The organism is Paenibacillus sp. FSL H3-0333 (assembly GCF_038002805.1).
Classification (GTDB): Bacteria; Bacillota; Bacilli; order Paenibacillales; family Paenibacillaceae; genus Paenibacillus_AQ; species Paenibacillus_AQ silagei.
Window position 1 is genome coordinate 3,805,483 of the sequence record NZ_JBBODG010000001.1, and the last position, 115,343, is coordinate 3,920,825.

General features: G+C 42.7%; 102 protein-coding genes and 1 pseudogene (1 of these 103 running past the window's edge). 47 read left to right on the forward strand and 56 right to left on the reverse strand.

Annotation, left to right across the window (positions count from 1 at the left end):
• On the reverse strand, positions 1 to 166 hold the 5' portion of the coding sequence (locus MHH78_RS16760; RefSeq protein ID WP_143803890.1) for a molybdopterin-binding protein. Its footprint begins 350 nt before the window's first position; only the first 166 of its 516 coding nucleotides appear in the window; the start codon lies at positions 164 to 166; its stop codon lies off the left edge, out of view.
• 185 nt (positions 167 to 351) lie between these two features.
• Between MHH78_RS16760 and MHH78_RS16765 the strand changes: the two genes are divergently transcribed.
• The 5 genes from MHH78_RS16765 to MHH78_RS16785 all read left to right on the forward strand — a co-directional run bounded on the left by MHH78_RS16765 (position 352) and on the right by MHH78_RS16785 (position 4,367).
• Complete coding sequence (locus MHH78_RS16765; protein ID WP_341168065.1) at positions 352 to 1,353, forward strand: CobW family GTP-binding protein; 1,002 nt, start codon at positions 352 to 354, stop codon at positions 1,351 to 1,353.
• A gap of 95 nt (positions 1,354 to 1,448) precedes the next feature.
• Entirely contained in the window at positions 1,449 to 1,796 is a 348-nt protein-coding gene (locus MHH78_RS16770; RefSeq protein WP_036699084.1) for a four-helix bundle copper-binding protein, read from the forward strand.
• A 205-nt stretch (positions 1,797 to 2,001) separates the two neighbouring features.
• Entirely contained in the window at positions 2,002 to 2,946 is a 945-nt protein-coding gene (locus MHH78_RS16775; RefSeq protein ID WP_341168066.1) for an ABC transporter ATP-binding protein, read from the forward strand.
• Positions 2,943 to 3,653 carry a hypothetical protein gene (locus tag MHH78_RS16780; RefSeq protein WP_076085185.1) on the forward strand — a complete coding sequence of 237 codons (711 nt, stop codon included), beginning with the start codon at positions 2,943 to 2,945 and terminating at the stop codon, positions 3,651 to 3,653. Before MHH78_RS16775 ends, MHH78_RS16780 begins: the two co-directional genes overlap by 4 nt.
• A gap of 249 nt (positions 3,654 to 3,902) precedes the next feature.
• Complete coding sequence (locus MHH78_RS16785) at positions 3,903 to 4,367, forward strand: hypothetical protein (protein WP_036724577.1); 465 nt, start codon at positions 3,903 to 3,905, stop codon at positions 4,365 to 4,367.
• A 645-nt stretch (positions 4,368 to 5,012) separates the two neighbouring features.
• Here MHH78_RS16785 and MHH78_RS16790 read toward each other — a convergent pair.
• From MHH78_RS16790 to MHH78_RS16800, 3 genes are all read right to left on the reverse strand, one after another.
• A complete protein-coding gene (locus MHH78_RS16790; protein ID WP_341168067.1) occupies positions 5,013 to 6,347 on the reverse strand; it encodes a winged helix DNA-binding domain-containing protein in 1,335 nt (444 codons plus the stop codon).
• A 158-nt stretch (positions 6,348 to 6,505) separates the two neighbouring features.
• Entirely contained in the window at positions 6,506 to 8,599 is a 2,094-nt protein-coding gene (locus tag MHH78_RS16795) for an ABC transporter ATP-binding protein (RefSeq protein WP_341168068.1), read from the reverse strand.
• 22 nt (positions 8,600 to 8,621) lie between these two features.
• Positions 8,622 to 10,370 carry an ABC transporter ATP-binding protein gene (locus tag MHH78_RS16800; protein ID WP_341168069.1) on the reverse strand — a complete coding sequence of 583 codons (1,749 nt, stop codon included), beginning with the start codon at positions 10,368 to 10,370 and terminating at the stop codon, positions 8,622 to 8,624.
• Positions 10,371 to 10,895: 525 nt separating this feature from the next.
• On the opposite strand from MHH78_RS16800, the gene MHH78_RS16805 reads away from it, so the two are divergent.
• Complete coding sequence (locus MHH78_RS16805) at positions 10,896 to 11,198, forward strand: HesB/YadR/YfhF family protein (protein ID WP_036724585.1); 303 nt, start codon at positions 10,896 to 10,898, stop codon at positions 11,196 to 11,198.
• Between the two features lie 225 nt (positions 11,199 to 11,423).
• Here the strand turns inward: MHH78_RS16805 and MHH78_RS16810 are convergent, their stop codons facing one another.
• Positions 11,424 to 11,939 carry an ADP-heptose synthase gene (locus MHH78_RS16810; RefSeq protein ID WP_076085194.1) on the reverse strand — a complete coding sequence of 172 codons (516 nt, stop codon included), beginning with the start codon at positions 11,937 to 11,939 and terminating at the stop codon, positions 11,424 to 11,426.
• Positions 11,940 to 12,058: 119 nt separating this feature from the next.
• Here MHH78_RS16810 and MHH78_RS16815 point away from each other — a divergent pair, with 119 nt between their 5' ends.
• Positions 12,059 to 13,807, forward strand: coding sequence for an ABC transporter ATP-binding protein (locus MHH78_RS16815; RefSeq protein ID WP_341168070.1), 1,749 nt, complete (start codon positions 12,059 to 12,061; stop codon positions 13,805 to 13,807).
• Between the two features lie 105 nt (positions 13,808 to 13,912).
• Here the strand turns inward: MHH78_RS16815 and MHH78_RS16820 are convergent, their stop codons facing one another.
• Both MHH78_RS16820 and MHH78_RS16825 read right to left on the reverse strand, forming a co-directional pair.
• Positions 13,913 to 14,356: a DUF441 domain-containing protein gene (locus MHH78_RS16820; RefSeq protein ID WP_036724588.1), complete on the reverse strand. Its 444-nt coding sequence runs from the start codon at positions 14,354 to 14,356 to the stop codon at positions 13,913 to 13,915.
• 21 nt (positions 14,357 to 14,377) lie between these two features.
• Entirely contained in the window at positions 14,378 to 15,364 is a 987-nt protein-coding gene (locus MHH78_RS16825) for a YpdA family putative bacillithiol disulfide reductase (protein ID WP_341168071.1), read from the reverse strand.
• 199 nt (positions 15,365 to 15,563) lie between these two features.
• Here MHH78_RS16825 and MHH78_RS16830 point away from each other — a divergent pair, with 199 nt between their 5' ends.
• The 4 genes from MHH78_RS16830 to rsgA all read left to right on the forward strand — a co-directional run bounded on the left by MHH78_RS16830 (position 15,564) and on the right by rsgA (position 19,205).
• The gene (locus MHH78_RS16830) at positions 15,564 to 16,160 is read left to right on the forward strand and encodes a DUF2087 domain-containing protein (RefSeq protein WP_076085206.1); all 597 of its coding nucleotides are present in this window, start codon (positions 15,564 to 15,566) and stop codon (positions 16,158 to 16,160) included.
• A 119-nt stretch (positions 16,161 to 16,279) separates the two neighbouring features.
• A complete protein-coding gene (locus MHH78_RS16835; protein ID WP_076085209.1) occupies positions 16,280 to 16,747 on the forward strand; it encodes a DUF3939 domain-containing protein in 468 nt (155 codons plus the stop codon).
• A 157-nt stretch (positions 16,748 to 16,904) separates the two neighbouring features.
• Positions 16,905 to 17,576, forward strand: a complete 672-nt coding sequence (locus MHH78_RS16840; RefSeq protein ID WP_341168072.1) for an HAD family hydrolase — start codon at positions 16,905 to 16,907, stop codon at positions 17,574 to 17,576.
• Between the two features lie 525 nt (positions 17,577 to 18,101).
• Positions 18,102 to 19,205, forward strand: a complete 1,104-nt coding sequence (gene rsgA, locus MHH78_RS16845; RefSeq protein ID WP_341168073.1) for a ribosome small subunit-dependent GTPase A — start codon at positions 18,102 to 18,104, stop codon at positions 19,203 to 19,205.
• 731 nt (positions 19,206 to 19,936) lie between these two features.
• Here the strand turns inward: rsgA and MHH78_RS16850 are convergent.
• Positions 19,937 to 20,563, reverse strand: a complete 627-nt coding sequence (locus tag MHH78_RS16850) for an FMN-dependent NADH-azoreductase (RefSeq protein ID WP_341168074.1) — start codon at positions 20,561 to 20,563, stop codon at positions 19,937 to 19,939.
• Positions 20,564 to 20,890: 327 nt separating this feature from the next.
• On the opposite strand from MHH78_RS16850, the gene MHH78_RS16855 reads away from it, so the two are divergent.
• Complete coding sequence (locus MHH78_RS16855) at positions 20,891 to 21,028, forward strand: hypothetical protein (RefSeq protein ID WP_179090468.1); 138 nt, start codon at positions 20,891 to 20,893, stop codon at positions 21,026 to 21,028.
• A 127-nt stretch (positions 21,029 to 21,155) separates the two neighbouring features.
• Here the strand turns inward: MHH78_RS16855 and MHH78_RS16860 are convergent, their stop codons facing one another.
• Positions 21,156 to 21,395, reverse strand: coding sequence for a hypothetical protein (locus MHH78_RS16860; RefSeq protein ID WP_036699054.1), 240 nt, complete (start codon positions 21,393 to 21,395; stop codon positions 21,156 to 21,158).
• A gap of 183 nt (positions 21,396 to 21,578) precedes the next feature.
• Here MHH78_RS16860 and MHH78_RS16865 point away from each other — a divergent pair, with 183 nt between their 5' ends.
• The 19 genes and pseudogenes from MHH78_RS16865 to MHH78_RS16955 all read left to right on the forward strand — a co-directional run bounded on the left by MHH78_RS16865 (position 21,579) and on the right by MHH78_RS16955 (position 45,757).
• Positions 21,579 to 22,223: a hypothetical protein gene (locus tag MHH78_RS16865; RefSeq protein WP_076085215.1), complete on the forward strand. Its 645-nt coding sequence runs from the start codon at positions 21,579 to 21,581 to the stop codon at positions 22,221 to 22,223.
• A gap of 228 nt (positions 22,224 to 22,451) precedes the next feature.
• Complete coding sequence (locus MHH78_RS16870) at positions 22,452 to 23,462, forward strand: ABC transporter substrate-binding protein (RefSeq protein WP_341168075.1); 1,011 nt, start codon at positions 22,452 to 22,454, stop codon at positions 23,460 to 23,462.
• A 14-nt stretch (positions 23,463 to 23,476) separates the two neighbouring features.
• Positions 23,477 to 24,256, forward strand: a complete 780-nt coding sequence (locus tag MHH78_RS16875; RefSeq protein ID WP_076085221.1) for an ABC transporter ATP-binding protein — start codon at positions 23,477 to 23,479, stop codon at positions 24,254 to 24,256.
• Between the two features lie 80 nt (positions 24,257 to 24,336).
• Complete coding sequence (locus MHH78_RS16880) at positions 24,337 to 25,089, forward strand: ABC transporter permease (RefSeq protein WP_445322071.1); 753 nt, start codon at positions 24,337 to 24,339, stop codon at positions 25,087 to 25,089.
• Between the two features lie 95 nt (positions 25,090 to 25,184).
• On the forward strand, positions 25,185 to 26,174 hold the full coding sequence (locus tag MHH78_RS16885) for an aromatic acid exporter family protein (RefSeq protein WP_341168076.1): 990 nt from the start codon (positions 25,185 to 25,187) through the stop codon (positions 26,172 to 26,174).
• Between the two features lie 136 nt (positions 26,175 to 26,310).
• Positions 26,311 to 27,330, forward strand: a complete 1,020-nt coding sequence (locus tag MHH78_RS16890; protein ID WP_036699042.1) for an HD-GYP domain-containing protein — start codon at positions 26,311 to 26,313, stop codon at positions 27,328 to 27,330.
• A 260-nt stretch (positions 27,331 to 27,590) separates the two neighbouring features.
• Positions 27,591 to 28,148: an outer spore coat protein CotE gene (locus MHH78_RS16895; protein ID WP_076085230.1), complete on the forward strand. Its 558-nt coding sequence runs from the start codon at positions 27,591 to 27,593 to the stop codon at positions 28,146 to 28,148.
• Positions 28,149 to 28,556: 408 nt separating this feature from the next.
• On the forward strand, positions 28,557 to 30,356 hold the full coding sequence (locus MHH78_RS16900) for a putative amidoligase domain-containing protein (protein WP_341168077.1): 1,800 nt from the start codon (positions 28,557 to 28,559) through the stop codon (positions 30,354 to 30,356).
• A 1,355-nt stretch (positions 30,357 to 31,711) separates the two neighbouring features.
• Positions 31,712 to 34,570, forward strand: coding sequence for a DNA mismatch repair protein MutS (gene mutS, locus MHH78_RS16905; protein WP_341168078.1), 2,859 nt, complete (start codon positions 31,712 to 31,714; stop codon positions 34,568 to 34,570).
• Between the two features lie 693 nt (positions 34,571 to 35,263).
• Positions 35,264 to 37,369 (forward strand): DNA mismatch repair endonuclease MutL, encoded by a 2,106-nt coding sequence (mutL, locus tag MHH78_RS16910; RefSeq protein ID WP_341168079.1) that lies wholly within the window; start codon positions 35,264 to 35,266, stop codon positions 37,367 to 37,369.
• A gap of 41 nt (positions 37,370 to 37,410) precedes the next feature.
• The gene (locus tag MHH78_RS16915; protein ID WP_340940257.1) at positions 37,411 to 38,190 is read left to right on the forward strand and encodes a class I SAM-dependent methyltransferase; all 780 of its coding nucleotides are present in this window, start codon (positions 37,411 to 37,413) and stop codon (positions 38,188 to 38,190) included.
• Positions 38,180 to 39,160 (forward strand): tRNA (adenosine(37)-N6)-dimethylallyltransferase MiaA, encoded by a 981-nt coding sequence (gene miaA / locus MHH78_RS16920; protein ID WP_341168080.1) that lies wholly within the window; start codon positions 38,180 to 38,182, stop codon positions 39,158 to 39,160. Before MHH78_RS16915 ends, miaA begins: the two co-directional genes overlap by 11 nt.
• A 19-nt stretch (positions 39,161 to 39,179) precedes the next feature.
• Positions 39,180 to 39,419 carry an RNA chaperone Hfq gene (gene hfq / locus MHH78_RS16925; protein WP_036724623.1) on the forward strand — a complete coding sequence of 80 codons (240 nt, stop codon included), beginning with the start codon at positions 39,180 to 39,182 and terminating at the stop codon, positions 39,417 to 39,419.
• Positions 39,420 to 39,558: 139 nt separating this feature from the next.
• Positions 39,559 to 42,210: a transglycosylase domain-containing protein gene (locus MHH78_RS16930; protein ID WP_341168081.1), complete on the forward strand. Its 2,652-nt coding sequence runs from the start codon at positions 39,559 to 39,561 to the stop codon at positions 42,208 to 42,210.
• A gap of 158 nt (positions 42,211 to 42,368) precedes the next feature.
• The gene (locus tag MHH78_RS16935; RefSeq protein ID WP_076079356.1) at positions 42,369 to 42,923 is read left to right on the forward strand and encodes a DUF402 domain-containing protein; all 555 of its coding nucleotides are present in this window, start codon (positions 42,369 to 42,371) and stop codon (positions 42,921 to 42,923) included.
• A 3-nt stretch (positions 42,924 to 42,926) separates the two neighbouring features.
• On the forward strand, positions 42,927 to 43,583 hold the full coding sequence (locus tag MHH78_RS16940; protein ID WP_341168082.1) for a YdcF family protein: 657 nt from the start codon (positions 42,927 to 42,929) through the stop codon (positions 43,581 to 43,583).
• A 90-nt stretch (positions 43,584 to 43,673) separates the two neighbouring features.
• A pseudogene (locus MHH78_RS16945) lies at positions 43,674 to 44,261 on the forward strand (AAA family ATPase); the annotation flags it as partial.
• Between the two features lie 11 nt (positions 44,262 to 44,272).
• Complete coding sequence (locus MHH78_RS16950) at positions 44,273 to 44,662, forward strand: hypothetical protein (protein WP_341168083.1); 390 nt, start codon at positions 44,273 to 44,275, stop codon at positions 44,660 to 44,662.
• Positions 44,663 to 44,800: 138 nt separating this feature from the next.
• Positions 44,801 to 45,757 (forward strand): AAA family ATPase, encoded by a 957-nt coding sequence (locus tag MHH78_RS16955; RefSeq protein WP_445668097.1) that lies wholly within the window; start codon positions 44,801 to 44,803, stop codon positions 45,755 to 45,757.
• Between the two features lie 339 nt (positions 45,758 to 46,096).
• Here MHH78_RS16955 and MHH78_RS16960 read toward each other — a convergent pair whose 3' ends face one another.
• Positions 46,097 to 46,492, reverse strand: coding sequence for a hypothetical protein (locus MHH78_RS16960; protein WP_341168085.1), 396 nt, complete (start codon positions 46,490 to 46,492; stop codon positions 46,097 to 46,099).
• 81 nt (positions 46,493 to 46,573) lie between these two features.
• Here MHH78_RS16960 and MHH78_RS16965 point away from each other — a divergent pair, with 81 nt between their 5' ends.
• A complete protein-coding gene (locus tag MHH78_RS16965) occupies positions 46,574 to 46,939 on the forward strand; it encodes a hypothetical protein (RefSeq protein WP_341168086.1) in 366 nt (121 codons plus the stop codon).
• Here MHH78_RS16965 and MHH78_RS16970 read toward each other — a convergent pair whose 3' ends face one another.
• The 16 genes from MHH78_RS16970 to MHH78_RS17045 form a co-directional block, all read right to left on the reverse strand.
• Positions 46,940 to 47,695, reverse strand: coding sequence for a C39 family peptidase (locus MHH78_RS16970; RefSeq protein ID WP_341168087.1), 756 nt, complete (start codon positions 47,693 to 47,695; stop codon positions 46,940 to 46,942).
• A 101-nt stretch (positions 47,696 to 47,796) separates the two neighbouring features.
• The gene (locus MHH78_RS16975) at positions 47,797 to 48,219 is read right to left on the reverse strand and encodes a phage holin family protein (protein WP_341168088.1); all 423 of its coding nucleotides are present in this window, start codon (positions 48,217 to 48,219) and stop codon (positions 47,797 to 47,799) included.
• A 74-nt stretch (positions 48,220 to 48,293) separates the two neighbouring features.
• The gene (locus tag MHH78_RS16980; protein WP_341168089.1) at positions 48,294 to 50,222 is read right to left on the reverse strand and encodes a DNRLRE domain-containing protein; all 1,929 of its coding nucleotides are present in this window, start codon (positions 50,220 to 50,222) and stop codon (positions 48,294 to 48,296) included.
• Between the two features lie 35 nt (positions 50,223 to 50,257).
• The gene (locus MHH78_RS16985) at positions 50,258 to 52,336 is read right to left on the reverse strand and encodes a discoidin domain-containing protein (RefSeq protein ID WP_341168090.1); all 2,079 of its coding nucleotides are present in this window, start codon (positions 52,334 to 52,336) and stop codon (positions 50,258 to 50,260) included.
• Between the two features lie 35 nt (positions 52,337 to 52,371).
• Positions 52,372 to 53,769, reverse strand: a complete 1,398-nt coding sequence (locus MHH78_RS16990) for a discoidin domain-containing protein (protein WP_341168091.1) — start codon at positions 53,767 to 53,769, stop codon at positions 52,372 to 52,374.
• Between the two features lie 60 nt (positions 53,770 to 53,829).
• Positions 53,830 to 54,960: a hypothetical protein gene (locus tag MHH78_RS16995; RefSeq protein WP_341168092.1), complete on the reverse strand. Its 1,131-nt coding sequence runs from the start codon at positions 54,958 to 54,960 to the stop codon at positions 53,830 to 53,832.
• Positions 54,961 to 55,019: 59 nt separating this feature from the next.
• A complete protein-coding gene (locus tag MHH78_RS17000; RefSeq protein WP_341168093.1) occupies positions 55,020 to 57,113 on the reverse strand; it encodes a discoidin domain-containing protein in 2,094 nt (697 codons plus the stop codon).
• 15 nt (positions 57,114 to 57,128) lie between these two features.
• Positions 57,129 to 57,686, reverse strand: coding sequence for a hypothetical protein (locus MHH78_RS17005; RefSeq protein WP_341168094.1), 558 nt, complete (start codon positions 57,684 to 57,686; stop codon positions 57,129 to 57,131).
• 12 nt (positions 57,687 to 57,698) lie between these two features.
• Positions 57,699 to 58,043: a hypothetical protein gene (locus tag MHH78_RS17010; protein ID WP_341168095.1), complete on the reverse strand. Its 345-nt coding sequence runs from the start codon at positions 58,041 to 58,043 to the stop codon at positions 57,699 to 57,701.
• A 20-nt stretch (positions 58,044 to 58,063) separates the two neighbouring features.
• On the reverse strand, positions 58,064 to 58,687 hold the full coding sequence (locus MHH78_RS17015; RefSeq protein ID WP_341168096.1) for a hypothetical protein: 624 nt from the start codon (positions 58,685 to 58,687) through the stop codon (positions 58,064 to 58,066).
• A gap of 78 nt (positions 58,688 to 58,765) precedes the next feature.
• Positions 58,766 to 59,308: a hypothetical protein gene (locus MHH78_RS17020; protein ID WP_341168097.1), complete on the reverse strand. Its 543-nt coding sequence runs from the start codon at positions 59,306 to 59,308 to the stop codon at positions 58,766 to 58,768.
• A gap of 16 nt (positions 59,309 to 59,324) precedes the next feature.
• Positions 59,325 to 60,476, reverse strand: a complete 1,152-nt coding sequence (locus tag MHH78_RS17025; RefSeq protein WP_341168098.1) for a hypothetical protein — start codon at positions 60,474 to 60,476, stop codon at positions 59,325 to 59,327.
• A 12-nt stretch (positions 60,477 to 60,488) separates the two neighbouring features.
• Positions 60,489 to 61,088, reverse strand: coding sequence for a hypothetical protein (locus MHH78_RS17030; RefSeq protein ID WP_341168099.1), 600 nt, complete (start codon positions 61,086 to 61,088; stop codon positions 60,489 to 60,491).
• A gap of 51 nt (positions 61,089 to 61,139) precedes the next feature.
• Positions 61,140 to 61,775, reverse strand: coding sequence for a hypothetical protein (locus MHH78_RS17035; RefSeq protein ID WP_341168100.1), 636 nt, complete (start codon positions 61,773 to 61,775; stop codon positions 61,140 to 61,142).
• 17 nt (positions 61,776 to 61,792) lie between these two features.
• Positions 61,793 to 62,401, reverse strand: coding sequence for a phage tail domain-containing protein (locus MHH78_RS17040; RefSeq protein ID WP_341168101.1), 609 nt, complete (start codon positions 62,399 to 62,401; stop codon positions 61,793 to 61,795).
• 15 nt (positions 62,402 to 62,416) lie between these two features.
• Positions 62,417 to 62,914, reverse strand: a complete 498-nt coding sequence (locus tag MHH78_RS17045) for a hypothetical protein (RefSeq protein ID WP_341168102.1) — start codon at positions 62,912 to 62,914, stop codon at positions 62,417 to 62,419.
• A 216-nt stretch (positions 62,915 to 63,130) separates the two neighbouring features.
• Here MHH78_RS17045 and MHH78_RS17050 point away from each other — a divergent pair, with 216 nt between their 5' ends.
• Positions 63,131 to 63,433, forward strand: a complete 303-nt coding sequence (locus tag MHH78_RS17050; protein ID WP_341168103.1) for a hypothetical protein — start codon at positions 63,131 to 63,133, stop codon at positions 63,431 to 63,433.
• A gap of 82 nt (positions 63,434 to 63,515) precedes the next feature.
• On the opposite strand, the gene MHH78_RS17055 is transcribed toward MHH78_RS17050, so the two are convergent.
• The 29 genes from MHH78_RS17055 to MHH78_RS17195 all read right to left on the reverse strand — a co-directional run bounded on the left by MHH78_RS17055 (position 63,516) and on the right by MHH78_RS17195 (position 98,210).
• Positions 63,516 to 64,220, reverse strand: a complete 705-nt coding sequence (locus MHH78_RS17055) for a hypothetical protein (protein ID WP_341168104.1) — start codon at positions 64,218 to 64,220, stop codon at positions 63,516 to 63,518.
• A 76-nt stretch (positions 64,221 to 64,296) separates the two neighbouring features.
• Positions 64,297 to 68,718, reverse strand: a complete 4,422-nt coding sequence (locus MHH78_RS17060; RefSeq protein WP_341168105.1) for a phage tail protein — start codon at positions 68,716 to 68,718, stop codon at positions 64,297 to 64,299.
• Positions 68,719 to 68,769: 51 nt separating this feature from the next.
• The gene (locus tag MHH78_RS17065; protein WP_341168106.1) at positions 68,770 to 75,816 is read right to left on the reverse strand and encodes a phage tail tape measure protein; all 7,047 of its coding nucleotides are present in this window, start codon (positions 75,814 to 75,816) and stop codon (positions 68,770 to 68,772) included.
• Positions 75,817 to 75,885: 69 nt separating this feature from the next.
• Positions 75,886 to 76,305 (reverse strand): hypothetical protein, encoded by a 420-nt coding sequence (locus MHH78_RS17070; protein ID WP_341168107.1) that lies wholly within the window; start codon positions 76,303 to 76,305, stop codon positions 75,886 to 75,888.
• A 67-nt stretch (positions 76,306 to 76,372) separates the two neighbouring features.
• A complete protein-coding gene (locus tag MHH78_RS17075) occupies positions 76,373 to 76,534 on the reverse strand; it encodes a hypothetical protein (protein ID WP_341168108.1) in 162 nt (53 codons plus the stop codon).
• Positions 76,524 to 77,567: a tyrosine-type recombinase/integrase gene (locus MHH78_RS17080; protein WP_341168109.1), complete on the reverse strand. Its 1,044-nt coding sequence runs from the start codon at positions 77,565 to 77,567 to the stop codon at positions 76,524 to 76,526. The genes MHH78_RS17075 and MHH78_RS17080 overlap by 11 nt, the downstream gene beginning before the upstream one ends.
• A gap of 96 nt (positions 77,568 to 77,663) precedes the next feature.
• The gene (locus MHH78_RS17085; protein WP_341168110.1) at positions 77,664 to 78,101 is read right to left on the reverse strand and encodes a hypothetical protein; all 438 of its coding nucleotides are present in this window, start codon (positions 78,099 to 78,101) and stop codon (positions 77,664 to 77,666) included.
• On the reverse strand, positions 78,091 to 78,573 hold the full coding sequence (locus MHH78_RS17090) for a hypothetical protein (protein ID WP_341168111.1): 483 nt from the start codon (positions 78,571 to 78,573) through the stop codon (positions 78,091 to 78,093). Before MHH78_RS17090 ends, MHH78_RS17085 begins: the two co-directional genes overlap by 11 nt.
• Before the next feature lie 18 nt (positions 78,574 to 78,591).
• Entirely contained in the window at positions 78,592 to 79,560 is a 969-nt protein-coding gene (locus tag MHH78_RS17095) for a CgeB family protein (protein ID WP_341168112.1), read from the reverse strand.
• On the reverse strand, positions 79,557 to 80,570 hold the full coding sequence (locus MHH78_RS17100) for a glycosyltransferase family protein (RefSeq protein WP_341168113.1): 1,014 nt from the start codon (positions 80,568 to 80,570) through the stop codon (positions 79,557 to 79,559). Before MHH78_RS17100 ends, MHH78_RS17095 begins: the two co-directional genes overlap by 4 nt.
• A gap of 17 nt (positions 80,571 to 80,587) precedes the next feature.
• Complete coding sequence (locus MHH78_RS17105) at positions 80,588 to 81,322, reverse strand: glycosyltransferase (RefSeq protein WP_341168114.1); 735 nt, start codon at positions 81,320 to 81,322, stop codon at positions 80,588 to 80,590.
• Positions 81,323 to 81,394: 72 nt separating this feature from the next.
• Positions 81,395 to 82,189, reverse strand: a complete 795-nt coding sequence (locus MHH78_RS17110; protein WP_341168115.1) for a hypothetical protein — start codon at positions 82,187 to 82,189, stop codon at positions 81,395 to 81,397.
• A gap of 16 nt (positions 82,190 to 82,205) precedes the next feature.
• A complete protein-coding gene (locus MHH78_RS17115; RefSeq protein WP_341168116.1) occupies positions 82,206 to 82,925 on the reverse strand; it encodes a hypothetical protein in 720 nt (239 codons plus the stop codon).
• Entirely contained in the window at positions 82,925 to 83,398 is a 474-nt protein-coding gene (locus tag MHH78_RS17120; protein ID WP_341168117.1) for a hypothetical protein, read from the reverse strand. The genes MHH78_RS17115 and MHH78_RS17120 overlap by 1 nt, the downstream gene beginning before the upstream one ends.
• Positions 83,399 to 83,409: 11 nt before the next feature.
• Complete coding sequence (locus MHH78_RS17125) at positions 83,410 to 83,922, reverse strand: hypothetical protein (protein WP_341168118.1); 513 nt, start codon at positions 83,920 to 83,922, stop codon at positions 83,410 to 83,412.
• 12 nt (positions 83,923 to 83,934) lie between these two features.
• Positions 83,935 to 85,140, reverse strand: a complete 1,206-nt coding sequence (locus MHH78_RS17130; protein ID WP_341168119.1) for an Ig-like domain-containing protein — start codon at positions 85,138 to 85,140, stop codon at positions 83,935 to 83,937.
• Between the two features lie 11 nt (positions 85,141 to 85,151).
• Entirely contained in the window at positions 85,152 to 85,544 is a 393-nt protein-coding gene (locus MHH78_RS17135) for a hypothetical protein (protein ID WP_341168120.1), read from the reverse strand.
• 11 nt (positions 85,545 to 85,555) lie between these two features.
• The gene (locus MHH78_RS17140; RefSeq protein ID WP_341168121.1) at positions 85,556 to 86,032 is read right to left on the reverse strand and encodes a hypothetical protein; all 477 of its coding nucleotides are present in this window, start codon (positions 86,030 to 86,032) and stop codon (positions 85,556 to 85,558) included.
• A 72-nt stretch (positions 86,033 to 86,104) separates the two neighbouring features.
• Positions 86,105 to 87,226 carry a hypothetical protein gene (locus tag MHH78_RS17145; protein WP_341168122.1) on the reverse strand — a complete coding sequence of 374 codons (1,122 nt, stop codon included), beginning with the start codon at positions 87,224 to 87,226 and terminating at the stop codon, positions 86,105 to 86,107.
• Between the two features lie 27 nt (positions 87,227 to 87,253).
• Positions 87,254 to 87,736, reverse strand: coding sequence for a hypothetical protein (locus MHH78_RS17150; protein WP_341168123.1), 483 nt, complete (start codon positions 87,734 to 87,736; stop codon positions 87,254 to 87,256).
• Between the two features lie 27 nt (positions 87,737 to 87,763).
• A complete protein-coding gene (locus MHH78_RS17155; protein WP_341168124.1) occupies positions 87,764 to 88,963 on the reverse strand; it encodes a coiled-coil domain-containing protein in 1,200 nt (399 codons plus the stop codon).
• A 27-nt stretch (positions 88,964 to 88,990) separates the two neighbouring features.
• The gene (locus tag MHH78_RS17160; protein ID WP_341168125.1) at positions 88,991 to 90,517 is read right to left on the reverse strand and encodes a hypothetical protein; all 1,527 of its coding nucleotides are present in this window, start codon (positions 90,515 to 90,517) and stop codon (positions 88,991 to 88,993) included.
• A gap of 14 nt (positions 90,518 to 90,531) precedes the next feature.
• A complete protein-coding gene (locus tag MHH78_RS17165) occupies positions 90,532 to 92,301 on the reverse strand; it encodes a terminase large subunit domain-containing protein (protein WP_341168126.1) in 1,770 nt (589 codons plus the stop codon).
• Positions 92,298 to 93,125: a hypothetical protein gene (locus MHH78_RS17170; protein WP_341168127.1), complete on the reverse strand. Its 828-nt coding sequence runs from the start codon at positions 93,123 to 93,125 to the stop codon at positions 92,298 to 92,300. The genes MHH78_RS17165 and MHH78_RS17170 overlap by 4 nt, the downstream gene beginning before the upstream one ends.
• Before the next feature lie 228 nt (positions 93,126 to 93,353).
• Positions 93,354 to 94,538 (reverse strand): hypothetical protein, encoded by a 1,185-nt coding sequence (locus MHH78_RS17175; RefSeq protein WP_341168128.1) that lies wholly within the window; start codon positions 94,536 to 94,538, stop codon positions 93,354 to 93,356.
• A 4-nt stretch (positions 94,539 to 94,542) separates the two neighbouring features.
• The gene (locus MHH78_RS17180) at positions 94,543 to 94,725 is read right to left on the reverse strand and encodes a YonK family protein (protein ID WP_341168129.1); all 183 of its coding nucleotides are present in this window, start codon (positions 94,723 to 94,725) and stop codon (positions 94,543 to 94,545) included.
• A gap of 196 nt (positions 94,726 to 94,921) precedes the next feature.
• Positions 94,922 to 95,242 (reverse strand): HU family DNA-binding protein, encoded by a 321-nt coding sequence (locus MHH78_RS17185; protein WP_341168130.1) that lies wholly within the window; start codon positions 95,240 to 95,242, stop codon positions 94,922 to 94,924.
• Positions 95,243 to 95,363: 121 nt separating this feature from the next.
• Positions 95,364 to 97,946: a hypothetical protein gene (locus tag MHH78_RS17190; RefSeq protein ID WP_341168131.1), complete on the reverse strand. Its 2,583-nt coding sequence runs from the start codon at positions 97,944 to 97,946 to the stop codon at positions 95,364 to 95,366.
• Between the two features lie 30 nt (positions 97,947 to 97,976).
• Positions 97,977 to 98,210: a hypothetical protein gene (locus tag MHH78_RS17195; RefSeq protein ID WP_341168132.1), complete on the reverse strand. Its 234-nt coding sequence runs from the start codon at positions 98,208 to 98,210 to the stop codon at positions 97,977 to 97,979.
• A 214-nt stretch (positions 98,211 to 98,424) separates the two neighbouring features.
• On the opposite strand from MHH78_RS17195, the gene MHH78_RS17200 reads away from it, so the two are divergent.
• The 13 genes from MHH78_RS17200 to MHH78_RS17260 all read left to right on the forward strand — a co-directional run bounded on the left by MHH78_RS17200 (position 98,425) and on the right by MHH78_RS17260 (position 113,305).
• Positions 98,425 to 99,480: a tyrosine-type recombinase/integrase gene (locus MHH78_RS17200; RefSeq protein ID WP_341168133.1), complete on the forward strand. Its 1,056-nt coding sequence runs from the start codon at positions 98,425 to 98,427 to the stop codon at positions 99,478 to 99,480.
• Positions 99,481 to 101,745, forward strand: coding sequence for an AAA family ATPase (locus tag MHH78_RS17205; protein WP_341168134.1), 2,265 nt, complete (start codon positions 99,481 to 99,483; stop codon positions 101,743 to 101,745).
• 2,298 nt (positions 101,746 to 104,043) lie between these two features.
• Positions 104,044 to 104,196 (forward strand): hypothetical protein, encoded by a 153-nt coding sequence (locus MHH78_RS17210; RefSeq protein WP_341168135.1) that lies wholly within the window; start codon positions 104,044 to 104,046, stop codon positions 104,194 to 104,196.
• Positions 104,197 to 104,509: 313 nt separating this feature from the next.
• On the forward strand, positions 104,510 to 104,716 hold the full coding sequence (locus MHH78_RS17215; RefSeq protein WP_341168136.1) for a helix-turn-helix domain-containing protein: 207 nt from the start codon (positions 104,510 to 104,512) through the stop codon (positions 104,714 to 104,716).
• 93 nt (positions 104,717 to 104,809) lie between these two features.
• Positions 104,810 to 105,139 (forward strand): hypothetical protein, encoded by a 330-nt coding sequence (locus MHH78_RS17220; RefSeq protein ID WP_341168137.1) that lies wholly within the window; start codon positions 104,810 to 104,812, stop codon positions 105,137 to 105,139.
• A gap of 83 nt (positions 105,140 to 105,222) precedes the next feature.
• Positions 105,223 to 105,537 (forward strand): hypothetical protein, encoded by a 315-nt coding sequence (locus MHH78_RS17225; protein WP_341168138.1) that lies wholly within the window; start codon positions 105,223 to 105,225, stop codon positions 105,535 to 105,537.
• A 138-nt stretch (positions 105,538 to 105,675) separates the two neighbouring features.
• The gene (locus tag MHH78_RS17230; protein ID WP_341168139.1) at positions 105,676 to 106,416 is read left to right on the forward strand and encodes a hypothetical protein; all 741 of its coding nucleotides are present in this window, start codon (positions 105,676 to 105,678) and stop codon (positions 106,414 to 106,416) included.
• 175 nt (positions 106,417 to 106,591) lie between these two features.
• Positions 106,592 to 106,741, forward strand: a complete 150-nt coding sequence (locus MHH78_RS17235) for a hypothetical protein (RefSeq protein ID WP_341168140.1) — start codon at positions 106,592 to 106,594, stop codon at positions 106,739 to 106,741.
• Positions 106,742 to 106,926: 185 nt separating this feature from the next.
• Positions 106,927 to 109,254, forward strand: a complete 2,328-nt coding sequence (locus tag MHH78_RS17240; protein ID WP_341168141.1) for a hypothetical protein — start codon at positions 106,927 to 106,929, stop codon at positions 109,252 to 109,254.
• A gap of 71 nt (positions 109,255 to 109,325) precedes the next feature.
• The gene (locus MHH78_RS17245; protein ID WP_341168142.1) at positions 109,326 to 112,361 is read left to right on the forward strand and encodes a helicase-related protein; all 3,036 of its coding nucleotides are present in this window, start codon (positions 109,326 to 109,328) and stop codon (positions 112,359 to 112,361) included.
• Positions 112,362 to 112,438: 77 nt separating this feature from the next.
• Positions 112,439 to 112,624, forward strand: coding sequence for a hypothetical protein (locus tag MHH78_RS17250; protein WP_341168143.1), 186 nt, complete (start codon positions 112,439 to 112,441; stop codon positions 112,622 to 112,624).
• Between the two features lie 36 nt (positions 112,625 to 112,660).
• A complete protein-coding gene (locus MHH78_RS17255) occupies positions 112,661 to 112,981 on the forward strand; it encodes a hypothetical protein (RefSeq protein WP_341168144.1) in 321 nt (106 codons plus the stop codon).
• A gap of 63 nt (positions 112,982 to 113,044) precedes the next feature.
• The gene (locus tag MHH78_RS17260) at positions 113,045 to 113,305 is read left to right on the forward strand and encodes a hypothetical protein (RefSeq protein ID WP_341168145.1); all 261 of its coding nucleotides are present in this window, start codon (positions 113,045 to 113,047) and stop codon (positions 113,303 to 113,305) included.
• A gap of 107 nt (positions 113,306 to 113,412) precedes the next feature.
• Here the strand turns inward: MHH78_RS17260 and MHH78_RS17265 are convergent, their stop codons facing one another.
• Entirely contained in the window at positions 113,413 to 114,738 is a 1,326-nt protein-coding gene (locus MHH78_RS17265; RefSeq protein WP_341168146.1) for an HIRAN domain-containing protein, read from the reverse strand.
• Between the two features lie 237 nt (positions 114,739 to 114,975).
• Here MHH78_RS17265 and MHH78_RS17270 point away from each other — a divergent pair, with 237 nt between their 5' ends.
• Positions 114,976 to 115,155 (forward strand): hypothetical protein, encoded by a 180-nt coding sequence (locus MHH78_RS17270; protein ID WP_341168147.1) that lies wholly within the window; start codon positions 114,976 to 114,978, stop codon positions 115,153 to 115,155.
• The last annotated feature ends 188 nt before the right edge of the window (positions 115,156 to 115,343 follow it).

The following is a 115,343-nucleotide window of genomic DNA, read 5'->3' on the forward strand; positions in this document are numbered from 1 at the left end:
CCTTGACGATGGTGCGGCCGGTCACGGTATAACCGGCGGCTTCCAGCAGACTCTGGATCAGCGGACCTCCGGTGTCCGTATCGATGGTGCGGGTATCCGAGACCGTTATGATGTAGCAAGCGACTGAATCCGGGGCTTCGCTCCGGTGTTCTTCGACGGATGATATACGAACCAGCTCCTTTTTGTATCTGCTGTGCAGCTTATATTTCCCATGATAGGGGATGGAAGCGGCAATAACAAGCTCCCCGGGGGAAGCTGATGTATGCCTCACCAGGCAGGGCCGCCTTGCACAGAGGCGGTCATTGTAGTACACTCGCTACCATAACCGATTGAGGCAGGGAGAGAGCAAACTTGGAACAGTCATTACCAGTATATATCTTGTCGGGATTTCTCGGCAGCGGCAAGACCACATTACTACAGCGTCTTTTGGATCATTGGAATCATCAGGGCCTCCGGCCGGCCGTGATTATGAACGAGCTGGGTGAGGTGAATCTGGACGGCTTGCTGGTGGAGCAGTCTGTGCCGATGGCAGAGATGCTGGGCGGCTGTATCTGCTGCACCAGCAGGGGGGACTTAAGTACGGAGCTGACCACGCTGGTCAAAAAAGAATCGCCGGATGTAGTTATCATCGAGGCTACAGGCGCAGCCAACCCGCTGGAGATTGTGGATGCAGTAACGGAGACTTCGCTATATCAGCAGGTGGAGCTGAAGGGGCTGATTACCGTCGTCGATGCCGCCCATCTGCTGGAGCTGTACCGCTCCCAGCAAGGGGCTACCTACCGTCTGATGCAGGAGCAGATCCGCTGTGCATCCGTCCTGATCCTGAACAAGACAGACCGCATTCAAGCCGCAGAGATTGCAGAGATCTCGGAGGTGCTGCGTAAGTGGAATGCGTACGCGGAGATTCTGCCGGCGGTACGCTGTGAACTGGAGCCAGAAGCGCTGCTGGGCAGTGTGGGAGCCGTTCATATGGAAGACCGGCCTGAGGGCGGAGAGCATACGGAGGGCGGCGCTGAAGGGGCGATGCATGCTTCGCATGATCATGTGATGGCTTACACGCATTATTTCCAGAATCCCGTGAACAGCGAGGAATTCGAACGGTTTGTGAAGGAGCTGCCACGCGATGTGTACCGGGCCAAGGGGATCGTAACTTTTACCGATACCTCCAGCCGGTTTCTGTTTCAGTACGCCTACAGAGAAGCGGATTTCATGAGAATTACGCCCCAGGGCGAGGTGCCGGATGTTGCGGTATTCATCGGTGAGCATTTCTCCTCCGGTGAGCTGCGCAGGGAGCTTCTGCGCCTGGAGAGACGTCTGCTGACCAGACCCGCAGCGGTCAAACGAAGCCTATAGTTAACAATCTGCAGTTCCTTATGAATGGTTCGTTCTTATTCTTGCAGGTTAATACATAGGCATACCCTATACTAATTGCAGGAGGTTGTAAGGCTATGACCCGAATTCAATATCAGGAATGCATTAATGCTTTGATTAAATGTATGGATGCCTGTAACTATAGCTATGTCTCAAGCCTCAAGGAATATGATCTGGCCGATCTGCGGGAGAGCATCCAGCTGGACCGTGAATGCGCAGACATCTGCTCCTTCGCTATTCAGGCGATGACCCGGAGAAGCCCGTTCGTGGCCGAAATCCTCAAATTATGTGCTGACATCTGTGACCGCTGCGCGGACACAAGCAGCCGTCATAAGCATAACCATTGCCAGGATTGCATCGATACCTGCCGCAATGCAGCCATGGCCTGCAGAAGGGTCAGTGAAGCTGTTGAAGTCTACGCCTGACATCACCCTTTAGGACTAACATATATAGCATCGAATACTTAACAGGAACCAGGGCGGGTGCGGATTTTTTTCTGCACAGTTCTGGTTTTTTCAATGTGAATTTCATGGATCTGGGAAAATAAAAAGGAGAATAAAGCCATTCCGGCGAATATTACATAAGAGAATAATCAGGCTGCCGTTCGATGCGGCCCATAGGCATGCACGAATGGAAGGAGGCCTGGAAGCCACGAATGCAACATCTCTAATTACAATTACCGAAGGAAGCAAGCGCTATGGAAGCCGCCCGGTACTTACCGGAATATCGATGACAGTTCTTCCCGGCACGGCCACGGCTCTGATCGGCCGTAACGGGTCCGGCAAGAGTACGCTGTTATCCATCCTCGCGGGGCTGCTGAAGCTGTCCTCCGGTGATCTTACCTGCGACCGTCGGGCGATAACTACAGGTTATGCACCCGAGGCATTTCCCGGCTTGAAGCTCACCGCCGAAGACTATCTGCGCTGTATGGGCCGGATTGCCGGACTCTCCGAAGCGGCTTCGGGGTCCCGGATCAACGAACTGCTGCAGCTGTTCAGTCTCGAAGCCTACCGCAGTCACAAGCTGGCAGGCTTCTCCAAGGGAATGCTGCAGAAGGTCAATCTGATCCAGAGCCTGCTCATCCGGCCGCAGCTGCTGTTGCTTGACGAGCCCATGTCGGGACTGGATCTGCCCGCACAAGATACGCTTATCGAAATACTGCTGGAGCTGAAGGCGGAGGGGACGGCACTCGTCTTGTCCGTTCATGAACCGCAGATCATCGAAGCTGTCGCGGATACAGTATATGTATTACATGAAGGGCAGACCCTCCGGACGATTCATGGAGCGGAGAAGCTGAAGAGTGCTCCAGTAGTGGATATCGTCTATACAGCACCGCCGGGACAAGCCCAGCGGGCTCTGGAAGCCTTGCCTGGAGTCATCCGCGTGCTGCCGGAGCCGGACTTCGCCGGTACAGCGTGTACAGGGTTGACTGTAGAACAGAAAATGTCAGATACCTGCCTGCTGCAGATTCTTGCTGCGGGCGGTTCCATAGTTTCAGTAAAGCCTCTCGGGGGATTAAGTGACCTGGCCGAGTGGATGGACCCCAAAGATCAGAGCGGGAGTGGACGCAGGTGAAAGGGCTAATCGGTTATTTTTTGCACAGTTATACAGTCTCCCAGCGGTTCTTCGGACCGGTTGCCGGTGTAATTATTGCGGTATTAATTCTCTATTCCTATAAGCCTAACCCGGTCATGAGCAGCTACTCGGCTACGGCAGTCTTTCTGTTCATAGCCTGTGCGTGGCTCGGCTTAAGCTTCCTTAATCATGAACAGGCGGTGCAGAAGCAGGTGGTTATCGTTCAGCTCCGCAGTGCCCGGCGCTACAGTATGGGGGGGCTGCTTACAATGGTCCTGCTTACGCTGCTGCTGGATGTCATCATTGTTATGTATCCCGTCTTGACCGGAAGCTTCCATGAACCTGCTGGACTTCAGCGGATCTTGCTTGGTTTGGCCGGACATGCTCTAATGGGGTTATTAGGGATTACACTTTCCTTGTACCTGCAATCCTCGTGGGTACCGAGGGCTGGATATGCGGCCGGAATGATGCTGATCCTCCTCATTCTATCTATTAGCGCCGGTAAAGTGGCTGAAGTGGTGCCAGGGCCCGTTGTATCTATTCTCCTGCCCCCGGTATACCCGGTCATGGACAGGATGATGAATGCAGAGACTCTGCCAGTGTCCTCTGTGCTAGGAGCCTATGCCCACGCGTTGGCGTACATAATATTGCTTGCCGGATTCTACATTTACCGTACCGGCCGTATGGACTATAACAAAACAAACTGAGCTGTGTCCTTTGAACTTGATGATTTACAATTTGAAAAAAGTGGCGGAGGGGAAATTTGGATCTGTAGGAGCGGTAGCGTCCGCCTTTATGTTTGGATTTCTACAGCGGCTAACAGCTTGAATCGGGAAATCCAAACATAACAGCGGCCGGAAGTCCAAATGTTCACCGCAGCAACGGCCATTCCAAAATAGAACGAAAAGTTCAATCTACACACAAATCAAATAATCAGATCAAGAACGGGAGGAACGATGAAGGATACACAAATACCGGAGAGTGAACAATCCAAAGAGCTATTTGCTTATTTCGGGCTGGCTGTTTACTATTGCCAGGCACTAGAGCAGCAATTAACGAATCTGCTGCTGCTGACGAAGTTGTCGCAGGGCAAGACGCCAACTGACGCCGAAATCGCAGAATTGTATCAACGCAAGCTTAGCAATTCACTCGGCCAACTCATCAAAGAAATCCAGCATCACTTCCCCTTCTCTGAGGAAGAGACGAGTCAATTGCAGGCCGTATGGAAGGAACGCAATCATATTGTCCATGATTACTTCAAGGAACGGATTCAAGAGACCTTCACCCCAGCCGGCCGGGCCCATATGATCCGTGAACTGAAACGCTTCAAGAACAAGGCGAGCCGGCTGGAGATTAAGCTGCAGGGCTATTGTACTGAGATGTACAGCAAGCTTGGCCTCGAAGAAGAGCATATCCAATAAGGCATCCAATAAAATATAGCTAACTTACGAGAAGACTCCCCCTAACGCAGCAAGACTGCGCCAGAGGGAGTTTTCTTTGGTTATACGAGCTGTGCGTAATAGTGGGCCGGATGTATGCGGAAAACCGAATACAACGGGGAGGTGGGAGTGCGAGTGTGCCGAATGTATGCGGAAAACTGAACACAATGTATTGGCGGGGGGTGTGAGTGGCCGAATGTATGCGGAAAACCGAACACAATGTATTGGCGGGGGTGTGAGTGGGCCGGATGTATACGGAAAACCGAATACAATGTGTTAGCGGGGAGGAGGAATGTGGGCCGAAATGTTGCTGACGGAGATCCTGATTCGTGAGGGGTAGAAGTGCTCCTGAATTCAGCGGATGTGGGGCAACGCACGCGAATGAAGAGCACTAGTACCCCTGAATTCAGGGGATACGAGCCAAAACCCCAAATGAAGAGCACTAGTGCCCCTGAATTTGTCGGATACGAGCTAAATCCCCAAATGAGGTGCACTAATGCCCCCGAATACGCCGGTTGCTCTGAAGTAGGCGGATGAGTATTGTGGGGAGGGGGTCCACCGACACAAGCTGTGTGGCCCCCTAAAGTTCTAACATCCTCTTCCCGCAGGATGATTCAGATGATTGAATTAATTAGTCTTTAGAGAAGTAGCAGACAGCGCCTCCTCCAGCTCCTGCAGTCCGCAGGATTGGACGACGTCCGGCGCGAAGCGGATCGCGGAGGCTCCGGTTGAGTGTTGCAGCGAGGAGAAGGCCCTGGTCAGCGCAGGGAGCATGGAGCGTTCAAGCGCCTCTCCGGCCTCCCACCACCAGCGGACGATGGTTAGGACACCTGTCTTCTTGTTCATCACCGGCTCCAGCCGGCCGATGAAGCGGTCGCCGTAGAGGAGGGGGAGGACATAGTATCCGTATTCCCGTTCAAGCACAGGCTTGTAGACCTCCCAGCGATATTGAAAGCCGAACAGCTGGAGGATCAGCTCTCTATCCCATAACAGATTGTCCAGCGGAGCCAGTGCCGCCGCGAAGGAGGCCGCTCCTCCGGCATGACCGGCCCCACCCTCATTACCAGCCTGCGGCCCGGCTGCGGATTCATTTGCACCCGCAGTATCATCCTGACGCAATATAGCTTCAAGCTCAGGGACGTCTGCTGTGCGGATGTATAGCGGTAGCTTCAGGCCGTCCACCTGTACCTCGCGGAGCAGGTCCTTCTGCAGCAGCCGCTGCACGGACGCTGTCCGTTCCTTGCTCTTCAGGCCAGCGATGCCAAGCCAGCCGTCCCCGGACCGGTTCCATTGCAGGCCGATGCTGCCGATCCGGCGCAGCACATACCAATCGTGATGCTGCTCCAGCGTCTCGTTAGGATCGCTTGCGCTTAGCAGTTCAGGAGGCAGCAGCTTGGCCGTATAATCGTAATAACGGCGGGTGTGCACCCGGTGATGGATGGATAGCTCGCCCCAAAAGTACATGCTCTCCATGGCAGCCCGGGAGAGTCTTGCCGGAGCCCAGGACCAGTCGATCTTCTCCGTACTCTCCAGGTCCAGTGACGAGAGTGGCCCTCGTGCATCCAGCTCCGCACGGACATGGGTAATCATGGCCGCCATGGCCTCGTTATGCTGATGCCTGGCAGCAGCTTCCCTGCGTCGCTGGAAATACGGCCAATCCTCTGTGCAGTAAATCGACATGTTCTTATCCCAGCCGTCAATCAGCAGCCTGTCCTTATATAGCAGCTCATTGGCCATCTCAGGCACGAAGCCGGGGATTCTCGCCTGAAGCACCAGCTCGTGGTTATGTCCGGCTATACTGAGCGGATCATACTGGATACAGCCTACATGCCGGACGAAGTCATAGATGCTCTGCTTGCCGCCGGGCAATCCGTCCGGGACGAGCCGCTGATGGCGCAGCAGGAACAGCCGGGCTTGCCGCTTGCTAAGACTGTAGGTTATCATCATCTTCACCCCATCCATAATATGTATTGCTCCATTATACAGAACAAACGTTCTGATATCAAGTGAAAGACACCCCCTGTCGCCTTCCTGCGTCAGGGGGTGTTCTTATTGTAATGTATGATAAGTATATGCCGTTGCTCGCCATTAGGCTAAGTTGCTGTCCTCAAGCAATTGAATTAGATCTGTTCCAGCGATGGCCGGAGTACAGCGGAAGAAGCAGAGCCCCCGGACTCCGGAGCTGGCTCGCCTGAGCCGTTCCCGGCTCCCGCACCCAGCTGAAGCTGATACATGCGGAAGTACCTGCCGCCCTGCGCCATCAGCTCATCATGGTTGCCGCGTTCGACAATCTGGCCCCGGTGCAGCACCAGAATCTGGTCCGCACTGCGGATGGTTGACAGCCGGTGGGCGATGATGAAGGTGGTCCGGCCTTTTTTCAGCACCTCCAGCGCCTGCTGGATAATGCTCTCAGTCTCGGTATCGATGTTGGACGTTGCTTCATCCAGAATCAGGATCGCCGGATCGAAGGATAAGGCTCTGGCGAAGGAGATCAGCTGCCGCTGTCCGGCGGACAGGGTGCTGCCCTTCTCAATGACCGGTTCATCGAAGCCTTGCGGCAGGTGAGCCAGCAGTTTATCGGCCCCTACCTCACGCAAGGCGCGTTCGACACGCTCTCTAGAGATCCGCTCGTCACCCAGACTGACATTGGAGGCAATGGTTCCGGTGAAGAGGTACGGGTCCTGAAGCACGATGCCCATATGACTGCGCAGCCATTGCTTCGGCAGATCCTTGACCTTTTGCCCGTCGATCGTTATGCTTCCCTGCTGCGGATCATAGAAGCGGAACAGCAGGTTAATGATGGAGCTTTTGCCGGAGCCGGTATGGCCCACAAGGGCGACGGTCTCGCCCGGGCGCGCCTCGAAGGAGATATCGCGCAGGACGAAGTCCTTTTTATAAGCAAAGGAGACATCCTTGAACACGACATTTCCCTTGTAACGCGGCATCGATCCGTCAGTGACCGGCTCTCCCGGCTCATCCATCAGCGTGAACACGCGGCCTGCAGAGACCATCGAGCTGTCCAGATTCGCCAGCTGGTTGACCATCCCCGTAATCGGCTGGAACATCCGGCCTAGCACATCGACGAAGGCATACAGGACGCCAAGCGATACGAAGGTCGACCCGTCCAGGCTGCCGAAGCCGAAGTACCACAGCACCAGCACGAAGGAGAGGCTGCGCAGCGAGTTCACCAGGTTGTGGGAGGTGAAGGCGTTCAGGTTGAGCATTTTGTTCTGATATTTCAGATAGTCGTCATTGAGCTGCTCGAATTCAGCGCTACTCTGCTTCTGGCGGCGAAAAATCCGGATGATCGACATCCCCTGAATCGATTCGTTGATAATGGCATTAATCTCACTGAGCCGCGAGCGGATGATCGTGTTGTATTTGGTAGCGATTTTGCGGTACAGCACAATCCAGATAATAATAATCGGTACGATGAACAAACTGACGAGCCCCAGCTTCACATCCAGCAGGAAAAGGGCCACGTAGACGCCGGTAATATTGATGATTCCTGTAGCGAAGTTGGATAACACGGCAATGAAGAGATCCTTGACTGCTTCCGTATCGTTGGTAACCCGGGACACTACCTTACCGGCAGGCAGATTATCGAAGAAATAGACCGGCAGGCGCTGGATATGCGCATAGACATCGGTCCGCAGCTTGCGGATGACCTGATTGGCAGACGATTGCAGCCAGTAGGTTTTGCCGAACTCAGCAATAATGGAGATGACAAGGAACATGGCGTATAGAGCGACTAGCTGATAGATTCCCGGAAGCTCCGGCTTGTAAAAGGAAAACAGATCACCCGCCGACAGCTTGACGGCCGGATAGACCGTCGTCTGCTCGCCGTATTTGATCTGGAGCTTCCCGTCTGCGAAGCTGCGCTCGCCTTCAGTCTTCGCGACCGCTTCATTGATGAAGTAGAAGCTTCTGCCCGCCTGAAGCAGGCGGACCTCCTGGCCCTTGGCTTCACCTGCGGCAAAGCGGTCACCGCGTTTGTAATAAGTGTTGTTATATTCCGCAGCATCCTCCGGCAAGGCTGTCTGGAAGTAGGGCTTCTCAATCGCAAGCAGATGATTGTCAATCATGCTCTTGGCGATAAAAGGCCCCGCCAGCTCAGCCGCTACTCCGATGGTCAGGAGCAGAAGGGCGGCGATGAAGGTCTTTTTGGCGGTCAGTGCATATTGCAGCAGACGTTTGCCTGTACTCTGTGTCAACGGTGACACCTCCTGTATGGGGTTATTCATTCGTCAGATTATTCTCGACCTGCTGGCGGTCGAACTGCTCACGGTACCAGCCGTTCAGCTCCAGCAGCTCCTGGTGTGTACCCTGTTCTGTAATATGCCCGTCTTCGAGGACAACGATCAGATCGGCATGCTCAATCGCCGAGAGGCGGTGGGTGGAGATGAGCGTGGTTTTGCCGCTGCGCTCCTCGCGGATGTTCTCGATGATCTTCGCTTCTGTCCGCGCGTCAACGGCAGACAGGGCATCATCCAGAATCAAAATATCGGGATTCGAGATGAAGGCGCGTGATATGGAAACACGCTGCTTCTGTCCCCCGGAGAGGGAGACGCCGCGTTCGCCAACCATTGTATCCAGCCCGTCGGATAAGGTACCAAGGTCATTCTGGAAGGCGGCGGCGGTAATTGCCTGCATGATCCGCTCATCGCTGGCCCCGGAGTATCCGAACTGGATATTCTCGCGCACCGATTTGGAGAAGAGGATCTGCTCCTGCGGCACATAGCCCATCCAGCTGTGAAGCTGGTCGAGGGCGATCTGGGTGATCGGCACACCGGAGATCAGAATCTCGCCTGTTCCCGCCGGGTATTCATGCAGCAGCTGCTTCAGCAGCGTCGATTTGCCGCTGCCGGTCCGTCCGACCACGCCAAGCGTCTGGCCTTGGGAGAGGGATAAGCTGACTCCGCTGAGATTATCGATGGTAGAGGTCGGATACCGGAAGGTCACATTCTTAAGCTCGATGGTGGCCGGCTGGTCTACCGGAACCGGATGAGGCACATCCTTGACATCAGGCTTGGCATTCAGCGTCTCGTCGATTCGCTCCAGTGAAGCGCCGCCGCGCTGCATGATATTAATCAGCTCGCCGATCGCGAACATCGGCCACACAATCATCCCGAGGTACATGTTGAACGACACCAGATCGCCCAGCGTAATCTGATTGCGGAATACGAGATAGATTCCGTAGGTCAGGGCGATGATATAGCTGAGACCCACGAACAAGCGGATCGTCGGCTCGAAGAAGGCATCGACCCGGGCGACCGCCATATTTTTGCGGTACACATCATCTGTAATGTCAGAGAAGCGCTTCTCATCGTGCCGCTCCTGCACATAAGCGCGGATGACGCGGATGCCCGATACGGATTCCAGTACCTGGTCATTCATGTCGCCGAAGGCATCCTGCGCCAGACTGTAGCGGTCGTGGATCGCTTTGCCGTAGAACACCATGGCTACCGCAATCATCGGAAGCGGGATGACCGCGGCCAGTGTCAGCTTCCAGCTGACCAGGAACCCCATGGCGAACAGGACGACCGTGAGATATACGGTGGAGTCGACAAGAGTGAGCATCCCGAAGCCTACGGTTGCGGAGACGGCGCGGATATCATTGGTGGCGCGGGCCATCAGATCGCCGGTGCGGTTACGCTCGAAGAAGGCGGGGGTCATCGTCATGAGATGATTCATGAACCGCGAGCGCAGCAGGCGCTCCACCAGATTCGAACCCCCGAAAAGCTTATGCATCCATATGTAGGTGATCCAGTAAATGATCAGCAGCATAAGTACGATCAGGCCAATGTATTTCATCAGTGAACCTGCAGTGATGGCGCCGGTGACGATTTCGTCAATGGCGTTGCCCAGCAGGCGTGGAGGCAGGAGTTCTAACACACCTACCACAATAAGAAGGATGAGGCCTATAGTATAGCGCCTTTTTTCCCGGCGGAAGAACCAGCCGAGATTTCGGAGTACGGAGAACAAGGTGAATCCCTTCCTTTCGTGCTTGAAGTAATTACTAAGTTAGCTTGTTTAACGGAACATTTACGGACATTTCGCAGCGGATCATAACCTCATAGCACACGAAAAAGCGTACCATCCGAAAACGGATGATACGCCTCTAATTGCGGTTATCATGTCCACGGTGCTATAAGCAGCACAGAGACATGTGAGAGATAAGTTAAGCCTGTTCTCATACGTTACGCGTAATACGCATGAACCTCAGGAATTCTCCACTGCTCGGGCTGCTTCGGTATTTAGTTGGGTATAGTTTTCTACAATAGTGGCGAGGTATACCATATCCATATCCATATTCAACACCGAGATCACCCTTTCTTCATTTTGGTAATTACTTGAAGACGTTTCGTTATGTTCCGAGTTTATCATCACACTTTAAGAATTGTCAAACTTAATTTTGCGGCGCGGCAGGATATCTGGCAGGAGTACTTCAGTAATTTGGTGAATTGAAGTTTTTTGGGTATGATTGGGGTAGAGGGGAGGAGTGGAGAGATGAACATATTAATTAGTCCGGAAGCAGCCGCCTGGTTCAAAAGAGAACTGAGCCTCCAGGAGGGCGCATATATCCGGTTGTTCCCCCGGTACAGCTCAGGCGGAGGCCTGCATCCCGGTTTCTCGCTGGGCATTGCTACCGAGCAGCCTGGACGTCCTGCTGTGCAGTTCGGGGAAGGCGGCTTGACCTTCTATATGGAGGAGCAGGATCTGTGGTATATGGAGGGGTACAATCTGTCGATTGTCTATTCTGAAGCAGAAGATGACATCGAATATAAGTATGAGCCTGTGCCGGTGGCATAAGGGAGAGCTGGAGCGAATGGCAGATCCCGGCACTGCCGGGGATGCGGAACAAGCCCTTGCCGTCAGGCAAGGGCTTGTTCCAAAATATAAGAATTTATAGGTTTCACACCATAACTTATCCTTCTATTTCCCGCTGAAACGGTACCGTCCTTTAAAAGGACGGCCAGGCCGTGTCCGCTTGTACGCACCAGGCCAGCGAAGCTGCCCGCCGCTCAGGTGACGCGATCAGTGCGAGCTGCGGAAGGTCTCTTCCTCCATCGCGAACTCGAAATCATCAATGTCATAGACCTGGACGGGAACTCCGCCTTCGATGATGCGCTGGATCAGCTCGAACTGGTCGGTCAGAATCGGCACCTTCTCACGCTGGGACGCCAGCAGCAGCTCTGTCTCAATCGGATCGAATGCTTCTCCGTAGGAGGCATTGTCAACGCTGTTAATGATGGTGATCTGCGCGTGTCCGCCGAGGAGGATACCGGAGCTTTTGGCCCAGGGGACGTTCAGACAGCGGTTGATCTTCTTGGCATTGAGCGGCTCCTCGAAATAGTTGATCAGCTCGCGGATTCTGAGTCTGACATGCTTGTCATCATCCGCCTGGCTCATCACCGGCTCATCGCTGTCCCGCAGCTCGTAAAGCTCCATAATTGTGGTATAAGGGACTATATATTCTACAGGGCTCCGCGGGATGAGAAGCTGGCCGTAAATCGCCATCATGACGGCTTCCGTCACAAATTGTCTGGGCATCATTATCCTCCTGAATTTCGGTACTGCAACCGTAACTGTTTAAAAATAATAAAACACTGCAGCGCGCAAATGTCAACTGCACCCTGATGAAGAATGAATTGGAAAGGACCTGACACGCTGTGAAACCTTGGAAATCTTATTATACCTTTGTTCGGCCGTATATGAAATGGATTGTGCTCACTCTGATCATCGGGATGGTCAAATTCAGCATTCCGCTGACGCTGCCGATGATTCTCAAATATGTAGTTGATGAGCTGCTGGGTAATCCGGCACTGACGATAGCTGAGCGGGTCTCGAAGCTGATGACGGTAATCGGCGGGGGCCTGATTCTGTTCGTGATTGTCCGCGGGCCGGTGGAGTATTACCGCCAGTATTTCGCCCAGCTGATTACAAGCAAGGTCCTCTTCGATATGCGCAATAAGCTCTACGGGCATCTGCAGCGGCTGTCGCTGCGTTATTACCAGAATACGAAGGTGGGCGAGGCCATCTCCCGGTTCATTAACGATGTGGAGCAGTCGAAGAACCTGGTTGAGGTCGGAATGATGAATGTCTGGCTGGATATGTTCACCCTGCTCTTCGCGCTTGGCTTCATGCTCTATCTGAATCCGGTGCTGACGCTGGTGGCGATTGCCATTCTGCCGCTGTATGGCATTGCTGTCAATACGCTATACAAGCGTCTCAAGGTGCTGACCAAAGACCGGTCACAGGCACTTGCCGTCATTCAGGGCTATCTGCATGAACGGATTCAGGGGATTGCGGTCATCCGCAGCTTCACGATGGAGCGGGTGGACCAGCGGCAATTCGAGGAGATCAACGGCAAGTTCCTGCAAAAAGCGCTGGCGCAAACGCGGTGGAACGCCTTCACCTTCGCGATTATCAACACCCTGACCGATATTGCGCCGCTGCTCGTGATCGGGTACGGCGGATACCAGGTCATTCAGGGCAACCTGACGCTCGGGACCTTCGTGGCCTTCTTCGGCTATCTGGACCGGATGTATGCACCGCTGCGCCGTCTGATCAACTCCTCGACCGTGCTGACCCAAGCCTCGGCATCGCTTGAGCGTGTCCTGGAGCTGCTGAATGAGCCCTATGATATTGTCGATGCTCCGGGCGCGAAGCCGCTGCTGAAGCCAGCCGGAAAGATCGAATTCAACAATGTGTGGTTCAAGTATAACGACGAGCATGAGTGGGTGCTGCGGGACATTAATCTGAGCATTGCTCCGGGCCAGACGGTGGCTTTTGTCGGAATGAGCGGAGGCGGCAAATCCTCGCTGATCAGCCTGATCCCGCGCTTTTATGATATCAGCGACGGCAGTCTGCGCATGGACGGACACGATATCCGCACGCTGACCCAGGAGAGTCTGAGGCGGACGGTGGGCATGGTGCTGCAGGATAATTTCCTGTTCAGCGGCTCGGTACGCGACAATATCCGGTTCGGGAACCCGGAAGCGGGGGAAGAGGAGGTGATGAAGGCGGCGGTGTCTGCGAATGCCCACGACTTCATCATGCAGCTGCCTGAAGGTTATGATACCGAAGTGGGAGAACGGGGTGTGAAGCTGTCCGGCGGACAGAAGCAGCGCGTGGCGATTGCACGGGTATTCCTGAAGGACCCCAAGGTGCTGATTCTGGACGAAGCGACCTCCGCGCTGGATCTGGAGTCCGAGCATCTCATCCAGCAGGCGCTGCAGTCCCTGGCATCTGAGCGGACGACGCTGATTGTGGCCCACCGGCTGTCCACGATTACCCATGCCGACCAGATTATCGTGCTGGAGAACGGGGAGATCACCGAACGCGGCACCCATGAGGAGCTGATGGGATTTGCGGGGAGCTACGCCCGGCTGTTCAACGTTCAGCGGCTGGATGCATAACGCGGCTATACTATTCTTAGTCCAATAAAACAGGCTGCAAGTCCACCCGCTTAGGTGGACTTGCAGCCTGTTTCGTCTTGCCTTGGTCTTGAGGTGGCTACCGGCTTACATCCGGCCAATTAGCAGTGACAGGATGCCGGCGGCAATGAGCGGTCCCACGGGAACGCCTTTGAACAGAGCCACGCCAAGGACGGTTCCGATGAGAAGCCCGGCGACGATGGTCGGCTGGCTGCCCATGAGCATGGCTCCGCGTCCGCCCAGATAAGCGACCAGGACGCCAACTCCGATGGCGGCCAGGGATTTCCAGTGCAGGAACGACTGTCCGACGGTCTGGAGGGAGATCTTCCCGCTGGCCAGCGGCGTCATGACCCCGATGGTCAGGATGATAATGCCGACGGTCAGCCCGTATTTCTCCAGCCAGGGAAAAGCCTGCTGAAGTCCCAGCACACGGATCAGCAGCAGCACGACCATGGCAATGGTAATCGGCGAGTTGCTGCTGATGACACCGAGCGCTGCCAGACCCAGCAGCAATAACGAGGTTATATCCATAGCTTGGATACACTCCTTCTCTTAAGTAAGCCTTGTACTCACAATATGATCGGCAATCAGCTTGCCGTGCTCCCGCCCGCTCTCGATGAATACCTCGTTGGCATTCCGTCCGGAAGCGATAACCCCGGCGACATAGATGCCCGGTATATTACTCTCCATGGTAGCGGGGTTAAAGGCTGGTTTATCCATAGAGTCATCCATCTGTACCCCGGCAGAGGTGAGCAGGGCTCTGCTGGGACGGAAGCCGGTCATCGCCAGTACGAAGTCATTATCCAGCTCGGTAGGTTCCCCGTTCACAGAGGAGGTTACCAAGACCGAGGCCGAGGTGATCTCCGTGACGCGCGATTCCAGATGCAATGTAATGCTCCCCTTCTGCACCATGCTCTCGAAGATCGGACGCACCCAGGGCTTGATATTGTCCGAGATACTGCTTCCCCGGTAGACCATATCCACCTTGGCGCCTACCCGCAGCAGCTCCAGCGCGGCATCCACCGCTGAATTGCTGCCTCCGATTACAGTTACCTTCATGCCGGAATACGGATGAGCCTCGCCAAAATAATGCGTAACCTTCGGCAGCTCCTCCCCGGGAATCCCGATCAGATTAGGCTGGTCGAAGTAACCGGTAGAGATGACTACGTTCGCAGCGTAGCGCTGCTGCTCCTCGCCGCGCTTGTTGACCGTATGTACAACGAAGCTGCCATCCTCCTGCGGCAGAACGGACAACGCTTCTTCATAAGCGGCAATCTCAAGCTGATGCTGCGCGGCCGCACGGCGGTAGTAGACCAGCGCCTCATGGCGGTAGGGCTTGTCATTCGGAGAGGTGAAGGGCACATCTCCAATCTCAAGCAGCGGGGTGGTGCTGAAGAACTGCATGTTGGTCGGATACAGGTAGATGGAATGGACAATGAAGTTCTTTTCCACAATCAGGCTGGAGAGCCCTTGGCGCTGGCATTCGATGGCTGCAGACAGTCCGCAGGGACCGGCGCCGATAATAATAACGTCTAGCATAATATCTATGTCCTCCTAAGGTAGTATTCTATTCAGTAAATGGTACCTTATATTTTTGTTTTTTGCCATGGCTGGCGAATTCCGCAAATTGGGGATTGATCAGATGTCAAGATGGGTATATAATTAGATATATATCTAAAGTATAAAATGGCAGTTCCCCCAGACTGCCTGACGAATATCCGTAGGAGCGTGATCCCGCTTGCAGTTAGACAAAATTGTCGCCTATCACAAAGCTTTATCCGATCCCACCCGGCTGCGTATTCTTCTGCTTCTGTCCCGGGGCGAGGTTCACGGTCACGCCTTGGCCGAGAAGCTGAATCTGTCACAGCCTACGGTGACCCATCATGCAGCCAAGCTGCGTGAAGCCGCACTGATCCTGGAGCGCAGAGACAAGAACACTGTATATTTCAAGCTGAATCCCGAGTTTATCCAGGCAGGCTCTGAAGCCTCGCTGAAATTTATTTTTGCAAAGGGGGTGGAGGAGATGGAGGAAGAGTCGCCTGAACACAGTCTGAAGGAGTCGGTGCTCCGTAATTTTTTTGCCAAAGACGGACGCCTGCGCCAGATTCCCGCACAATACAAGAAGAAATTAATCGCACTGCAATATATGGTGGAGAAGCTCGAACCGGGTGTGGTCTATTCGGAGAAAGAGATCAACGAGTTCATTAAGCCGTTCCACGATGATTATGCCACAATCCGCCGCGAGTTCATTATGCACCAGTTCATGTACCGGGAGAATGATAAGTATGAGCTTAACCCGCCGGATCTCTGGACTCACTGGGAAAATGTCAAATAATGATCTAATAAATGGGGATTTTTTATGACAAGTGCGAAACTGCTGATTAATTGTTCAAATAACGAATAAAATGGAATTGAAAGCGTTATCTGACATAACTTCGAAAGGAGACCTTCAGTATGATATTCAAACGTGCCAAAAAAAACTTGCAACCCGTTCATCCGACCGTTACCTTGCCGCAGATCAAGCAGGCTGTAAGGCAATTTGAAGAAGATATGCCCGCTCCCATTAACCGTACCGCTCTGATCCAGGAAGATAAGAGCATTGACCTGAACCGGCTCAAACGATATTTAGGCGGAGTTCCGCAGCAGAAATTCTATATGTCCAGCGAGACCTTTGAGATTTTTGAAGAATCTGACAAGCTGGTGCCGTACTACCTCGACATGGTTCAATCGGCGGTAGACAATTATATCAGTGACACCGGCAAGCTGCCGCTGCTCGAAGACGCCTGGCTCCCTGAGGTTCATTACCGGCTGCTGTCCACCGAGCGTTATCTGAAGGAGACACCGCCGTTCCCGCTCTACATTACCGATGAGGAAATGATGCTTACGCATCGCGCAGAGCATTTTGAACATTTTGAATCTTGAAAGCTCTGCGTACCTGATTCCCCCTATACAGGCCATTCTGACGAAGGAGAGGTTGTCCTTCCTGGCGGAATGGTCTTTATTTTGCGCCCGGGCGCGTAGTACAATAAGCATCTGGTGCGTTGGGCGCAGAAATGGACGACAGAAGGGGAGCGTAGACATGAGAGAGGTACAAGCGTTGCTGTTTGATTTGGACAATACCCTGATGGACCGGGATCAGACCTTCCGCAGCTTCAGCACGAAGTTTGTGCAGGATCACCTGGGACATCTTAGCGAAGAGCAGGCCGTGCAGGTGGTGGAGGATATGATTATCAGAGATGCCGACGGATACCGGGAGAAGGACGGGTTCTTCGCGGAGCTTAGCGAGGTTCTTCCTTGGGAGAAGGCATTGACCGCTGCGGACATCCGGGCCTATTATGATGAGACCTATATCCGCCACGGGGCGATAATGAAGCATGCGGTGGAGACCCTGGAGTATTGCCGGGACCGGGGATATCCGCTGGGACTGGTCACGAACGGCGGCATGGATATTCAATATGGCAAAATCGATCTGCTTGGACTCCGCGGCTACTTCCGCACGATCGTCATTTCGGGCGAAGCCGGGATCAGCAAGCCTGATCCTGAGATATACAAGTTAGCCCTGGAACGCCTTGGCTCCACGGCGGAACAGACTATATTCATCGGCGATCATCCGGTGAATGATATCTGGGGGGCGGCGCAGAGCGGGATGGATACGATCTGGCTGAAGCGCAAGCACCCTTGGGATGAATCACTGAACGTGAAGCCTCTCGCTGTCATTCAGGAGCTGGATGAGCTCCGGGGCATTATTTAAGCAAGTTAGGGCCCACTGTTGACAAACGGTATCCGGGCCGTATATTATTACAGCATATTATTTCGGAAGGAGACGATGTCAAATGGCAGTTTATACTAGCGTTTCAGGATTGGTTGCTACTGTTGTGGATACGTGTCTTCCGGGAAATGCGGCTGTGGAGTAATAATTGATCCCCAGCTTCGCAGGTAAGCTCTATGATGCCTTCTAGAGCCGCCGGGAACCGTATCGGTTCCGGCGGCTTTTTTGCGTGTGCAGGTCTGCTGCATCACGCCCGGATAGTGGATTCTGCTCTTCTCGCGCAGAGGAGCAGACTCACTATCCTGGAATGACTCTGCCCGCAGCGGACGGTTCTTTGCTGTACATCAGCAAAAGCCGGACCGCGGCCGAGTCTGCCTCTGCCGCCGGAACCTTTGGGTTCCGGCGGTTTTTTGTGTGCGCATGTGGAGCCAATGCTGCCCGGAGATACATGGATGATGTGATAAGCGGATGTATGAGAACGATAATAACCCATTCAGGAGGAAATGCATGAATATCGATATCAAGCTAGAACAGTACGGCTGGAATGAAGAATGGAACGGAAAATGGACAGATAAGCTGCGGCTGCTGGACGACAGGGAGTATGCAGCGGGCCGGATTGCCGGAGATTTCGGCAGTAAATACAAGGTGATTACTGCAGCAGGTGAAATATGGGGTGAGTTGTCAGGCAAGTTCCGGCATTCGCTAAGCGGGTCCGGCGAGTATCCGGCGGTAGGCGATTGGGTGGTCCTGGCGATGCAGGATGGGGGAGCGCATGCGGTGATTCATGGTGTGCTTCCCCGTCACAGCGTCATCTCGCGCAAGGTGGCGGGCCCGACTCAGGAGGAGCAGATTGTAGCTTCCAACGTGGATACCTTATTCCTGGTCAGTGCACTGAATGATGATTTCAATGTACGGCGGATGGAGCGTTATCTGATTATGGCCTGGAACAGCGGGGCGAATCCCGTCATTCTATTGACCAAGGCAGATCTGTGCACCGATGCGGAGCTGAAAATGGCCGAAATGCAGCAGGCGGCTCCCGGTGTCCCGGTCCATGTGGTCAGCGCCTTACTGGGCGACGGTCGGGAGGAGCTCCAGCCCTACATCGGCAGCGGCCAGACGGTAGCTCTGACCGGCTCGTCCGGCTGCGGCAAATCGACGATGGTCAACTGGCTCAGCGGCCGGAATCTGCAGCTCACCCAGGATGTGCGGGAAGGGGACAGCCGCGGACGTCATACGACCACACACCGCGAGCTGTTCGTCCTCCCGGATGGCGGAATCATCGTCGATACGCCGGGAATGCGCGAGCTGCAATTGTGGGAGGATGACGGCGGACTGGACCTGGCGTTCGGTGAGATCAGTACGCTTGCGGTGGAATGCCGCTTCAGTGACTGTACTCATACACGGGAGGAAGGCTGCGCCGTGCTTGCGGCTGCCGCGAGCGGCGTGCTGGACGGGAAGCGGCTGCAGAATTACCACAAGACGCAGAAGGAGCTGCAATTCCAGAACAGCAAGGAAGCGAGACAGAAGCGCAAGACAGCCGCCGCCTCCGCTAAAAGCACCCCGCCCCGTGCCAAGGGCAACAGCTGGCAGCGGGTGCTGGACGAATATTGAGCGGCGATGAAATTCCAGAGCGTTGTAGAAGCATTGAAGCGGGCAGGGGAATAGGGATGAAAGTTTGCATAACAGAATAAGCTTACTGGATGCTAAGCATTGTGTAAGCAGGAGCTACGCCACCTGGAGTAGTTGGAAAAACGTATCTTAATTTGGTGGTTCGGGAGCTATAGAGGAAATTAGTTGGATAAACGTCATTTGTTACACCGTAAAAGCCTCGATTGGGAAGAGTTGGAGGAGATTAAGTGCCATTTTTCCAACTGCTCTCTAGCTTGAGGTCTCTTGTTCGATAGCAAGTGGAGAAAATCCACCTGCTTCAGCAACTTTTATAGCAGTGGTATCTGGTCTTGTCCGTAAGAACTCCGTCTCAACGTTAAGAGGCTGTCCCGGTGGGTTAAATGAAGGGGTTATTCTGTCGTAGCGTTTTGAGAAGTTTTTAAAGAAGTTCGTATCCCGCTTAAACAGTGGAGAGGACGGAACGATTGTGGAAAAGCGGCAGCGGTCGCCTTGGTCTCCGGATTTTCACCGCTAAGGGGAATGAAAAAAATCTGGAGAGCACAGCGATTGTAACAACGGTCCGTTCACGCAGCGTCCACCCAAGTGCTCACGTTGATCTAACTCCAAAAAAAAGAGCTGTCCCAAGCAGCCACTTCATGGCATTTGGGACAGCTCTTCATATGCTCTCGGTAAGTCTCCCTACGGAGACTTTCAAAAAGCTATTTATGATCAGATTAGAACGATGCGGCTGCTGTCTTAGCCAGTTGCAGACCGGAAGCGATAATCACAGCGGATTTGTCCGGGTTCTGGTTGTGTCCTTCGATGATTACCTGTGTAGTTTCCTTGAAGCCCCAGAAGTTCAGGTTGCCCATGATGAAGTTCACGGCCATTTCAGCACTTGCTGCCGGGCCTGCGGAGTACACGCCGCCTCTGGCGTTCAGAACCGCTGCTTTTTTGCCAGTCAACAGTCCTACTGGACCTTCAGCAGTATACTTGAAGGTAGTTCCAGCCTGGTTCAAGTAATCGATATAAGTGTGCAGTACAGCCGGAACGGTCATGTTCCAGAGCGGGAAGGCAAAGACTACTTTGTCAGCGGCCAGGAACTGGTCCAGATATTTCTTAACAAGTGCAGCGCCTGCTGCTTCTTCAGGAGTGGCTTCGAAGCCTTGGGCTGCTTTGTATACGCCAGTGATGAGTGTGTTATCGTAGTAAGGAAGCTGTTCAGCGAACAGGTCGAGTTCAGTGATCTGGTCCTGCGGATGAGTCTCCTTGTAGCTGGACAGGAATTCGTTGTAGAGCTGAACACTTACGGATTGCTCGGCAGGGCGGTTATTAGCTTTGATAAACAGTACATTCGACATTATGATTTCTCCTTAGGTATATATTTAATATTAACTATCGATAATATAGCATTTAATATTTAGTTTGTAAATATCCGTCGGATAAAATTTTTTTCTGCTTACAGAAGCTGCTATCCTTCGCAAATGTACCATATCTTCTATAACGGATTCCTAATTTGCCGCTCAAAGGCCCATATGTAGTTTTACTAATTTCGCAAGCGGTGCAGGTGCGCATCAGGACAAGTTTAGGGGATCAGCGGTCCGGTTATATAGGTGATATAAGGAGAAGAGGAAATGATTCCCTCTCCAGATCACGGGACTAAGCCCCCATTTAAAGGAGCGATTGACATGTCCATCGACCGTTTCATCCTGAAGAAGCTGGACAGCTGTCACGAAGAGCATACCCGGCGTAACCTGGTGAAGTTGTTCAAATTGCGAATTAAAAAGGCGGAGAAAGAGGAGAACAGGAACCTCCGGATTGGCTGACTGACGGTATAATGTTGAATCCTAAGCCCCTGTAACCCATAGTCTAAGCGCATCCCTCACTTGCGGGCATGTGCTTTTTTAAGTTGTTTAACTTTATATGTATAACGGCAAAAAAATATCCCTCTGTTTAATAGAGGGATAAGGCCAATGAATCATTTTCACTGTAACTGTGCAATATAGCTTCTGAGCCTTTAATTTCGATACTGATCAGGGAATTCAAACAGGTCTGCAGGGCGTTTTTGCCTTTTTGAATTTTGAGTTCAAGCGTACTGTTGAGCAGTCGAAGTACTTTTTGGGTCGGCTGTTTGTTTTCTGTTGTGAAATATACAGGGACAAGCTTGTTTTGAAAAGTGATGAGCATTCTCATTTTGAAAACCACCTCGCTAAAAGTATTTCATGGTATTGATCTTACCCTGTGTTTCTTAATTTTACCTTAAAATTAGCTTATGATAACATAAAGATTGCAAGTTTTATAGTTTTGCAGTTTTTTTGAAAGCCACTCATTTACAGTTATACTTACATGTATGCCTAAAAGGAAGGGATAAAGAATGTGAATAAGCAAGATTTTATCTGTCTGGCACAGTATTTGTTCCCGGGTGAGACCCGGCGTAGAGTGGTGGCAGAGCTCCTGCACACAGCCTCCGGCTCCAAGCGGATATGCAGAATGAAATTCAATGAGCGTGAATATGCGCAGGATGTATGCCTGCAAGTACATAAGGATAAGATCCTCCTGACAGGGTTAACGGAAGAAGATGATTTCGCCTACGAGCTGAAGGAGCCGGCAGAGATGAAGCGCGCCTGCTATTACCTGTTCAATTGCTTCGAGCGTGCGCAGCCCCGGAACCCGTCCGCTCCTGCGGTATTCCTGTCCAGACGGAGTTATGAGGAGATTCATGAGAAGGCCGGAACATGGACGTTGTGTGTGCTGGCGGCTTCACTGGAAGCGGAGACAGGTGATCCTGACAGCTCTGCTGAATTGGCTAAAGTGCTTAAGAACCGGACAGCGTCCGGTGAACTGCGGTTATGTGCGAGGAATGGGGAAGGCTGGACCCTGCAGCAGATTTCTTACATTGAAGCTTCTTCGGGCGGATGGCTTCTGCGCAGCAGCAGTGAGCAGGAAGACGGTTATATCATTGCGTTCCCGCTGACCCGGGCGGAGCTGTGTCATGCTTTTGGGGAATGGCTGCTCTATTAAGATTGTTCTTGCAAAATAACCTCGGCTGAAGCACCGCCCCATTCTGACGAGTCTGGCTCGCTGGTCCGGTACAGCGTGAATACGGCGCTGCGATCATTCATTGAGCGGGGCGGGTTGACGAACCGATTATAATGTAAGCGCTTCATATATTGCGCTTTAACCTTTCCATAGACTCCCGCATATGCATAGAGCAAGGGCGAAAGACCCGGGAGGAAAGGAGTGGAGAGGATGAAAGGGTTCAAAAGACTGTCATTGCCGTTCTTGTTGATGCTTGTGTTCGGCGCTGTACTTGCAAGCTGCGGCAGTAAATCCGCTAATGTCAAGGTGAAGATCGGCGAAGTTACCCGTTCCGTGTTCTATGCGCCTGAATATGTGGCCTTATCGCAGGGCTTTTTCAAGGATGAAGGGCTGGATGTGGAGCTGCAGACGATACCTGGCGGAGATAAAACCATGACGGCCCTGCTCTCAGGGGCAATCGATGTGGCGCTGGTCGGTTCGGAGACCTCCATTTATGTGTATCAGCAGGGGGCGGATGATCCAGTCATTAATTTTGCGCAGCTTACGCAGCGGGATGGAACCTTCTTGTTCGCGCGTACACCGGACAGCCATTTTACATGGGACAAAGTGAAGGGCTCGACGTTCCTGGGGCAACGGCAAGGGGGCATGCCGCAGATGGCGGGCGCATTCACGCTGCGCAGCAAGGGGATTGATGCGGGGAAGGATCTGACGCTGATCCAGAACATTGATTTTGCCAATATTGCCGGTGCATTTGCTTCCGGGACCGGGGATTATGTGCAGCTGTTCGAGCCTCAGGCATCGATCTTCGAGAGTGAAGGCCGGGGCCAGGTGGTCGCTTCCTTCGGGGTAGAGAGCGGTTATCTGCCGTATACGGTATTCATGTCCAAGCAGAGCTACATCACTAAGAATCAGGACACGGTGCAGAAATTCACCAATGCGGTCCAGCGTGCCCAGTTATGGGTGAAGGCTCATAATCCTGAGGAGATTGCTGACGCGGTCATGCCGTATTTTGAAAAGATTGACCGGGGCATTGTAGTCTCTGCCATCAGCCGTTATAAGGAACAGGATACCTATGCGGTGAATCCGGTAATTGATGACAAGGAATGGAATAATCTGCTGGATGTCATTGACCATGCCGGTGAGCTGAAGGAACGGATTCCTGCCGCTAAGATTGTGAATAACAGCTTTGCAGAGCAGGCAGAGAGCACCATTAAGGAGTGAGGAGGCTGACCACTATGCTTCCAGTAGTCGAGTTGAAGGAAGTCACGCACGCCTACCTGGGAGACCGCGAGGCTTCGCTTGCTATAGAGGATCTGAATCTCAGCGTCGGCCAAGGCGAGTTCGTTAGCCTGGTCGGACCGAGCGGCTGCGGCAAAACGACGATTCTGTCGATCATCGCCGGGCTGCTGCAGCCTTCACGCGGTGAGGTGCTGCTCAGCGGACGTAAGGCCGCAGGACCTTCGCCGGAGGTCGGCTATATGCTCCAGCAGGACTATCTCTTCCCCTGGAGGACGATTGAGGATAACGCGCTGCTCGGGCTGGAGCTGACCGGAAGGCTCACCGGAAGCTCGCGTGCCAAATCGCTGCAGCTGCTGGCCGATATGGGGCTGGAGGGCAAGGAGCAGGCTTATCCGGCACAGCTCTCGGGAGGGATGCGCCAGCGTGTCGCTCTGGTGCGGACACTGGCTACCGACCCCGGCCTGCTGCTGCTCGATGAGCCATTCTCGGCGCTGGACTACCAGATTAAACTGCAGCTGGAGGATCTGGTCTCGGAGACGCTGATGCGCCGGGGAACCACGGCGATTCTGGTTACGCATGACCTGTCTGAAGCGATTGCAGTCAGCAGCCGGGTCATTCTGCTCCAGCCGAATCCGGGCAGAATCCGCAGGATTTTTGAAATTCCGGAAGCGATTCGCAGAACACCGCCGCTGTATGCGCGGGACCTGCCGGGCTTCGCCGGGCTTTTTCACGAGGTATGGAAGGAAATGGAGCTGGCAGGGAGGGAAGAGATGTGAATACAGAAGCGCAGCCCCGTGAGACGGCTTCCCGTGCGCAGTGGCTCGAACAGAAGCATGCGGATTACAGGAAGAAGAAGCTGCGCCGCAAAAGTCAAGTGCTTATGGTCCGTAGCAGCCTGCTGCTGGTGTTCTTCGTGCTCTGGGAAGCCGGGGCCAGAATGGGCTGGATCGATGAGCTGCTGTTCAGTTATCCGACGAAGGTCTTCGGTCAGATCTGGGAGGACATGGTCAGCGGCAGTCTGTGGCCGCATCTGGGAATGACCGTGGGCGAGACCGCAGTGGGCTTTATTCTGGGCACCTTAATCGGGACGCTGCTGGCGGTCGTCATCTGGTGGTCACCTTTTCTGTCCGCCGTCCTGGACCCTTATATGGTCGTATTCAACAGCATGCCGAAGGTGGCGCTGGGCCCGATCTTCATTGTAATGTTCGGGGCAGGCTTCACCGCCATTGTCATTACCACCTTATCCATTACCGTAATTATCACGACTCTGGTAGTGTACAACAGCTTTTGCAGCGTGGACCCGAATCTGGTCAAGGTGGTCCGTTCCTTCGGTGCCTCCAAAAGCCAGGAGTTCTGCAAAGTCATTCTCCCGGCGTCGTTCCCGGCGGTGGTCTCCACCCTCAAGGTGAACGTCGGCATGTCCTGGGTCGGCGTTATTGTCGGTGAATTTCTGGTTGCGAAATCAGGGCTGGGGTATCTGATCATCTACGGCTTTCAGGTGTTCAACTTCACCCTGGTCATGTCGAGTCTGCTCATTATTGCGGCTGTGGCTACGGCCATGTACCAGCTGGTGGTGTATGTGGAGAAGCTGCTGCTGTCGAGGCGGTAAGAATCATGTCATATTGTGTCTCTTGGCAAAATCTTGTACCATGACTATATCTTTATTTGAATGATGAAGCTTAACGGTGTAGGAGAGATATTCACATGGGATTTCGTATTATTAAAACGGCGGCTGCAACTCTGCTGTCTATTCTGCTGGCAGCCGCCGCTGGTATCCCTAATGCGCAAAGCGCGGGACTGCTGGCCATTCTCGGGGTGGAAACGACCCGTAAAAGGAGTCTACGCACGATTTCGGCGCGCTTCTTCGCCTCATTGGTGGGACTCTTTTTGGGCTGTATTCTATTCTTCGCCCTGGGCTTTCATTATTGGGTACTCGGACTGTATGTATTGTTCGGCTTCCCGCTGATTGTCAAAGCCGGCTTCAAGGAAGGGATCGTCACCAGCTCGGTCATTGTGTTCCGCGTATTTGGACAAGCTGATATCACGGTTCATATCCTGCTGCAGCAGGTGGAGCTGCTGATTATCGGCCTTGGCTCGGCCGGTCTTGTGAACTTCATCTATATGCCGGAGACCGGCGGGATGATTGCGGGCATCCGCAAGGAGGTAGACGGCTATTTCTCGGTGATCTTCCGGCAGATGGCCAGAACGCTCCGTGATCCCGGTTATATCTGGGACGGGCAAGAGCTGATCGGGGCAGGCGAGACTGTACAGAAGGGGCTGATGGCAGCATCCAGGGAAATGGAGAATCATGTGATCCACCCGGATGAGGCCTGGAACGTGTACTTCTATATGCGCAAGGAGCAACTGGAGTCCATCCAGAATATGATGCAGCTGCTCTCGCAGGTATACCGCCAGCTGCCTCATGGGGATATGGTGGCAGAGCTGTTCGACCAGCTAAGCGGCGATGTGCTGGCTGAGGAATATACCGGCCGGACCGAGCGGCTGCTGGAGGAGCTGCAGCAGGAGTTCCAGGAGATGGAGCTGCCGGATTCGCGCGAGGAATTCGAGATCCGCTCCGCGATTCTGCAATTATGCCGCGAGCTTGCGCTGTATCTTAAGATTGCCAAGCGCTATAAGAGCCCGGTGGAGCTGCGTCCGGTTAAGGACAAGCAGCCTGCGAAAGGCAAAGCATAAGCAAATCCATGTAATTTAGGTGTCAGGTATTCACATTCCGGTGTAAAATAACGATAAGAAACATAAGTACCCAAAGTGAGCTTGTCTCTTAAGTGATGTCCAAAACCCAAGAATCTTGGTCTGGCAGGTGAGGAATATGAATAACAGCAATGATCAATATATCGGCAAACAGCTGGTAGCGAACCTTTTTAATCATAGCGGTGTATTTGTCTTGCCGGCATTGACCCTGCTCACCGGAGAGCATATCCGCCTGATTACGCAGCACAAGATCGTTCTGGAGCCGCAGGATGTGGTCCAGGTCGACAGCGCTGCATTCTATCAGCTGGCTGTGGATGATTGTACGGCGGCGATGGAGAGCATTTTTGAGCAGCTGCGCTATACGAAGACGAAGCGTCTGCCGATGATTGAGCTCAGGAATGAAGTGATCCCGTTCATCCAGCAGGTGAGCGAGAAGAATGATTTCTTTGGAATATTGTCTGCGCTGCAGACTAAGGATGACTATACATACAGGCATAATGTGGCGGTGGGCATCATCTCTACGCTGCTCGGCAAATGGCTGAAGCTGAAGCCGGACGAGCTGAGCATGCTGACGATTGCTGCGACGCTTCATGATATCGGCAAAATTATGATCCCGGCCGAGATCCTTACTAAGCCGGGTCCGCTGAGTGAGGATGAATATGCCCTGATGAAAAAGCACACCACCTATGGCTATGAGATGATTCGCGATACGGTGGGCACCAATCATATGCAGGCGCTTGTGGCGCTGCAGCATCACGAACGGATGGACGGCAGCGGCTACCCCTTCGGCGTGCTGGGCCACCGGATTACGGATTTCAGCAAAATCGTGGCGGTGGCGGATATTTTCCACGCGATGACTTCAGATCGGTTCTACCGTACAGCCGCGCCGCTGTATGAGGTGCTTAAGCAGATGGACGAGAACGTCTACGGCAAGCTGGACCCGTATATCTGCAGTGTGTTCATTAATAAGCTAATGCAGTCGATGATCGGCAATGAGGTGCTCCTGACGGACGGGCAGATCGGCAAAATCATTATGATTCTGGCCCATGACCCGCTGCGTCCGCTGGTGAACATCGGTGAGGACTTCATCGATCTCAGCCGCCACCGGCAGCTTGGCATCGTACGTGTACTTTCCTAGCAGGGGGCCTCTGCTCTTCCCGGCTTAAGATGTTGGCACAATAAAAAGTAGCGGTTTTCCCGGTTTGGGGGAGCCGCTACTTTTGTTTTTTTTCAGGTCAGGAGACTCATAATGGACTAAATCCGGCAATAAAATGAAGCAAAGGGCTTCAGTTACGGCATCTGAGGGCTTACCCAAATTTATTTCTACTCTAACAATCAACAAATGCCCAGAACGTGCATACACTTGATAGTGAATGATTGTATGGAGGAGGTTCAAAGATGTCATTAAGCCATAAACGTCAAACAAGGGAGATCATTACGAAGGCAATTTGCGGCAAAGGTCGTAAGTTCTCTACAGCAACCCATACCGTGACTCCGCCACATCATCCGACTAGTATTCTGGGGGCTTGGATCATTAACCACCAGTACGAAGCGGTTGCCGCCGGGAACGGAATCGAAGTAATCGGTACCTATGATGTGAACATCTGGTATTCGTACGACAAAAACAAGCAGACCGAGGTTGCCAAGGAAACGGTCTCCTATGTGGAGCTTATTCCATTGTCGTACCTCGACCCGAGACACCGTGCTTCCACGGCACAGGTCTCTGCGGAGGCAACGCAGGAACCCAATTGTGTGGAAGCCGGGGTATCGCCGGGCGGAGGCAGTGTGACACTCCGGGTGGAACGCGAGTTCGATGCGGAACTGGTGGCTGAGACCAAGCTCCGCGTGTTTGTCAGTGATCAGAGTGACGATCTGGAAGACAAGGATTATGATTTTGAAGGCGAGAACTATGATTACGATGATATGGACCCTGACGCTCTGGATGATGAGCTCTAGGAAGGAATGCGCCGCTGCCTGAAGTACTGTGTGGGTTATGATCCATTATATGATGAGAGGGCAGCGGCGTAGAGGGCGAATGCCCTCTTTTTTTTAAAATATAATTTTTTTTTGAATGGTAAGGATGTAGGCTTCATGCTGTTGAGTATCCTTCAAGGCGAAATGAAGCGGAGGGGGATGCTGGAGCTGGAGAAGCGTCATTCATCAGGAATATTAAACAGGGCAGCGTTCGAATGTTCAAGTGTAGTGCGACAGGGTCTTTGTAAGGATGATTGTGCTATTTCCATTTGATAATTTGGGGGTCAGGCTTCCTCAGCGGCTTATCGCTCAAAGGGTATTGTCCGGTAACCGGATGGTGCGCGAGGGGATACGGCCCTGAGGAATTTCGTATGGGCGGAGGCATTAGACATGAATGAAGGGTTGAACGTATTCCGGCAGCTTGCGCCGGAGCAGATCGAACGCAGGCTCCGGCGCTGCGGGATTGAGGCCGACTCCATTTCTATAGGCAGAGGGTCGCGGCGACAAGATACAAGAGACACCCAAAACCACTCGGATGGACAAGACCCCGCAAGCTACAGACAGCATTACCGCGTGTTTATTTTCAATCTGGCCGTGCTGGACTGCCTGCCGCTTGGAGCGGGGGCGGCTATGGGCGGGCTTGGGGCTGGATGGTTGGGTGGGGGTGGGAGTGGCAGGGGAAGAGTTGGAGAGCAAGTCGAGTATGGGAGTGGTGGAGTTGGAGTTGGAGGGCAAGAGGAGAAAGGGAGTGGGAGGGTAGGAGTTGGAGGGCAAGGGGAGTATGGGAATGGTGGGGTAGGATTTGGAGTGCAAGAGGAGAATGGGAGTGGAAGGGTAGGAGTTGGAAGGCAAGAGGAGTATGGGAATGGTGGGGGAGTAGCTGGGGGGCAGGGTGAGTATGGGAGTGGTGACCAAGGAGCTGGGGGGCAAGAGGAGGATGGGAGTGGTCGGAGAGGCGTTGGAAGACAGGGCGGGAATGAGAGAGATGGAGAAGGAGCTGGGGAGCAAGAAGAGTATGAGCGTGGAGGGCCAGGAGTTGAGGAGCGAGAGGAGTATGGGAGTGGTAGGGTAGGAGTTGGAAGGCAGGGTGAGTATCGGAGTGGTGGGGATGAGTTTGGAAGTTTAGGTGGTGGAGGAAGGGAGTTGCGGGGGGCTGCAGGGGTTCTGCGGACCACTGCGGTGCGGGCGTTGTATAGTCTGGGACTGGACAGCGGCGAGGTGGAGCTGCGGGCCATGGGCGGGCGGCGGTACATGGTGACAGGCATCACTCCGGTGCTGCCTGATCCCGCAGGAGCGCTGCCTGAGCCTTACCGTTCAGCATCCGCAGCGCTTGCGCGGATGCTTGACGGTGAGCAGCCGGGCCGGCCGGGGCTGCTCATGGGCATGGACCCGGAGTTCCTGCTGCTCCGGGAATCCTCGGGCCGCGTCGTGCCGGCGTCGCGGTACCTGCCCATGGACGGCGTCGCGGGCTGCGACGCCGGACCCCCGGGAACGCGCGGCGTGTTCCCGGTGGCGGAGCTGCGCCCCGCGCCGCGCGGGGAACCGCGCGCGCTGCTGGCGCAGCTGATGTCCGCCGCACGCGAGGCGGACCGGCTCATTGCCGACCGCTCGCTCTGCTGGCGGGCGGGAGGTATGCCGCTGCGGGGCTGGGCCCTCGGCGGCCACCTGCACTTCAGCGGCGTCACGCTGTGTGCGCCGCTCCTGCGCGCGCTAGATAACTATCTGGCGCTGCCCTTGTTCCTGCTGGAGGACATCCGGGCTGCGGCCCGGCGTCCCCGCTATGGCGTGCTCGGCGATTTCCGCCCTCAGCCGCATGGCGGCTTCGAGTATCGGACCCTGCCGAGCTTCCTGGTCTCCCCGGTCATCGCCAAAGGCGCGGTCTGTCTGGCTCACCTGATCGTGAGCCATTATGAAGACCTGCCGCTGCGCCCGCTCGACCGGGAAGACCTGCATGCCGCCTTCTACAGCGGCGGCAAATCTCCTCTGCGCACAGCCTGGCCTCCCCTGGAGGCGCAGCTGCGCGCACTGGGCGGCTACGCAGCCGCCGCCCGGTGGATTGATCCGCTGCTGCGCGCCATAGCGGAGCAGCAGAGCTGGGATGAGTCGCGGGATATCCGCGGCTCCTGGGTACGGAGCGCCCCGCCGGACTCCGGGGCGCTACCTTCCGGGCGGGCGGATGCATATCAATAGAGCCCGCCGCCCGTCAAGTCCCGATAGCCGCCAGTTACAGCTTTTCTGCACCGCTAGGTGTGGGAAGCTGTAGCTATGGCGGCTATATTTTTAAACAAACAATCGTACTCAAGTACTTCAATTACTCTGGCTTACTCTCAATTATCTAAGTTACTCAACCAATCCTCACTTCAAACGTGCGCCCATTCATGAAGTTTCGTTCGAAGTGAACATTCAGCCATAGGTGTATTCTGTACAACTAAACGCACTCCAAAAGAAGCTTTTTCTCTTCTAAGTGTAGTCTGTACAACTAAATTTGCCCGAATGGCGTGAACCCGAGTACAGATGGATTTTTAAATGTACAAACTACAACTAAACGGATCATTGGTAGGACATCGGACACTTTAGTTGTACGAAATGCAATTAAGCATACCACTGTAGCTTGTATATAAAGGGGACACAGAAGAACCTCAGGATGCGGTTGGTCAAACTGCTGTTCGTTACTTCCACTAATAAAAATCTGACGTATTCTTACCAGTGCAAGTTACTATTCTAATCCCGCTATCGCAACTATATGGGTCTGTTGAAGTAATTAACGAAGTGATTAACAAAGCTGATTATCTGAGTGATTGTATTTACTGCAGCAGAATCGCCGTTTGCCAGCGCCGAGATCCATTCTGATGTAGTTCGTACATTAGATTTCTGGGATTTGGTCCGAAAACTCTCCTTTTAAGGATTTCTAATGTACGAAGTGCAACAGATCCTATTTTTCAGACAATTACAGAGCCATCTAATGCACAAACTACAATAGAATAAAAAACCTGCCAGGAACTCTCATCACCATACCTGACTATGCTTGCCTGAGCCTCCGTCACCATATTTCGCACTCACACAAGCATCCGCATTTGCCACTCCGCACTCGCACTCGCGTATACGCATCTGGACCAAGTATTCTCACCTGTATTCCCACCACATATAGACCGCACTCTGACCAAACATTCTCAGCCGCTCTTACTGCTCACCCACATCCCATACTGATTTTATTGACCAACATTCTTCCACATACACATAACACTCGCCTCCCCCCAAGTTACTCACGCTCCCCACATCCCCGCCCAGCCCCGCATTCCGTCTCACCCCGCCCTTACACCCGCCCCAACATCTCCACATTCCTCCCACCCCCCAACCAATATATCTCCCACACTCATTCCACACTCCCCCCACAAACCCCTAATCCCTAAGCGCCAGCCCGCCCGAAATCCCCCTGAATACCCCCACCAACTTTTAGGAACCTTTGCGGGCGTGCCGGGGGTAACCCGGGGAGCGGAGTTTCTGCTATAATAGAGAACAGTATGAAGTAGGTATGGAGGTAGACGATGGCAAACTATACGCCGATGATTCAGCAGTATCTCAAAGTCAAGGAAGGGGCGAAAGACGCTTTCCTTTTCTTTCGTCTGGGCGATTTCTATGAAATGTTCTTCGAGGATGCCCTCTTGGCATCCAAAGAGCTTGAGATTACATTAACAGGCCGCGACGGCGGGGTGGGCGAGAAAATTCCAATGTGCGGAGTGCCGTATCATGCCGCCGAGGGGTACATACAGCGACTGATCGAGAAGGGCTACAAGGTGGCGATCTGCGAGCAGCTGGATGATCCTGCGGTGACTAAAGGGATGGTCCGCCGTGATATCGTCCGGGTCGTAACACCGGGTACGGTAATGGACGGTAAGATTATTTCGGACAAAAGCAACAACTACCTCGTCTGCGTAACAGAGGAAGACGGGATGATGGCGCTGGCCGCCTGCGATTTGACGACAGGTGAGCTGTATGTCACATCGGTTCTCTCAAGCACCGAGTGGCTGCGCGATGAGATTGGCATCTACGAGCCTGCGGAGATTATCGGGGATTCAGCCCTGCTGGAGGAGCTGCGCAGTGAAGCTTCCCTGCTGGCCAAGCCTGTGGTCTATACGCCGTGGGACAAGCAGGAGGAGGCGCTGGCTCGCCGCCAGTTCGGCGAAGCGGCCTGGGTCCGGCTGGAGAAGGAGCGCGGCCGTGTGCTGGCGCTGCTGATCTCCTATTTCAGCGAGACCCAGCGCCGTTCACTGGGACAGCTTACCCAGATTTCGCCTTACGAGCCGGGGAATTATATGATTCTCGATCCGTTCACCCGGCGTAATCTGGAGCTGACCGAGACCGTGAGGGAACGCTCCAAAAAAGGCTCGCTGCTCTGGCTCCTGGACCGCACCGAGACCTCGATGGGCGGCCGCCTGCTGCGCCGCCGGATCGATAAGCCGCTCTTGCAGCGCGCGCCGATTGAGCGCCGTCTGGAAGCCGTCGACTATCTGTATAACCAGTTCATCGTCCGCGAGGATCTGCGCGGGGCGCTGAAGGAGATCTACGATCTGGAGCGGCTGGTCGGGCGGATTGCCTTCGGCAGTGCGAACGGGCGCGATATGAACGCACTCAGGCTGTCCCTGGCCCAGATTCCTGCGCTGAAGGAGATGTGCCTGACCTCTGGCTCTTCTACCTTAAGGGAGATCGGTGCGTCTATGGATGAATGCGCGGAGCTTCGTGAGGATATTGAACGGGCGATTGTGGAGGATGCACCGGTGTCCGTGCGTGACGGCGGAATCATCCGCGCGGGCTACCATGAGCGTCTGGACGAGCTGCGGGAAGCCAGCAGCAGCGGCAAGCGCTGGATTGCTGAGCTTGAGGCGAAGGAACGCCAGGTGACAGGGATCAAATCCCTCAAGATCGGCTACAACAAAGTCTTCGGCTATTATATAGAAATTACCCGCTCCAATCTGTCCTCGCTGCCGGAAGGGCGTTATGAGCGCAAACAGACACTGGCCAATGCCGAGCGTTATGTCACTCCTGAGCTGAAGGAGAAGGAAGCCCTGATCCTGGAAGCCCAGGATAAGATGACAGATCTGGAATACAGTCTGTTCACCCAGCTGCGCGAGCGGATCAGCAGCCAGGTTCCGCGCCTGCAGGCGCTGGCCGAGAAGGTGGCGGAGATTGATGTGTATCAGTGCCTCGCAGCCGTCAGCGCGGAGCACCGGTTCGTGAAGCCGAAGCTGTCCGACAGCTACGATCTGCGGGTTGAAGGCGGACGCCATCCGGTCGTGGAGGCGGTGCTGAAGGATTCGGCATTCATTGCAAACGGCAGCACACTCAGTAAGGACGAGGGGAATATCCTGCTGATTACAGGACCGAACATGGCCGGCAAAAGCACGTATATGCGCCAGGTGGCGCTCATCTGCATCATGGCCCAGATCGGCTGCTTCGTGCCTGCAGCCAGCGCCGAGGTAGCGCTGATCGACCGCATCTTCACGCGGATCGGTGCAGCCGATGACCTGATCGGCGGCCAGAGCACGTTCATGGTCGAGATGGCCGACATTCAGGTCATGACCGAGAAAGCAACCGCTCGCAGCCTGATCATCATCGATGAGCTGGGCCGGGGGACCTCGACCAGTGAGGGGATGGCGATTGCCCAGGCGGTGATCGAATATGTGCATGATACCATTGCCTGCAAGGCACTGGTCTCCACACATTTCCATGAGCTGGCCCATCTGGAGCAGAGCCTTAGCGGTCTGCGGAATTATTCGATGGCGGTCCAGGAGAGCGGCGACAAGGTGAACTTCCTCCGCAAGCTTGTGCCGGGAGCTGCGGACAGCAGCTACGGGATCTATTGTGCAAGGCTGGCTGGATTGCCAGAAGGAATTATTGACCGGGCCTACGGGCTGCTCCAGAGCATTGAACAGGCTTCTCCGCCGGGCGCCGCAGCGCTGAATTACGGTACGGGTTACAGTAACCGGAGCGGGGGCGGAACGGTTATACAGGAGCATCAGGCTACCGCTGCGCAGACGCCGGATGCCGGACAAGGAGCTGCCTCAGGCAGCCACTCCTATTCGGCTGAACGCACCGCGCAAGCTCCAGTACATCCGGACCCGTATTCCGAAGCAGCAGCTTCTATGGCTGCCGGACAGCGGGAGGCTGCCGTATCCCTTGCTTCTCCTGTAGACGAAGAGGACAATGAAGTGGTACAGTTGTCTATCTTTGGCGAGGAAGAGCCGCGCAAGAACCGCAAGGGCGGAGCCGTGGCACCTGCCGTCAAAGACAATCCGCTGCTCAAAGAGCTAATCACCGCCGTGCAAGGCGCGGATCTGATGAACATGACGCCGCTGCAGGCGATGGGCCTCTTGAATGAGCTGAAGCTGAAGGCAAGAGAGCTGTAGTTCAGCGGAACTGCTGCCGTTGAAGGTGTGCTTAAAACCTAATACGATTGGCTGTTACAGCGGAATAAGTAGCAAATGTATGTGAAAAACAACATACATTGTGTTCGCAAGCAGGCACACGGCCCGAATGTATGTGAAAAACAACATACATTGTGCTCGCAAGCAGGCATGTGGCCTAAATGTATGTGGAAAACAGCATACATTAAACTCGCAAGCAGGCACACGGCCCGAATGTATGTGAAAAACAACATACATTGTGCTCGCAAGCAGGCATGTGGCCTAAATGTATGTGGAAAACAGCATACATTAAACTCGCAAACAGGCACACGGCCCGAATGTATGTGAAAAACAACATACATTGTGCTCGCAAGCAGGCACACGGCCCGAATGCATGTGAAAAACAGCATACATTGTGCTCGCGAGAAGGTAATCTTATTCATCCGTTAGGATAATTTTGTTCAAATATAAGAATTTTTATGTTTCACGCTATAAATTATTCTTCTATTTCTCGCTGAAACGGTACCGTCCTTTAAAAGGACGGCAAAGCCATTTCTACTTGTTGAAACGGTACCGTCCTTTAAGGACGGCAAAGCCAGTTCTACTTGTTCAAATAAGGCTTTTACAGTCCGTTTTTTTACAGTCCGTTAATGTTCAATATTATCTATAAAATAAATACATGCGGGGTGAACGAATATGGCTAAAATTCATGTGCTGGATGAGCATATTGCCAACCAGATTGCTGCCGGGGAGGTAGTCGAGCGTCCTGCTTCTGTGGTGAAGGAGCTGGTCGAGAACGCGATCGATGCGGGCAGCACCCGTATTGAAGTCTCTGTGGAAGAGGGGGGACTGCAGAGCATCCGGGTGAAGGATAACGGCTCGGGTATCGAACCGGAGGATTGCGAGACCGCCTTCTACCGCCATGCCACGAGCAAAATTGCGAGCGGCCGTGATCTCTTCCTGATCACCAGCCTCGGCTTCCGTGGAGAAGCGCTGGCGAGTATCGCAGCGGTATCGAAGCTGACGCTGCTGACCGCAAGCGGAGACGACGGGAAGGGACGGGTGCTGGACATCGAGGGCGGAAGGCTCATCCGTAATGAAGATGCAGCTTCCGGCAAGGGCAGCGATCTCACCGTACGGGAGTTATTCTATAATACGCCTGCCCGCCTGAAGTATATGAAGAGCATCCAGACCGAGCTGGGCCATATCTCGGATGCCATGTACCGGATGGCGCTGGCCCACCCGGATATCTCCTTCACCCTCCAGCATAACAGCAATCAATTGCTGCATACGCTGGGCAACGGAGACCTGCTGCAGGTGATTGCTGCTGTATACGGAACCTCAGCGGCTAAGGCCATGCTCCCTGTGTCGGCGGAAGATCCGGACTTCCGGATCTCCGGCTATATCAGCCGTCCCGAGTGGACACGCTCGAACCGCAATGCGGTGACGACGCTGGTCGGGGGCCGTTACATCCGCAGCAACGGGCTGAACGCGGCTATCATGCGCGCTTACCATACGCTGCTGCCGATTAACCGTTATCCGCTGCTGGTCCTGAAGCTGGAGATGCACCCGTCGCTGGTGGATGTCAACGTGCATCCGGCCAAGCTTGAAGTACGCTTCAGCAAGGAACCCGAGCTGTACGGGTTCATAGAGCAGCAGCTCCGCTCGCTGCTGATGGGCCAGAGCCTGATTCCACGCCCCACCAAGGAGATCATCGGCGGCAAGAACAGCAGCTCCTTCATTCAGGAGCAATTCGCCTTCTCCAAAGGCGCAGCTCCGGGCAGTATTCAGCAAGGTACGGAAACGGGAGGCACAGACAAGATAGCAACTCCGACCAGCTACGGCCAGGGAATGCCTGGCGGTGCTGGCGCCGCAGCGGGCAATCAGCTGCCTGTCAGCGGAGCGAGCGGCGTCCCGTTCTCTGGCAGTGCTGGTCCATTAACGGACGCTGCCAACCCTGCCGCTGGAGGCCCTTATGCTGCTTCCCAAGCATCCGGGAATACCCGGCCTTATAGCGGCAGCAATGCACAGGAGCAACAGCAGGCCAGAGAGACGGCTGCTGCTTACAGCGGCGGGAACACCGCCCAGGGTTCATACCGCCAGCCGTCCTCCGGCCCCCGCGACAGCTACCGCCCTCCGGCAGCCATCGCTGGCCGGGGGCAGCAGCAGGCGGCCGGGGAGCTATACGCTCCTGCGGAGCAGACCGGCACTGGTCTTCCGCAGTTCCCCGAGCTGAATTATATCGGCCAGCATCACGGAACCTATATTATCGCCCAGAATGACAGCGGACTGTACCTGATTGACCAGCACGCTGCGCATGAGCGGGTGAATTATGAATTTTATTATGAGAAATTCGGCAAGCCTGAAGATGCCTCACAGGAGCTTTTGCTGCCGATTACGCTGGAGTTCACGCCTTCGGAGAGCAGGCAGCTTAGCGAACGGCTGCACTGGTTCGAGCAGGCGGGGGTCGTGCTTGAGCATTTTGGCGGGCAGACTTTCCTGGTCCGTTCCTTGCCGTACTGGTTCCCGGAAGGGGATGAGAAGGCGGTCATCGAAGAGATGGCGGAGTGGGTCTTAAGCGAACGGTCGATTGACCTCGCCAAGCTGCGTGAGAAATCCTCCATTCTCTGCTCCTGCAAGGCTTCGATCAAAGCCAACCAGAAGCTTACAGAACTGGAAGTGGAATCGCTCCTCAGCAGGCTCGCGGCCTGCCGTCAGCCTTATACCTGCCCGCATGGACGCCCGATCGTTGTGTCGTTCTCAGCCTATGATCTGGAGAAGCTGTTTAAGCGCGTTATGTAGTGGCTATATTGTACATTTATAGAGTGCAGAACGGAGGCAACATGATTATAACGACGGGCTTTGACCCGATACCGCAAGTGGTGGCCCGGGCCCGGGAGCTTGCGGACCGCACAGGCTGCGCCTATGCTCCGAGAGCGAAATTCTCGATGGGCAAGCTGGTGGAGCATTACGGGGACGAACAGGTTCTGGTGGTTCTGCAGGAGGCCGTTCGGCTGATTACGCCGGGAATGCCGCCGATGGAATTTCATCCCAGCATGGGGTTTGTCCGCGCCAAAAGAATCTTAAGAGGCGAGCCCGACCCTATGATCGATGCCGCAGGCATGCTCCCCGGTGATAGCGTGCTGGACTGCACGGCCGGACTCGGAGCGGATTCGCTGCTGTTCGCCGTCACCGGTGGGGAGACCTCCAAGGTGACGGCGCTGGAGAGCTCGCTGCCGCTGTACGCCCTCCTGCTGGAAGGGATGAGCGGCTATGTATCCGGCCAGGTGAAGGTGAACGAAGCCCTGCGCCGTATTGATGTGCGGCACGGGGATCACCTGGAATATCTGCGTGCCCAGCCGGACAAGAGCATCGACATCGTATACTTCGATCCGATGTTCCGGGTGCCGCTGACGGATTCGGCGGCGATCTCGCCGCTGCGGCAATTCGCGAATCCGGCTGCATTGTCAGCTGATAGCGTGGCTGAGGCAACCAGGGTTGCGCGCAAGACGGTGCTGCTGAAGGAGAAGGCGCTGAGCGGAGAGTTCACCCGGCTGGGCTTCAAGGAGCTGCTGCGGGCCAATGCCAAAACATCGTACGGGGTGATTACCATTGACAACTAAGAAGAAACGCAAAGTGCTTGTACTGCTGGGTCCGACAGCAGTCGGAAAGACCAGACTGAGTCTGGAGCTGGCCGAGGCCCACGGAGCCGAAATCATCTCCGGGGATTCGATGCAGGTCTACCGCGGGATGGATATTGGTACCGCCAAGATTACGCCGGAGGAGATGAAGGGCATCCCCCATCATCTGATTGATATTCATGATCCGCAGGATGCGTATTCCACGGCTGAATTCCAGGAGCAGGGTGCCCGGCTGATCGAGGAGATCAGCGCGCGAGGCAAGCTGCCTTTTATTGTGGGCGGTACTGGACTGTATATTGAATCGTTATGCTACGGCTTCCGCTTCTCCGAAGCGGTGGCTGACGAGGCTTTTCGCGAGCAGCAGGAGGCCTATGCCGAGGAGCATGGGGCTGATGCCCTGCATGCCCGGCTGGCAGCGGTAGACCCGGCCAGCGCGGAGCGGCTGCATCCCAATGACCGCAGGCGGATCATCCGCGCGCTGGAGATTTATCACCAGACGAACGTCCCGTTATCCGACTCGCTGGCCGTCCAGAAGAAGGAGTCTCCCTATGAATTATGCCTGATCGGTTTGACAATGGACCGGAAAATACTATATAAACGTATTGAAGAGCGAATCGATCAGATGCTGGCGGATGGCCTCGTGTCTGAGGTGCAGCAGCTGCTGGATCAAGGCTACGGCAGGAGTCTTGTGTCTATGCAGGGTTTGGGCTACAAGGAAATTGCCGCTTACCTGGAGGGGGAGATGACGCTTGAGGAAGCCGTGGTGCTGCTGAAGCGTGACACCCGCCGGTTTGCCAAGCGGCAGTTGTCATGGTTTCGCCACATGAAAGAGATTCAGTGGATTGACGTCCTGGAGAGCCAAAACTTTTCTGAGAATTTTGCGAAATTAAATGGTATAATAGCAGGAAAGTTTCTCACAGGTCTTGAATATACTTCTGAACAATCTAATTGAACCATTGGGGGTACGTCATATGAACAAGTCCATTAATATTCAAGATACGTTCTTGAACCAGCTGCGCAAAGAGAATATCCCTGCTACAGTATATTTGACCAACGGCTTTCAAATCCGGGGAATTATCAAAGCGTTCGACAACTTCACCATTGTCATCGACAGTGACGGGCGCCAGCAGATGGTGTACAAGCATGCGATCTCCACATTTACGCCGCAGCGGAGCGTATCACTGATGCAGGACAACAACAGCGAGAATTAAGATTTTACCGTCTTGAAGCGAAACCTTTTTGTTTATAAATCGTTTGAATAGAGAGTGCGAGAGAGCAACCTGCGAAGGTTGTTCTTTTCATTCGTGAACATCATTTACGTTTTTTCCGTTAAGGGAGTCAGGAGGCAGCATGTCCAGAGACCAGTTAACCCGGAGCGGCGGCAACAGAAACAGAGGAAGTCAGCCGCCAAGCTCCCAAGGGAAGCCGAAGAAAAAAAAGAAAAGATTCTTAACCAAAAAACGTGTGCTGTGGAGTTTGTTTTTTTCAATTGCGCTAGCTATTTTTTGTGCGCTGGGCGGTTATTTGTTCATCATGCTGAACGGGCAGAAGCTGCTGGATGAGAACAGGGACAAGCTGACGATCAATCCGCCGACACAGATTTTTGACCGGAACCGGAACCTGATCGGCGAGCTGTCATTGGAGAAAAGCGATCCGGTGGAATATGAGGATCTTCCCCAGATGCTGGTTAAAGCATTCGTAGCCACCGAGGATAAACGATTCTTCGAGCATAACGGGGTGGACCTCTGGTCCATCGGACGCGCGGCCGTTAAGGATATTGCGGCCCGCAGTATGGTAGAAGGCGGGAGTACAATTACCCAGCAGCTGGCGAAGAACATCTTTCTGAACCGCGACAAGACCTTCTTCCGTAAGGCGACCGAGGTGTCGATTGCCGTGGCACTGGAGAAGCAAGAATCCAAAGAGAGTATTATCACGATGTATTTGAACCGGATTCCATTCGGCGGAACCACCTACGGGATCAAGGCCGCTTCCATCCGTTATTTTGGGAAAAGCGATCTGAATGACCTTAAGCTGTGGCAGATAGCCACCCTGGCTGCAATGCCCAAAGGGCCGTCCCGCTATAATCCGCTGCGTAACCCCGAGCTGTCGAAGGAACGCCGGGGCGTAGTGCTTCAACTCATGTATGAGCAGAAGCTGATTACCAAGGAGCAGATGGACGAAGCGAAGGCTGTGGATTACAACTACAAGCCGCCTGAGAAGAAGCAGCGTTACCAGGCATTCATTGATTATGCGATTGGTGAGGCTGAGGACAAATTCGGGCTGACCGAGGATGATCTGAACATCGGCGGGTATAAGATTTATACAACCATGGATAAGCATGCCCAGGAGACGATTGAGGATGCTTTTGCCGACAGTGATAACTTTGAGAAAAGTGTGGACGATGAGCTGGTACAAGGCTCGATGACCATTGTAAATCAGGAGAACGGCAGCGTTGTAGCCTTGATGGGCGGACGTAATTATGAGAAAAAAGGCTACAGCCGGATTGACGGCAGCCGCCGCTCACCGGGTTCTGCCTTCAAGCCCCTGGTATCCTATGCACCGGCACTGGAATCCGGCAAATTCACGAATGATTCCATGCTGAGCAATGAGAAGCAGTGCTTCGGCAAATATTGTCCGAACAATCTGCACGGGTACTCGAAGTCGATCAGTATGAGCGATGCGCTGACGAAGTCGGAGAATATTCCGGCGGTCTGGCTGCTGAATGAGATCGGTGTAAATACCGGCTTCCAGTTCGCCAAGAAGCTGGGCATCAACCTGAAGGATGAGGACAAGAACCTGTCGCTCGCCCTCGGCGGGATGAGTGAGGGGACGAACACGATGGAGATGGCTCAGGCCTACAGTGCGTTCGCCAATGGCGGAGAGCTGCGGGAGGCATACTCCATCAAGTCTATAGCTGACGCTGATGACAAGACCGTCTACAAGGCGAACACCAAGGCAGACCGTGTCATGAGTGAACAGACGGCCTATCAGATGACAGAGATGATGCAGCGTGTTGTACAGGACGGTACAGGTAAAAAAGCGAAAATTAACCGTCCGGTAGCCGGTAAGACCGGTACAACACAAAGCGGATATAAGGGCATCAGCTCGAACCGTGATGTCTGGTTCGTCGGCTATACACCGGAATGGACGGCAGCGGTATGGATGGGCTACGACAAGCCGAGCAAGACCCATCTGCTGAAGAACAGCAGTCCGCTGGCCGCTGCTTTCTGGGGCAAGGTCATGGAGAAGGCGCTCGAAGGTGTACCTGCCAAGCAGTTCCCGGTACCGAAGGGCGCTGCTCCAGAGGTAGAGGCTACGCCGACGCCTGAAGCGGTATCGGCGGTAACGGGCTTCCAGGCTGCGTATGATCCATCCACGATGACGGTCAATATGAGCTGGAATCCTGCTGCGGCCAGTGGGGTAGAATACCGTATTTACCGCCGCGAGACGTCTGAAGCAGACTTCACCCCGCTCATGAACACCATGGCCTCGAATATCGGGGACATCAGTGCGATGCCGGGACTGTCTTACGAATATTATGTTACTGCATATTATCAGGAACTAGATCAGGAGAGCGAGCCTTCTGAGACTGTAACCGTGTCCGTCCAGGATGAGCTTCAGACCCCTGAGCCAGAGATGACGCCTGACCCGAATCTGCCTACGGATAGCCCCGATAACGGCGGCGATTCCGGAACTGGAGAGAACGGCGGCAATCCGCCAGACAATGGACCTGGGAATAACGGATCAGGTAATAATGGTCCAGGCAATCACGGTCCAGGTAATAACGGCAACGGTCAAGGAGGGGATAACGGCAGCGGAGCAGCCACAACCCCGCCTGAGATGACACCGCCGCCTGCGGCTGCCACGGCAGAGCCACTACCGACACCGGAGGCGACGACCGGTACTGTCGATCCTGGAATCATCCCTGACCCGAATGCCGGAACCGATCCGGCAAGTGATCCGGGCAGCGGTTTTGTTGAAGGACCCGGCAATGTGCATTAGACTGACTTGAAGTCAAATTCATAGCATTAACGATTACCCTGACAGCTCCGGGAGCTCTGCGCGATGCAGAATTGCCGGATGTCGGGGTTTTCTTGTTTTGAGTGTCTCTGCAAAATGTGTTAAGCTGAATGCACCATTATCAGAAGAGGGTTATTCATATGAAACGTAAATTCGGAGACCGGGCCAACTGGCGCAGGATTACCCGCCGCCATTTTGCCTGCCGCTATGTGGAGACCCGGGAGTTCAGCGGTTACATCACACTCTACACTATATACGGGCTGAAGGAGCCGCTATGGAAGAGTTACGGCAGGCATACATACCGCATTGCGGACAAGGGATATTCATGGCTGCAGTATTTTCCCAAGGACAGCCACTATATTGTGACGGCCATGTTTGATGAACGGCAAAATATTGTGCAGTGGTACATTGATACCTGCAAGGTCCAGGGTGTGACAGATCAAGGGGTTCCCTGGTTCGACGATCTGTATCTGGATGTTGTCGTACTGTGGAATGGTGAAGTGTTTTTGCTGGATGAGGATGAGCTGGAGGAAGCGCTGGAGCGGGAAGATATCACGGACAGTGATTACCAGTTAGCCTGGTCAACAGCCAATGCAATACTGCGTGCGATAGACGCTCATGCCTTTCCGTATTTCTCCCTTTCACTGAAGCATCGTGCCGAATTGTTTCATCACGGAGAATTTAGGAGGAAGTAGATCATGGATTGGTATGTCTATCATCGGGGTTCATCCCCGATACGTAAAGTGTCGCGCAAGCGCCACCACCGCACGAAGAGGGTGCTGATGGTCTCGCTGCTGGTACTGATTGTGGCCGGATTCATCTGGTGCGGGGTAGTCTTTAACAGAATTAACAGTGCAGCAACCACCTCGCCCATGGTGAAGGCGGACGCCGGAGTTATTCTGGGGATGTCGATGTGGGGGGATGAACCGAGTCCCGGGCTGAAGGAACGGCTGGATTATGCGCTTGAGCTGTATAAGTCTGGTGCATTCAGCCATTTTGTTGTCTCTGGAGGGCTGGATCAGCCGGAGTATAAGTACACAGAAGCCGAAGGCATGCAGAGGTATCTGGTTGCCCATGGAGTACCGGATAAGGTGATCTATCTGGAGGACCAGTCTACCAGCACTTACGAGAACCTGCTCTTCAGCAAGACAGTCATGCAGCAGGAGGGCTTGTCTTCAGCCGTCGTGATTACACATGATTTCCATGGCCGCCGCGCCTTGGAAATTGCGCATAAGCTGGGGTACAAGAACCCGGAGCTTGGCGTCACAGAGTCTAAAGTGATGTCGATGCTTAAGTATAAGTCCCGCGAGATTCTGGCTTACACCAAATGGAAGTTGCAGGAGCTGTCGCTGTAAATCTGCTAATTTCCAAAACTGCTAATAACGCCTTTTATACTGGAATAGACTGGTTAGAGCAAGTCAGACCTGTATAATGAGGTGAACTAGGTGAACGGACATGTAGCGGCGGCAAGCAGCGGACGGGAAGAACGCAGACCGTCCAGGCAGATTAACATTGTGCTGAATAATCAGGCTCCGGCCCCGGTGTCCGGCTTGCCGGCTGATAGCGCAGGCGGCACGGCAGCTCCCAAGCCCGGCAGCCATAGCGGACTGTTCCAGGAGCTGAGCCGGGAGCTGGATGCACTTGTAGGTCTGGATAACATCAAAGAGCTGGTCTTCGAGATCTATGCCCTGCTGCAGGTGGCCCAGATGCGCAGTGAAGCCGGACTTGCCACCGGAGGCCAGGCCTACCATATGGTATTCAAGGGCAATCCGGGGACTGGCAAAACCACGGTTGCACGGATTGTGGCGAAGCTGTTCCAGCGGATGGGTGTGCTCAGCAAAGGGCATCTGATTGAAGTAGAGCGCGCAGATCTGGTAGGCGAATATATCGGACATACTGCCCAGAAGACGCGGGATCTGGTGAAAAAAGCGCTCGGCGGTATTCTCTTCATCGATGAAGCTTACAGTCTGGCCCGCGGCGGAGACAAGGATTTCGGCAAGGAGGCCATCGACACTTTAGTGAAGGCCAGCGATTAGATTTCCATGTGTACGATTCAATTAAAATCCCTGAATTGCCTTGGGGTGGAGACAATTTTAAGCCAAAGTTCAGTGATTATGAACCAATGCTTGCTGAGATTGTTTGCTTATATCGAGATGAACTTTTGTCATTCGAAGAAATAGGTGAACAATTAGGTATTGAATGGTGGAACATTAAACAGATGTTTAAGAAATACAATATAACTAAATATTCGATCAAAGAACGTGCGTGTCTTAAAAGGAAAAAAGACTATCCGCAAATTTACAAGCTTCACCACTCCATGAAATTATCTTTTAAAGCAATTTATAGAGATTACGGGTTTAGTCCCTCCTATTCTAAGCTTGTTTTAAAGGAGGGTGGGGAAGAGACGAATAAAGTGACGTTGCCCCCTACTTAACCCTCCTGAAAGCCATCCTAGAGCGTGTGATGCCTAATAAACACCGACATATACTGAAGCAGTTATCTAATTGTATATAATGAGTGTGAGGTGACCAAGTTGGATGATGCAAGACAAATTACAATCAATGAAGCTCGTATGAATATTACTTTTAAAAATACTGAAGAGACTACGAAGATAACTACAAACTCCACTGAACCTTCTGCTAATTTGACTCCGAGCTATCTTGAATCAATAAGAGAGATATTTCAAGAACTTGATGAGATGATTGGTCTTGAGAAAGTTAAGGAATTAATTTATGAGATATATGCTCTTCTGCAGGTTGAGAAATTAAGACAAGAAATGGGTCTTAAAGTTAACCATCATGTTTACCATATGGTATTCAAGGGCAATCCGGGGACTGGCAAAACCACGGTTGCACGGATTGTGGCGAAGCTGTTCCAGCGGATGGGTGTGCTCAGCAAAGGGCATCTGATTGAAGTAGAGCGCGCAGATCTGGTAGGCGAATATATCGGACATACTGCCCAGAAGACGCGGGATCTGGTGAAAAAAGCGCTCGGCGGTATTCTCTTCATCGATGAAGCTTACAGTCTGGCGCGCGGCGGAGACAAGGATTTCGGCAAGGAGGCCATCGATTGTTTAGTTAAAATGATGGAAGACAAACATAGTGATCTCATTATAATTCTGGCTGGATATCCTGATGAAATGGATATGTTGTTAGAAGCTAATACGGGTTTGCCATCAAGATTCCCAATTAAAATCGAATTTGATGACTATAATGTCAATGAATTAGTTCTGATTGCTGCAAAAATGGCAGGAGAAAGAGACTATTCACTCACGACAGAAACAGTATCTAAACTCAAGGATATTATTCTTGATGAAAAGTTGGATAATATAGTTTTTAGTAATGCCCGTTTTGTCAGAAATGTTATTGAAAAATCAATGAGGCATCAAGCAGTTAGATTGATGAGTAAGCCAGTAAAGCAACTCTCTAAACAAGAATTGATGACAATATTGCCTAAAGATATTGCCGAAACAGGTGATGGCAATAAGATGACGAATATAATACCACGATCAAATGAAAATGTAATCTAAAGAATAAAACAGAATAGTCAATTTTCTCATTCTTATCACCTATGGTATAATTTACTTATATCTTACTTTGAAAGGTGATAAAGAATATTTTGAGAAAACTGCATTGGGAAAAATTATTCTTCGGCATCTGTGCTATTTCATTTTTGATTTATGCTGGATTTACTTTTAAATACAACGGGGCAGATTTTAGTGGATTCGCAAATACACTAACAAACCCAATTGAAAAAATAAGTAATTATCTTATTAGCATTCAACCTGATTTCAGTAAAATTAGTTGGTGATTCTCGATATAGAACAAAAAAGCCCCCAAATGGATTAATCTCCAAATGGGGGCTTTTTTTAATTCTTCTTCTCCACAAACTCAATTCCTAGTTCAATTATAATCTTGATCAATTTTTGCTCATTACCTTTTATCTCAACATTGAACTTAGCGCAAGTTTCGTTTATTAATTTTAGCGAAAGGGCCATTTTATCAGCTTTTGAAAGTGTGCCATTTGCATATGTATTCACGTAGTCAATGACTTCATTAGCAACATTTAATACAAAATTAGCTTTGTCTTTATATTTGTCTGCAATGGGAAGAATATCAACAACCAATCGTTCAATATTACTTAAACTCATAATCTGTTCAATCTGTTTGCTTGTAAGCAAACCTTTTCGTTGAAGCCAGGGAACAATAAAAAAGCCTGCTACAATGAGCAGGGTAGTACCAACAATTATGTATAAGTCGTTCATTAATTAAAACCTCCAATTCATTTATAATATTTGATTAAATATGCTAGACTATAAGTATTAAATCTTGGGGGGATATTCAATATGAGTGATATTGCTCAATTACTCAAACCATTACAAAGAAATGTTTACCTTTTGTTAATTGAGAATTGCAATTATTCTTCGGATGAAGCAATTAAGAGCATAGCCCTACACAATAAAGTGTTCACTATCCTTGAGAATGAAAGAGATGTTGATGCTGCCGTCATTGCTGCGAAAATTCATAGTAATTATCAAAATGGAATGTCCCCTGAGTATTGGATTGAGTGGGTAACGTTATTCCAAGACGTAAGGGACACTTTTGTTAAACATATGAAAATGCCTGAATTTAAAAATCGTGAGCACGAATATTGTATAAAATGTAATTATCCTAAGTACAAGGACGAGGACTGTAGATTCTGCAACTGTTAATTAGCTTATGTACAATTTCTTAGTATTGTTATCCCAAGAAACTTTGTGTCCCAATGCCTTTAAAACATCTACCGAGACGTAGTTGATGTTGTCTTTTAGAAATCCATCAAAAACACTATTATCTTTAGTTAAAATATCTTTTACCTTATCCACCTGTCCATCATCCTTTTCTGTAGTTTGTACTGGATCAGCCTTTTCAGGAACCTTTATTTCCTTCACATCGAAAATCCAATACTGCTTACATTCAGTTTTGAAAACTGAATCAATTGCAGATACAATACCATCGTCTTTAATTCCCACTTTTACTTTTCCGTCTGTTCCGTAACTCTTATTTAAATGATTTGGGTCATACACATCAATCCAGTTTTCATTAATCCCAACAAGCAGAATATAATGCCCACCTCCAGTAAAATGACCTTTGCCCATCGAAGCAATAACCAATAGACCGTTAGAGAGTGCTGCTTTTGCATCATCAAGTCTGGGGGTCTGTTTACAAGTCAATCCGTGCTTAGTTGCAAGATTATTAAAGTAGGCCCAAGACGTTCCCTCATTGTTCGTTCTGTAACCATTATCCACTGCGTACTTAGCTGCCTCTGGTGGGAGTATTTTAGTTTCTGTTAAAGTACTAATAACCATTGCTAGACTGGTTGGACCACAAGCTGAAGTGGCTATTGTTTGTGATTTATCACTCCGAATAGAATACTTGGTATTTTTCCAACGAGGATCTTTCTGACTGTAATACACGATATTCTTCATTTTTAATTATTCTCCTTTCGAATTCTTCATGCTATAATTTACCTGAGACGAGATTTTTGGGGATACTCTAGCCGGGTAGAACATTAATTCTCGTCTTTTTGCTATTCAGAACTATCGCCTTCACCAACAGCTTCTTTTAGTGTTGTGATCCATTCTTTGAGTTTCTTAGGAATGGGAGCATTCATTTTGCCACCATTCTCCACGATACTTACTAATTCCATAAAGGCATAAGCCGCTGATATGCTATCGGTAACAATTCCATTGGTCTTACCAAGCGCAATTTCAACAATAAAAATGCTTCCAATCAATAAAATTACATAGCACTTTCGAATAAGTCCATTGGTGCCTTTCCGACTTCGCCATCCCTCTTTAGTTACTATGGCAGCTAAGAGGCCAGTTATAATATCTAAAGCCATTAGTCCCAACAACACTGTAAAGATAATTCCAAACAACCCTGTGAGTGCAGATACTATACCTGCAAATATAGCGACAACCGATTTTATTACTAAGTCAACACGTTCCACATTATTCAAAACCTCTCAAATTATTTATCAAAATAAAAAGAGGGTGATAAAACCCCTCTTTCATCAACTTATATTTAAAATATGATTACAAAATTACGATTGCCCTGTCCTCGAACACTAATATAGCTGTTAAGGTCTGCGACATTTCTTTTCTTTATCAGGATCTCAGCAACTAACTCATTATCTCCGGCTACTCTTGGCGACAGATAACCAAACAGTTCAGGATTGTTAACACTCAACTCACCGTCTATTTGATTGACTGCTTTAACCATCAGATAACCTGACATTTCACTGATTTTCTTAACATCAATTACGGAATCTAAATATTCCTTATCCTTAACGTATATCTCACTTTCAATTTCAGAGGTATATGTAACTGTGAGCATTGCACTCAAGTCAGGTTGAGAATACCCAAATGTTGATTCCAAATCCTCATAATATGGAACTTCAATCGAACCTTCTAAATACTCATCACCAATTGCTCTAATGGTAATTACAGCATTCATGTCAGGATGGGAATATCCTAGTGTAGAATCGATATCATAATGGTCTGGAACCTGAATGATACCATCCATGTCTATCTGATCAATCGCTCTAACGGTTATTAAACCAGCCATATCTCTTTCAGATATCGCAATATTGGCATCCAAGAAAGACTCATATTCCGTTCTGACAGTCAACTCGGAACTTAGGTAGCTGTTAGCCCTTGTGTGATCAGAGACGGTTAGATAGGCTCCCAGATCACGTTGTGACACCTGTATATAAGAATCAATATCTTCATTCATTGGTTTTGCTATTGTGATGATACTTGCTAATGATATGTTCGGATCAATGGTCAATAATGAATCAATGTCAGGTTTATTAGAACCAATCCTAGATTCAACCTCGGTTGTGGTGTGGACAGTTACAGTTAATACGGCATCGATCTCTTGGTGTTCTCGCCTCTGAACGGTAAGAGCTGAGAACAATTCAGGCTTTGATATAGCCATCTTTGATGGAGTCTCAGAGAACAAGGGATCTTTCTGCTGGTGTACATATAACTGAGCATCAATACTAGTTAAACCCACATCACTATCAACAGTTAATACGCCTGAGATATCATTGTCTCGTTTACCATAGACAAAGATACTGGATTCCATTTCAGAACGGCCAATACTATACACTTGAGAAGTAACGTATCGGATAATCAATTGTGGAGATCTATCAGATTCACGAGTGAAGAATGTGAGCCTATTATCATCCGAAGTTGAGATGATGAAACCATAGTTCTCTAAAGCCCCTGATTGCCATCTGGAGGCCGTCTCCATAATATCGAATTCTACATACCTCTCGATAGCATTTACCATGTAGGAGTCGTGCAGCAGCTCTACGGATTGAGGTTTGTTTGCGTCTGTGATTCCGAGTTCACGCCAAATGGTGTTAGGCTGATGGAGTTCAATATTACTATTCAATGGCAAACTTGAATAATACAATCTCAACTTTGCGCTTTCAATAATATTCAGATCAGGTATAGAATTTTTGAAATCTGCAAATTGCACAAATGCTCCGAATTCTTCATCTGTGCTTCTTCCAGTTAACATACTACGGGTATCACCATAGTTAATGGTCCGCAAATCACTTCGACTACGGGTTGTTGCATCCGCGACAGGAGAAAGCTTAACTTCAACACGTGGAGCTTCAAATAACTCGAATCCACCAAACATTTGGTTATGTGGTCTAACCTCTATGTATGATTCAAGGAAATTAACTGCAACAGCTTCCAGACTACTTTCCAGTTCTGCATTTCCACGATACATAACATCTAGACTGGCATTGATATCATTATGCTTCTCAACCTTGACACTAATGACTGATCTTAAATCATCGCCATTATGTTGTTTAACAATGAGTTCAGCTTCAATATCTTCATCATTAATACGATATAGTTTAAAACTACCCTCCATTTTGTTGGAGAGTCTATTCTTAACCGTTATGACACTACTTATTTCATTTACTTCATCCACTTACACACTTCCTATCTCATTGCATTGAGATCTGGTTAAACTGGATCTGCTTTTGCTCTAATTTCAAATTGTCCGTTTGCTGCTGTCGGGGCAGTTAATTGTGTAACGATTCGTACATAGAATTCAAACTCTTGATCAACATCGAAGAACATATTAAATAAAAGGGGATCTTCAGGCGTGAAGGGGAAGTTTGAACGTGAAAGTTCAATGGAGACTCCTGGAGGTAGTTTTTCTTTTACAATTTCCAATAGTAGATTTTGTACTTTAACCCCTAATTGATTCTTAACAATCACCTTTTGTTCTAATGTGGTTTGTCCAGCGAAAAGATTCCCAAATTCCAATCGTTTCAGTATCTCACCGAAAGAGTTGGAGTAAAACTTTCCTGCTTCGTCCTTAAACATGATACCCGAATATGTACCCACAAAAGTAGTTTGCCAGGAATCAACCTGACCCCAATAATCCTGAAATTCAACCTTAAGTGTATTATCTTGTCCAAATACTACATCTTTTTCGGATAGATTGAGTTGTATATTGAGTGGGGAAGGCATTAGAGGGGAGAATTCACCGTTGAGTGGATAATAAGGATTACCATTAAGTATTACTCTATACTGCACTCTCGTCTGATCTGCGTCATCTAAGGTTCCAACCAGCTTGTTGCCTTGGAGTTGAAGTTGAATAGTTGCTGTTGTATTCAGCAGATAGAAAGCAACATCACTAAATTTAACATCTTGGGTTGGAGCAAGTTGAATTGTTTTGACCACATCGAGTTGTGTTTTCTCAACACTATTATGGATGCTATTGTCCAGGTAATAGCCAATTCGAGTTAGGCCAATCAAGTCCTTTTCAGGAATTGTATTAAGTGTGTCAATTGTCATTCCCTTTTTAGAGATCATAGAGAGATCGTTATGGTTGATGAGTTTCCATTTACCAAACCGATATGTTTTCCAAGTTGCACCTGAGTCAAAAGAGGCAATGAACCTCAACTTTCCTTCACTAGTTTGAGCGATCTTAGTTGCTACAATTGATTTAATTGTCCCGTGGACTTTAAAGTCTTGGGGCTGTAACAATAGTTGTTCAAACGGTAAGGCTTCATAAGTCAGAGTTGGCTCTGAACCAACTTCAATATCATTGTCAGTCCAGGTCACAACTTCGAAATCTCCATTGATTTCATCAAGTGGGGAATAGTTTGCTGTCACACTGAGACTTGCAGATGTCTTCGATGTATCATCTGTGTAATACAAGACATCCACAGTATCACCTAGCTCATCGTATAGAGTAAATGGTTCGGTTTCTAGTGTGATGGTTGACTCCGTTTGATTCGGATTGTCAGTGTATTCAATGACTTTAATTGTTTTATCTTCCCACTCTTCAGCGAGAGTGAAAGGAGTTGTTTCTATATTGAATTGTGCATCAGTTTTCGTTGGGTCATCTGTGTAATAGCACAGTTCAACTTCACCAGTGAGTTCTGACCATGCTGATTCTGGAATGGTCGAGATATCCGTTAAAGCATTCCCCAATGTATAATCAGATTCTGTAGGAGATTGGTTTGTAACAAGATTCCAGATGTTATCTTTATATTTAAAATAAGAATTCTGATTCTTAATTAGAATATAAAGATCATAGGCTAATTCGTAGAACTCTAACTCAGGGATTCCAGTAAATGTGCTTCCGTCCATATTTGTAGTTACATTAATTCTATAGAACTTGAATTTTTTTGGGGAATCAATGTTGAAAACTCTCTTCTCTAAATGACTGTATGGGGAATCGCCAGAAATATTAATTAATACTTCGTGTTCTCCTGAAAAGGAACCTGTGTTGGAGCCTTCAAATGTCCAAGATCTCGGCATTCGATCAAGATTAGCACCCCCACCAGTTGCGTTTACTGCAAAAAGAGCTAATTTTGTTAAAACTTTAGATTCTCCCATATCTATTTTCCACCATGCTGCTCTGGAGCTCGCCAGCCATCCCGTTACAGAACCTGATCCACTATAAAGAATACCGTCTAAAGCTTTGTATGGATCAAAACCTGACGCTTGAGATGAAGTACTGATTACAAAGGGGGAGGGTGTATTATTGCCAGTCATAATAATTGGAACTTTAACACTGCTTGCCATTCTATCATCTCCTTTCTAGTTTCTGAATAAAACAATCATTTCACTGATACTACTTTGATGGGAACTTTTGATGTATCTATTTTTTGTTTAAATACTTTACCACTCCCCAATGCGACAGCACTAGCTTGCACGTATTGTCTAGTTAAGATTGGTAAGTTTAAGTCTATAATTGTTGCTTTTTCCATTCCGTAATGAATATAATCTTGTTCATTGGCGGTTTTAACACCTAAGCTTGAAAGTATTGGTGGATATTCCCCTATCATTTCCATTTCGCAAAATGTAAGATATTGATCTCCGTTATTGGCAGTGATATTGATTCGGTATATTTTATAGCGAGTTTCATTGTTAATGGAGTAATAGTTTTTAATATTATTTGCAAATGTTTGGTTGATTTGAGTATCAAGCACAGTCCAAGTACTGCCACCATCATTGGAACCTTCAAAAGTCCAGTTTTTCGGCGCTCTAGAACTAAAACCCGATTGACTTTCTAATGAATATTTTTGAATTATTTCCTTTGACGGAAACTCATAAGCCAGCCATCCTGTTTTCACATTCACATTTGTGTGAAAATATGTATTTGTTTTCCCATCAAAAGCCTGATAAGGGGAAGTTGTATCTAATGGAGTGATATTTGTAGTAACTCTCCCACTTGGGGTAGTATTAGAGGTCATAATTGGAATAGCTACGGTATTACTGATTAAGGTTTTTACTTCACCATCACCTGATGAAATCAAGAATTTATTGGTCAACACTATACTCGAAACAAGCAAGCCATATGTGATTCCACTAACAACTTTGCTTTCTTCGTTTGTGGATGTAGTTACATAATTCCCACTAACTAAGTTTAAAGTCACCGCAGACCCCATAATAGACTTACTCAATACTACACTGCCTGAATAAGCTGTCACTCCAGTGCAGTTCAATATTGCAATGTTAGTGAAGCTTGAACTAGTAGTTCCACGTATTAAATTAACAGATGCATTGTCAGCAGTTAACAATTTAAAGTTTTTAATGAGTACGCTAGTCATTATTACTGATGATGAATTTGTCCAAAAGGCTGCGCCACTTCCAATGCCTTCGAATATACAATTTTCATAAATCAATGAAACCGCCCCTGTAGAAGAATTCCAAGTTCCCATATTTTTAAAATATAGAAACGTAAACTTCTTCGTAGTAGCCGCCGTATTACACGCTAATCCACCAAAATCAATGATTGCATAACTATTCCTGTCCGATTGTAGAGTGAAGCTTTTCGTTTGAAATGCTGTTACATCTGATACTGTATATGTCAACCCAACAATTGGTGACAATATAATCACATCTCCAGATTGTGCAATGGTACTTAGTGCTTTGTTCAGTGTCAAAAATGGTGTGCCAATTGATCCATTTGAAGTATCGGCTCCACTACTTCCATTTACATAATATGTTGCCATAAATATACTCCTTTCTTTAAAAACTAAATAAAAAACATCTTTTATTCAGATGTGTTTTGATCAGCCCAATGTTATTTTGTTTGTATGACGCTTTGACAAGTCAATAGTATGCTCGAAAATTTTACCGGAACCTGATATGAGGCTTGTATGAATAATCTCTTTTATGCTTTTTATATTCTGATTAAAATCATTAAGCATATCAATTCCATTGCTTATAAAAAATGACTCATCCATACTATCAGCGCTTATAAGTTTATTATATTTTTTATAATATCTCAGTTCCCCTATAGAGAGACTAGTTGAGCCATTGTTAGCTGTTATAAGTATTCTATAGTAAAGATAGGGTGTATTATTTGAAAAATCAAATAATTTTCCCACTCCCTGATCCACTGCACTATAGACAATATTGGTTTGAACGTCTAAGTCAATCCAAGTTGATCCATTGTTGCTCCCCTGTATTTTCCAGGTCTTTGGTGCTTGTACGCTTAAATTAGAATAATTAATTGGAGCAAGTAAGTAAGCGTCTATAACAATAGGTGATGGATATTGATAACAAAGCCAATCCCCAGAGGTAAAAGTTTTATACCATCCAGCACCACTAGCAGAACCATGGCTACCATCAAAAGATAAATATGCAGTTGCACTATTATCAGAAGAAGTCACAGTACCTGAGGGAGTGGTATTGCTTGTCATGAATGGTGCTGTCTCGCCGTATTGTTTGTTTGTTGAATAATATTTATCACCCGATGAAAGTAAGATTTTATTGGTCACTCCAATACGTACCAATAACTCTTTGGTTTGGCTTATAGTTGTAAAAATGATTACTCCATCTGAACTATAATTGATGCCATTGTCGTATGAATGAAACACTTCAATTTGTGAAGCGCCTCCAGTATTTGAGTAAGATTTTGCAGCTACTTTCCCAATGAATCGCGTTGTATCAGGCATTTTAATAATAAGAATCCCCTTATTACTTGGTGTATCGTATGGTACATTTCCATCACTAGGGACAAACCACTTAGCTGTATCTGTAGTGCTTGCTCTATTAATATAATTATGTGAAACTAGATTTGCGTTACTTATCGAAATTAAGGTGTTTTTCTCATCAAAGAATTGAATTAAATCAAAGCTCTCATAAGTATAAGAAGAGCCTAATGAACCAGTTACTTCAATCTTAATATAGAGGGGCATCAAACTTCACTCCTTTCCAAGTAATATCCTTTGCATAAAAAGAAGTAGAAATAAATATCCTACTTCACAATTAGCGATTGTATCTCAAATAACTTCTTCAAATCAACATTCTTCTTAAACACTTTTCCACTCCCTATTGTTCCAGTCACACTCATAGGATTCACAAAAGCAGTTGGCTTTCTATCCAGCACAGATAAATCCTCCATGCCATCAGTCTTAAATGTATCAATAGAAGGAGTAGAGGTGGAGATGGTTTGCCAATGTGCTGGAATTGCTGGTTCTCCTTGCTCCAACATTTCCAATTCAATAAAACCCAGGTTAGTACTATTCATTATAGTAAAGTTAAATCTATAGTATTTATAAGATACCGTATTTGAAACATTGTATTGATTCGTTCCATTCCAAACCGTCTGACCCACCTGAGTATCAATAATCGTCCAGTTTGAATTGTCATTTGAACCAAGAAATGTCCAGGCTTGAGGTGTAAATGTTCCATTGGGTGAAAGCTTATATTTTGCAATGGTTTTAGCTTCAGGGAACATATATTGCCACCATGCAGGAAGAGGATTTGTTCCAATACTCCAAGCTGTTCCACTATTTTTATCTAACGCCACGTAGGCCACATTACCATTTACACTTGCACTTGCTTCGCCATTTGGAAGTAAATTGCTTGTCATTGTTGGGATCACACTTGCTCCATCAGTAGCAGCTTTTTCTTCAACCCACTTTTTATACTCTCCATTGTTATGAATTAGATGTTTAAATTGGGATAGACTGATTTTCGCGCTGTAGTAAATGTTGGTACTATTAAAATATTGTCTGTATACCACGTGAAAAGTTTTTCCAATTATAACTGGTTCAGGAGACATGTAAGCATAACTTTTATCAATCTTTAATTCCGTTAAACTTTCACCATCGAATTTAGCTAAATAATGAAGACCTGTCCAAGGGTTAGTTGTAGTAGTCAGATCGTAGGTCAGGTCAAAGTAAAGTTCATCATTAATGGTTCCCATGTACGTACAACCAGGATTGTTGTTCCCTGCAAAACTTTTCGATACGATTCTAGTTAAACTATCTCCAGTCTTTTTATAAATATCAAATCTATTGGGGCTTTGAACACGCATAGAAATATAATGTTCATCTTTTATTTTTGTAAAACATAATATTTGATAAGTTGATCTATCAGTTGTAAAGTTTTTGATTTTAGCGAAACTGTCTATTCTGGCAACAGAACCTGTAAAACTATTACCATCAAAAAAATCGTAGCCAAAACCAGCAGTATATCCACCACCTGTATTATTTATTCTTATTAACGTGAACATATAGTCTTCAGTACTTTCGATTTCTAGCGACATGCTTCCTGATGGATTCAATGCTAAAATGTTTTGTGAAGTATTATCTGAATCTATCTTATCAAGCAGAAAAAATGTTGAAGACCCAGTGAATGCATTATATTGAACATATAAGTTATTTTTAAAAACTATTCCCTTGTTGAAAGAAATCGAATTTGAATAATTATTGTAAAGAACTTTAAATGTGCTAACTTCATTGTCTACAACAACCAAATGAAGCATATTGTATGATTCCGACATGCATATTATATACAATTTACCATTCACGCTATAAACTCCATTATTTAAAAATCGAAGATTATAATAATTGTTTGGAAGACTATATGTCTTTGTTGATGTAGTTGAACCATTGTACGAGAATATAGCGTTTGTATATTGCTTGGACGTGCTATTATATCCGGTTATAAATATTAATAATTCTCCATTATGAATTATTGTATTTATGGTGTTAAGAAGATAACCAATTTCTAGAGAAAATAAGGCTCTGGTGTTCACAGTAGAAGAACCTTTCTCTATAACCGATAGGTATGCCTGATTTGCATTATAATTATTGGAAGTAGGGTATTCACTCCATATCACACATAATTTATCTTCCAAGACAATAGTTTTGTTGCTGCTGTAAATACGATACCCAGGCCGTGGGGTAATTAGATACTGGATGTTCTCGTGTTTATTAGAAATAAGGAGATTGCTCTCATTATGGAGTACACTAAAAACACTCTTTCCATTTCTTACTTGAGTAACAGAATTTGCTGGACCTAGTTCACCTGCATCTGTAAATTTCATTTTAATCTCTGTCAATTTTACTCCACCTCCTCACTCAACAAATAGTAGTTTATCGATTTTCTTGAAAAAAGACTTAGGAATGGATCTGGTCAATAATCCATCATTGCCTAATTTGGTCATTCTGTCTCTGTAACTTTGTTTGATTTCAAGAACTCCATCTGAAGAATTGACATACGCATTATCATATTTATCAACCACATCGAATCCATCAATGGTTAGTGTTACGTTGCTATTTGTGGGCGATATCAAGATTTTTACACGAGCAAAATAGCCTACTGGAGTCGTAATTGTTCCTGTTGAAGCATCAACTTGCTCCCATTCTGTCCAGGCGTAGCTATCAGGCGAAGATTGTGTATAAATATTATAATTACCTGTGCCCGATATGGTTTTTGCAACATACTTAAATAAGGCAACCTTATCTGCGATACGTATGGGTTCAGAAATCCAGTACCCTTCAGGCACATATATAGGAGTGTTACTGTCGTCTTTCCCTAATTCAACAAGTTGCAATTTCCCATCCTTGAATACAGTATTGTTGAATACACCTTGATTTAAATCAAGAGGAATTCCTATTTCTTGCGTTGCCATCTCATCACATCCTTACTTAAAAAATTCTTCGAAGAATGATCCACTAATGGAGTCAATCGCTGTTCCATCGGTAAGGTTGAATACCAACGAATTGAATTTAACGTCTTTGTGATTCCCACCTAAGTGAGCCTCGATAGGGTACGAATTCGTTTGAATCACAGTTTTGATTGCATCCACCAGTTCAGATGTTCCAGTAACATACATTGAGGAATATGTACCAGCAGGAACGTTAAAAGTGTAGTCATGAACACCTGATGAAATGGTGATTTCATTGTTTGATGTTGTCACGACAGAAGTATCTCCGATGGCTTTATTGCCCCAAACTCTCCCATAGGTGTCTGTATAAAAGTTTTCCATTTGCAGTTTCCTTTCTATAGTTAAATCAGTTCCCAGTTATACACTCCAGCCTGATTCTTAATAAGTGGAGCATGAATTCTATTTGCAATAAGGCCATTAACTCTAAACACCAATTCACCGTCTAGATCTTTATCTACAGAAATCTTGATCTCTAGATAGGGAGGAATGTTTTTATCCTGGGGGATATGTAGCAAATTCTTAAAGTGGATATTCACATCTTCAATCTGCATTGGTTTTTTGTAGCCAATAACATGTTGAGTGATGTGTCCTTTAATCCGACCACTCGCAGTCTTAGAGAGGAGTTTCGCATCTCCGATAGCATCCTTATATTGAGTGATGTCGTTATATAAAATAGCTCTACCTGTTAATGGATATTCTATACCATCAGCAATGTAGGATATTTGAATTCGATTTTTGTTGATATTAAATATGCCGTTAGCTACATCAAAATAGATTTGTGATCCCATTCCAATAAGACCAAACCTGATTAATTCATTCTTATTAATTTGATAAAAACTGTTTTCTTTTCTGTCATCGAAGTTATATTCAGACAGATAAGAACCGTCCACATTTTCGGCAATCCAAACGAAATTTTGCAGTTCTTTAACTGGAGAGAAACGGTATTGATTATTGCCTAGAATCATAAAATACCTCCACATTGTATTGTTGAGAAAAATAGAAAAGAGACACCAGCAGTGCCTCTTAGTAAGCATTATTTAATATTACACGTAACGATAACTGACACGGATTTTGAAGGCTTGCTGTCCACTTTTAGCTTCCAACGGTACATCTGCTTGAAGACTTACTGTAGCAAAGTTGCCAGCAGCATCAGCAGCCACACCATTGTTTTTAACTCCAAGGATTTCTTTAGCTCCTGGTTTAAGTGGAGTGGGATAGGTAGCACCTGTATTGTCTTTCTTAGTTGTGCCTGTTGTTCCAATAGGCTTTGTGTAGTCCTTACCGATACGAGAAGACTCCTGTGCCAAATCTGTTTCGCCTAGGGAGTCTACTTGGCAATGGAACCAGTTATTCTTTACGACCTCGATTTCGCTACCAACAGTGTTACCCAAACCACCACTCATATCACGAGTTGTGATTGTGCAGTCTTCCATTTTCGAAACATCTGTGGTTCCCCCTTTGTTATTCCAAATGTTGAACGTAAAAACGGGGGAGAGATCATCTGCATCAATGACTCCAAAATTAAAAGGCGTTGTTACTACTGCGGTATTTAAACTGTTATACCAACTGATCACCGGGTTCGCCATGTATGTATTTCTCCTTCTATATTCTTATTTTTAGATTAATTGTTATATTGTAAATTCCTAATCCTTGCGTGTTCATATTGAGTCTAAAGATATCTCCAACAGTGACATCCTTACTTTTAAACGCGACTAGTTTGTCGTCTACATTGGCATTAGGCTCAAATCGTAATCTACGGTCTGTTATTTCAGTCCAATTCTTAAGATTCCTCGTTCGTTCAAGACTGATCTCGGTAACCATTTCTCCTGCAATCTCGCAATATCCATTCATTTCAATGAGTTGTCCAGCAAAGGGGAAGGGAATGAAATTTTCGATAACACCTTGAACAGCATCGGGGAGGGAAAAGGTAATGATTCGATCTTTTATAGAATCGGGGTATGATTTTAATTTGAGATGTTCTGCTACGGACATTAATCCGTCTTTGAATTCATTTACCGTCTGAAGATTTGATCCGAATACATCAATCTCAATCCACTGGTTTCCGTCATAGCGGTATCTCTTACCATCTTTATAGGTCTGAACAGTCCAACCAACTAAAGGATTAGGATATGTACTTCTGACCTCAGATAGAGTGGCTACTGGCTCCTTGAAAACCAATCGTGTGGTTTGATAAGCGTCCAATGCCAATATGGTTGCCTTATCTGCTTCCTGTGCAGCAATATTCGCTAAGTCAGTAGCTGCCTTAGAGTCATCGATGACTTGTTTTGTTTGATTTAACAAGACTTCGATATCACCAATTATGGTTTTATTCTCATTTATTTTCTCTTCAACCTGATCTATGTAATCCTGGAGCGTTGAAACAACATCGGGATTACGATGGACCATTGCGTAGATTCTGCTTGCAGGGTAGAGGATTAATCCAGTCGCCTTATATCTGCATAAGGGAGCTGTACCTTCTAATGAACTATTGACCTGTACCACTCCAACCGAGTAATGAACAAGGAACTCATTAGGAGCGAGAAATGGACGATTTTCGTATATCTCTTGATCAATCTCCGTCATTCCAGCAATTTGTACTCGATCTGTGCGTGATGGGATTTCAAGTAGAGTGATTTTCCCATTGATAACAGGTAGGACATCTGCACGATCAATATAGGGGTCATCTGGTTTACCTGTTCGTCTAATGATTGTTAATGGGTCATTGTATTCTAGATATGTATTTAATTCAGTCAAGTGTTCACCTCCTTACTGGATACGTTTAAATTGATAGCGAAACTTGATCTTGGCATTACCCGATATTTTTAACACATTCTTACCCACTGGAAATTTCAGATAGTTATCGTTGAAATCTGAATACCGATAGATTATCGGATTACTGGATTGAATATCCTGATTCTCGTTATTTACGTACACTGTTTCTTGATCCACAAGATTAGTAAACTTAAATGTTTCATTGTTATGAGATGTATTTATAATTGAAAAGTCACCATTTCCTAACTTGGTAATCCATATCTCCGGTTCACAATTCCGATTTCCTTTATTCTCAAATACCATTACTGGTTCAAATGTCAATGTGAAGTCGTTTTGAATAGAGGGAGGGTTGGAATAATTAGAGGATTCAATGATAATGCGGAGAACCACTTTGAGATTGTACATAAATGTTGATTCATTGATATCTGGTATGTTGCCACCATTAATGCAATTTCGCCATTCCGTCCAGTTGATCTGGTCATATGATGTTCTTGTCTGCACGGTAATTCTTGCATCTCCCGATACTGATTGATTCCAAGAAATCTTACTGATAGCCCCATCCACATTTAAAGGAATAGTGATTGCGTTGGACACGTAGACACCTTTTAAATTACATAGATAATTCCAGCTTGTCATAACATCACCTTATTCTATCTTCCCAAATGGCTTGAAAAGTGAAGCAGGACCACTTTCTTTCCACTTAGCAATTCGGTAACTTCTCCAATTAGCGTTTTTATCTATAATTGTCGCTCCATCAACTTGAGGCCATGCAGGTTCAAGGTTGGAGGATTCTCCGGCTTGAATACATAAATAGAAACGGCCATTATCTATGGTGGGGATGACGATATCATTCAGACTATACAAATGTGAGGAGATCCAGGTGTTGGCTCCTCTAATATCATTAACCTGACCATTATCAGATACAGGATAGATAGGCTCAGTAAAACCGGAATGCCCGGCCTGAACTACAGTGTAGTAGTGTCCATTATCTCTGGCTGGAACAACTACAGAACCAACAGCGTATAGTTTTAACTTTTCCCAGACTGGAGCTGCTGTCCCAGTACGAATATTGGCCCATCCAACATAGCCAGAGCTTATCGTGAAATTATTCCACAATCTTTTTCCTGCATAATATAGACCAGAGATTGGAGGAGAAGGTGCATATTCTTCAGATAGTTCATCAAGCTTTTGAAAATTATCGGACAAGTCTTTTAAAGTCGTTTCAATTTCATCTGTAATACCGGGTTTTTTTAGTCCAATCTTAGTTGTACTTGTCGCCATCTATTCAACTCCTTTCTTTATAAATCAGACCATTTTGTTCCACTGGGATAATTACTCCACTTCGGCTTTGCTGGATTAAGAGTGAGACCTCCCTGAGCATTAACAATGAGGGATGATTGTTTCTCACCTGCATTAAAATCAAGATTCTTAATCTCAGCGTAGGACTTATCCCAAACATATTCACGGCTTGTCATAATGGGGGAATAAGCATAGGGAGAATCGCATCGGAAGGTTAATTTGATGTACCCTTGACGTAGACAATTGTGTACGAGTGTAGCGTCCTCAACTACCATAGCATAGTAGATTTTTTCTGGATCAACACCAATTTCATTCGTGAAATAAAGTTCTTGATAGTAATCAGGAGATGTAAGCCATTCAGCTACTTCGCTGATTTTCTGGGAATCCCATGTATCCATAAATGCAAAATTGACAGAGAATTGAAGTGGCTTACGAGTAACACCTTGAAAATAAGGCTTATCTCGACCTCGAATGGATTCTTCAATGATTTCAGCAGATGAGGCAAAGGATTCTTCTTGCATTCCACCATCTAGGTTCACGTTATAAATCCCGTATTTGGTTGATTTCTCGCCAGCAAAGGAGAAGAAAAGGGAGTCGCGTATTGTCATTTCATCACCTTCTTGTTACATATTTATTGTCTCAGCACCGTCTTCAATGGTTGTTTTGTTACCGAGACAGGTGGTTACCTCAGATCCTACTGTAGCGACAAGTTTGTCATTCAATTTAACATTCTTACTATTGCCACCAGTAATTGAACCTTTACCGGAACCAGAGATCGGTGAGGTTGCTGTATACCTCTTTGTGCTAGTACTTGTGGGGATGGCAGGGTATGCCTCCCAAGTTTCGTTAGTCACATCTCCAATTTTGGCTACACTCTTGCCGTTTACCTTCATTTTATTGGTACAAGAAACTGTGCCTACAATCTTGGCTCCAGTGTTCCCACTTCCACCTGACACCCAGTCATAATGCGGTATAACTGGAATTGCATTTCCTTCTGAATCATTCCCCCCACCAGTGTAATAAGCGACTTCCCAATTTTCGATTGAGTAGGTAACATGCCCTTCTTTCGTAGATTCAGTGATTTTGGAACCATCAATAGCAACTTTTGCGATTATGATCACATCCTTGTAAATTACATAATAAAAAACCCTTGATTTATAAGGGTTTTATTATGTGAAAATGCTTATGAAATTGTTATTTTATTTAAAAAAATTGATAACATTCTACAGGTTGTTGGAGTTAGTTTATGTACAAAAAAGTATAATTCTAAAACTCTCCTATGAAAAATAGTAGAATGCTATAATAGATTTACCAATATTTTCAGGAGATGATCAATAGTGAGTACGCAACCAGAAGGAGATAAGATTTTACCAGAAAAAGAATCGTATGCTGATACTCTTTTGAAGCAGAAAGCGACTAAAAGAAGGAGAGATGGTACTCTGGCTAGTATCATAGGGATTTTATCATTATTTATTCTTTTGCTACTGTTTATGATGATACGTTCTTGTGACTTTTCAAACTCAGATTATAGACCGACGAAGAGTATAAAGGACATGACGAATAAAGAGTATAATGATTTTATGAAATGGAAAGAAAAAGAAATACAAAAGGAAATTGACAAATCGCCTGCGTTTAAATAATAAATGTAAATAACGTTTGAGGAAAAATAATGAAAAGAAGCATCGAATATGATGCTTCTTTTAGATCTTCCTTAATTACTTCTTACATCATGTACGCCTGCAATCCATTATAGGTTGAAGTACCCTTAGTAGCATAGTCTAATGCTGTTTTTCCTGCATTATCTTTCAAGGTTGCGTCAGATTTATATATGTTCGTTAATTCACCAAAATAGAAGATGCTCTCGTTAATGACGCTTAGCATAAGTGGCGTTTTTCCTTCAGCATTCTGTAGGTTGGGATTTAACGCATTTACTTTAATAGCAGAGTATAGTGCGAAATTGTCCTCTAAGACAGCATAGTGCAGTAATGAGTTTTTTGAATCACTGTCTTGTGCATTCACTGAGAATTCGCCAGCTGCTATTGCGAGTTTAATCTTGTTGGCATCTAATTTTCCATTAGTAGAAAAATTCTTATATAGTCCTTTCACATACTCTCCTCCGTTTGAATTAACACCTGTTTTGGTAGTAGACGTAGTTGAATTATTGGATGCTGAAGATTCAGCCTTAAAAGTAACGGTTGATGATGTTACATCAGTAACTTGATATCCAAATGAGTTTCCTGCGTCTCTGACTGGTAGATACAATTTATTGTTAACCGTTACAGCCTCAACTGAAGTTTGTTTGCTGTCTGTAATCAAACTTACGGATTTAGGAGTAGCTTTAAGGTAAGTGGCAGCACCAACAGTCCCTCCGGCAGTTACACATATTCCAATAATTAAACCCAAAGCAAAAGTTGATATTTTTTTCATTCTTATGTACCTCCATAAAAAAATATGATATACCTAATACTACCATATATCGGCATATTCTCGGAGATTTTTAATACTAAATGTTTTCGAATAAAAATTCTGAAGCCTTGAAAACAATTCTGTTATCTGGTCTGATCTCTATCATGGCTCCAACAGTATTCCCTATTTTGATAGTCCCATTATCAGAAGATATTGTAAAATCCTTTGTAGAAACTACAGTTTTTCCGCTAGTGGAAGTCAGATAAAGTCCATCGTCACGAAGATCAAAGCCCCTCTCAAACCCATAGTTGCTGTTTCCGTAATTGATTTTGAGTCCACCGTTATACTTACTAATTCTTGCTTTTCCTGATGTAGAGGTTGCTCCATCTCCAATACCCATTGAAATAAAAGGGTTTGCACTGTCTCCAGTGCCATCGAACGCGAATTCAGCCTTGATTTTCTTGTTGTTATTATCAACGGCATATTCAAAAACAGGCCAGGAGGTGACATCCGTAGTCATGCGTCCCGTCTGAGTAGATTCTACCCAATATAATGGTCTACCGTCTGAAAGGGTTTTGTGAGCGCCCTGCACTGCTATGCCAGTTATCCATTGAATAGAATTGTTTTCAATGTTGATATAGTTAGCCCAACTGCCTATAGCTGATCGAGTCATAGTTGAAAGGCGTTGCGCGGTGAGTTGACTTATAAACCCAAACTCTGCCGATACTATTGAAGCGGCTAACATCTCTGCATCTATGCGCGATGCACCAACCAGATCCCATCGATCCATATACATAATACGGTTTTCAGCATCTAGCAACAAAACGTCTTCATTAGCACCACCAAATGGATTAGTTGTCAGTTTGAGCGACTTAGCAATAAGATCGATTGCATGTAGTTTTCCTTCAGTATCAGCGTAGAATACCTTTTCCCCGTTTCGTTTAATTGAGATACCATCTGTTGCGTTTAATACAGTTTCAACAACATTGTCGGAGCGTGTAACTGTTAGTCCATTAATATGGTCAAGAACTAGTTTGTTATAAGGCAAACCAAGTTGTAAGCTGCTCCACTTAACGGCATCCGTTATTTGATTAATGATTTTCTGGGCTTGCTCATAGTAGCTTTGAAACTTGGATTTGAAAACTTCTCTATCAATATCAGTAGTAGCACTCATGTCAGCAAGAAGGGGAATGACATATGCAGTAAGATTATCAAATGCAGTAGTGAAAGGAGGGATATCAATTAATACTGTTTGATAATTATTCCGTTGAGATGTCCTATATTGATTGGCCTGTTGAAGTAACTTAACATACTCGGTTTGAATAGTTTGCCACTCTTGTTTAAGAGACAGTTTTTCAATTGAGGTCAACTTGTTGTCAGTAATGATTGTTGTAAATCGACCAATATCCAGATAACTTGAATCTATATCAAGATAAATATCGTTTAAATCATTGACGATTGTCAACTTTTTAGCAACCAACTCTTCTGCCCATAGTCTTGTATCTTCCACATTCACCCAGAAGCGTTTAACCCATTGGTTACCTATCTTCTTTTGAATAGAGATGCCGTCAGTAGCGTTTAGGCGAGTACGATACAGTTCATCGGAACGTGTGACAGTTATCCCGTCTAAGGCATCAACTAAAACTGAGTTATAGTAGCTGCCAAGTTGTAAGCTACTATACTTAATGGAGTCATTAATCCCGTTAATAATGGAAACCACAGCATCGTAGTATCTTTTAAAGACTAAAATAAACTCATCTCGATCAATAACGGATGTTTCAGTCATATTAGATAGAAGAGGGGAGAGGTAAGCAATTAAAGCATTATAAGCACTAGTAAATGGAGGAATATCAATCCGTACTGTGTCATCTCTACTTGTAGTTTTATAAATATTGGCCTGATCAAGCAATTTTGCATATTCGCTTATAATCCTGGTTCGTTCGCCTAAAACCTGAAGCTTTTCAATAGCAGTTAGCTTACCATCAGTAATGATATTATCAAATTTACCAATATTCATTTCCTTTGTGTAACTGTCCAACAATAGTTCATTCTGGTCAGATATGATCTTTAATCTTTTAGCTGTGATGTCTTGGCCGAATATATTACCATCATTGTCTAAATGCAATTTGTCATCAAAGGAATATCCATTCCAGCGTTGAATTTTAAATCCATCTTCACTGTTTGCAATTACTTTGTTGATGAGAGTGGAGTTGAGATCATTGCCATTGTATCGATTTATGATCATACCAAACCTATCAGGATTTTCTTCATATAATCCGAGCATCATAGCAATTCGTCCATAGCGATCTTTAATTGTTGTTCGTGGGCCTTCCATTAGCCAGACACCTGCTGTATCACCGATCACGAGCCGCTGGGTTAGTAAAATTTTACCATATAATGTTTCTGCCACGATCCCATCCGGTGTTAACGCTGTTTCGAACCTCTGCCCGCCGCTCTTTGTTATACCAATTGCACCAGAAGTTATCCTAATAAAGCGAAGCATATCATTTGGATCATAGACGGTGATTCCTCTTGCATCAGTCAAAACAGTATTATTAATACTCATATTGATCTGATTAGTGACCTTATCCCAGAACTCATCGAACAATAAACTCATATCACTAACATCAGTCACTGACTTAAGCCAATCCTTTTTATTTGCATCGTAGGATGTAGATGTATTCGAACCATTCTTCAAAAGTTCATTCATTTTTGAAGCAGCACTGCCATCATTTCTAACATTGGATAGTGTTAAAGATATCTTCTCGCCTTTAAAATCATAATTTATCTCAATAATCTTAGCCTTAACATTGACACCGATTCGTTTATATTTGACAGATACATAGTCACCCTTATTAAGTTTATCCCACTTTGATTGCTCTTCTAGCAGGCTTAGAAAGTACACTACATCTATATCCATTGATAGTTGAGGCACTTTAATTTCTGCAAAGTTCTCTTCTCCGTATTTCAGCAGATCCTCTGCATCGATACAGTTGCTATTCTCATAAGTCTCAATTTTAATAAATCTCTGAAGCTCAATTAATTGTTGGGGAGTGAAGTTATTGGAACTGGATAGGAGAGACTGCAAACTTGTTATCTGAGCCAAAATAGTGTTCAAATAACCTGTTTGTTCAGCAATCTCATTCTTCTTTACATCAACTTGCATCTGTTTATTGTTAGGGCAATAGCGATTAATAATAGCAGCATCATTAGATGAAGTGTTGTACTCAGTTTCATTAATTGCTGTAACCTGAACATCAATATTTGCTGAACCGCCTCCAGTAATCAACACACTGGATGACGTAACGCTGTTAATTTTACCTAGCAAAGTCCACGTATTAGAAATAATAGTTTTTATCGCACCATTAAAAGATACTTGAACATTGGACGCATTTGAAACTTTAACCATTGCTACGTAGGGATGTATAGTTTGCAAAGAGTCAAAATTCAATGATCTTGATGAGCCATTATAAGCTACTGATTCGAAGAACATTGTTGGTTTATTGTTGTTGCCCAATTGATAATTATCTACAATGTTATAGATAACCTTAAGTTGATTCTGAAGGTCAACCAGTTCCGCTTGCTTTTTTGAGATTACGATATTATATCCGTCTCTTGCAGTTTTCAATAGTTTAAATTGTTCTTTATTTGCCTCAACAAGTTCCTGGTAATCTAAAATTGCATGACACAAAGAATCAGACATTGAATAACTATGTTCGATTACGTTTTTATGTAGATCTCTTTTAAATGGATACATGAAATAACTATAGTCTTCAAGATAGTCTTTTCCTGTCGGATGGATCGCATTTATGGTTAATCCGTCTTTACCTTTAAGATGCAGTCTAGTCACTATTCCATTTGCATCTGACTTTTTGTCGAAACCCTTTAGCAAACTTTCATTTGAAAAAGTCAGGCCCATATCAACACCAAACAATTTGGGCTTCTTTAAATTAACAGTTTGTAGATTTGTATCAAATAGAACGACTGCATTATATGTTTCTGCTACATCACGAATGGAACCAAGTATTTTATTATCTAAGAACTCAAAACTGCGCTTGGATAATTCAAAATCAGAATCGACATCGCCTACTGTCCAAGTTGTTTCATTTAACATTTCTGTCATTACGGTTCGAGCACCTTTTGACTCTGCCTTGAAACCCTTTAAGACACGCTGTGCCAATTCAAATTCCAAACTTAGAAGCGTTAGTTGTTTATAGCTGGAAGTATCATTCATAACTTCATTGATGGCAGTTATTACGTACCACTCAGATGTTTTACCGAAAACTAATTTGATTAAATAGTTTTCTTTGATTATGTCGATATGTTTATTAAGCATACGCACATGATTTACATCTATAAAGTAGGGGACGCTTAAAGTTAATTCACCTGTTTCGTTAACAGGATCTTTTAGACTGTCATTATATGCTTCACTTAATTTTCCAATAATCTGTTTGTCAGGTTTTGCAAGAAAATAGTTAGGCTTATAAGGTTTTTTCGTGTAATCTATATCTCCTAACATATTGCCTCCATATAAAAAGGACTGCCAATATAGACAGTCCTTGAAACTTATTTACCAACCGCTTTTAGTTTTCTTCTTCCAAAATTCTTCGATAGCATCAGTGACCACTTTTGCACCTTGTTTGTCTCCATTAACATTATCGATACGAATACTTAGACTGTTGTCGATGGCTTGAGGTTGGAGGGAGCCACCGAAGATTTTTGATGTATTAAAGTTAGACAGTATGTTGCTGAGATTATTCATAACATTCGAAGCTATTTCTTTAAAGAAGTCACGAGGCTTATCAATTATTCCCTCGCCTTTTTTAAGAATTGCGGGAACTTCTTCATCCTGAAGTAAACTCTTGGTTGTTGTTCCCTTTTCCCCAGCAATTCCGCCAACATGGAATTTGGTAAGCTTGCTTAAGTCAGCATAAGATCCATCAGGGAAATCACTATATTGTTTACGTAAGGCTTCATTGGCGGCTTGCAATTTTAAAAACTCGGCCTGCTTATTTTTATAACCTACTGAGTCTTTCACGAGTGTCTTCATTTCGGTCTTTATTTGTTCAGCCTTTTGCTTATTAGACAAATAAGCTTCCCAGTCTGATTGTTTTTGAGACTTAGAAGAAGAAACAGGAGTCTCGATTTTACCTCCTGAAGAGCCCGAAGAACCATCATTGTTAGTAGGGGAAGGGAAGTTATTTGCATAATCCTTGTCTAGTCCAAAAGTGTATTTTAAATTACTAGCAATCTTTGATGCATAAACACCCGAGTTCTTCTCAAGTTCCTTGAAGAAAGTGTCATAAGCAGACTGAACAATAGTCAATTCATTTTGAATCTTGACAGTATCTTCACTCATAAGATTTTGCTTCATGGAGTAAAAATACTGTTCATCGTTCAATAGACCATCATAATAATCATCATTCAGCTTTTTATTGGCTTCTATTCCTTTGAGAACAGATTTGTTCTGATCGTCTTCAAGCTTCTTTGCCTTATCAATAGCAGCCTTACGATCCTCAAGTTGATCAGATAGACCTTCCTTGCGAATGGTGATTTCGCGGTCACGTTGAAGCTTAGTAATTTCCTCAGCCTTAGCATCAATTTCTTTCTGTAGATCGGCTCGTTTTGATTTAGCTTCAAGTGAATCATCAAGTAGAAGAGTGCTGAACTTAGCATCTAATTCAGATTTTTCTTTCTGCAATTTGGATAACTGGTCAGCATAATCCTCTCCAGCAACTTCCCGATCCAGACTTTTTGTTTGAGCATTAATAACATCCTCAAACTTTGACATCTCATCATCTAGATTGGACATTCTGGTTTCATGTCGTGCGTCTTCGGCTTCTTTTTCCTTGTCATAGGCCGCATTACGCAATTTCTGCTGCTCGGTAAGCATCTTCTTATACTTCTCAATCACATTATCCGCATAGGTTTCACGGATTTCTTTGATTGCATCAGAATACTCATAGAGACTCAGAGTTAATTCCTTAACCTGTTTCTTATAATCCTCTCTTACGGATGCAGATAACTCTTCGTTCTGAGATTGCTTTTCAGCATAGTCTTTGAGCTTCTTAGTGGCGGATATAAGATCATTGTTTAATGCCACCTGATTCTTAAGCTCTTTATTGTATTCTTCAGTTCCCTCTTTGTAGCCCTTTAGGGTTGCCTTAGATACATCAAGTTTATGATTAATATCATCAATGGATTTTGTCAGAGGAGTAGCCTTAGAAGCAATAAGTTCAGCATTGAGATCTTTGATGTCCGAGGTGTAATCCTTAAGATTGAGTTCGTCCAACATCTCTTTAAACTGTTTTCTTGTCGCCGGATCAAGCTTTGTGCTATTAGCAAGTGTTTCAAGAGACTTCCTAAGATTTTCATTCTCTTTATTCTGCTTTTTAGTCAACTCGATCTGAAGGTTCAGCTCTTTGTTGTACTCAGGAGAACCAACATCAAACTGTGACATACGATTCTTAGATTGCTCAACCAAGTTATCCAAATCAGATATGCGCTGCTTAGAAGAATCAATCTGACTGTTGAAATTTTCAATCAATAATGCAAACTTTTCTGATTGTATATCAAGCCAATCTGAACTTAACTTCTTGAGTACATCATCCCAATCGTTTGATTCAATTCCAAGAGCCTTCATCTCAGTTTGTAACTTAGTTTTGGCTTCGTGCTGAATGCTTTGAATATTCCCTTTGGCATTGACCTGCTTCTCATTTTCTTTACGCCATGCAGCAGAATGAGGGTCTAATTTCTCTTGGGTGCGTTTGGATTCATAAAGTATATCCTCTTGTTCTTGGATTCTTCTATCAAAACCCTCTTTGAAGGATTCAAGAATGAGTAGATTGTTTTGATAAATTTTATCTTCGCTATCGTTGTTTTGTTTAAGTTGAGCATCGATAGCATCAGCCAATTCTTTTTGAGTTGGGCCATCTGTTTTAATGGTAGTATTTCCATTTTTAATAGATGATTTACCAGAAGAGGCTGGAGTGGTGGAGACCTCTGATGATTCCGCAACCCTTCTAGCGCCCTGATATTTACCAGACCAATAAGAGCTGTTTAAATTGGACTCTTTTAAGCCACTATTGCCCATCTGAATAAACTTACCATTGCTTGTATAGATACCGACATGACTATTGTCTTTTCCAGTCGTATTAAAGAATACCAAGTCGCCAGATTTTAGATCGGCTTTTTCAATAGCAACGCCTTTTTTAGCTTGCTCGGCAGCAGTACGAGGGAGGTTAATATTAAGAAACTCATCAAACATCTCTTGTACAAACTGCGAACAGTCAGAAGTAGCTCCCTTAACAAATTCTTCATATGTGCCTTTAAATTTGCCCGAAACTTGCTTGTATTTAAATGAACCTTGCAATCCAAGTGCGTTAGAAAGCATCTTATCTAAATTAGATGAGCCTGAACCTACATTATTAGTTGAAGACGATGAGGTAGATGAGGAGGGTGGACCATCATTGGTTTTAGTGGTTGTAGTAACCTTTGAAGAAACCAACTTAGCCGGATTATTAATTCCATCTTTCCCAAGCTTGATCTTTTCTTTCAGCAAATCATTCTCTTTGCGAAGAGAATCTTGATACTCCTTAGAATCTTTTCTTAATTTGCTGCGTTTTCTGCTCTCAGCATCAAGTAGTTTATTGATTGATTCCATCTTTTTCTGAAGCTCTGTAAGTATTTCAACAGTATCAGAATAGGACTCATTTAACTTTTCTTTTGTTTTTTTCGAATCTTCATCTACAGCATTATAATCATTCTGTGTTTGAGTTAAAATGCTGTACTTGGTTTTTAATAAATCAAGTTCCTTTTGCGCTGCTCTATAAGGAGCAGTTTGTTGCATGAATATTTTTTCAGTGTTTAGGTCATCAACAGTAGCATTGTCAATTTTGGCATTGAGGATGTTAACAAGTAAGTCATATTCCTTCTTAAGTTGTTTTAATCGCTCTTCAGAATTTTTGATAGCTTCTTTGGTTATCTTAATATCAGCATCAATTGCAGCATTTTCTTGATCTTTAGTTGCCTTTATGTACTTATATATTCCATCTTTACTCAACCCAGTTTTCTTAATAAAGTCGCCATATTTATCATTTAAGTCTTTGATGGTTTGAGCAGATAATTGACCGTTATCATCCAACTCTTTTTGAGCCTTATTTAATTCATCAACGTTATCTTTAGATTTAGTAATATATTTTAAGAATTTATTAAGTTGTTCACTCGAACCATTTAAGCCCTTACCCAACGCCATCAAAGCGTCATGCATGGTTAATACTTCCGATGCGCCTTCAGCGGCGTTTGCTGCGTCGATATAACCTTGTTTTAAGTTTTCAAATAACTTAAGCAACTCAGGATCAGCTTTTATCTGTGAGATATTTTCAATTCGGTTGATTAATTCGGCAGCATTCTTTCCGGTAAACCATCCAGAGTAAACGGCCAAACCTTGAACATACTTCCCGAAATCCTCAAGAGGCTGCTTTGAAGCAATACCTGTAACTTCGTCATAAAATTTCTTTTGTTCATCACTAAGAGTAACAAGACCAGCAGCATATTGTTTTTGACTTTCTTTTTGAAGGTCTTCGAAATAAAGGATTTTCTTATAACTTGGCTCAAGCTTTGCCATTTGATCCGCTACTGCATTTAATGCTAATTCCTTGTCCTTCCAGGTGTTAGGAATTAGTTTCTCAGAAGCATAAATGTCATTGTTGCCATTTCTGATCTTATCCTGAACGACCAGCAACTCTTCATAATATTCTTTCAGACTTAGGGTATCACCTTGACCGCCACCATCTTGAACAGAATATCCTTTTCCAATCAGTTTTGCTCCAAGTTGTGGTTTACTATATCTGGTTTCGTTGATTGAATTGACAACAATTTCATTATCTTTAATTTCATTGGATAGCTTTTTCTTGTTCAGTTCTTCAAGTTTTGCAATTTGATCTTCATACTTGCCATTAACTAAATCTAAACCTGTAGCTTCGAGTCCAAATGAATCAATAAGTTGACTTTGAAGTTGGAACATCCGATCTTTAACGTCGTTGTTTGTTGAAATATCTTTATAATTTTGTTTGTAGTAGTTGCTGGTTTCAGAGAGTGATTCGTTTAAATCACTGTATCTTTCATCTGTTTTTTCAATAAGTTCATTTTGTTCCTTAATTGCTTTACTTGAACTATTAATAATATTGTAAAGAACATAAAAAGCTCCGGCTGCAACTCCAATCCACCCAACGGTAATTGCTTTCCCGAGTAAGTTTAATGCTAACGTGGCACCGTTAGTTGTTATTGTAGTTACATATAAAACTCCAATGAAATCGTATAAAGACTTAATAGCTGAAGCAATTGCTTTTTGCTTGAAAATAATAAAGGCGGCACCAGCTATTAATAGAGCTTTATTAACACTCCCGATATGATCGACCACGCTAGTTAACGAATTGATAACTGTTTTAACAGTGGACGACTCAATACTCTTTGACCAAAATTCAGAAATAGCATTCTTAAATAGATTCATACGACCAGCAATAGACTCTATGTATTTCTCATTTTCTCTTGCAGCAGAACCTGTTGAATTTAGCGCTGTAATTAAAGAATCCTGTGCATCTTTGAAATTATTTATTAAAGATGCAGCAATATTACCTTGAAGTTTTCCTGCTACAGACTCCAGAATATCTGCACGTTGAAAATCTGATAGGTCAGACCAAATAGAGGATAAGTCTTTAAAAATGTCATATGTACTTTTAAAGGTGTTGTCATCTTTTTTAAGTGTTAATCCAAGTGCAGCAAATTTTTTCTCCATAGATGGAATGAGGTCTGTTAAATCCTCACCCTCATCAGAAACACCACGAAGGCGCATACTCACAGTCTTCAACATTTGTCCCACTCTAGCTGGATCTTGGATGGTAGAGTTGGCAGCAGTAGCAAGTGCAACGGATTGTTCGATGCTATTCCCTGCCTCGGAAAGAGAAGCGGCGCTTCGTCTTAGTGCTTCACCGATACCTGCGGAACTTATAGCGAACTTATTCCCAACTTCGTTATAAATATCTACAATTTTAGTTATGTTTTTCCCTTCGTTATCAACTTCAATGCCGAATCCCTTGATTGTCGAGATTAATGATTTAGATGCATCTTCAGCACTCTTAATGTCACCAACATTTTGATAAACTAATGTCTGCTTTGCAAGACTCTGTGCCTGTTGTATTGTATAGCCTAATCTTGCCCACTCGGTTGTTGATTTAACAACGTCAACAGTAACACCACCAATGGCGTTTGCGGTTTCATTGGCAGTTACCAAGAAACGATTATATGTCAAAGTAGTCTCGTCTGTAACTTTTCTTAGATCAGTCATGGCGGCATCAATATCAAAGATGTGTTGAACCCCTGATTTAAAGGCATTAATTGCTCCGTAAAAAATGCTTCCGACACCGGAGTATATCAACATATTATTAAACGTTTGTTTAAGTTTGTCGCCCAATCCTGCTGTTTGAGCTGATGCATTTCTTGCTTCAGAACCTAATTTATTAATTTGATCAGTAATCTCTTTTGCTCTACCCTTAAAATTAGCAGTCTGAACATCAAGATTTTTAAGTCGAGTTAACAAATTTGATAGCTGCTCTGAATCTACTTTGTCTTTATATTTTCCCGAAAGAAGATTGTTGACTTGTGTTTCTGCACGAAGTTGAGTAGAGGAGAGAACTGCACGATCTTTTTCAACTTGTCTTTGTCTACTACCCAAATTATTTAAAGCTTCTATTCTTCTATTGATGCCAGATAGTTCGCTGTCACTAAGTTGCTTGCCGCTATTCTTAGCAGCATTGAGATTGCTTAATACTTTATCATATTGTCTGTTAAGAACCTCTAAGGCTTTAGCTTCGGCAACACCATTAGAAGCGCTGTTTGCACTTTGCTTACCAGAGAAGGCAGAGTTAATCAATGATTGGGTTTGCTTTTGATTCTTAGCAATCATATCACTGTTCATCTTAATGGCTTGATAGTGAGCCTTATCTAAGGCTTCAGCCTGCTTATTTGCGGCCTGGAGGTTTTTCCAATCCATTTCTCTGTTCTTTTGAAGGGCGAGATAATGAACTTTCTCCATTGCTTCAATTCTGGATTTATTATCTTTTAGCGCATTGTAATGGGAGCGATCAATGTTTTCAAGTTCTTTATATTTTTTTGAATAATCTACAATGTTAACAATATCCTTATTACTGCCATCACTCATTGTAGTAACAATTTGTTTTTTGTATCCGTTTGTTGATGTGGAGGTTGTTGTTCCTGCCTTATTAGTACGTTCTCTTTCTAATCGCCATTTGGATTCGGCTTTGGCAGCCTCATTTGTAGCCTTTGTTTGATCTTGAATAGACTGTGTTGTCTGTTTCAAACCAGTATTCACTTTGTTATTAGCAATATTTTGTTGCTGCAGTTGAGATGTTATAGTATTCAAATTTTTTGAAAGAGATGAAAGATTGTCAAAGAATGATTTATCAATATTTACTTTTAAATCAAGCTTTTGTAGCGAGGGATGTTTAGCTAAAGCCTTAATATTTTCATTTATTGATTTTAGACTGAGACCGTTATTGAGCTTCGCACTAATGAGTATTGCTAAGTTTGAATTTGCCATTCCTTTTGAGTCACTTCCTTTTTATATTTAAAAGAGAAAAATAAAAAAGAAGAGATTCAAAATCTCTTCTTACTGTTCTTCATATGCAATTTGTTCAACTATTTCTGCCAGAGAATCATATATATCTGCATCTTTGCCCTCTAGTTCAGATGGTCCACGATTTAATACAGACTCCTTGATTGAGAGGAGCATTTTTCTATTTTCTTCATTTTGATCAATGATAATTTCTTCATTAGACAGATCAAGAATTTCCTTAAGTCGTTCATTGTTGTTTGCAAATGAAAGCTTATCGTTTTCTACGACTACTTCGCCATCTCCATCTTTAACTGCATAGCAATTATTGATTTCCTCAAGCTCATCAGCAAAATCTTGATATTTTTCAATCAAAAGTTTCTTGAATCTTGTTCTCATTCGAGAATCAGTACGTTCAAGTTTAAGTGAATGAAGATAGGAGATCATTGGCTCAAGTTCGAACTTTTTAATTTTCAATTGTTCACACTCCAATTTTAATTAGATATATGTATTTTTATTTTGATGAAAGGATAGTTTTATCAAGTTAAAAATGAGTGGATCGATGTTTATCAGGGGGGCGGGATAAACATTTCGCCCAACTAATATCTTCTGGCTTATTCTTATTAAGACTCTCATTAATTTCTTCGAATTTAACAATTTCTTCAGGAGTGCCTTCAACCTCAACGCCGTGTATTTTAGCCTTCATCTTTGTCCTCCGATTCAACTTTCTTTTTAGTACTAAATATTTTCTTCTTCTCATCTTCGAAGTCTCTTAAGTCGTAGATTTGCGTAGTAGAAATATCATTGTGGTGAGCAACAAACTTAGATACCAACTTAATATCTACACCAGATTCCAACAAATATGTGATGCAAGAGTTCTTGAATATATGTACATTGACTCTGCGTTCTAGAATATCTGATAGGGTATTAGAACAGAAATCATCTGCCCAAGCAGAAGACATAGGTCTGATTTCATTACCGTATTTGGTCGTAAAGATGAATTCACTTTCATATCCTCTCATATCAACCCATTTTTTCAAGTGAGGAAGAACATCAAGAGGTATCATATATTCCAAAACTTTTCCATCAACACTTTTACCTTTCCCGCGAACCTTATGAGACATTACAAAGTCCGAATCTTCAGAAATTTCATAATCAAGAATTTCTGTCTTGAACTGTATGATTTCAGATCGTCTAGCTCCAACTCTGAATGCAGTTGCAAGCCACGCCATGCCCAACCAGTTTTCATCTTCTTGAAGAACATTCAGCATAAGATCGTATTCATCTTTAGTAACTTTTACTTTTTCATATGTACGGTTTCTTGCGATAGCAGGGAGACCACGAGTAAAATTACGGAACATTTTGTATTCCGGTTCTTCGTCCGCGATAATGTTTTCAATATGATTGCAAAAACTTGAAATTACGGACTTTCTTACTCCAATAGCTGAAGAAGACATTTTACGATTATCTCTTATATAGCTTAGATATCTCATAAAATCACGCTTAGTGATCTTGTGAAATACCTTGTTGTTCATTGAGGTTACCGTATACCATCCGAATTGTCTAAGAACACTTATATACTGTTTTCGACTTGCAGGGGAGAGGTCTTGCACAGAAACAAACTCTTCCACCTTTTCTCTATAATCCTGATTTACTTGGAGCCACATCTCCTCTGTGACTTCTGCCTGTTTCTTAGCTGGATCACGTAATGTGTTTTGTTTGTTTTCCTTTTTGGTCATGAAATCAATCCTTATTTATATTTGGTTTAGGTAGAGTCAAACCTCATAATCAATCACTCCCATAATTTTTCTGAATAAAATAACTCTTTCATCAACTCACTGTTGAACATCTAGCCCTTGTTTCCTTAACCCATTCATTAGTGCATGTTCAACGCTGCCGTCATTCAACAACTCATCTCTAGTGACTTCTGTAAATGGTCTTCCTTTATTCGTATATGGAAAAGGCCACTCGGGATTATACCCAACGCCAGTCTCAACGACTACTCCAACATTACGGCCCTCATCTATTCTATGAGATTCAATAGACACCGTATTTGAATCGATCATGTCTACAATAATATTTGCATCATCAATTAAACCACCATGTTCGCCTTGCCGTTCATAAATCACAGGATCATATCTGTCATAAACTTCAGATTGAATGTTGGCTTTAAGCTTTTCCCTAGCAACACCATTGCCAATATCATTTTTAAGAGTCTGTGCAATCTGCTTATTCAAGTATTTCTCTAGTTCCTTAAGATTCTTAAAGTCCATCTTCTACGGTCTCCTCGGAAGTGAATGCTTCTTTAAAAGCTGCCTCACCCAAAAACTTTCCAGACTCAGCGCTAACTTTATTCAACTTGTCGTATACTTTCTGCTTTTCATTCATATCAAATTGCTCCATTACCGCATCCATGATTCCAACATTATAAAGAGCATCTACAACATCAATGTTCTTCTGCAAGTCTTCCGAATTCTTAGGAATCATAGGTACATCGGAAAACTCACGCAGCATGAATAAGTTGAGCAATCCAATGGAACCAATCACTAAATCATTATCCAATTGATCTGAAGTACTGACTCGCTGCAAAACCGTTAGATACTCCATTACAATACGATTAATGACTGTCTCTTTAAATTTGATATTAATAAGGACTTCATCGTTATCCTCAAGGATGTATATTTTGCGTTTCTGATCTAAACTTTTATTTAGCTTATTAATTTTTGCTGTAGATAACTTAGCCAATCTATATCACTCCCAGTTTTATTGACCTTGAAACACCTCGATTATCCGAGCTGCCTTTTGATCGTAATTATGATATTTATACACATATTTCTGTGCCTTTTTAGCCCTTTGTTGTCTCTGTTTGTCGGTCATCTTAAGAATCTCATTGACCATATCAATCATTTCTTGACCAGTTTTGGGGAGATAAATGTGATCATTAAACAGAAATTCTTGAGCCTTGGTAAAAGGAGAAACAAGCAAAGATCCTCCGATAGCCATTACCTCAACCATACGCATTGAAGATTGTGTTACTGAATTTCCATCAAGATTTTGACCCAAGGCTATCTTAGAAGAAGAGTAGAGCAGGGGGAGGTTTTCATACGCCATATAACCTTTGAATATCTCACGATTGCATAAATTCACTTCTTTAGATGGATCGACCCACCACTCATTTCCGTAAACTTCAATGTTGTAGTTGTTATTGACTAGCGGCATAATGAACTCTTTAGTTTGCTGAAATCTACGCTCATAATTATTGGCAACTAAAACTATATCTTTTTTAACTTCGGTATATGTTGATCTATGGAAGGAGGGATTACAACCAAATAACATTAGTTCTGCTTGCTTTCCTTTATTCCAATAGTTTGGTAAACACTCTGCTGTAGTCGTAAATACGTAGTCGGCATAGTCAGACCAATAGTCACCAATCCAGTGGTCATGAGGAGTATCCTCTATACTCCAGAAGAAATGGGGAATACCTTTCTCTCTGGTATGGTTAAATAGCTCTTCAGAAAAGTTGGCAAAACACTCTGAAAAAACGAGGGAAGGTCTGAAATCCTCAACGGCTCGTTTGAAATATTCAACTTGCTGTTCCTTAGATTTATCCCACAGCCGATGTTCGCCATCCATAATAAACACTTCATGTCCAAGATTTATAAATCCTGCTGCTAGACCATTTTTAATCAACATGGAATTATTGGTGAAAAGAATCTTAATCTTTCTGTTCAATTAGAAACACCTTCCAAAGAAATATAATACTCTTCAATTGCATCGTTGATTTCTTTAAAACGATCATCCCAGGTATTATTTGAAGCTACAGCCTTGGTAACTTTTTTGATGTGATCGGTATTGTTCCTCGACATCTTAACTGCCTTATCTACTTGACTTAGAAACTCCTCGTCTGTTTCTGCGGTTAATACTGCATCTGGATAAATATCAGTTTCATGCCATTTGGTTGCTACAGATAGCGTTCCAGCAGCCATCGCTTCAAACAATTTCAATGGGCAAGAAGATTGTGTTATACCATTTTGAGTGTTAAATGGAATTAACGATACATCTGCATGTTCATAATATGAGTGCAGTTCGTCATGAGTTTTAACGCCAAGATTTATAACGTTCTTCGGGCACTCTTTACCAAACTCTTTTCCAACAAATACAGTTGTATATTTGTCGGCAACTTTCTTAAGTAGACTAGTTGAAATCCAGGAGCCTATCGCTCCAGAGAACAATACAATTGGTGATTTCAAATCCTTATATTCCTCTGGCACTTCAGATGTTTTATCTATATATGATTGAGGACAAGCATTTCTTATAAGGTATGTAGGCTTTGATTCATGAGTATTGTCATAGATCAACTTACTGGTTGTGCAGATAATATCAGCCGATTCCATAGCATGTTTCTCAAATGGAGCCCAATCAGGAAACTCATCCACTCTATTATAAATATTAACTTTTGCTTTGATTTGATTAGCAAATTCGGCTGATTTTGCCCATGTGTAATAAAATATATCCACTTTAATTTGTTTATGTTTTATCTTATTCAATACATCTTGAAAGTTATGGTAGACATAAACATGAGGATATACTTCCTCAAAAGGTAAATCAGATTGGGTATTATTGCAAAATATAACGTCATATCCGTTATCAGCAAATTTCTCCGATATTTGTTGAGGAGTTTGCTTGAGGAAGGCCCAGTTAAGGGTCGGTGGATATAGAACTACCTTTCTTTTTTGTTTCATTAAATAACTCCCTTTTATTATTTATTGCTCATAACATGTGTACAGAATGTACCTGTGTCGCACCAAAGTTCAAATCCATTCTTCTGAGCCATTGCACAGAAATAAGCATCTTCCCCTTGTGGGTGAAACCCAAATTTAATCTTCTTGTAGACTGCCTTATCAAGCATCCATACCGCACCTGTCAGATCTACTTTAATTAGATTTTGATTTTTAGTGTATGGAGCATTGCTTATGCTTCTATTGGTTATGTGCTCGTAAGTATTACGTTCATTTAGTTTCATTATGTTGGGGTATCGATATGGATATTCTGGATCAACTAAATATCCGTTGTAGATTAATCCCGAAACAATATCTTTGTCTGATTTAAGCAGATTATTAATTACACTATTAGAAACTAAAATATCAGAGTCGATAAAGAGAAGCTTTTCGGTCTTAACTTTGCGCATAATGTAATTCTTTAATACACTCAAATGATTGTATATATGCTTATTTCTTGTGTCTGTGGTACGTGTGTCAGGTGGGACATTGCGGTTATACGTTTCGATGGTGATTCGATTATATTGTGCTTGATAGCGGCCTTTAAATTGTCTTAATATTGATTCACTTTGGTCGGTTGAATCGTTGAGTAAGAAGAAGAGGGCAATTTTCTTCTTGGGATATTCTAAATTTAAGATATGATCAAGATAATGATTCAGGATAAAGTCTCTGTTTCTTATAGGTGCTGCAATAGTAACATATGGTATATCATTCATAGTAAAACTCCCCTAGAAAAGTAAAAAAAATGCGGTTAGGCATATTATCCTAACCGCATATATGCCGTTTCATTATGTAAAGTCTGCCTCATCAAAAATATACATAGTATACAGATCTTTCGAACCTGGAACTGCTAGAGCTTCCATAGCAATATCCTGCACTGCTGGGTCTCCATCTGGAGCCATTGCCATACTCCAATTATCTTCAATCTTAGCAGATGGAATGGTAATCTGAGCTGCATAATCCTTCTTGGTCAGAATGTCGCGTACCAAAACGTCAAGTACTAACTCGTAACTTCCTGCAAATCTATTTGTTTGTGCTTTGATGCCTTTTGTATCAGGACCAGCCATTGTATTGTAATACACAATAACCTTTTCGCCATCAGCAATGTCACTTGAAGCAAATGTGACAGTCTTTCCAGTAATACTATATTCTCCAGTGGATGGACTAGATGATTTATAATCAAAACTTTCACCAATTGTACCATCGGGAAGATACTTGTTTACACTAATTAGTTTACCTGTGCTAGAAGGGGTATGTTGTAAGGTTACCGCTCCACCTGTAACAGTTGGAATGTCATTAGTTCTTACTGGAGTGGCTGCAGTAATAACTTCTGTTCCGAGCAGCATTGCGATCAATCCATTTGTAAAATGAGCATCTTGAAGTGTGAATTTTGCTGCTCTATTACCGGAGAATCCTACGGTTTTTGGGTTACCGCTGCCACCCTGGGTATAAACGGTATCGGATGTATTTTCAAGTCCAGATTGCTTCAATGTGTCTAGTCTAGCTTTTAGCTTCTTTGTAACTTGGTCAAAAAATGATGCTGTCGCAACATCACGAATTGCCCAACGATTTGTTACTGCCATTTAAAAATGCCTCCATTTATGTGATTATTTTAGCCCAAGTATTTTCTTGGATATTTATTTTTGATGAATCAATAGTTCCAGAATATATGCCAGTAAGAATGCTATTATAGTGGTCAATATTCTCCATTCTGTAATAGCCATCATATAATTGATAAATGGTTAACTCACCAATATCCAGAATCGAAATATTGGGAGACTTCCAAGAAAGACCGGATATTAAACTAGGTAGATTACTAACTGGTTTCTTCTGAGGCTTTTTTGCTCTATCACCCATAATCTTATCAATGAATTCTTTGGCTTTAGAGTTGGCTGGATTAAACTCTTCAACTTCAGTTTTTTCGGGGATCTTATTCGCAAATTTAATCAGTTTTTGCAGACCACAGAAAGTCTCAGAAGAAACAATACTATCTCCCACTCTCAAGTTAAGACTATCGCCAGAAATTTGGATTGAGACCTCATTTTTGAATACTAAACGGGAACCTAATTCAAGAGAGTCTCTGAACCTGTCATCATTAGAATAAAAGTGAATTACTAATTCTAAATTTGTTTCTTTGAGGTTTTTTAATTCGGGGAACCTGCTCTTATCAAACAAGAGAGAAGATAATGCATGATTGTATTTATCATAACCAATAGATACAATGTCTTTTAAGGATGGAGAGTGCACATCGATACCGTTTACATCAACAGACTGACCAAGTAGAAACTTGAGTTCAATACTTTCATCGATCTCTTTCATCAATTAAAATCCACTGGTCTGTAGGTCAACACATATCCCTGAAATTTATCATTAACAACATACTCATTTAGAGAATTGAATTTCAATTCTCCAATGCCTATTCCACGAGAGGAGTTTAACAACTCTTCAACCTTGCTTAATATAAAATCCATCCGAGTATAGCCATATTCAGTTTTGAAGTTATCTCTATGGGTAAACATATAAATTCCAAGAACACCATGCTTAAAACTGTTACCGGATGCTCTGTAATCAGTACAGGAGATAGTGAGATACGTCTTCATATCAGTAGATATTTCGGGGATGAAGCGATGGGGATAGATATTCCTATAAATTAGTTCTCCAGTATCTTTAATGTCTTCCTGATCCAAAAAGTCACTATTGGTGTAAAAGACAGCTTTACATAATTCTTGGTCTGAAAGCAACCTATTGATCACAGTGTTCTTATAATCAGTTATCTCTTTTAAGAACGACAAAATGAATCACCTCAACTTACAACGAAATCAGGGATAACCTCGCATTTTAAATATCCACCTGTATCAATTTGTCGAGTGTCGTTAAAAGTGGAAATAACAGTTGTACAACTGGCAAGTGGCATTGGAGTAGTACGATGAATTTCTTCTCCCAAGGAATTGCGGAAGATAGCAATATACATTCCACCATACGGTGTAAGATGACCCAATTCATATGTAATGCTGATGCATTTCAGCGCCTCAAGAGCGCTGCTCTTGTCTGAATGTTTAGTTTTATTGAATGCAATTTTTAGTTTGTTGTCTGTGGCAATAGAGTAGACATAAGCAAAATGTGGATCAATAGCAACATCCAAGTCTGCGTCAATGATCTCCAAGGTAGGAGTAGCACCAATTACAACATCCCCATCCAGACCACTTGAATGCTGCTTAGAGTAGGGGAGAGGGCCATAAATAAGCCAGTTGTTTTCCGAACCTTGAACAAATGATTCTACCTTAAGTTCGCCAAAACGAACAATAGCTTGACTCATTTTTCACGCTCCTTAATATAATGGTTTAATTCTTATTCTGATTTTGGATTCGGATAATCCATTATCATTTTTAACATGTAAATAAACGTACCCGATGGAGCTACCTGCTACGATACTGCAGGTGTTCATTTCTTCGTCTTGAAAAGATACACTTGCCAATTTAGTAGGAGAGACACCATCATCAGAAGTTAATGAAAATCTACTTTTATCAGGATACTCGACACCATTTCTATAGAACTTAGCAGTATATGATTGAGTTCTGCCCACCTTGATTTCATTAGGACCAATGATTTCGCAGGTGTAACTGAAGGCGGTTGAATCGGTAATACTAACTTTTATCTGTGCAGATACATTCTTGTATGTAGCTGTAATGATTACTGTTCCAGGCGTAAGAGGTGAGATTGTGCCTTCGAATGAGACCGTAGCAATTCTTTCATCGCTTGAAGTGTAAGACAGAGAAGGAGAGGGGAGAGGGATACTGTTATTTGTAACGATAACATTTAAACGAAGAAGTTGATCATCGGAAATTGTTACGAATGATCCGTTATTGATTGTGACGCTGTAATTAGCTACATTGCCATAATAATCTGCAATTCCTAATTCTAGATTATCTGTTGCAGTATTGATTAAGTCTTCTTGAACAGTCACAATAGCAATGCCCTTTAAAGAAATATTATCTAATGCAGTGATTTTCCATGCTCGACCATCAAAAATGAATCTTCTATCTTTTCGGAAATTGGTAGTATCCTCATCAAAACTTACTAAGAGTGTTCTTCGCTCACTTCCCAGAACAACTATGCTGCCGTTATCTGTTCCAAAATTTGTAGCGGGATCTGATTTGAATGTAAAGTATCTGCTATTGATTTCGCCATCATCGTCAATCCATTTCAATTGCCCAGAACAGAGTTTTATCTCACTTTTCAAATAGAATTTATTGTAGTGTGGTAACTCTGCAACTAAATAATTATTGGACTCGTAAGTTACAATATCACCGGATTTGAATTGATTCATCTTGCCTAATATTTGTAAAGTATTTTCTTTTGAAGTATTTTGAACAATCATTTTTGTTTGAGAGTTGTTTAGTAGGAGGGTGCGTGACTCGGGAGAGAAGTTCAATAATTCATCAAAGCCACTTGCCGCAGAGTTTTCAAAATCATCTAATTCATAGCCGCTAACCCTATCATTGGAAGAGTTCATTAAATACCAAGATTCAGACATCTAGAATTCACCTACTCATCATAGTAAGAGTTGGTTTTCATTTTGTTAAATCTGTTAGCAATCTCTTTATCAAGGTCTGTCAACCTCAACTGCATTGTTCTTTTAGCATCGCCCATACCAGTTAAACCAATGTCTTTGCCCACAATATTTGTGAGTTTTAGAACCCTATCAAGTTCTCTGCTTAAATAGTACCTATACATTAAAGCACCTAACTGATTAATAGTACTTCGGTTAAGCATTGTGGCAAATTGGCCCGAAGTTGAATCAAACTCAAGATCGCTTAGTTCTAACTCATAATCAGAGAGTGCGTTTTCTAAGAATTGTTTAATTAAATTCTCATCCAGATATACCTTTGATTGTGGCCTTGAATAAAAATTATTCAATATGGCCTCATTCGTAGTCATTTATCAACCACCTACTTGGTGTCTTCAAATCTGTATCCAGTATACTCTTCAAGAAATTTAACCTTAGCGAGATCGTTAAAATTAATTTCTTTTGCGTATTCCATTGCAGCAAACTTTTCAGCTTGTGTATCAACGCTAGACTGAATTGTTGTTTCAAATTCTTTTTTGCCCTTAATTTTAAATATGTCCATAAGAGCAGGTTTATCAAGAACCTTTTGCACATTGCTATCATCGTCAAAGCCGATTAGTACCCGTGTTACTTTATCGTCAACGTAAAGTCGCGCATGTGATCCATTTCCATCTTTACCAGTGAACAATTTGTTACCGTTATATATTTGAGATTGAATTTCTTCACGAGATAGCCGTACAATTCCCTTAGATGCAACCTTCACATCTCCAAGGCTATTAATTCTCGAAAAATATACATCCCACCCACAAAGGTTTTTTACAGAGACCTTTTCTTCAAGATTGATACTTTCTTCTGTCAATTATTTCACTCCCCGTTAATGTGTGTGTGAGTATAGGACGATCAACCACCCTATACTCACATAAAATTTTAGTTAGCCTACCTGTTCAACTTCAAAGTTGGTATCGGAAATCAACCCGATCTCATATTCTCGACCTCTCGCAAGATCCGCACCAATTTCCATATCAAATCTTGTAATTTCTGTACCAGTGATAACATCATTACCGGACATAGAGGTGAGTCCGCCTCGTTTAAAGATCTGGAGGGGTGCAATTGTTGCTTGAGGAATCACAAACAGTAGTCCTTCTGGTAGATAAGTGTCAAAGTTATCTCCAGCAGCGTTCATTTTTGTGAGATTGTATTGATTAGGTGTCTCAACGATTGGACTGCCGTTATAAGTAGAGAGGAGACCAGTCTGACGAATCTCATTCATAATAGCTTCCGACAAGAAAGTATTTTTGGCATCTGTTGGATCTGCTTTGAATCCCGAGAAAGAATTCAATTGAGAAACTACAGAATAATCACCAGTCAAAGAGGGACGACCAAAACGACGAACTTTCTTAACAATATCATCAACAGAAGCTTTGATAATGCCCGAATTCTCAGCAAAGTATTTCACTCCATGCGCATTTTTGATTCCATTGTAGAGTGTGTAGATTACATATAGCATTGCCTTATTCATCATATTCACTTGAACTTGCTGCATTCCTTCGGATACTTTATCAAGATTACCACTCGCAATTTCTCTATAGTTTACAGCGTAGCCACTGGAAATTGTTTTAGTGACAATTGGGTACTCATCCCACACAGTTGTGCCAAAACCAACATCACCCTGGGAGCCCTGAAAGTTGCTGCGAATCGATTCGTGTTTATAAGTCTTTACCATTGCTTGTTCATCGTAGCCGATTTCCTTAAATGTTCCCATGAAGTTAAAGAGTTGAATCTGTGTTTGAAGATGTGGTTCGAGCGCATATCTTACAATGCTATTGAATTCTGCTTTGGCCGCAAAATCACCATTATGTGCCTTTGCACACAGCTCTTTAATGCGGTCCATTGTTGTATCAACTCTTTTGCCATACTTAGTTACATCTTTTCCGGTTGCTAAAGCAGAGAAGATTTCAACAATGGGAGAGCTATGACCCAACTTGCTATTAATAGCATAGTCAGAATCTTTCCGAGCATTATTAAGATTTAGTTCAAAAATATTCTTAGACATTTATATAATTCTCCTTAGTATGTATATTTACTTTACTACTACTTTTCCATAGAATCCTTTGTCACCAAAGGTGGTTTTCTCAAGAACTTTAATACTAATCGCATAGTCTGTGGCCGTAGATACTTTCCATTTTCCTTTTGCTGTTGGGTCGGTTGTATCATCACATGGAACAAGAACACTTCCTACGGTAACCGTTGTATAATCGTCCTTTACTAGATCATAGGAAAGCTCAACCGGAAGATCCACCAAATCAGTAAGTTTAAATGCTCGAACGTACTCGCCAATCTCAATTACAAAATTACTTAAAATGCGAATTTCTGGTTTATCGATAATATTCCAAACTACATAGGAATCTTTGCTTTTTGCAACAGTTGGTGTTGCAGCGGTGGGGGCGAAACCAGTCGAGTCATCGGGAAAAACAACAGCACCATTTTTGAGTTGAATTACTGCCTTTGTACGAGGGTTGTTGCGCACTTGTTTGAATGCGCCGATTGTACCGAACTTAAACATTATTTATTCCTCCAATATGTATTTTTCTTAATAAAGATCTTCATATGAAATTGATGTTTTATCACTATTGATTTCCAGAATATCTCCGTAAACATCGGCTGCGGAGTTTGTTTCACTCTTAGCTTCTTTGTTTTTTCGATTTTCTAAGATTGTTTTAGCGATGAAGGAATTGACTTCTGAAACAATCTCATTGATTTTTTCTTTTGTTGGTTCAGCACTAAAAGTCTCTACTTTTGATTTAACAGTTTCTTTTTCTTTATCAGTAAAATCTTTAAGTGCTTCATTTAGCTCTGCAATCAACGCCTTATCCTCGGTAATTTTCTTGAATTGTCTCAATTCATTAACTTCAGATGTGAGGGTAGAGATCACACTTTCTTTATCTTGAAGAGCTGTTTTGACTGTATTCAATTCGTTTGTTACTGACTCCAAATTTTCGGAAGACTTTTTTTGAGCATCATTAATAGCAGAATTCAATTCCGTGATCTTCTCATCTTTCTTAGCGATGTCTACCTCAAAATCTTTAATTTTATTATTCAGTGTGTTGATTTCATTAATCTTAGTCTCAACTTTTCCATTCAGCTCTACAATAAGAGCATTCTCAGTCTTATCCATTTTTTCCTCCTTATTAAATTTACTATTTAGTTCCAGTAGTACCGCATTATCGTCAGAAGGCTCAATTCCCAGAATGGCCGAACCAGAGTAATCATAAATCATGGGAACTCTTCCTTTTTCCTTCCAACCGCCATCATAAATGATGACTTCGTTATTACTGTCTTTCTTGACACATATTTCAACTGACGTTTCAGGTAATTTTCCATCAAACATTTCAGTTTTGAGCCAGTCAACAAAAGCAGAATAACGCTGCTCAAAAATGTATCCCTCTGCAACTAAAGCCCTAATGGATTTTCCATTAACTTCAACAGTTTCAATAGATGCATCAGTGGCAACACCAACAACAACGCTATCTTCAAAGATAGGTTCATTGCCCTTTACTTCAGATAAATATCCGTGACCCCACGGCTCAGACTTGTTGTAATCAATGAATTGCACAACGATAGGCATATTCTTGGCTGTTTCTATGTTGTTTAGCACATATTGCTCTGACCAACTGATACCATTTTTATTCCACTGAGTAACATCATTTTGAATTTCATGAACAACCCAACGAATATAGCGCCTACCAGAAGCATTCTGCTTTTGTGATAATTCTAGAATAGAGCTTATCAAATTTCTATTTCACCTCCTTCATCAAGATTACTTAGGTTGGGCATTAGAGTTATTCGTTTTTGATTTTATTGTATTTTCATTTGTGGGGTTATCATTGCTTGGTCTCCCTGGTTCTTGATCCGTGGCTGTAAACGAGGTGAGATGAGGTTTGTATTTCTCTTCAAATCTTTCTTCTAGTTCGTAGTCCATGAGTGCAAGGTAGGCATCGGATTTAAACCCTGTAGCACTAATCCAAGCGATTAATGAGCCTCTTCCAAGAGTGTAAAGCTCCTTCATATTATCAATAGTTTCTTTTCTATTGATGTAAGTAATGGGGAGGTAATATACTTCTACAAAATCTTTTCTGTCTTGAATAATATTTTCATTAATGACTTTGTTTAACTCATTTTGGAGTTGTTCTACCCAGGAAAAAATCTCAGCCGCAACTAGATCAAGATTCATTTTCTGACTTGTGAAATTTGAGTCTTCTCCATTAAGCGCTGATCCTGCGAATCCCAAATCGGTTGCGATTTTCTTAACAAGAATATTCTCAGCGTTTGTCTTTAATAGATCAATATTTGCTGTAACTTTCTCAAGTTTGGTTCCAGAAGCAACGCTGAAAAATGATACCTTCTTACGATTTCCTCTAGCAAATAGGGCACTTTTAACATTGTCGTGTTGATCCTTTTGTTGCGTACTAGTTAAAGACGAAGTTCCCTTGGTTACGCCTTCGGGGAAAGTCTGATAGATTATCAGATTGTTATTGTCGTCAAGCACTCCACGCTTTGAATCAGTAAAGTAATCATCATATAACATGTCAATGAATGCGGCCAAGCCAAGCGGTCTGCCGTATTGTTCTTCAGTGTTAGCCCTAACTTTGATCGATACTGTTCTTTTATTATCCAGAATGGCCCATCGCTTATTTAAGTCTTTTCTATATTCGCTATATTTTGAACGAATTTCTTTAGGATATCTCTTTAATTTAAGGGAACGTCCATTTCCTAAATATTGATCGAAATATGAAAGGTCAAATGCAACAACATATGATGAATTTATTGTGCCAATGATTTTACAATAGTCAGTTGGCAAAGGGATTAGTGCACAATTAAAATCAAAATCATTAATTTCGCTAATTTGAGAAATATCATAATCAGATAGTGTGGTCGGGAAGGAGGATGATTTTTCACTATTAAAATAGTAAAAGGCTAAACCATCAATTGCCGCTTTTCTAATAGCATCGCGGACAGTCTCCTTGTCCCTTATTTTCTTTAAAGTCTGCTTGTATTTGTTACAATTACTTTTGACTTTTTGATGATCTGTTCTATCGGAACTATATACAATGCTGTCCAGAGTCGGAAGGGCAGACATATAATCAATGACGTTTGTGTAAACGCCATTACCGTTGTACATTCTTCTAGACAAATTTCTAATTTCTTGATGATATAGCATGGGTTGCTCCAACCAACGCTTAATCCTTTGATTAGATATTTCAGTGCTTTCATTTGTAAATAACTCAAATGACCTTAGATTTGAATTCCACTCATATGAGGGAGCATCTTCATTAGTTTCAATCAAAAATAACCCACCTCCTAATTATAGAAAAATTGAAATTCATACTCGTCTTGCTTTTTGAGTTTAGCTTCTAACGTTTTGGCAAAGTAATTGCAGTATGCTAGACTAGAATATCTGTCTTTTCTGCTGCGACCAACCTCGAAAAGTTTTACATATCCACTTCTAATCTCATACTCTAGATTTACCATTTCATTTACGAGAATTGTTGTTTGAATATAAGGCTTCATTAGATGAACCTGTTCTTCAACCGATTTCGAATGATAGGAAGATTTTTCAATTAGATATTCTCTCCCTTGGACATCTCCAACCAATAGTTTTAAGGATCGTTTTTCAAAAGCAGTCTTTAAATTCATCGCAATTTCATGATTTAATTCTGCCTTTGTAACCTTAATAGAAAAGATTATCGGAAGAGCGTTACTATCCAATGCTCTATTTTTCATCTCGTCATTGTTCATCGCGGTCCATGTAGGGTATTCAACATCTCTTTCTTCGTCGTATAATATTCTGCTGCAGTCATCAAACAATGAAATACCATTACCCGAAGTATCCATGGCGACATAATCAGCTTCAAAATCATAGAATATTTGTTTAAGTCGTATTGCTTGCTTTTCTGAGTGAGCACCAAGCATACTCTCTAAAAAAGGAACTTGTTTCGTATAAAATTCTCCATTAGGAAGAAGTCTCATGCAGGTAAAGATGGTGTTATCGTTGTCTTCGCCGCCCATCATTGCTACGTCAACACCTATAATCCTTATTTCACCATCTTGTTTTTGGTACTTCCTTTTTTTGTCTTTACTTTTGGCGAATTCTATAGTCGTAAGAGGGTAGAATGGTTTTACCATTGTTCGGCACTTCTGAATATCATTTAGTTTATAGAAGGCTTTTTCAGATTCACCAAAGAATAAACAACCCATTTCCATTCCAAATGATGTGGGATCGAAATCATCTTCAGACATTTCATCCAATACTTGTTCCTTCATAAGCAAACTTTCTTTTATCGCTAATTGATATGGTAGTCCGCAAATGAAATAGTTTTTACCATTGGTCATTGACTTCACAAATGCCTTCAGCTTTATCCAGGACCAATGAAATTGATACCACGCGGAGGAAAGGTATATTTCTTTGTTTCTCTCCTGGAGATGAGAATACTCTGGATTATTAAGGTATTTAGGTTGTCTGGGCGCAGTTAGGAATTTTCGCAATACTTTGTTAATGATATCGAGGTCAACCATTCGGAACTCATCAACTATAATACAATTTGCCCGTTTGCTTCTGGCACCTTCATTAGAGGCAACGACCTTGATCCAGCTACCATTGTGAAATTCGACTTTGGGGTCGTTTGACGAAGTTGATAAATCACTTATTTCTCTGGCGAGATTAGGAGAATTTGTTCTCAGATCTGAAATCTTCTCTATAACTTCTCTTGCTTGTTTCATATTTCCCGAAGCAACAACTATCTTAGTCTCAGGCCATAATATACAGCGAATTACACAGTAAATTGATGTTAAGAAGGTCTTTCCTTGCCCTCTTGATGCAAGATACATGAAGTAGTTAGAGAAATTCATCATAAATATGAGGATTACCTGAAATAATTTTAAAGAAATGCCCAAGTATTCTTTTGCAAATCTATGCGGATTTGAACGATAATAACTAGCCCATATTCCTATCCCAGTCATTAATTTCTCGCTCTTATCAGATCCCTTATTGAAATTTCTGCCCTTATTAAAAACATCATTTCCTTTATGAGATTTATTGCGAGAAACTTGGAAATTTTTGTAGCCACTCATATAGAACCGTCTTCTTTTTCTAAGTCATAGTCAGGAGTCTCGACAGTGTATTTGTTTACTTCATCTTCATACATTTTAGCGAGATCATTATTTACGCCAAGCATTTTACAAAGGTGACCAAGGAACCATACTTGTATGTATTTCTTAATTCCATCAACATCTTTCCACGACTCATCTGGCTCAGGAATTGGTCTTTCATTCTCATACTTTTTTATTAGTGTTCCAAAAGTGGACTGTTCGGCAGAATTTGCCCCAGTTTCTTGTACTGGTTTAATGTTAGATGAGCCAAGCAAATCTTGAAGAGTCTTCATTTCCTTGTCGGTTGACTTATTATTCTCTCTCAGCTTTTTAATTTCTAAGCGTTTATGAGAAATTTCCTGAAATAACATCTCCATAGCATAGGAGTCACATTCATATGAGTTAATCCAGGTATGATATTCATTCTCCAGAAACAAATAGTCTTCAGTTTCGAACCCCTTTTTACCCCACTTCATCTGTAATTGTGAGAGTTCCTCAACTGAAAAGCTAAACTCCTCATCTAAAGAGTTGAGGTATTCATATTTTAGGATGTCGTTTGTTTTGAAAATACTATCAGAAAATTTCTTTCCTTTATGTTGTGAAAGGGATGAAATCTGAGGAATATACTTAGACCAATCTTCTCCGCTGCTATCCCATGTCTCCTGAAGAAATGGTTTATCCATTGTTGCTAGTACTTGTATTGCTCTTTCTAAATAACCTTCGGAATCCTTTTTACCAATCTGAATTTGTAAACAGTCTTTGCAGACTTCGAATTTTTCAGAACTAAATAGATCATTTGTGTTCATATAGAATAATCCTGGTAACTTAGGCTTCTTACATTTTAGACACTTAATTTTGTCAATAGATTCATTTTGAACCTGCTGCTTTTTAACAACCAATAACTCACCTTCTTTATTGAAGAACGCTTTTGATAAAACTCCCATTTCATATATTGAATAAGAACCATGGGGTAGGAGGGAGTGGGGCCTGTTTAAAGATCCTTAAGGCAGGATCTCCCCATGGGTTGAATCAGTTTAAACTCTAATCTTATATGTACATTCAATCTTAGAACCGTCTAATACTATGTATTTTTGCATAGGTGAGGCAAAATACCTCTTGGAGATGGCATAATCGTCTACGCCCATCAAACTGCCATTCACTATAGTTTCGGTTTTACCGAATTCTTTTTCATAATTATGATGAATATGTCCAGAGTAGATATAAGAGGGGACATATCCCAATAGCTGAGGGAGGTTCTTCGCGGAAGTAGATACGGGGTCTAGATCTCCATGACAAAACACATGTTTTTCACCATCAATATCTTCAACATAGATGCCGTCTTCATCTTTTACAATCTCAATATTAGCAAAGTCCTTAAGTCTTGCTTCAAGGAACCATGGAACAAGATACTCAAGATTCTCTCTGAAAATTGACTCATGTTTATTAGCGATAAGGCGACTATGATTACCAATGATATTGATAAATTTAATCTTAGAATGAGACTTCGACAATTCAGCCAGTGCTTCGGCAATGCTCTCTGCTGCAATCTGAATCTGCTTAATGACATCTTCGCCAGACTGAACGCGCGCCGACACGTGAATTGCTCCATGCAACAAATCGCCCAGGTTGGCCACAATTAGTTCTGTGATGTTATTTTTTTGGCTGTATTCAATTGTTTTAGAAAGGAGAGTGGATAGACGATCTCGGAACACATCGACATTATAAGTATTAAGGCTGTTTTTGAATTCACTACCGATATGCCAATCAGACCACAAGGAGATCGCGCGCTTTACAGTGTCATTATTGGTTACGAGGGGGGAGGCGAAGAGGGGTTTCAATAATTGCAATTCTAAAATAGATTCATTGATCTGATCCTTCAAGTTATCGAACCGAGCTTCTTTGTAAATGAGTTGATTATACTCTCTCTTTTGATCTCGGAGTCGAACGGTCTCTTTCTGAAGCTCAACCGTTGCATCTCGTACTTCTTGGACTACTTCATTGTTGCCATACTTAGCTAGAACAATTGGCTTAAACTCAATGTAACTATTGTAACGTTTTCTCCAGCGAGATTCGGAATACTCTTCATCGCACTCATTGTTCAAAAGTTTAGCTGCTTGAGTCCAGGTAAGTCCATACGCCTCTAAATTATCGCCAAGACGAATCAAAAAATCGTCTATTGTGGTATCAGACAATTCTCGTTTAATTATGATAGGAGTCATTTATCTACTCCTTTGGCTGCACTGGCAGATCTTCCTTAATAGAGATTGTCACATTTTTCCCATCATATGATTTCAATTCTTCAAGAAGATCATAAATAAAAATGCCACTTTTATCTTCCTCAGTTACTTCCATAACTTCCGTATTGAGCAAACCTTTAAATTGAATCGAGTTATTGCGTTTTGCCATATGTATTTAATCTCCCTTTAAAATTATTTTACTGTTGGTCGATAGCGGGGCGGCGTATCCTCCATTTCTGATAACTCAGAACGCACCCAACGTGCGATCTGAGCGTGTAGAGAACCTTTTCTACCTTATCGACTACCCAATTGAGATATTACATCTCTTGAATATGTATGTATGATAAAACTATTGTTTCATGTAATTATTTAATTGCCTTTTTCAATGCAGATGCTGGTTTGAAAGCAGGGGCTTTCGATGCTTCAATTTGAATCGTTGCCTGTACTTTTGCCACTTCTGGATCGATACCTTGCTCTTTAAGTTCTTTTAAGAGTTTAGGATTAACGCCTAAACGAGCTGCACGATTTCGTACATCGAAATTACCAAATCCATAAATACTAACCTTATCTCCTGTGGATAATGCGGCAGTAATTGTTTCAAATACAGCATCTACTGCTTCAGTGGCTACTTTTTTCTCTAGACCTGTCTTCTTAATTACTTCAATCGTCAATTCTTGTTTATTCATTTTATTAATCTCCCTATAGTTTTAGTTTAAGTTGATAGAGGTTTTATACCCCTATCATATGTATACCTTCGCACCTCTTAAGAAAGCCTTTATTTATAAGGGTTTTATGAGTATTTTTATTTTAAAGTGTGGCATTTTTGCTCAAAAACGCCCTAAAAAATGCTTCTTTTTGAGTAGAATGAAGGGTATTTAATAGTCTTGAAGCAATATTTTCTTTCTTATTTTTTGTTAATTTGCTTATCATTGAATACATAGTGTCTTCTCCAATGGTCAATTTTCGTATGAAAAAACTATAATACTTAATAATGTCGTCAATCTTTCGTTCTCTTTCGTTGTCGGTCATTTGTTTTGTGTATGTATTGTTAATCTTCGTGTTCATATTTTCAATATAATTATATATTGTTTGTTCTTGTTTTCTATTGCTCTTACTCATTTCTTTTTTACTGAGCAAGTTTTCGAAAGGAGTATCGCTCCTACTAATTCCTTTAGGAAGGTTTTGCATTTCGTAGAATAGGAAATCCATCGGACATTTATAACTAGTTGTTGATATGTTTTCTGACTGACTTACATATTTCCAAAAAAGTGGCTTCTCTTTTTTGAGTTCAATATATCTAGAAATATTTTCAATCTCTTTATTAATATTAATATCAAACATCTTTTTGGCTAAATCAATACATATTCCAGACAATACTGTAACGACATCAATTTTTTTCATCAGGTTGTTTAATCGCTCAGTACTAAGGTTGTGATGGTACATGTCCCAATATCTAGACATACATAGTTGTCCAGTGTTAACTGTCCGACCTATATACTTTTGGCTGTTTGATAGTTCATTATCAATTACAGCCATGTCTTCGTTGCATACTTTATATTGCTTCTTACTACTGGCAACATTGTTTATACACACGTTATATTTTCCGAAAGAGCCTCTAGCGATGGATAGTAACTGCTCATTGTCGCTCAGAAGAACTGTATCACTATCATAGTCACATCCTGAAAGAATATCCTGAATAGGGAATTTGATTGCATTAACACATACAATATTATCACTGAGATTGAAGTACTTATCAATTTCAGGAGACGGAATGTTATTTGCAAGCAGTACGTTGCTGGGACTTGTGTGGGGATTTCTAAAGCCAGTCAGTTCTTTCTTTTCAAACAGTTTTGTATAAACTTCATTGGCCTGCAATGCTATTGGCTTAAGATCATTGGTGTTCAATAACCCAATAGAATGGTATAGGAACTCCAAGGGGTTGCCCAGCATCACACAATAATCGCCGGATAAACGAACCTTTCCATTTTTTATGTGGGTGACATAACTGCTAATAATGTTCTTTCTAAAGTTTCGAAAAATCTTGGTGTTTACTATATCGTGATTGATATTATATAGATCTGTGAACATTTCATTGGCATTCATGTCGTTCGCACTATCACTTATGTATTCAATAAAAAAATCATCATTATTTTTAAGTTTATCAATATATGCTCTCTCAAAGACTGTTAATTTTCTAATGTCCTTTTGAGTAAGGGGGAGTGAGTTTAACATTTGATAACTTATTTGTTGCAATACGTTGCCACTCTCATCGTAGCCACGCTTTGATCTTTTCTCACTTTTACACACTCCAAATATGCAACTATCAAAAGAGATTATCTTTTTCCAATGATCCCACATTTTCTTTTCCGTCCCTAAAATTGAACTGAATTTTAAGGCTTTGAGACTGCTTGGAGTGATTATTAAGTGAATATCTTTTGCTAAGATAAAATCATTCTTAAACATACTAGGTATTTTCCAATCGTTGAAAGATACGTCCTCGGGACAATGATCTTTCAGGAAATCCTGGATTTTACAATTAAAAGCTGCACTCTTAAACATATGATTTCTCAGGAGGATCATTGATTTCCCATCGTGAAAATATCTCTGATCGAGTAGGGATTCGCCATCGAAAAGACTGTTTTTTATATTTGATTCTTCTTCAAAACTATCAAGAAAACCGTCATCGCCAGTCCTGACTACGCTTGTTTTCTGACGAAAAATGCTTTCAACATCACTAACGATCAGAATATTGTTAGGATTTATTTCGATTATGCTCTCAATAGAAGATCCAACTAAACTTTCATAAGCAAGAAGTGAGGGGTAGTCTATTTTATATTCTTCTGGTCGTCCTCTAAATTCAAGTTTCATTCTAGACCATTTAATCATCGGTTCATAGAGTTTTTCCTTTATGAAGAGTACTTGACCAATTCTTGATTTTGCACTAGATCGCTTATAGGGGAGGTACTTAATATTATTGAATATAAATCCTTCAGAGTATAGCTTCATACGTAAATCACTGTATGAGACTCCTGACCATTTTTCGTCATCAATTTCAGATTCAATTACGTCAATGAAGTCTTCAAGTTTTTGCTTGTATTCGTTCTTTGTTTCGTCTAGTTTAGATATTTTATCTTTAAGTCTCTTAATGATTTGAGGGCCAGAATCAACTCTTTGCTTAAATTTAATATTGATAATGTCATTTGATAGAAATTTATCGCTTGTTTTCTTTTTAAAGGTCTTTATTCCTAGAGCAACAAGCTTGTTAAGTTCTAAGCTGGTGGGAATCATCCCTATGTATTTTAAATCTAATTCTCTTCCTCTAAACATATGATTATATATGTCACTCGCTTCAACAGAAGGAATATATACAGGCTTGTGCTGCTCAATCAATAAATGTTACCTCCAGTTAGTTTGTGTTTTTTACGCTTTTTGATTTTCAAATTCTTGCTTCTTTAGTTTTGAATAATAGTTATCATATGTATAACTATCTTTCTCATTCCAAAATTCAACATCATCATATGAATTCAGATATTCCATACAGTCATTCAGCCCCTCAAACATATAAGATGAAACATATCTTTCATCAATATATTCGGCTTCTCCATCATAATACTGCTCCTGCAGTGTCTTTTCTACAAACTTTCTTTTTACCATCAACCAATTCTCCTCTTATGTATGTTTTAATTTTTCCCAGAAACATCGCCTCCAATATATTTTTGCTAAATGTTGTATGTGTGCTTCTGTGATTAAAATATAACATTACAATTTATTTTAGTCAACAAATATTATTATATTTACTTTGAAGGTCGTATAAACTATAATAAATACATGACAAACAGTCTAGAACATATAGCGGGAGGAAGAAGAGATGAACACAGTACATAATGTAGTATCACTAAATACAGGTAGAGTATACGAAAGTATTCAATCATATCTAATGAAAGTGGGTCTTAAAAGTAAAAATACCCAATATAACTATGAAGTTGCTATCCGAAGATTTTTTATATGGCATGTAAACAAAACTATTGAGGATATCGATAGCAAGGACTTAGATATCTTAAATGAAAAAATGATTCGGTATCAGTATCACCTATTGGATGATTGTGATTATTCTAATAATACTGTAAATGCATTGATTGCACCCATTGCAAAGTTATATGAGCACTTTGCCCGAAACCGCTATAAGGTTAAGGTTGAAGATGTGAGGGTGGATAAATTACCGGATGATGGCGAAAGATACGGTGAACTTACTCATTCTGAAGCTGAAATGATGGCCGTCTTGTCTGTAAAACAGAAGAAGGGAATAGAGAAGGCGAGTTTGATTCGCTTGGCTTATACGACCAGTTTTCGGAAAGCCAGTTTGCTATCTATAGAATGGACAGATATCGTCTTCGATCCTAAAAGTAAATTATATTTGGTTACCGCGATTGGGAAGAGAAATAAAAAGCATACAAGACCTATTCCAATTGAGTTATATAATGAACTACTGAAAATTAAAGAGCGAAAATACTATGCTAGATATAAAGATAATAAGGTATTTCATTTGTCCGATCATACTATTCAGGACATGGTTGATAAATTGAAAGAGGAAATGGGGATTGAAGAAGATCGAAACGTAGTTTTTCACAGCTTAAGAAACGTGGCGGCAGGTTTTATAAGATTTAGTGGTGGAGACATTGAAGAAATACGTGAACAGTTAAATCAATCCGGGTATGGATCTCTAAAACACTACATGCACCAGGATAGAAACTACTCAAACATGGCCGGAATGAGAATGCATGAAACATTTGAAGACAATTATGTTGAGCAGCTAAGTAGAGAAGAGCTTTTACAATTAATTGAGGGGCAGGGTGAGGCAGTTAAAGCATTGTTGCAGAGAGAAGCGCGGAAGATGGTTGAACATAAAAAGGAGAGTGGAGAGTAATTGAGTGAAGTTATTGAATTAAGATTGATACCAGTGTGGATGATTCACCCGAAAAGCGAACAGGTTAAGAAAAATGATTTTAGAATATATGACTGCTTGACCAGGAGTTCAGACATTGAATTGAATTCGCGAGAGAAACTATCGATTAAAGGTGTTATGCAGAAGCTTGAGATGGATGTCGAGTATACAGCTCAAATTCAATTGGATAAGATCGATCCGAGATACGGAGCAAGCTACAATGTACTTTCAATTTATCGAGAGGTTCCTGAAACACTAGAAGGACAAAAAGCATTCCTTGCCACCATGCTCACTGAGCTGCAGCTAGGAGAGGTGTATAAAAGTTATGCCGATCCAGACGTAGATATTATTCAGCTTATTGTTGATGACAAATTTGATTTCAAAAAGGTGAAACACTTTGGTCCAGTCGTATATAAGAGAGTTAGGGATAATATCCTAGAAAATCTAATATATAAGGATGTATTGAGCAGATTGGGCAAATACGGAATCACTTATGATGTGATTTTAAAACTTGAACAGAAATTTGGTAGTAAAGAATTAGTAATTCAGAAAATTGAAGACTGTCCCTATGAGTTAACCGTTCTTCAGGGTTGGGGCTTTAAGAGAGCTGATAAAGTGGCTAAATTGATGGGAATAAAGCATGATGACATTAACCGTATCAAATATGGTGTCAGATATACGATTGATGAGAATCAGCAAAATGGACATACGTTTATGATTAGAGAAGAATTGTTACGGAGCGCTTCGAAAAAGTTAGAAATAGAAGAAGAAATGATCAATTCTATACTAGATGAAACTGATGAGTTGAAATTTATTAGTGATAAGATATCTTTGTTAAAGACGTATAATGCCGAATACTACATAGCTAAGAGATTGAATGAGTTTATTGTACGAAAAGATGAATTACCATTCGATCCAGAAGAGTTTATATGCCGAATTGAAATTAAATATAATAATATTATTCCAAATGGTCTGAGTGAACAGCAAAAAGATTTTTTTAGAAAAATTAAGACGAATGCTGTGAATTTACTAATTGGATATGCAGGTACGGGGAAAAGTCAGATGCAAAAATTTCTAGTAGAGTTGCTTGATGAACTCAAACTCACTTACGCACTTTTATCCCCCTCTGCCAAGGCAGCTAAAGTTACCCGTAGATACACTGGAGTAAACGCACAAACAATACATAGGAAAATAGGTTATGGCGTAGATAAAGACGAGCAACGAATGTATGAGATTGAAGATGATTTTATTATTATTGATGAATCAGGAATGACTGATGTTTTTATACTTTCTACATTGCTTGCTAAAATTAAAAATAAGAAAGCAAGAATACTATTCGTTGGCGATGATTTTCAATTACTGTCCATTCAAGCAGGGAACTTCCTTCATGATGCAATTGAATCAGGAATTATTCCAATGACTAAATTAGACATAGTATTTAGGCAGAGTGATGGTGGTATCTTGGATATTGCCACTAAAATCAGGCAGGGACAGTTGTTTATTAAGAACGATTTTGAAGGAAAACAGCTATTCGGTAATGACTTCTTGCTCCATTGTGTTGATCAGATACATATGGAAAAGGGATATAAGAGTTATTATCAGATGTTGTTGAATACATATGATCCAGAAGATATAATGGTCTTGACTCCAACAAAGAAAAGAAACCTGGGAACAATTGCAATAAACAAATATATTCAAAGCGTTGTAAATGCTGAAAGCTCAGAAAAGAAAGAATATAAATATGGTTACGAAGAAGATGTGCTTCGTGTAGGCGACTATGTGCTAAATACCACCAACATGTATAGAATTCCTTCAATGGACGAAGAAGAGATAGATGTTGTGAATGGAGACTCAGGAAATGTAATTGATCTAAAAGAGGAAGATGACAGAAAGCCTGACAAAAACGAGGAGCTTCTGGAACGAGAGAAGAAGGGAATACTGATTCAGGTTGATGACAACCTTGTTAGATTGGATTATAACTTAGCAATTCAATTACTACATGGGTGGAGTCTGACCATTCACAAATCACAAGGTTCTGCATGTGAAGCATCAATTTGTGTTATTGATAAATCCAATAAGCATCAACTTTCTGCCAACCTTATCTACACGGCCGTCACAAGAAGTAAAAAGAAGTGCATCTTCTTAACTCAAGCTGAGACACTAAATTACTCCATTCGCAAAGTTGACAGTATGCGGAGAAATACTCATCTATGTGATTTGTTAAAGATGGTATGTACTGGTGACTAAGGGTTTGTCTACATCAAAACAATTTATACAAATGCCTAACTCAATCATTAGAGACCCCAACCTGTCTTCGATAGAGTTCCTGGTACTGATTAAATTAAAGCAATTACAATTCATTAACAGGTCGTCTAACTTCAAATTTAACTCTAAAGAACATCTGAAGATCCCTTTAGATATAAATGATAATCGTACCCTGCATAGGACGTTGAATAATCTTTATGATAACAGATACATATTAGAACCAGTTAAGATTGATAGTCATTCTATTGGAACAGTATCAATGAATGATGCTCTAATAAAATCAAAAAGCAAGTTCACTCATATCTATACTTCACTTTTAGATAAAATGTTACATATACAAGCGAATGGCATCAGGCTTCTTTGCTATTATGAGAGTTACATTAATAGAAATGACAAAGATAAACCTAGCAGTCATTTTTGTTTTACTAGTATTGATACAATATCTCAAGAGACTGGTCTCTCTCGTAAGACAATTATTAAATATAATTCTGTTCTTGAGAAGGCAAATCTATTAGATATTGATAAACACAAATTAGGTACAGACTATCGGTATGATGATAAAGATAAGGTTATCTTCAATAAATATAACAATCATTATTATGTGAGACTGGAGAATATTCTCTAGTCTTTTTTATGCTTTAAAACAGGAGAAATAACCTAAGTGTAATTTATGCAAGTCAGAAGTGTAAAACATGCAAGTCAGGAGTGTAATTTATGCAAGTCAAAAGTGTAAAACATGTCTGCATAAATTACACTGTAGTAATATAAACATAAAACCCTATATACATATATACTTTTTAGATTATTATATCCAGTATTTAGAGTGGTCGCACAGCTCCACTTCTTGGGTTGGAGATTTTGAGATTAAAGGATGGAAAGGTAAGACCAGGATCAAGGTCAAAGTCAAAAGAATCTGGAACGGGTTAGTTTGTTGAATTTATTAATTTAGAAGGTAATCATATAGAGATATGTATCTGATAAACAAGGAAGCATTATTATCAATTTTGATCCTCAATTTCTTATTAATTTATGTATAGATTGGATGTCTGTATAACGAGTAGGGGAGTTGGAAGGGGAAAGTGGTTTGCTCTGGATTCATTATAATTAATATATGAATTTGATGATTAGAATTGATTGTGGGGTGTAGAGTATTTTATACCTGTTTAAGAATAAGTTGAAAAGTTGTCTGCAGAGCAATAATGAAGGAAGATTGTTTTGGTCAAATATTACTTATTATTTATGTATGATTTAAGAGAACAAGTGTTGAGTGGTCACTTTATACCAGATAGAGAGTTGAGGTCTGCATTTGTTATAAACTAATAAGGAAATTGAAGCTCAGGATTGATGTTAGAGATAATTATACAGTCGCCATTATTCCAGGGTAGTATTCAGTTAAATAGAGGCTACCTTTTTATGTTTAATTATCCCCCCGGTATGGATCTGTATTGATGTGTATCGAGAATGAAAATATCGTTCGATGTTGATTTCGATGTGTGATTAATTTTAGATAGGGGAATAGTGATAAAACATAGATAAACAAAGGCGAAAACTGTGGTAATGTCGATTCTGATTTAGGTAATCGATTCGGAATCGAACGTAGTAATCGAAAAGTGTAGACGCAGCAAGGGTTTTTGAGTGATTTATGGGGTGAAATGATTAAAAATAGATGATGACGAAAAAAAGTGAGTGGAAAAAGCGTAGATAAATGAAGGGGAAAATCATAAGTTTCGATTGCGATTTCGATTAAGATTAAGTGTGAAAATGAAGGATGAAACGTAAAAACGTGTAGATGAAATTTAGAGAAAATTGATCAAATAACCATGCGGTGTAAGTTGAACAGATAGCGGATTATTTTCAATAAATACCATATATTAGGATGTAAAATAACCCCCCATCCCTGTTCTAAATGCAATCAAACCATAGTTGTATTGCATTTAGGATTATATTGATGCTTGACATTTATCTAAAATCATGTTCCGAATTCACTGGATATTTATTTAAAATTTTTGATTATACACCAATTTTGAATTTAAAATTTTTTCGCACTTACCTATAGGAATGGCCTATAATAAAAATCGATTCTATAACGAAATCCCGCAAATCTCTGACTTATTCCAACTGTGTACATTGTATATATACAGTAATACCAATTAATCGACCTAATCTTTAATGTGTTTATTAAAATAAAAATAATAATATTATTTAAAAAGTGACAATAATCACTTTAAAAGCGCTAACGCTTTTAGTATAATTATATATGTAAGGGAGGAGGTGATTCCCTTGGAGAACTGGCAAAAGCTTTCAGTCATCATTGCAGTACTTTCCTTCATTCGTCTAATCATCAAAGACATTGCAGAAGTTAAAGACAAGCGCAAGAAAGTACGCAAAAAGAAAACGCCTAAGACTTCGGCAAAAAGTCGTAGACGTAAGTAACTCCAAGCCCTTAACTTGAAGACTATGCACGGAACGGACACAACACCGTTCCCCTTTTTCCCTTACAGTTTACATTGCACAATGTATTTAGTCAAGGCTATTCGATTGCCATATTTACAGAGAGGAGCATATCCAATGTCTAAATCAAAACGTGAAGGTGCATTAAGGTTGTCAATATTCATCATCATGATACCGCTAATCTTTGTTGTGCAGTCTAATCCATATTATATTGCTATCATTTCATTTGTGGCCCTGTATGCTCTTGTAACAGGTGTTTACAGACTTACACGTAAATAGTTAGGAGGTGAATCACATGTCTAACCCTGAAGCACTCAGGCAGCAATTAGACAGTATCATGTCTCAGCTCATGACTACAGAGGATGCGGCTAATCTCTGGGGGCTTTCTCAAGTACGAGTTAAAGATTTATGTACAGCAGGTCATATAATAGCAACTAAGCGTGGCAATACATGGCTCATCATCAAAGGCCAGGACAGTCCAAAGCAGAGAGACAGGTCATAAAAACTTGTCTCTTATTCTTGTATTAAACTAAAAATAACTATTCAAAATAAACATAATAATATATAATTAAATTACCGATTTGGAGGTGATACCATGTTCAAGCCTAATCATCCAACTAACCCAGTTTCCTTACAACTTACCAATGAAGAAGTAATCTTACTCATTGCTGAACTTTTACCCCAACATTACATCAGCTATTCCTCACACGTAATACAACGCTTAACACAACCTGATAGAAACTTCAGCGAACAGAAATTACTATCCATTATCAAACGTCCTAAATCAATAGCATCACCACGCTGGAACGATAAATATAAAAATTGGACATACACACTTGAGGGATATAATAGACGTCACCTTGTCATTGCATTCCTTGTGGATGCCAACAATAAACTATACATAGAATATGTCACGGTGTTCTAAATGCCGTGACTGACTTTTCTTTTTACCTAAATGGCTTATAATAAACATGATAATGAAATGGAGCGATGAAGGGGATGAATGTTATGACTAATACAAACATGAACCAATCCAATGAATACATTAACAATAGAACAGTGGAGGATATGGCTAGGGAACACAAGGAACGACTTAACCAGGATCAGCAATATAAACAGTCTGTCATTGCCAAATACGTCACACAATCGAATACAGAGCGCTATCAGACAATAGTTAAATCTGCCTTAGAGGATATGTCAGGCGTAGCAGAAGCGTACAGAGACAATGCAATTACTTCTGAAGGTGAGCTGCATGATGACATTAAAATTTTTTTGGAAGAGTATACCGTTAACTTATTCAATATGTTGAGTAATAACAAATAAAGATCAAACACCTGTCCAGTTTATAAGCCCGATTCAGTATAATTGCACTGGAATTCGGAAACAATCCTTTAAAGAAAAACTTATATTCGGTGCTCTTATTTTTCGTTAAAAATAAATATACAAAAGGTGGTTTTACTTATGACACATCAAACAACTTTAGAGGAGCAAATTAATTTTGCAAATGAATACCCATTGCTTTCATGTTTTAATGTTCTATCTGTATACGATCAAATTGACATGATTTCTGATTCTTTTGCTAATGCTTGTTTTGAAGTTTATCCTTCGGGAATTAGTTATCAGCTTTTGTCTGACATTGATAAGAAACGGGTTCATGATATCTTTGTCGCTGAACTCTCACGTCACGAAATTGTTATTACTTCTGAACTGTTCAATGCTATGAAGGAAAGCGGTCACTTTACCGTGATTACTCCAGTGCTTGAACAATACATGAATCTGGATTCATCTTCTTACTCCGCATTTACTGAAGTTGCTTCGACAATTCAACCTGGGCAAAAAGTTACCATTGTTAAGTTTAGTGAGTTTGGTTTCCCTTATGCGGTTAATACAACAATTGATTCACTCGTAGTAAAGCCATACGCACAGCATAAGGATTCATTATATGTAACTCACAAACCAAAAGGCAAACGGAAGTTATGGCGCGATGTTTTTCATCCTTTTCAAGATTTCATCGTTTATGATGGTTGGTTAAACATTGATATTGATTCACTAACTAAAAAGGTAGTTAGCTCAAATTCAACTATGACCATCATACAGGGGAATTACAATTGTTTTGATAGACGTTATCTATCTGATATTGTTTCAGCAGTGTCTCAATCGCCTTTAGTGGCCTTTAATGTAAAGGAAGGTGTAACATGCTAAGAATTCATTCTGCAGCTTGTGAACGGCTTGTAGTATCGTCACAGAACGTTATTAAACTAAATATACATATAACATAAAGAATAAATAAGTTAAAGTGCAAAACAAATGAATTGTCATTTGCTGAACAGTTAGAATTGTTAACTTTATCATAAAAAAAGAGAGGATGCTAATATCTATGAAGACAATTAAACTCATTAAACGTGATGGATCTTTAGTAATTAAAACTACGGGAGATAGTTTAAAACTGCTTGAGCTTGCAACGTATGTTAAGCATGATGTAATTACTTATCAAGGCGATGTAATTGAAATGGTAGTAAGCGCATGAATAGAATAAAGCGGATCAATAAAGCAGATGTTACACTACTAGTATGCTGCATTGTGTGGATGTGGGTTATCGTTAAGATAGTTGAGTAAACTAAAAATAACTATTCAAACTAAAAATAATAATATATAATAAAGATAAGTTAATGAGGGATGCGGATTACAATACATATTACGGAGGTTTTCAAAATGGCATATAACTATTACAATTTCAAAGACGCAAAGGTGACTATTGCTCATACTCTTATGGCTAAAGGATGGGAAGTATTCGGTTATTCTCCTGACCAATCTGATTCTATGACTGATTACTTTTGCCCAGCTCATTGGGCCGGGATTGCTTCTAAAAATGGTTATGTGCTTCTAGTTGATGTTTCTTCTCTACATGATAGTGGACGCAGAGTTACAAAGAGAAGTTTTAACGGCACAACTAAAGATGTTCAGAGCAAAATTACCAAACTTCAAAACATGACAACCGATAAAGGTGCAAGCCAACAAGAGGAAGAGTCTGCAAAAGCAGCAATTGAAAAGTTGCTTGAAAAGCAAAATGAAGGTTGGACAGAGGAAGTCGTTGCAGTATATCCAGAGTTTAAGAATGTTAATCCTTCCACTTCAAAATGGCACATAGAAAAAGACGGTGTTTTAGTTGATAAAGGAACGGGTATCGGTAAATTTTCGGAACTTCCTCATATGTGGGATGGAGCTAATAATAAATGGGCAAAGGGTTCTGAAACCTGGGGGAATGGAACAAAGAAAGAAATTAGTGAAGAAACTCAAAAAGTAATAAACTCATTTAATAAATTCATTTCCCGTATTGAAAAAATTGTTAATACTATTGCTGTTACTGATGGTTCTGAAGTAGGATCAGCAGATGTTGAAACAATGCAAAAGGTCACTGAGAAAGTAACTAAAACGGTTACTAGACCAGTTCAAGTTGAAAAGAGAAATATTGAAGTTGGTGACTATCTAACATTTACTCGTCATTGTGGTTTCTGGCTGGTGACTGACGTTTATACAGTCAACGGTAAAACTCGAATCAATTATGAAAATGTAGGCAGTGGAAAAAGAGGATATCAACAATTGAAGAATTGCACTAGATATTATGATTTAGAAGAAAGAATGTTAAAGGCTGTAGAAGAAGGAAAAACAGTTATCCACCAGATGTCAACTTTTGATGAAGTAACAGAAGTTGAAAAATGGGTTAAAGTTGGCAAGGCTCCAAAGACTCAAAAAGTTGATACAAAGGAAGAAGCAGCAACAGGCGAAACCACAGAAAGTTCTAATGGCGTTACAATGACAATCAATGAAGAATTAAACGGCATTGAATTAAAGTTTTCTAAACCGTTAACTGAAAAGGGATTATCCGCTTTGTACGCAAATGGATTTAAGTGGTCTCGCCGTGGCGGTAAATGGTGGGCAAAGAATACACCTGAACGTCTGGTGTTCGCTGAAACACTCGTCAAACCCTTTGGGGCTATCAGCGGTGAAGTAGACACACAGGCTACACAAGAAGCGGTAGCACCTGAAACGGTCACAGAGGTTGATACAGACAACCAAAATGACAATGTAATCTATTATAAATTTAATCATACAGAAGCAACAGCAGAGCCAAAAAAGGAAGATGATACCTTGAATATGAATGATACATATATTGAAAATAACGATAATGATAAAATTGATTTTGATACTCTGGACGACATTTTTAGTAAGTTTGATAAAGTGGAAATCACGGCGTATCAAAAAATTTCAAGTGAGGATCTGGAGTTTTGCCAAGAACAAGAAAGCATCTATAAAAAAACTATTGTAGCTTACAATACACTTGACGAACATTTACAGGCGATTGTACCAGAGGTATTAGCACATGGTAAAAAATTCGGTTCCGCTTCTGGCTATTCCCAAAGAACAAGTTTCGATGATGGATTTAGTTCTCATGATCTTAAATATAATTTAAAGAAGATCAAAGATAAATTCATCTCAATGACATGTGAATATTTTTCGGAGAAATACAATGTATCAATTGATGAGGCAAAACTACAACAGAAATATGATACAAGGGTTACCTATGAAAATATAGTCGAAGAAATCATATTGCAGCTAGACGGCCATAGTTTCACCGAAAAAGCAGCTTCAGAAATTAAAGAAAAAGCTAGGAACACATTGTACGGTGACAACAAAATAACTATTCGCAACAATAAATTAATTTTAGATGGGTACTATGTTCGCCATGATTCGATATGGAAAGAGTACAGACTAACCGAAAAGAAAGATTTTATTCTGAATGCATTATCTCATTTCGATAATGGTTCTGTAAAAATTAACATAGAGTTTTCAGATAGATATTGCGGATATGAGAATGAGAAAAAGGCAAGTAATTATGATAGGTATGAAACACAATCTCTAGACAAAATAAAATCAATCAAGTTCTTAAAAAACGGAAAAATGGAAATTGAGTTCGCGTCTCATACAATGGCTGCTAAATTTGCCGGGGAGTATTGCGGATACAAGAAACAAGCAATTTAACAAACTTCATAGTTAAGGAGAATGGTTCATACAAAGGACTATTTTCCTTAACTGAAAAGGATGATACACAAGTGTATAAAATTTCAGATATAGCAATTCCTCAAGACAAAAGACAAAACATCAATGAAAAAATACTACATCTCATTGAGACTGACTCAGCAGAAAGACAGGGCATCAGTAAGCAAAATATATATGATATGTACAGCGGTTCAGGCGGTTTGCATGGTCTAAACTTCAAAGATTTTGACTCATTTTATTCATACACAGAGGCTAAAAAGCTCGAAGAATGTGGCGAATTCTTTACTCCTCATAAAATTTCTAAATTCCTGGTAGACTGTTTAAAGATTGATCAATTTCAATTGGTGGCAGATTTAACCGCAGGTAGTGGAAACTTTGTTAACTGGATTCCTAATCATTACAACGTGTACGCAAATGAACTAAATATAAAAAATTATAAGGTTATGAAACACCTTTACTCTACTGTTAACGCAACATGTGGAGATATACGAGAATATAATCCAGGTGTTACATTTGATACAGTAGTAGGTAATCCACCCTTCAATCTTAAATTAAGAGTAGGAAGAGAAGAATATTTAAGTCAATTCTATTACTGTCTAAAGGCATATGAACTTTTGAAACCTTTGGGCATACTCGCTTTAATTGTTCCAGTGTCTTTCCTTGCTGACGATTTTACTGATGGCGGAATGATTAAAAAAATTGATACAATGTACAATTTTCTATATCAAGTTGAATTGCCTTCTGACTCATTTAAATCTGCCGGGGTTGATTCGTTTCGAACAAAAATTATGTTTTTCTCTAAAAAGAGTGAACATGTCACAGATAATAAACCTTACAATACATCTATGAAAATGATACAAAGTATATCTGATACCGAGAGCGAAGAAATTCATACACAATACATAGCCCCAATTATGAAGCAAAGAGAAGCATTACAAGCAAAACTGTATTATGAGGATGTGTCGTCTAATGATCACTCAAAGGAAGAAAAAGACTTTCAGTTTAAGGTTAATAAATTACTATTTGATATTAAAAGAAATTCTAAAACATCCATATACTATGCAAAGTGCAATGAGTTAATACACAGGCTTAAAAATCAAGTAAAACCTGAAGGAATATCTGTAGATGAATGGATGAAAGTTAGATTAACGCCAAATATACTTTTAGCAAAATTGAAGAAGATTCTGAAGAATCAACATGTTATTGAGTGTGATGATATCCGATTAGTAAAGAATGCCTATGGCTTAAGGTTAAAAGGGTATTCACATAAGAATAAATTATACTTATCTAAATTCACCGGAATAAAAGATATGAGTTTTACAGATATGATTATCAATGATGTTTACCCGTTTGATGACACAAAATATAAAAAGGTTTTGAGTAGAAAAATCAAGGCATATAAACGGCAATCAGAACCGTTTAAAAGTATGATGCAAGATGGTTATATCTCTGAGTGGTTGAATGGTTTCAGTCTATATAATAAAAATACTGAACAAATCATAAAATTAAAAGACTTTCAGAAAGAAGACATGCAAAAAGTATTGCAAAAAGATCGCTCTATAATTGCATGGAATGTCGGTTTAGGAAAAAGCGAAGCAGGAATAACGTGGATGAAATATGTCAATGAGCATAATAGTACTAGAAATACATTTATTGTGTCTTCCAGTATTTCAATTAAAATGACCTGGACGGACAGATTGGGATCGTATGGCATTTCGTACAAAAAAATAGAGTCATTATCGGACGTTTACAGTATTCAGCCAAACGAAATTGTTCTGGTTTCTTTTAACATGTTGGTCAAATATCAAAAACATATCAAAAAGTACATTAAGTTGCAGGGCAGAAAGATAGCCTTTATTCTCGATGAAAGTCACCGCTGTATATACCCGAATACAAAGACGACAAAAGCAGTTAATAGTGCATTCCAGAAAGCAAGGTATAAACTCTTAATGTCTGGTACTCCAACCAAGAACACAGCTAATGAATTGTATTCACAATTTATGATACTGTACGGCAGTAGCGTAAATTTCATGTGTGAGTGTGAAAAGGTCTTATCTGAAGACAAAAAAACGGGAGAATGGAAAGAGGAACCAAATAAATATTATCTGAAACCATTCCCATCATACAAACAAAGTGTGTTTTCTTCCTGTTTTTCGCCTAAAAAGACTTCGGTTTTCGGAATTGAAAAAGGCAATCAAGATATTCTTAATTCGAGCAAGCTTATAAAGTTAATTGAAAAAACTATTATTGTTAGAAGTATGTTTGAGGTAATGAGCAAAGATGTAGTTGAGTTTAAGACGCATAGAATAGCCCAGAATGAGAACGAGAAGGAAGTCTATAAGCTGATCATGGAAGAATTTCATTCCATCGTTAGGGCTTACTATGGAACGTCTGGTAACTACAGAAGAGACGCAATGTTGAGAATCATTCAACAAATACAATTATTGCAAAAGGCTGTTTCTATTCCCCATAAACTAAAGGAATACAAGGGGAGGATAGAGCCAAACAAGTATAAGGAGATTGCACAAATAATTAAGAATGTGCCCAATGATAAGGTTGCGCTAGGAACAACCTTTATTGATTCGGCAGTGTATTATTACAACAAACTCAAGACTGAATTTAATGACCGTTCAATATTTTTGATACTGGGTGAAACACCTTTCAAGAAACGTCAAGAGCTTATAAAAGAATTTGAGGCAACAGAAAATGGTCTGCTTATTTCAACCCAAATGAGTCTGTCTGAGAGCGTCAATATCCCATCTTGTGATGTTGTAATATGTGAAGGGCTACAATACAACATTGCTAATATGATGCAGTATATAGGGCGTTTTACGAGGCTTAACAGCAAGAATAAAACAGTCATATACTTTATTACTTATCTGAATACGCTAGAACAAAACATTCTTGCGCTTTTAATGTCAAAACAGCGTATTAACGAGTTTGTAAAACAGTGTGAATATAAAGAGGATGCAGAAATATTTAATGAATTCGGAATCAGTTTGGATATATTCAGCAGTATTATAACAAAGAGTTATGATGAAGATGGAACTGTTAAATTGTCATGGGGAAAACAAGAAATAGTTAAATAAACTAAAAATAACAATATACATATAATTAATAATGATGTATAATTATCTCAAAGGTTGATTAACGGGAGGTAACAATAATGGAATTTCAAAGAGGCTTACCATATGAAATTAGATACAAAAACTTGAAAAAATCAAAGGTTGGAACGTACCTCTGTTCAAGTGATGGAGTCAATATTTTCTTCGATATCAACGGTGAATTCGGTGTAAGTGATGAGTTTATCGCAAATAGACATGTTGATATTGAAGAAGTACAAGATATCTGATGAATTACTCATTTCATGAGGAAAGCTGGTGTCATTATGAGCAGAATCACGATCAAGGAATATAGAGCGGCAAATGGTGGAGACTATGATTTTTACAAACTCTCTGATGGTCGCATTTATTGGCTTTGGTTCAAGTCTCCATTTAGAGGTACAGAAGGTGCGGTTGTTCATCTCATGACTAATAATCCTACAAAAGAAGTGGGGTTGTGTTTTATAGAAAAGACTAATTGCGGCATAGTAAAGATGGGACTCAAAGGGAAATCAATTGAAGTACCAATAACATTAAGCCAGGAAGTTCGACCAAATAAAAAGTACTTCCTAGATAAAATAGTTCGTAATTTCTTGATCAATGAATGATTTTAGAAAGACAAATGCCTATAATACTGTATATGGCAAAAGGTCAATAGAGGGGGATACAAAATGATTCATACAACAAAAAATAAAGCTTGGAGCTTTTACATAACTGAAATTGATCAATTCGGAGGCTCACTTATGCTCACTAATGATAAGTTGATGCGAATTGATAAACTGAACTTTGAAATTATAAAAGTAAACGATAAACTTTCTGATGGAAGTTTTGCAGAAGAAGAAGGTATCATACTTGAAAAGGAAGCAGAGCTTCCCAACTATGTTGTAAATGATGTAAAGGCACTTATCAATGCTCATATCAAGACCTTATGAAATTCTAGATTTATCGTAATATAGAAGGTTTTCTATCTTTCATAGCTTCCGAGTACAATCACCTCATGCGATTTCTGTACACGAGGTGATAGATATAATGAACTGTACTAGATGAATATAGGATCTAATATTGTTTCTTCTAAGTTAGAACGAACAACTGAAACATTAATAACTTTTGGTTGTTTTTCTTTTACTGTTACTTTGTATTTAATTCCGAGATCCATTTTATAGGAGTAAATTACTGCCCATTCTTTAGAAATAAATCCTATGTGGTTTTTGTCTAAATCGACAACTTTAATAGCATTTTTATCATATTCATTTAATGGATCACGAACCAAGAACAAATCATCGCCTTCGCTAATATTAACTACGAATTTTTTTCTCTCCGCGATAGTGATACCTACTACAGGTACGGTTTCCTTTGTGGGATTATGAGAAGTATCGTCTTCGAAGTTTGGTATAACATCTTTAAATGAATTATATATATCATAATAAAGGTCTCTATCTATCAGTAGAAGAGAGTATGTATTAATATTATTTACAAACCAAGATACTTTTAGTCTGCTTTCATAGTCCCAGAAACCCTTAACTTCGATTATTTTATTATCACTGAGCCAGAAATCTGGTAAATAGGCTCCATGTTCTGTCTGAATAAATTCTTTTTCGTAGTTCCATTTTATATCAAGGTGATTGAAGACCCTAGCAATATTTGCCTCCCATGAAGATCGAAAGGGACTTTTCACATCGTCTCTAAATTTAATAACGGATTTTCGGTTGTTGTTACGAGGCTTAAACTGTACCATTACAGAGATACTTCCGTTTTTATCATATAGCCTGAAAAACTCTACACCACTATCATGCATGATCCCAACAAACCCGTATCTGTGTATTCGTTCACTATTTCTTATCTCATTATGATGTTCATCGGGAATAACAAAATAAGACAGACCGTCTATTTCATATTTCTCATTAGAAATAACCATTCTTTCAAATAACACATCTATCCCAAAAACATATTTGACTATGTTTTTTACATCTTGTTCATTTGATTGATCTATAAAGAAAATTGTTCTTTGTTTACTAATCAATAATTCTTCAAATTCATTTTTATTTAAATTTGAGATGCTTTCAGATTTGAGAAATTCATACTCGATATTGAACATTTTATTATTAAAAATAGTATTTCTTTGTTTTTCGTAAATGTCTGATGCTTCAAATTGTTCAAGATATCTTATGTTGGTGCGACTATCAAATTTATTAATTTTATATGGTATATGAAACTCATTGAAAATACCCAATAAATTATTTAATTCTTTGTTTCTTATTGATATTTCAACAATATTTTGTTGATATTTTAATGTTTCTGAATGAAAATTTTTTGCGATGTTATCAATTACATACTGACGAAATGCAGGTTGATTATCGGCATACATATATTCATTCTCCTTAGAATGGTTTATCAAACAATTATTAATTATAAGGGTATAATATGAAAAACGAAATAATTATCTTTTTCAAATTGTGGGGCGATCATAATGTAGGGTAAGTTTTGATGAAATGCTTATTTGATAAGACATAATAAGGGCTATTTATTATAAGATAAGTTGTTTAGCCGTTTCTGTGTGTTATACTAAAAAGGGAATATATTACAAGTGACAGGAGGACTTTCAATGTTACATCATGTTATCTATATGCTTAATACACCAGGCCAATCAGTTGAAAAGAAAGTTCAATTGAGAGGTGTACCTGAATTTACCACCGAAAAAGAGTTTTTTGATTATTTGCAACAAAAGGTTGCCGAGATAGAAGGAGTAAGTATTAAAAACATACGCATAGTAAGATGTTATTAATTTGATAAAACCCGTCTTTCATCATCTATAATCACATAGGAATCGCATATTAATACGGCTCTTGAAGTATAAGGGTCGTATTTTTTATGAGTTTAATACACTTTGATGAATATTTATTATCCGTTGTGTGTAGTCTTAAAAACGCCCTAAATCATCCCAATGTTCTACTTTATGAGAACAAATGTTTG

Bases quoted from the DNA above. Each gene is read 5' to 3' on its own strand.
- MHH78_RS17170 (WP_341168127.1), bottom strand. From the start codon at position 93,125: ATGAACACAAATGATCTATTTAGTTCTGAAAAATTCGAAGTCTGCAAA.
- mutS (WP_341168078.1), top strand. From the start codon at position 31,712: ATGGCAAACTATACGCCGATGATTCAGCAGTATCTCAAAGTCAAGGAA.
- MHH78_RS17040 (WP_341168101.1), bottom strand. From the start codon at position 62,401: ATGACAATACGCGACTCCCTTTTCTTCTCCTTTGCTGGCGAGAAATCA.
- MHH78_RS17085 (WP_341168110.1), bottom strand. From the start codon at position 78,101: ATGGACTTTAAGAATCTTAAGGAACTAGAGAAATACTTGAATAAGCAG.
- MHH78_RS17180 (WP_341168129.1), bottom strand. From the start codon at position 94,725: ATGGCAAAACGCAATAACTCGATTCAATTTAAAGGTTTGCTCAATACG.
- MHH78_RS17100 (WP_341168113.1), bottom strand. From the start codon at position 80,570: ATGAAACAAAAAAGAAAGGTAGTTCTATATCCACCGACCCTTAACTGG.
- MHH78_RS16930 (WP_341168081.1), top strand. From the start codon at position 39,559: ATGTCCAGAGACCAGTTAACCCGGAGCGGCGGCAACAGAAACAGAGGA.
- MHH78_RS17015 (WP_341168096.1), bottom strand. From the start codon at position 58,687: ATGATTCTAGGCAATAATCAATACCGTTTCTCTCCAGTTAAAGAACTG.
- MHH78_RS16825 (WP_341168071.1), bottom strand. From the start codon at position 15,364: ATGCTAGACGTTATTATTATCGGCGCCGGTCCCTGCGGACTGTCTGCA.
- MHH78_RS17035 (WP_341168100.1), bottom strand. From the start codon at position 61,775: ATGGCGACAAGTACAACTAAGATTGGACTAAAAAAACCCGGTATTACA.
- MHH78_RS17010 (WP_341168095.1), bottom strand. From the start codon at position 58,043: ATGGAAAACTTTTATACAGACACCTATGGGAGAGTTTGGGGCAATAAA.
- MHH78_RS16915 (WP_340940257.1), top strand. From the start codon at position 37,411: ATGATTATAACGACGGGCTTTGACCCGATACCGCAAGTGGTGGCCCGG.
- MHH78_RS16900 (WP_341168077.1), top strand. From the start codon at position 28,557: ATGAATGAAGGGTTGAACGTATTCCGGCAGCTTGCGCCGGAGCAGATC.
- MHH78_RS16875 (WP_076085221.1), top strand. From the start codon at position 23,477: ATGCTTCCAGTAGTCGAGTTGAAGGAAGTCACGCACGCCTACCTGGGA.
- MHH78_RS17165 (WP_341168126.1), bottom strand. From the start codon at position 92,301: ATGAGTGGCTACAAAAATTTCCAAGTTTCTCGCAATAAATCTCATAAA.
- MHH78_RS17230 (WP_341168139.1), top strand. From the start codon at position 105,676: ATGACACATCAAACAACTTTAGAGGAGCAAATTAATTTTGCAAATGAA.
- MHH78_RS16860 (WP_036699054.1), bottom strand. From the start codon at position 21,395: ATGAGAATGCTCATCACTTTTCAAAACAAGCTTGTCCCTGTATATTTC.
- MHH78_RS17240 (WP_341168141.1), top strand. From the start codon at position 106,927: ATGGCATATAACTATTACAATTTCAAAGACGCAAAGGTGACTATTGCT.
- MHH78_RS16995 (WP_341168092.1), bottom strand. From the start codon at position 54,960: ATGCCCCTCTATATTAAGATTGAAGTAACTGGTTCATTAGGCTCTTCT.
- MHH78_RS17125 (WP_341168118.1), bottom strand. From the start codon at position 83,922: ATGAGTCAAGCTATTGTTCGTTTTGGCGAACTTAAGGTAGAATCATTT.
- MHH78_RS17135 (WP_341168120.1), bottom strand. From the start codon at position 85,544: ATGACTACGAATGAGGCCATATTGAATAATTTTTATTCAAGGCCACAA.
- MHH78_RS17115 (WP_341168116.1), bottom strand. From the start codon at position 82,925: ATGAAAGAGATCGATGAAAGTATTGAACTCAAGTTTCTACTTGGTCAG.
- MHH78_RS16965 (WP_341168086.1), top strand. From the start codon at position 46,574: ATGAGTGATATTGCTCAATTACTCAAACCATTACAAAGAAATGTTTAC.
- MHH78_RS17255 (WP_341168144.1), top strand. From the start codon at position 112,661: ATGAGCAGAATCACGATCAAGGAATATAGAGCGGCAAATGGTGGAGAC.
- MHH78_RS16990 (WP_341168091.1), bottom strand. From the start codon at position 53,769: ATGGCAACATATTATGTAAATGGAAGTAGTGGAGCCGATACTTCAAAT.
- MHH78_RS17185 (WP_341168130.1), bottom strand. From the start codon at position 95,242: ATGAATAAACAAGAATTGACGATTGAAGTAATTAAGAAGACAGGTCTA.
- MHH78_RS17265 (WP_341168146.1), bottom strand. From the start codon at position 114,738: ATGTATGCCGATAATCAACCTGCATTTCGTCAGTATGTAATTGATAAC.
- MHH78_RS17270 (WP_341168147.1), top strand. From the start codon at position 114,976: ATGTTACATCATGTTATCTATATGCTTAATACACCAGGCCAATCAGTT.
- MHH78_RS16840 (WP_341168072.1), top strand. From the start codon at position 16,905: ATGAGAGAGGTACAAGCGTTGCTGTTTGATTTGGACAATACCCTGATG.
- MHH78_RS17075 (WP_341168108.1), bottom strand. From the start codon at position 76,534: ATGAAGGCTAAAATACACGGCGTTGAGGTTGAAGGCACTCCTGAAGAA.
- hfq (WP_036724623.1), top strand. From the start codon at position 39,180: ATGAACAAGTCCATTAATATTCAAGATACGTTCTTGAACCAGCTGCGC.
- rsgA (WP_341168073.1), top strand. From the start codon at position 18,102: ATGAATATCGATATCAAGCTAGAACAGTACGGCTGGAATGAAGAATGG.
- MHH78_RS16855 (WP_179090468.1), top strand. From the start codon at position 20,891: ATGTCCATCGACCGTTTCATCCTGAAGAAGCTGGACAGCTGTCACGAA.
- MHH78_RS17200 (WP_341168133.1), top strand. From the start codon at position 98,425: ATGAACACAGTACATAATGTAGTATCACTAAATACAGGTAGAGTATAC.
- MHH78_RS16890 (WP_036699042.1), top strand. From the start codon at position 26,311: ATGAATAACAGCAATGATCAATATATCGGCAAACAGCTGGTAGCGAAC.
- MHH78_RS17260 (WP_341168145.1), top strand. From the start codon at position 113,045: ATGATTCATACAACAAAAAATAAAGCTTGGAGCTTTTACATAACTGAA.
- MHH78_RS17250 (WP_341168143.1), top strand. From the start codon at position 112,439: ATGGAATTTCAAAGAGGCTTACCATATGAAATTAGATACAAAAACTTG.
- MHH78_RS16810 (WP_076085194.1), bottom strand. From the start codon at position 11,939: ATGCCCAGACAATTTGTGACGGAAGCCGTCATGATGGCGATTTACGGC.
- MHH78_RS17080 (WP_341168109.1), bottom strand. From the start codon at position 77,567: ATGACCAAAAAGGAAAACAAACAAAACACATTACGTGATCCAGCTAAG.
- MHH78_RS16870 (WP_341168075.1), top strand. From the start codon at position 22,452: ATGAAAGGGTTCAAAAGACTGTCATTGCCGTTCTTGTTGATGCTTGTG.
- MHH78_RS16850 (WP_341168074.1), bottom strand. From the start codon at position 20,563: ATGTCGAATGTACTGTTTATCAAAGCTAATAACCGCCCTGCCGAGCAA.
- MHH78_RS16770 (WP_036699084.1), top strand. From the start codon at position 1,449: ATGACCCGAATTCAATATCAGGAATGCATTAATGCTTTGATTAAATGT.
- MHH78_RS17145 (WP_341168122.1), bottom strand. From the start codon at position 87,226: ATGTCTAAGAATATTTTTGAACTAAATCTTAATAATGCTCGGAAAGAT.
- mutL (WP_341168079.1), top strand. From the start codon at position 35,264: ATGGCTAAAATTCATGTGCTGGATGAGCATATTGCCAACCAGATTGCT.
- MHH78_RS17215 (WP_341168136.1), top strand. From the start codon at position 104,510: ATGTCTAACCCTGAAGCACTCAGGCAGCAATTAGACAGTATCATGTCT.
- MHH78_RS16885 (WP_341168076.1), top strand. From the start codon at position 25,185: ATGGGATTTCGTATTATTAAAACGGCGGCTGCAACTCTGCTGTCTATT.
- MHH78_RS16970 (WP_341168087.1), bottom strand. From the start codon at position 47,695: ATGAAGAATATCGTGTATTACAGTCAGAAAGATCCTCGTTGGAAAAAT.
- MHH78_RS16935 (WP_076079356.1), top strand. From the start codon at position 42,369: ATGAAACGTAAATTCGGAGACCGGGCCAACTGGCGCAGGATTACCCGC.
- MHH78_RS16805 (WP_036724585.1), top strand. From the start codon at position 10,896: ATGAACATATTAATTAGTCCGGAAGCAGCCGCCTGGTTCAAAAGAGAA.
- MHH78_RS17175 (WP_341168128.1), bottom strand. From the start codon at position 94,538: ATGACTCCTATCATAATTAAACGAGAATTGTCTGATACCACAATAGAC.
- MHH78_RS17130 (WP_341168119.1), bottom strand. From the start codon at position 85,140: ATGTCTGAATCTTGGTATTTAATGAACTCTTCCAATGATAGGGTTAGC.
- MHH78_RS17225 (WP_341168138.1), top strand. From the start codon at position 105,223: ATGACTAATACAAACATGAACCAATCCAATGAATACATTAACAATAGA.
- MHH78_RS16960 (WP_341168085.1), bottom strand. From the start codon at position 46,492: ATGAACGACTTATACATAATTGTTGGTACTACCCTGCTCATTGTAGCA.
- MHH78_RS17110 (WP_341168115.1), bottom strand. From the start codon at position 82,189: ATGGCAGTAACAAATCGTTGGGCAATTCGTGATGTTGCGACAGCATCA.
- MHH78_RS17065 (WP_341168106.1), bottom strand. From the start codon at position 75,816: ATGGCAAATTCAAACTTAGCAATACTCATTAGTGCGAAGCTCAATAAC.
- MHH78_RS17235 (WP_341168140.1), top strand. From the start codon at position 106,592: ATGAAGACAATTAAACTCATTAAACGTGATGGATCTTTAGTAATTAAA.
- MHH78_RS16785 (WP_036724577.1), top strand. From the start codon at position 3,903: ATGAAGGATACACAAATACCGGAGAGTGAACAATCCAAAGAGCTATTT.
- MHH78_RS16835 (WP_076085209.1), top strand. From the start codon at position 16,280: ATGATATTCAAACGTGCCAAAAAAAACTTGCAACCCGTTCATCCGACC.
- MHH78_RS16775 (WP_341168066.1), top strand. From the start codon at position 2,002: ATGGAAGGAGGCCTGGAAGCCACGAATGCAACATCTCTAATTACAATT.
- MHH78_RS16895 (WP_076085230.1), top strand. From the start codon at position 27,591: ATGTCATTAAGCCATAAACGTCAAACAAGGGAGATCATTACGAAGGCA.
- MHH78_RS17150 (WP_341168123.1), bottom strand. From the start codon at position 87,736: ATGTTTAAGTTCGGTACAATCGGCGCATTCAAACAAGTGCGCAACAAC.
- MHH78_RS17055 (WP_341168104.1), bottom strand. From the start codon at position 64,220: ATGAAAAAAATATCAACTTTTGCTTTGGGTTTAATTATTGGAATATGT.
- MHH78_RS16820 (WP_036724588.1), bottom strand. From the start codon at position 14,356: ATGGATATAACCTCGTTATTGCTGCTGGGTCTGGCAGCGCTCGGTGTC.
- MHH78_RS17195 (WP_341168132.1), bottom strand. From the start codon at position 98,210: ATGGTAAAAAGAAAGTTTGTAGAAAAGACACTGCAGGAGCAGTATTAT.
- MHH78_RS16940 (WP_341168082.1), top strand. From the start codon at position 42,927: ATGGATTGGTATGTCTATCATCGGGGTTCATCCCCGATACGTAAAGTG.
- MHH78_RS16955 (WP_445668097.1), top strand. From the start codon at position 44,801: ATGAATATTACTTTTAAAAATACTGAAGAGACTACGAAGATAACTACA.
- MHH78_RS17005 (WP_341168094.1), bottom strand. From the start codon at position 57,686: ATGGCAACGCAAGAAATAGGAATTCCTCTTGATTTAAATCAAGGTGTA.
- MHH78_RS17060 (WP_341168105.1), bottom strand. From the start codon at position 68,718: ATGTTAGGAGATATAGATTACACGAAAAAACCTTATAAGCCTAACTAT.
- MHH78_RS17020 (WP_341168097.1), bottom strand. From the start codon at position 59,308: ATGGCGAACCCGGTGATCAGTTGGTATAACAGTTTAAATACCGCAGTA.
- MHH78_RS16790 (WP_341168067.1), bottom strand. From the start codon at position 6,347: ATGGATGGGGTGAAGATGATGATAACCTACAGTCTTAGCAAGCGGCAA.
- MHH78_RS17105 (WP_341168114.1), bottom strand. From the start codon at position 81,322: ATGAATGATATACCATATGTTACTATTGCAGCACCTATAAGAAACAGA.
- MHH78_RS17220 (WP_341168137.1), top strand. From the start codon at position 104,810: ATGTTCAAGCCTAATCATCCAACTAACCCAGTTTCCTTACAACTTACC.
- MHH78_RS16985 (WP_341168090.1), bottom strand. From the start codon at position 52,336: ATGGCAAGCAGTGTTAAAGTTCCAATTATTATGACTGGCAATAATACA.